Source organism: Enterobacter cloacae complex sp. SHL012, assembly GCF_049237505.1.
GTDB lineage: Bacteria > Pseudomonadota > Gammaproteobacteria > Enterobacterales > Enterobacteriaceae > Enterobacter > Enterobacter kobei.
Genome location: NZ_JBMKIZ010000002.1, coordinates 569,898 through 683,670, shown reverse-complemented (window position 1 = coordinate 683,670; position 113,773 = coordinate 569,898). Strand labels below are relative to the sequence as shown.

Sequence of the window (113,773 nt, the reverse complement as noted above, 5' to 3'; positions counted from 1 at the left end):
TCTTCGAGTGGAATGCGAATAATACTCTGCATGCCCTTACCGACAGCGCGGGCCAGCGCGTAGTCTGCCGCTACGACAGTGACAGGCTTGCCGGTGCCTGGCTGGATGACGAGATCTGCCTGGTCAGTTACGCTTATGATGAACAGCGCCAGCTGGTCTGTGTGACCGGCCGGGGCGGTAGCGTGCGCCGACGCTTCCGCTGGCAGGACGGGCTAATGAGCGCCCATGAGGACGCCAACGGCCTGCTGAGCGAATACCGCTGGCAGGAGATTGATGGCCTGCCGCGCGTGGTCGGCTTCCGCCACAGCGGCGGCGAACAGCTGACATTCGAATACGATTTTGATAACGGCACCCGCCGTGCGACCCGCGATGACGGCGCGCAGGCGCACTGGCTGGTGGACGACGACGACAACGTTGCGCGCTTCACGGATTACGACGGTCGTCAGACGACGTTTGTTTACCGCGACGGCGAACTCTGCGACGTCATTCTCCCCGGCGGAGCGATGCGCCGCAGCACGTGGGACAAATACGGCCGCATGACCAGCGAGACGGACCCGGCGGGCCGCCGTACGGAGTATCACTGGTATCGTCTGACCGACCGCATCACCCGGACAGTGTATCCGGACGGTACCTCATCGCAGGCCATGTACGACCTTCGCGGTCGCCTGCTGTCGGAAACGGATCCGGCCGGTAACGCCACCGCGTATGACTATCCCGACGATCAAGAAAACCTGCCGGAGAGCATCACCGACGCCATTGGCGGCGTGGTGCGTCTGGTCTGGAACCACCAGGGGCTGCTGACGCAGCGCACCGATTGCTCCGGCAGCGTGACCCGCTTTACCTACGACCGATTCGGGCAGCTGATTGCCAGCGAGGATGCGGAAGGGAATATTACGCGTCGGGAATGGAGCCGTGCCGGGCTGCTGAGCGCCGTGATCCACCCGGACGGCAGCCGTGAGTCGCTGGTGTGGAATGAACGCGGCCAGCTCACGGGCTGGCGCGACCCGCTGGAAAGCGAAGTGAGCTGGGCCTATAACGCGCTCGGCCTCCCGGTCAGCCTTACCGACCGAATTGGCCGCGTGCGCCAGTGGCGCTATGACCCGCGCGGTAACCTGTTGCGACTCGATAACGGCAACGGGGCGGAATACCGCTTCACCTACGACGCCGTGGGCCGCCCGCTCAGCGAAACTCGCCCGGACGATACCGTGCGCCATATGGAATGGGACGCGCGAGGGTTCCTCTGCGCGCTCGAAGAGAACGGCCGGCCTGCCGCCGACGGCGGCATCGCCCGTCGCGTCCAGCAGTTCAGCTATGACGACAGCGGGCTGCTGATCGGGCGCACTCAGCGCCACGCGGAGTACCGCTACTTCCGCGACCTGAGCGGCCAGATTACCCGCATCCGCCGCACGCCAACCGCAGAAGGCGTTGCCCTGGGTATCGAAAGCGATGAGATTGTTTACCGGCACGATGCCAACGGGCGCGTGCTGAGCGAATCCGGTATTAACGGCGCGGTGGGCTACGAATGGGATGCCCTGAGCAACCTGACCGGCCTGACGCTGCCCGGCGAGCAAAATCTGGCCTGGCTGCACTACGGCTCCGGCCACGTAAGCGCCATCCGCTTCGGGCAGCAGCTGGTGACCGAGTTCACCCGCGACCGCCTGCACCGCGAGGTGCGCCGCACCCAGGGCGCGCGCGAGCAGTTCCGCCAGTATGACAGCCTGGGCAGACGCACCCTTCAGCGCAGTGAGCTGAGTACGGACGTGACCCTGCCGGAGAAAGCGCTCCTGGAACGGCTGTATCGCTACACCGCGCGCGGTGAGCTTTCCGGCGTCAGCGACACCCTGCGCGGTGAGGTGGATTACGGCTACGACGCCGAAGGTCGTCTGCTGAAGCACTACGAGGCCCGCCAGGGGCACAGCCGCGCGCAGTTCAGCTATGACGCCGCGGATAACCTCGCCGCCAGTGACGATGCGGCACCGGTCACGGATAACCGCCTGCAGCACTGGCAGGCGCTGTTCATGAAATACGACCACTGGGGCAACCTGGTCAGCCGCCGCAACGGGCTGTATGAACAGCATTATGCGTATGACGCCGAGAACCGTCTGGTATCCGCCCGGGGAACCGGGCCGGAAGGGCGGTTTGAGGCGCGCTATCACTACGACGCGCTGGGCCGCCGCACGCGCAAAATCGTCACTACGACGCACGGCACCACCGAAACGCGCTTCCTGTGGCAGGGCTACCGCCTGCTGCAGGAGCAGCAGGAGAGCGGGCTGTGCAACACCTATATCTACGACCCGAATGAAGCCTGGAGCCCGCTGGCGCGGGTGGATCATCTTCGTGACCAGAACAGCGGTGAGATTTACTGGTTCAACACCGACCTGAACGGCGCGCCGCTGGAAGTGACCGACGAGCGCGGCGCGGTGCGCTGGAGCGGCCAGTACGGCAGCTTTGGCGAGGTACGTCATCAGAGCGAAGGGTTCTCACGGCTTGTGAATCGCACGGCGATGGCGCATCAGCCGCTTCGCTATGCCGGGCAGTATGCTGACGGTGAAACGGGGCTGCATTATAACCTGTTCCGCTACTACGACCCGCAGGTCGGGCGGTTTATTGTGCAGGATCCGATTGGGCTGAATGGTGGTTTTAATTTATATTCATATGTTCCTAATCCTCTTACTTGGATAGATCCATTAGGATTAATGCCATGGGCATGGAACCCAAATGGAATGGGACACCATTTAATCCCACGAAACAAGGCCAACAGCATTGGGCTAACCGATCTTGGTACCATGAAAAATACCCCAACGTTTTTCCCGGATCCTTATAGTGCTGGAATGCATGAAGAACTACATAGAGCTATTAAAAACGATATTGGAAAAATTCAGGGGCCATGGCAGGGTTCCGCGGAAGATTTATTCAATGCGTCTAGCCGTAATTTAGATTCCGTTTCACATATAAGAGGTGATTTAAAGATTCCTTCGACGGGTGAAATCTTAGCCAGAAATGTCACTCCTAAAGAAGCACACTCAAAACTGCTGGAGTGGTTCAATAATAAACAAACAGGTAAGGCATCAGGAGGCAGATGTGGTTAAAATAATTGACATTGATGTGGATTTTAACGGGATAATAATTTTCGATTATCCAGGAATACTGTCCCCATTTGGTGGGAAGATAGAGGATGGAGATAACATTCTCCAGGAATTCACCACTACAGACAAAGGGGATCTTGTTCTTAATGAAGGTATTGCCTTACCTATCATGGGCCTTGATGATGGTGGCTATGTTGTTAGGCTCTTTTTAAATGAATTCCCCGACAATGAAGACAGAGAAGTCATATTCACGGATAAATATTTCTATCTTAATGTAACTGGTGATTTATATGTTGCTGATATGGCAGTGTTTTGGGAGTGGGAGGATTATACTGGTTGGAATAACGCTGATGTTCCTAAAGGAATATATAAAGTGAGCCTTGAAGGTGTTCGTTTATTAAAGGGGGAAGAGACTGTCTATTGCTATGATTTAATTTTTGAAAAAACGAATCAACTTGGTATAAGAGATGTTGAACCACGCTCAGACTCTAGGCTTTATTAAATCCATTAGCCGGCAAAGAAAATAAACTTTTCCGGCTTTTATTGATTTTTTTAATCATACCTGAAGAGACATACATTGTAGTTAATCATGAATGTGACTTAAAGATGCTAAGAATTTGTTCGCTGAAATGGTTATGGGAATTAGGAAAGAGAAAATGTACTTTTTATAGGAGCGAGTTTAAGAAATGATTAAATCTAATCTAATCTCTAAAATATGTATCTTTTCTGATAGTAATGTCATTGGGCGGATTGGTGGAAATATCCCTGAATTCTTTTTAGATGAACTAGATATTGTTCGGGGTTATAAGTTTTATTTGACAGTTTAGAATCCTGATGAGGCACATGAGTTTATTACGATACTTACTCCTGAACGATATGATGATATGATTGATAAAATATCTACCCTAATTGTTCAGTAAAAGTTTTTACGCACACGCATTCTGATGAAAGCAATAATTATGTATTTACGATAAAACACATTAATAAGGCAGTTGTTGTTGGGTATGATAAGGTTGAAAGTGAAGAGTTTGACTTTATCACTAAAACCGAAGATGCAAGGTTAATACAATCGGAAGATTATTATTTTGATGCTTTGAAAAAAGATGGTTATGAATTTTTCATGCAGATAGATGAAGATTATTATCCAGATGCATTGCTTGATGGTGATTACATCTTTGGTTACGGTGCTTTGTATTTGTATAAAAATATATCTGGCGGAAATATCGTAGCTGGTTTTTGGCAGTGCTCGTAAAGATAAGTGATTAATAAAAGCCGGGTTAATATTAATTATTTCCGACTTATATAATATAGATGATGTTTTTATTCAGAATGCATTTACTTTCTTATTGTTTAATTGCTTTTATAAATTTTTTTCTAATTTAATTAGTTGTTACTGAGGGCTATATTTATGGATGCGTTTGGTACTATTGTGAATGAGATTGAAAAAGCATTAAAACAACTTATTGTCATTTGCAATAAATACTCTCTGTCAGGGAGTTTCAGCACCGTCAATGATCTGAACAATGCCTTCCCGTCCAACTTACCTCGTTCGACAGAGGTGGAATTTTTATATGAAAATTATAATCCTGAAAAATTAAAGATTGAAACAGGCTTCACGCCATTTAAAATTCACTCTGTGAGTGAGATCTCGAAGGTTCAAAATGGATATGAGTACTTGCCAAACAATTACCTGGTTATTGGTGATGATTTAGGTGGAGGTAAACCTATAATTGCAGTTGTCGATGAAGATAACACTCCTGTTTATGCAAGTTATGATGTAGTTGAACCTTTTAAAATAGCTGATAGTCTCTCTGGATTTATATTTTCATTAGCTGAGCTTATTGATTTAGTATATGGTAAATACGATATCTTTGATATAGCAGATGATAATGACGAAGTAAAGGATGATTTTATTGATGAGTTGCGGAAAAGAATTGTACCTCTCATCGGTAATGAAAGTTTTAATGCGTTTTATAATTATTTTTATGGGTAAATTCTTTTCGTTCAAAAGAGAGTTAGCGATAATGTTATTTTTTTTTGCAAAGGGGTGCTCTCTGTGATTCTTACAGATATTTTATGCAAGATTTTAAAATGGTTATGCTGTGTATTTATTTAATTGAATTAATTATGATGAATGAAAGGAGAGGGATTCTATGCAGACTACGCGAGTAATGGGAGAAGGATATGAACCTTACGTTGAGCAATTAGGCGACAAACTGATTTATTCATTACCTGTTGAATCGGGATTTGTCAGCTTTTATTTTAAGTTTGATATTCGTCAGACCGATCTTGACGTCCTGCTGTCCGATCATTACCGGCGGGCCGTCATGGAAGTGACCGCACACACTCTGCTTCAGCACTCGACGTTGAAGGGACACAAACGATTTACTCAGAACGATTTTGATAACCTTATTGCCACTACCCTTCATGCATCGCAAGAGCATCTTAGCGCATTCATTTCTCAGATTAATCGGGAGCACAATATTTCGATTGAACATTATGTGAATGACATAGTGAATAAACGCATTACTAAAGGGTGAAAAGACCGATTCCAGATAAAATCAATATTCATCTTAGAATCACGCTTTAACTACAACTCTTTTCAACCTCTTACTTCCCTAAGAGGCCAAATCGATTTCGTGATAACTGACGAATGCTGCGAGGTACATCATCAGAGCGAAGGATTCTCACGGATTGTGAAACACATCAGCCGTTTCGCTATGCCGGGCTATAAGCTGACGGTGAATCTGGACCGTACTATAACCTGTTTCGCTGCTATGACCTACAGGGCGGTCGGTTTATTGTACAGGATCAGTTTTGGTTGAATGGTGGATGAAACCTTTATCATTATGCAGCTAATCCTTGGGGATGGATTGAGCTGCTGGGTCTTGCCATCGATCCAATCGCTAAGCTTAGTGAGCGTGGATACAGTACTGTTGATCAAACCCCTACAGGTGGGCTGGATTATTCGGGAAGTAATGACTTGTATAATAAAGCTGGCATTAATCCTGTTGTTTATATTGAATATACCGGAGATTATTTGCAAGATTTCCATGCTGCAAATACAGAGGCTGGATTGAATCAAAAAACTACGCCAAGTGTTTATGTTTGGCATCATCTTGATGATTATAATCCTGAAACTAACAAAGGGACTATGCAATTGGTTAAACAAAGTGCTCATCAGGTAATTTCGCATACTGGTGGCGTAAGTCAGTACAAAGCTGCCACTGGAAATGCCTATATCCATCCAGCCAGAAACCGTGCCCGCAGATCAGTTGGAGGAAAATGCTAATGTACCTTACTGATTCAGAAAAGAAACTGACTGTAGACGAAATAAACGCGTTCAATGCGTACTTTGATTATCATCTTCCTTCATCATTTCTTGATTTTTATCTTAAAAATAATGGTGGACATCCTCACAATAATGAAGAGGGTAATCCTTTTATACTTGGCGGTTTTAACCCTATAAAATATGGTGACCTGCCAATTGAGCAACTCTATCATGACCTTATCGAGTCATTTGGCGAGTTAAGGAATATGGTTCCTTTTGCTTATGATGACGGGGGGAACACTTTTCTATTATCTCTCAAATCTGATGATTCATTAGGGAAAGTGTTTATTTTTCTGATGGATGATAAAGAGGTTGAGTTGGTCGCTGATTCGTTCTCGGAATTTTTAGAATAATTATTTGCATGAAAGTAAAGAGGCTGTTTCTAAAATTATCGGTGGTGAGGTTTTCTTTTTGGAAACTCAAAGTCAGAGTCTGGCTTAAATATTTAAGTTCAGTCATTAATTTTAGATTTTCTAGATTTATAACCCGGCTTATGCCGGGTTTATTAATAGGGTATGGTAACTATTAAATTTTCATATCCGATAACAGCTTTGCCTCAAAGAACTGATACATAACCTAATATTATTTATGGTTATGCAGAGCCGTTTCGTGCAGATGGCACAATTGTTGAGCCAACTTCAACGGCGAAAAGAATAGCTGCGTCACTTTTTTTCTTAACACCTGGTTGAATTCCATCCTAATCAATTCCCCACAAATGTCCCTACCGGCACGCCAAAACGCTTCGCCAGCGCGCGCATATGCTCCAGCGTTAATGTCGGGGTCGTGCTCGTCAGTGGGAATTACCTCGACGGAATTCTTTTTAAGAAGCGCCGATTAAATAGCGCGCTTCATCATCACGTAATCGCCAAAGATAACATCTGGCTCCCAGTCATCGTTTTTATAAAACGCCAGGGCAGGCACGTTTTTTTGATAAACACCCAGCTTCAGCGTTTTAATATTTAACGCATTGGCTGCCTGATAAAGTTGCGCCATTATACGTTTAGCCAGGTGTTGTCGGCGATATGACGGAGCAATAGCAATCGTTAACTCAGGACCCGAAATCCCAGGTTTGTCCCCTTCGGGGAAATTCCTGAGCCAGGCAGCCCCTGCTGGAGTTCCATCTGTGGATTCCGCAATAATACCCACCTCGCCCGCCTCAGGGAAATTTTCTATATATGCATATGAATGGGGAGAATTTTCAATGTTATCTATGTCAAATGTTTGTTCAGAGGCTATCGTTGCCTCATAAAGCATCTGCACCATAAAAGGGCGATCTTCTGCTGTAATTAATCTAAATCTAAAATCCATTATCAGTATCTTCCATAACGTATTGTACACAATTGGCTTAAGGCGCAAACGATACATGCCATCTGTGATGATCTCAACGTATAAGAAGGTTATTTACAATCAGCTGGCGGTTTGAGTCCAAATGGCATTAGCGTTGCTGATAAACGCTGTAACGTTTTCGTTAGCATCTCACTCCAGCCCTTCAATATTCGACTTAACTGCCTTCAGCGTTCTTTTACGGATCCAGCCGCTGCCTGCCCGAATGACCAGCCAGTAAGCTGTCATTTTTAGCTGAGTGCTTCTGTCCGGACAATAAACAAAGGTTTCCGTGGAGAGCTCATGTTGGCCTGGTGCGCGTTCCGTTACCTGATAGCGCAGCAGCAGCTTTGCTTTACCCGCAGCGACTGGCGTCTGAAAAGCACTGGCATCCGGCACGTTTTCAAGATTGAAATCTGTACGCCAGAATTGTCCTCTTAACCCGTAACAGATCTCTGACGCTGATTGGGTCAAAAGGGTAAAACTGTGCGACCCAAAGTTACTCATCGACCCGGCCTGTTTATTCCGTAATAATTTTTTCGGTATTTGCCGCAAAGACATTAACCGCCGAATCACGGCATCCTGACGAATGTCAAAGTTTGCAATCAACGGCAGAATATTTTCAGGGTGGGAAGTGTGGATGACCGTTTGGTGTTTTTCATGAAACTGGAACTGGGGGAGAAAAGCGGGAACATCCTGCCAGTTAGCAAGCGCTTTGCGGGTAACTAATCCTGGGTTCAGCATCTCTTATCCTTGTCTCTCCTTGAGTTCAGCCAGAGTAACAGATGATGTGCCGCAGACAATTACCAGGAAAAGGGAGTGGGAAAGCGTTACGATGTCATCATTAATTCCCTGTCACCTTAACCTGCTTTCGCTCAATTCCCCACAAACGCACTCACTGGCAATCCAAAACGCTTCGCCAGCGCGCGCATATGATCCAGCTTTAACGTGCGCTGTCCGTTGAGGATCTGACTCACCAGAGACTTCTTGCCAATCTCATTCTCAAAGTCGCTCTGAGTGAGTTGGTACTGATCCATCAGCGTTCTCAGCAGTGCAACTCCAGATGAAATGCTGGCAAAGCGCGCGTTAAATTCTGCAAACTCCGCAGACTCGTTTTCGTATTTATCGATTTTGACGGTGAGCAATTCTACCAGCGGGCTATCGGGGTCATGCTCAATCAGATACTCAACCAACCCCAGAGCATCCTCGTAATCTTGTCGCGACGGGCTTGATCCCAAAAAAGGGAGCTCGTTTGTCAGATCATTTGCCGCTTTGATGGCTGCTGCATAATTCATTCTTTCGTTCTCCGGTAGAGATCCGTGAGCTTGTCATACTCTGCTTGTGTGCTGATGTGTTTGATGAAGATCTATCCCCGCTCAAAATCAGCAAAAAACAATACTCTAAAATGTACCCCAGCCACATCAATGACCACCATTTTTACTGAAATTTCATCCAGCCAGGCTAGGTAAGAGCTTTCGCATGTCGTCTGGTGACGGGTAGTGCTCTTTTTTTGTATTCGGTAAAGATCGTCCAAAGCGAGTGCTTGATTAGGAAATTGCCTGGTGGCCGTGTCGAAGGCGCTCTTGAGACTGCGAGCATCCTTGCCCCATGTTTCCAGATTGGAACCACTATAGGCGGTGGTTGGCGGGTTGAGAACGTGGAAATGGTCATGAACTGCAGTTTTCATATGCTCGTGATAACGGCGCTCATTAAATGAGTGCGAACATTGTATGGGGTGATTGTGTAAGATACGTCCGCTTTGTGCCAATAGCGGACTTTTTTAGACAGCATTCAATCTTTCAGAGAGCTCAATTCTTCAGAGATCCACTGTTTTAGAATGCATATTTTAAATGAATCTTGATCATCTGAACGGTAGACTAAATCGTATCCCCGCTCCGCCTTAAGTTTGTACTGGGGAAAGGGAACAACAAGCCTTCCAGCAGCTACATCGTCCGCAATCAGAACACTGCGTCCCAGAGCAACACCTTCGCCACGTATAGCAGCCTCAGTCGCCATGCTGCCAAGAGTCCATAAGGGCCCCTGCTGGCAGCTATAATTTTTTTCTCCGGCCATCTCAAACCATGCCTTCCAGTTAGCCAGCATTCTGTACTCATGAAGAAGAACGCAGTTTAAAAGTCCCTTAATCTCTGTCAGTCCATTATGTTTCTTAAGAAAATCTGGGCTACAGACAGGGGTAACTGTTTCATCGAACATACGTTCAGACGAAACATCTCGATAATTGCCAAGGCCGTATCGAATGGCAGCATCTACCTGACCATCATTAAGATCCACATTGATGTCAGTTACATCCAGTTCAATATCAAATTCAGGATATCTCTGCCTAAAACGGCTGAGACGCGGTGCTAACCACTTGCTGGCAAATGAAACCGTTGTACTTATACGCAAAATCTTCATCTGGTTTCTTCCACGCAGGCGCTCAGCTTCCCTCATTAAATCACTCAAAAGACGGGTAACCACATGGTGAAATTCAGCCCCTTGCTCAGTCAGAATTATCTGCCGTGTCAGCCTGAAAAATAGCTTAAACCCAAGATGCTCTTCGAGCTTCCGGATTTGCCGGCTTATCGCGCCATGCGTAACGTGCAACTCCGCTGCCGCCAGCGTCATGCTTGAGAGGCGGGCAGTTGCTTCAAAAGCGCGCAGAGTCTGCAATGGGGGGAGGTGATCGAACATCATACGCGTGATAATAATTCACGCATGTTGTGAAAACAAATGATTTGTCAGGTCAGAGTCGGAAAATCAAAATTAACATAAAGAAGATTACTATTTTCATAGCGATACCGGAGGAACAATGGAAAGTTTGTTTGTTTATGGGACACTCGGTCCTGGCCGACCTAATGCTCATATTCTTGAAAATATCGGAGGAACATGGCAGGAAGGCCACGTTGGCGGCTCTTTATTAGAGAAAGGCTGGGGGGCAGAGATGGGTTATCCTGGAATTGTACTGGATGACTCAGGTAATCGTGTACAGGGTTTTCTTTTCACTTCAGAGGATTTGCATAATCACTGGCACACTCTCGATGAATTCGAAGGGGCAGAGTATGAACGTGTTCCGGTAGAGGTAACCACATCTACCGGTGAGACAGTGCAATCATGTATCTATATGCTCAAAGCATAAACTATGAGGCCCGCTGCGAGCGGGTTACACAATGGCCAGGGGACCTTAAAAAATCGATTTGATGGAGAATTAAGTGACGGTACAACGAAAACCGGTTGACACATATGCCACACTGGTCATGACCTCGCTGTGTATAGTCTGGGGAATTCAGCAGGTCGCAATTAAAGGCGTAGCTGATGAAATTTCCCCGGTTCTGCAAGTAGCAATCAGAAGTGGAGCTGCTGCGGGCCTTATATGTTTTATGATGATTCTTAAAAAAACGCCACTCAGAAATTTTGCTAATTGCTTAGTTCCCGGGGGAGCTGTGGGCGTACTTTTTGGTTTGCAATTCCTGTTTGTTGCTGAAGGCCTGCGATATACGTCGGCATCGCACATGTCAGTATTCCTATACACCGCACCAATTTTTGCTGCTCTGGGGCTACAGTTTTTTAGGCGCGATGAACGACTAAGTGCACCGCAATGGATAGGGATAGCAATTACATTTGCAGGGATTTGCGTTGCGTTTCTGACAGGTAATGTTTCAGGGGATAGTTCCAGCCAGACACTGGCAGGAGATATAATGGGTTTATTTGCTGGCCTGTCATGGGGAGCCACTACCGTACTCGTCCAATGCTCATCTCTTAGTGAGTCGCCGGCTTCTCATACGCTTTTTTTCCAGCTCGCAGGGGGTGTTTTAGTTTTATCATCCTACTCATACTTCTCCGGCCAAAATCACTTTGTACCCGGCACCTTCGGGATTATTAGTTTAATCTTTCAAAGCGTAATAGTTGGCTTTCTGAGTTATTTAGCCTGGTACAGTTTAATGCGGAAATACATGGCATCTCAGCTCGGTGTTCTCTCATTCATGACGCCTTTATTTGGGGTCATTACAGCAGTATTTATTTTGAGAGAACAGCTGCAGCCAGGGTTTATTTCAGGATCGATGCTAATTCTGAGTGGCATAAGTATCGTTAGCGGCTGGCCCTGGTTCAGGTCGAGATTTTTAACTGGGTTAGTTAAAAAATAAAGATGACTGTCGGATTATTACAGGTAATGTGACGATTTCAGCGAGCATATTCAGAGATGGCTGATTTAACGACCAAAGATGCTAGTACGCTTTACAGGCTCTAATGCAAAGAATAAATCATCCATAATGCATAAATCTTTAGCCTGATTTATGTCTGCTTCTCGCTCTTAACAGACATTCAACATACACCGTTGTATTTTGCATAAGGCCGAAATCCTGCATCTTATCCAGCAGAACCCCGGCCCCATCACCTCCCTCAGTGCGCCGTTATATACGGCTCCTTCACAAACTCCGCCAGTAGCCAGACCATATCATGCAGTAGCCCGACGAGTTCTTTCGCCACGCTCGCAGGCAGTGTCCCGCCCATCACCGCCAGCGTTAACGCCACGGCATAGTCCACTTGCAGCGTCGTTTCCTGCCAGCAGTCCGGCACGCAGGAGGTAATCTTTTCACCTACAATCAATTGCTCAACCAGATACGACGGAAGCTCCGAGTCACAGCACTCGCGCAGCCGTTTCAGCGCAGCCAGCAGTCGCTCGCATAGCGTGGTAAACGTCACTGTGTCGTCAGTTTCCACCAGCACGCTGACATACGCAGTGCAGGCATCAGCCAGTTCGAAGAGATCCGCAGAAACGGGAAGTTGCAGGTGGAGAAGATGATAAACAGCGCTTTCTTCAGTAAGCGCGTAAGACAGGGAAGGGATAGTTGTCATGTGATTTTCCTTTTTAAACATACTCCAGACCACCACATAAGTTCCTACGCTCATGGGTGGTAGCGCTGACGGAGGTAGGAATACCGCACATGACAAAGCGGCCAACCTTTCGGTTGCTCCGCCAGCGCGACCATATTTTAACGGGATGAGCACTGTCGCGACAAAAATAATTGCCGTGTCATGTATGCGGGTTCCTACGCCCGGTTACGGATGTGCCGCAACGCAGGCACTTTACGACCGTGAAGAATGGATGAAAAGCGATGCCCCTGAATTACATAAGGTTGCTTGCAGGTTTGCGAGGCGGCTTCCAGAAGGGCATTGCCGGGTGGCGGCTACGCCTTACCCGGCCTACAAAAACCTATACAGCCGCTACCCCTCACTCATCATCGTTAAAAACCGCTTCACCGTCCGCGAACGCTCAAACCGACGCCAGCAGAGCGCGATATCGGTATAAAGTTCCGGTGAGTTCAACGCATGATAGGTGACATTCGGCGGAGAAATGGCCGCCATCGATTTCGGCACCAGCGCGAATCCGCCGCCCGCGGAAACCATGCTCAGCGATGACGAAAGCTGTGACGCCTGCAGCGCATGCTGCACGTTAATGCCGGCCCGCTCGCAGTAGCTGTAAACCCGGTCATACAATCCCGGCGCGACCTCCTGCGGGAACAGCACCACCGGTGTATCCCGCAGCTGCTCTAAGGCCAGCGAATCGCTCTCCGCCAGCGGATGGTCGCGGTGCAGCGCCACCACCATCGGCTCGCGGTCGAGAATTTTGATTTCAAACATCTTGCTGCTTTCGCACGGCAGGCGCACGAAGGCGATATCCAGTTCACCGTCCGCCAGCATCGTCGTCAGCGACGACATATTGGCTTCTACCTGATGAACCTGCACCGCCATGTTCTGCACCTGAAACTGACGGATTAGCGCGAAAATCTGAGGATGAAAAGCGTCGGAGCTGGTGATGCCTATCGACAGGCTGCCGTTCAGCCCGCGCGCGATGCCGCGCGCTTTCTCCAGCGCGGCGTCGCTCAGCGCCAGGATCTTACAGGCGTCCTCATAGAAGGCTTCTCCCGCCTCGGTCAGCTCTACGCCTCGCGTCAGACGCCTGAACAGCGGGGTGCCCACTTCCTCTTCGAGCCGTTTGATCTGCTGACTCAGAGGTGGCTGTGAAATGCCCAGCGCTTTGGCTGCTTTGGTGAAGTGTCGCTCGCGTGCAACCGCGACAAAATACCGCAGATAACGAAGTTCCATATCTAAAACGTCTCAAACCAGCATGGTTTCTATATTGGAACTCTCTGCTGAATCGGGTCAACATTTATTTAACCTTTCTAAATAAAGTTGAAGAGGACGAGCATGATGATGCATTCATCTGCCTGCGACTGTGAGGCCAGCTTGTGCGAGACCCTGCGTGGGTTCTCCGCCCAGCATCCTGACAGCGTGATCTATCAAACATCGCTAATGAGCGCTCTGCTAAGTGGCGTATACGAAGGTGAGACCACCATCGCCGATCTGCTGGCACACGGTGATTTTGGCCTGGGTACGTTCAACGAACTGGATGGCGAAATGATTGCCTTCAGCAGCCAGGTATACCAGCTGCGTGCCGACGGCAGCGCCCGGGCCGCGAAGCCGGAGCAGAAAACGCCGTTCGCGGTGATGACCTGGTTTCAGCCGCAGTACCGTAAAACCTTTGATACGCCGGTCAGCCGTCAGCAGATCCACGATGTGATCGACCAGCAAATCCCGTCCGATAACCTGTTCTGTGCGTTGCGTATCGACGGTAATTTCCGCCACGCCCACACCCGCACCGTACCGCGCCAGACGCCGCCGTACCGGGCGATGACCGACGTGCTGGATGACCAGCCGGTGTTCCGCTTCAACCAGCGCGAGGGCGTGCTGGTCGGGTTCCGCACCCCGCAGCATATGCAGGGCATTAACGTGGCCGGTTATCACGAGCATTTTATTACTGACGACCGTCAGGGAGGGGGACACCTGCTCGACTATCAGCTTGAGAGCGGTGTGCTCACCTTCGGCGAAATTCACAAGCTCATGATTGACCTGCCCGCCGACAGCGCATTTTTACAGGCCAACCTTCACCCCAGCAATCTGGATGCAGCGATCCGTTCCGTCGAAAACTAACAGGAGAACTACCGTGAACAGTGAGAAACAGTCACGTCAGTGGGCGCATGGCGCCGATATGGTTGTCGGCCAGCTGGAAGCGCAGGGCGTGAAGCAGGTGTTCGGGATCCCGGGGGCGAAAATCGACAAAGTGTTTGACTCCCTGCTGGACTCCTCCATCGAGATCATTCCCGTGCGTCACGAAGCGAATGCGGCGTTTATGGCGGCAGCGGTAGGGCGGTTGACCGGTAAAGCCGGGGTGGCGCTGGTGACCTCCGGTCCCGGCTGTTCCAATCTGATCACCGGCATTGCCACCGCCAACAGCGAGGGCGACCCGGTGGTCGCCCTGGGCGGGGCGGTCAAACGCGCGGATAAAGCGAAGCTGGTGCACCAGAGCATGGACACCGTCGCCATGTTCAGCCCGGTGACCAAATATGCCGTTGAAGTCAGCTCGCCGGACGCGATTGCCGAGGTGGTATCGAACGCGTTTCGCGCTGCCGAGCACGGCAGGCCGGGGGGCGCGTTCGTCAGCCTGCCGCAGGATATCGTCGACCAGCCTGCGACGGGGGCGATTTTACCCGCCAGTGGTGCGGCGCTGATGGGTCCGGCACCGGAGTCTGCGATTAACGACGTGGCGAAGCTTATCGAAAACGCTAAAAACCCGGTCATTTTACTTGGCCTGATGGCCAGCCAGCCCGCGAACAGCGATGCCCTGCGTAAGCTGCTGGAGAAAAGCCGTATCCCTGTCACCAGCACCTATCAGGCCGCCGGGGCGGTGAACCAGGAGAACTTTACCCGCTTTGCCGGACGCGTCGGCCTGTTCAATAACCAGGCGGGCGACCGACTACTGCATCTGGCGGATCTGATTATCTGCATCGGCTACAGCCCGGTGGAGTACGAGCCGTCTATGTGGAACAGCGGCGACGCCACGCTGGTGCACATTGACGTGCTGCCTGCCTATGAAGAGCGTAACTACGTGCCGGATCTTGAGCTGGTGGGGGATATCGCCGGAACGCTGAACCTGCTTGCCAGCCGGATCGAGCATAAGCTGGAGCTGAGCCAGCGCGCCTCTGAAATCCTGGTCGATCGTCAGCATCAGCGGGATCTGCTCGATCGTCGCGGCGCCTCGCTCAACCAGTTTGCCCTGCACCCGCTGCGCATCGTGCGCGCCATGCAGGACATCGTCAATAACGACGTGACCCTGACCGTGGATATGGGCAGCTTCCACATCTGGATCGCCCGCTACCTCTACAGCTTCCGCGCGCGTCAGGTGATGATCTCCAACGGCCAGCAAACCATGGGCGTTGCCCTGCCGTGGGCGATTGGTGCCTGGCTGGTGAACCCGGGCCGCAAGGTGGTATCGGTCTCCGGTGACGGCGGTTTCCTGCAGTCGAGCATGGAGCTGGAAACCGCGGTGCGCCTGAACGCCAACGTGCTGCACATCATCTGGGTAGATAACGCCTACAACATGGTGGCGATCCAGGAAGAGAAAAAATACCAGCGCCTTTCCGGCGTCGAGTTCGGCCCGGTCGATTTCAAAGTCTATGCCGATGCCTTCGGCGCGAAAGGCTTTGCCGTGGAGAGTGCTGAAGCGCTCGAACCGACGCTGCGCGCGGCGATGGATGTCGATGGCCCGGCCGTGGTGGCCATTCCCGTCGACTACAGCGATAACCCGCTGCTGATGGGCCAGCTCCATCTCAGCCAGATTTTGTGACTCAATATAAGGACAGAGAAATGCAAAAAGTTGCTCTCGTAACCGGCTCAGGCCAGGGGATTGGTAAAGCGATTGCGCTGCGCCTGGTGAAGGATGGCTTTGCCGTTGCCATTGCCGACTATAACGATGAGACGGCAAGAGCCGTCGCCGATGAAATCATCCGCAACGGCGGCAAGGCTGTCGCCGTGAAGGTGGATGTCTCTGACCGCGAGCAGGTGTTTGCGGCGGTGGAAAAAGCGCGCACCGCGCTGGGCGGATTTAACGTCATCGTTAATAACGCCGGGATTGCGCCGTCCACGCCTATCGAATCCATCACGCCAGAGATTGTCGACAAGGTCTACAACATCAACGTGAAAGGGGTGATCTGGGGTATTCAGGCTGCCATCGACGCGTTCCGCAAAGAGGGGCACGGCGGGAAGATTATCAACGCCTGCTCCCAGGCAGGCCACACCGGCAACCCGGAACTGGCCGTGTACAGCTCCAGCAAGTTCGCGGTTCGCGGTTTAACCCAGACCGCAGCGCGAGACCTTGCTCCGCTGGGCATCACCGTTAACGCCTATTGCCCGGGCATTGTCAAAACGCCGATGTGGGCAGAAATCGACCGTCAGGTCTCCGAGGCGGCGGGCAAACCGCTTGGCTACGGGACGGAAACTTTTGCCAAACGCATCACGCTGGGTCGTTTGTCCGAGCCGGAAGATGTCGCCGCCTGCGTTTCATACCTCGCCGGGCCGGATTCTGATTACATGACCGGGCAATCCTTATTGATTGATGGTGGGATGGTGTTCAACTAAATACTAATAAGCTCTGACATGAGTTTTCCCCTGCCCCCGTGCAGGGGCTTTTTTTTGTCTCCTTAGCCATTGTGCATTACACTGCGCGCTGCAAAACTTTAGTCATTACGATCTGACAGGCGGTAACAGCGATGAACGGAACAATCACAACGTGGTTTAAAGATAAAGGCTTTGGATTTATCAAAGATGAAAACGGCGATAACCGCTATTTTCATGTGATTAAGGTCGCCAACCCTGATCTGATTAAGAAAGATGCGGCGGTGACGTTCGAACCGACGACGAATAATAAAGGCCTTTCCGCCTATGCGGTGAAGGTGATCCCCGAGAGTAAACACCTCTATATTGCGGGCGAGCGCGTGAAGCTCACCTCGATCAAATCCTTCGTGGTGTTCAGCGAAGAAGAGCCGGTTGAAACCAAAATCGACAAAGAAAACGCGGTGCTGTCGGTGGGTCTGCTGATGAACAGCATTAAACCGAAATCCGAGGTAAAATCGGGTGAAATGCGCACCGTGAAGAAGCTGGCGATCACGACCTTCCAGAACACGACGCTGATCTTTACCGAAGATGAAATTGACATTGACGCTACGGTCAAGCTGCTGAAGTGATTTGTTGCCGGGTGGCGGCGATGCCTTACCCGGCCTACGAAAAACCCTCAACGCGGCACGAAACGTAGGCCCGGTAAGCATCGCGCCACCGGGCACAGCCGCACCCGTTTACCCCATCCTGTGCTCGCCCCGTAACATCGCCTCCCGATCAAACACCTTCTGGATCTCCCCGTGTGCCATAAATGCCGCCCGGTCGGACATATGGGCAATCACGTCCGCATCGTGGCTCACAAGAAGATAGGTCATGTCGTGGGCGGCTTTCAGGCGGTTGAGCAGGTTCAGAATTTCCGCCTGCACGGACATATCCAGTGCCGAGGTCGGTTCATCCAGCAGCAGAAGCTGCGGGCGCAACAGCAGCGCACGGGCAATCGCCACGCGCTGACGCTGGCCGCCGGAAAGCTGGTGCGGATAACGTTTCCCCGCATCGGCAGACAGGCCCACCTGTTTAAGCGCATCCGCCACCTTTTCCGCAATCTGCGTTTCGCCATGGATGTTCAACGGCTCCGACAGCGTGCGTGCAATGGTGTGGTTCGGGTGCAAAGACGCCCACGGATCCTGAAACACCATCTGCACGTTGCGACGCAGCGTGCCTTGAAAACGTCGCCCGGGCGTTAACGTCTCTCCCAGTAGCGTAATGTTCCCGCGCCACTCGCGCTGCAGCCCCGCCAGCACGCGCAGAAGGGTCGATTTCCCGCAGCCGGATTCCCCGATCAGGCTGAAGGTTTCGCCTTTCGCGATGGTAAAGCTGGCGGCAGAGACCGCCGTCTTTTCCCCGAAGGTGACCTGAACCTGGTTAACCCCAACGAGCGCCATCGTTCGCCTCCTTCCACGGCTGCGAACGGTCGAGCGTCGGCAGCATCTGCCCAAAGGTATTGGCATTTGGCCTGCAGGTCCACAGGGTGCGCGTATACGGATGCATTGCCTGAGGGAGTTGGCTTGCCGCCATCTCATCTACCTTTTCGCCCTGATACATCACCAGCACGCGGTCGCAGTGTTCCGCCACCAGCGGCAGGTCATGGCTGATTAACAGCATCGCCATCTGGCGCGCTTCACACTGCTGCACCAGCAGTTCGAGGATCTGGTTGCGCAGGCGAGCGTCCAGCGCTGAGGTCGGTTCGTCGGCAATCAGCACCTGCGGGTTGTTAATGAGCGCAATCGCAATCATCACCCGCTGGCCCATGCCGCCGGAAAGTTCGCCGGGATAACGCTGAAGCACATGTTCGCTCAGTCCGACAGCGCGAATGATGTCGTGAATGCGCGCCACGCGTTCTGAACGGGGCAGGCGCTGATGCAGCGTGAGCGCCTCGTCAAGCTGGGCGGCAACGCTTTTCACCGGATTGAGCGCGTAGCGCGGGTCCTGCAAAACCATCGCAATCCCGTTGCCGCGCAGCGCTTGCCAGCGGCGGGCGTTCAGGGTCAGCAGATCGTTGCCCAGCACGTTAAGTTGCCGGGCGCTCACCATGCCGGGCTTACGTACCAGCCCCATCAGGGCGCGGGCAGACATCGATTTACCCGAGCCGGATTCACCCACCAGCGCCAGACGCTCGTTGCCAAGCGTAAAGCTCAGGTTGTTGACCACGCGTGCGGCGGGGTAGTCGATATTCAGCGCATCGACGATAACGCGGTGTTCAGTCATGTTGCGGCTCCAGTACGTCACGCAGGCCATCGCCTAGCAGGTTAAAGGCCAGGCTGGCAAACAGAATGGCTCCGCCGGGAATGGCGGCGATCCACCACTGGTCGAAAATCACCTGCATGCCGTCAGCAATCATTGCCCCCCATTCAGCCATTGGCGGACGGGCGCCAAGGCCGAGGAAACCGAGCCCGGCTGCGGCCAGAATAATGCCGGCCAGATCCAGCGCCAGCCGCACAATCGCAGACGGCAGACACAGCGGCAGAATATGGCCGACCAGCAGGCGCGGGCCGCGAATTCCCATCATCCCGGCAGCGGCCAGATAATCACTGTGGCGCAGACGCTGAATTTCACTTCGCGCCTGACGTGCATAAGCAGGCCAGGTGGTTAAGGCCAGCGCCAGCGCGCCGTTGACCAGCCCCGGACCCAGCATCGCCACAAACGCGAATGCAAGGATGAGGCGCGGCATCGACATCACCACGTCGGTAAAGCGCATCAGGAGGCGCTCCATCCAGCCGCCGTAGTAGCCGGACAGGATCCCCACCAGCAGCCCGGTGGGCAGGGTAATGACCGTCACTAAGGCCACCAGCCCGAGCGCCGGACGGGTGCCGTAAATCAGGCGCGAGAGCAGGTCGCGCCCGTAGCTGTCGGTGCCGAGCCAGTGCTGGCTATTCGGTGCCTGCAGGCGCGAGGCGGCGTCCTGCCAGTTCGGGTCAACCGGTGCAAGCCAGGAGGCGAACAGGGCGATCACCATCAGCAGCACGATGGCAATCAACCCGCAAAAGGCGGCAGGAGAACGGCGCAGGCGACGTATAAAGAGATAAAACGGCATCAGCGCACCCTGGGATCGGTTGCCTGCACAAGCAGGTCGGTAAGGTTATTGATCAGCACAAAACAGATGCCAATCAGCAGCGTGCCGCCCATGACGGCGGTAGTGTCTCCGGCGAACAGGGCGGTGGTGAGGTAGCGTCCGATGCCTGGCCAGGAGAAGACGGTTTCCGTTAATACCGCACCTTCCAGCATGCTGGTGTAGGCCAGCGCAATCACCGTCAGCAGGGTGCTGCGAATGTTCGGCAGCACGTGGCGCAGCAGAATAGTCATCTCCCCGGCCCCCTTGGCGCGAGCGAGCAGGATGTACTCTTTGTTCATTTCGCTCAGACAGGCGGAGCGCGTCAGGCGGGTAATGCTTGCGAGCGAGTAATAGGCCAGCAGCAGCACCGGCAGCACAAGGTGGCTGAGGGCGTTGCGAAACGCCTCGCGATCGCCAGAAAGCCAGGTATCCACCAGCGCAAAGCCGGTGCGTGGTTCGACGGTGAACTGCCAGATGTCATCCAGCCTGCCGGGACCCGCGCTCCACTGCAGCTTCGCGTAGAACAGGGCCAGCATCAGCAGGCCAAGCCAGAAAATCGGCACCGAGTTGCCGAGCAGGGTGAGCGTTCTGAGCGTTAAATCAAGCGGCGAACCGGCATAGCGGGCGCACAGCACCCCGGCAATCACGCCGAGCACGGCGCCGATGATTAAGGCCAGCGTAGCCAGTTCGAGCGTGGCGGGAAAAGCGTGCAGCAAGTCCTGCAACACCGGCTGGCCGGTGGCGCTGGCAGTGCCCAGATCACCGTGGGCAAGGTCTTGCAGGTAGTACCAGAACTGCACGGGCAGGGGGCGATCTAACCCGAGCTGGTGGCGAACCTGATCGTAGGTGGACTGGCTGGCGTGATCGCCGACGATCTGCAGCACGCGATCGACCGGTGAAAATGCCGAGAGCGCAAACGTGACGAGCAGCAGCCCGAAAAGCGTGAGCAGCAGAGTCAGCAGAGCCTGAAGCACGCGGGTGGAAAGATGTGGCATGGGAAATCTCTTCATGCCGGGTGGCGGCTTCGCCTTACCCGGCCTACAAAACCGAGAACACAGGCCGGGTAAGCGCAGCGCCACCCGGCAACAAAGGCTACTTCGTGACGCGATCGTACCAGACCATGTCCGCGTTCAAGCCCTGCTGATATCCCTTCACGTTATCGCGCACCACGATCTGGGTTTTGCCCTGATCGACGAACACATACGGCGAGCTATGTTGCAGCTGTTCCTGCATTTTCTTGTACAGATCCAGACGTTTCGCCGGATCCGGCTCGGCAACCGCCGCCAGCGTGGCTTTGTTAAGCTCGGGAATTTTCCAGCTGTTCAGACCGGCTACGGTACTGGATTTGCCATCGTTCCACGCAAAGGCGCTGGCGTTAGAGTGTGCATCAAAGTAGTCCGGGATCCACAGACGAATCGCCGCCTGATGCTGCTTTGCGCGCACGCGGGCATAGACCTGGCTCCCGGCAGCGGGCAGCAGATCGACCTTCACGCCCCCCTGAGCAAAGCTCGCCTGCATGGACTGGGCGATGGTGATAAACGGCGGCTTGTTCTCCACGTCCAGCGTGAAGTGCGCGTCTTTAATGCCCGCTTTGGCGAGAATTTCTTTCGCCTTAGCCGGGTCAAACGTGAATGGATTCGCTTCCAGCGCGCCCGGCAGACCGACCGGCAGGAAGCTCTGATGCACAAAATACTGGCCTTTCAGCAGGTTTTTGGTAATGCCTTCATAATCAACCAGCCAGCGTGAAGCTTCCCAGAACGCCGGGTTGTTGAGCAGCGGGTTAGCGCTGTTGCCGGTGTTAAACACCAGATAATTTTGCTCGGCGGACGGAATGCTCAGCACCTTCACGCCCGGCTTGCCCTCCAGGGCGCTAATCTGGTCTGCCCCCAGATCGCGCGCCACGTCGGCATCACCCTGCTGGATCAGCAGGCGGCGGGAAGCCGGATCGGGAACGTTTTTAATGATGATGTTTTTAAGCTTCGGCGCGCCGCCGGGAGCCGATTCGTTGGCTTCCAGCACGATAGCCTGATGCGGCTGATAAACGCGCATTTTGAACGCGCCGCTGCCTGCCGAGTGCATTTTCAGCCAGGCGTTGCCGAAGTCGTTGTCCTTCACGTTCGCCACCACCTGCTTTTCATCGACGATGGAGGCAATCGGCGTGGAGAGAATATTCAGCGCCACCGACGGGCTAACGTCCGCCGTCCAGTGAAGCTGGAGGGTATGGTCATCCACTTTTTTCAGCTGGCTGGCGATGTTGCTCGCGTCCCAGCCCAGCACGTTGAGGATAAACGCCGGGGATTTGTTCAGCGTCACGGCGCGGGTATACGAGAAGATCACGTCTTCCGGGCGCAGCGGGTTTCCGGAAGCGAATTTCGCATCGGGCTTAAGTTTGATGGTCAGGGTTTTTGCTGCCGCGTCGGCTTCCCAGCTTTCCGCCAGAATCGGCGTGATTTTTTCCGGGTTATCGCGGTCCGGTTGCACCAGACGCTGATACAGGCTCGGTACGGTCTGGATGCTGGAGAGCTCGTTGGCTTCGGCCGGGTCGAGGCTTACGATGTCATCAAGCCCCTGGGCAACCACTAGCGTATTCGGCGGAGTAGCGGCGTGGACTGCGTTTGAGAGCGCGGCCAGCACCAGTAACGGCAACAGTTTTTTTGTCATAGCGATCCCTGAAATAACTCTATTGTGATTGTTTTATGCTCCGCTACGTTAGGTCGACTAAGACATTCCGCAAAGTCGAAATTCAGCTTTGCTTATGCCTTCCGGGAATAACGCATACGCTAAGGCTATTAGAATGCGCTGCTTTTCGTCCGCTTTTTAACCTGCTATAACAAACTCCTTACCTTTCAGGGAGTCACCGCCGTGCCCGAAATCAATCAACATGGTCAAACCGTTAACGATATTGTTCCAGACTGGAAATGCGCCCGGATCTTAACCCGCACCCCACTTACCGGTCAGTATTGCCGACTGGAGCCGCTGGATACCGATCGCCATTCGGCTGATTTATACGAAGCCTACGCGCTGGGTGATGACAGTGACTGGACGTGGCTTGCCAGCACTCAGCCGGAAAGCGTTGAGGCCACTGCGCACTGGGTGCTGGGAAAGGTGATGGATGACGATCTGGTGCCCTTTGCCGTAATCGATTTACGCACTGAACAGGCGGTAGGGCTGGTGAGTTACATGGCGATTGAGCGGTTTCTCGGCTCGGTGGAAATCGGGCATGTCACCTGGTCGCGCAAAATGAAGGGCACGCGTTTGGGTACCGAGGCGGTGTGGCTGCTGCTGAAAAATGCCTTTGAGCATAAGTACCGTCGACTGGAATGGAAATGCGATTCAATGAACATTGCCTCGCGCAATGCGGCGGAGCGGCTGGGTTTTGTCTGGGAAGGTCGCCTGCGTCAGAAACTTGTGCGCAAAGGGCGTAACCGCGACAGCGATATGCTCTCCATTATTGATGGCGAATGGCCGCAAAGAAACGCGGAGCTGTGCGCCTGGCTGGCTTCGGAGAATTTTGACGCAGAAGGGCGGCAGATCAAGCGGCTTGAGGCATTTCGGTTATAAGTTTTGTATGTAGGGTACAGCTGGAACGGATAATTACTCTGAGGAAATGGCAATTTCAATCAGGTTGGTTTCTCCGGACTGGACACCCTTGGCGTGGCCTGGACCGCTGGCGGTATGCAAATTGATAAAGCCCGTTTTGCCGAGGCTTTGGCATAGCCGTCGGCAATGGCAACCACGCTGCTCTTCTGGAGTGCCAAATATATTTTCTACGTCTTCTCTTTCCAGAAGTTCAAGGAAAATATCGGCACCCGTCCGCATATTTCAATCTGATATAGACGTTAATGATTTAATCATGATGACTCCTCATTTAGCGTTATTTAAGGCATGCTAAAATTCTTCCTGCGTCGGACGAACCACAATTTCATTAATATCAACGTCGCCAGGCTGTTCAATGGCAAATAAAACGGCTCGGGCAATGGCGTCAGCCGGAATAGCCTGCTTATAGAATTCGTGCAAAAACGCCAGGCTGTCTTTATCAGAACTGCCGAACTGCAGTTCGCTTTCGACGGCGCCGGGGGAAATAAGCGTCGTGCGGATGGTTTTCCCCGCCTCCTGACGTAACCCTTCGCTCAGGGCGCGAACGGCAAATTTAGTGGCGCTGTAAACGACGCCGCCGGGGGCAAGCACTTTGATACCCGCAACGGAAGCCACGTTAATAAAGTGTCCGCTACCCTGACGCTGGAACACCGGTAACGCCGCGGCAATGCCGTACAGCACGCCCTTCAGGTTAGTATCAATCATCTTGTCCCACTCGTCGGTTTTGCGCTCGCTGATGGGGGCTATCGCCATGTAACCAGCGTTATTGATCAGTACGTCCACGCGCTGGTAGGCCGTCACAGCGGCATCGATGGCGGCCTGAACCTCTTCCTGACGGGTGACATCGGCCTTCACGGCAATGGCCTTGCCGCCCTGCTGAATAATCTGATCCACCAGGGCATTAATCCTGTCGAGGCGGCGCGCCACCAGCACCAGCGAAAAGGCCTTGTTCGCTAAATACAGGGCAATGGCCTGACCGATGCCGCTGCTGGCGCCGGTGATAACGACAACGTTGTTTGCACTGTTATTCATGATCTTATCTCGCTGTTGAGTAATGCAAAAAATAAAAGGCAGGGAGGTGTTAATGAATAATGACAAATTCATTAACGCGGATTTTTGATATATTGTGTATCGGAAATAAAATGATGGCTGTTTAAAACTTAATGGAGTGTGGAAGAGTCTGTCAATATCATATTTTTAATATTTAAACGGATTACATGCCTAACGTTTATTTCTTATATGTAAGCGAGAATAGTATAAAAAGAAATGGGGTGACGCTGGAGGCCCTGCGAACAAGGCCTAAGGATTAGATTTTGCCACTATAAAGCACCGGGCCTGTTGGCAAGCCAGTGGGTGATCCGCCCTCTGGTTCAAGGCTTATCGCTATCGTGGCGCCAGGAGGAAGCGTTGTGTTCCTGAGGGTCACCTTCGTTGGGATATCGTTATGCAGCAGCCCCAGCGAGACAGGGGCCTGTCCGGTCGGGATCAGCCAAAGCTGCAGGCTGTGCTGCGCCGGGACGGCGGCGGGGCCGAGAGGTGCAATACTCAGCTGCTGACGGCGGCTGTCCGCACTCACTACCCACTGCCCGCGCTGTTGGGCATCGTTGAGCACAATCAGCGGTGCGAGCGCTGGCGTGCGGGTGGAGTACCACGTCACGACGCTAAAGGCGGCAAGGCCGGCGGCCACCATCCAGCCGAGGTAAGGTCGCCAGTTGCGCACCGGCCGGTTGGGCGGCAGTTCGAGGGCAATTTTTTTCCACACCGACTCAGGAGGCGTGATGGGGACGAGGTGGCTATCGAGCGTGCTGAACATCTCCTGCCAGTACGCTACGCGCGCAGCCAGCGCTGGTTCCGCGGCAAGCCTTTTCTGGAACTGAAGCCGCGCGCCTCCCCGCAGGGTGCCGAGGGCATATTCTGCTGCCAGCATGTCGTCGCGTTTTTCTGCGTCATTCATAGCCCCACACACTCCCGAAGATGATCCATTGCGCGACGTATCCAGCTTTTCACTGAGCCTACGGGCTGCTGGAGCCAGTCGGCAATATCGCTGTGAGACATCCCCTGATAGTAGGCGAGCGTAATGCTCTGGCGCTGCTCGCTGCTCAAATGTTCGAGACAGTGCCTGAGCCGTTCTGCCTGTGCATCGTCGTGCCAGCTGTTCTGCTCATCGTTCTCGCCCGGGAGAAGCGCTTCGTTATACGCCGTCTCGCGGTCGGCGGCCCGGGTTTGCCCGCTGCGCAGCCAGTCTATACAGCGGTTGCGAACAATGTGCGTAAGCCAGGTCATCGGGGAACTGAGGGCGGCGTTATAGGTTTCGGCTTTACTCCAGACCGTGAGAAAACAGTCGTGAAGGATCTCTTCTGCCCATGCTCGGTCACGCAACATGCGCAGCGCGACGGCAAACAGATGCGGCGAGGTGAGTCGGTAGAGTTGTTCAAATGCACGGCGATCGCCCTTCGCGATCGCCTGCATTAATTTCTGCTGCTGTTCAGCCAGCGCGTTATCCATGTTTTCCCCGAAAGGCAACGGCACACTTCCGAAGTATAGACAACTACTTAGGCATCAGAACGGTATCAATGACATCGATCACGCCATTTTTTTGATGAACGTCGTAGGTGCTGATGTTTGCTACATTGCCCTGACCATCCTTAAGCTGAATATTGTGCAGGCCGTTGCTCATGATCCACAGCGGCTGACCGTTAACGGTCTTCAGCTCCGCGCGACCGCCACCCTGTTTAATTTTCTGCTCCAGCGCTTTCATATCGTAATTACCGGCAACCACGTGGTAGGTCAGGATGCTGGTTAGCAGGGCTTTGTTTTCGGGTTTGACCAGGTTATCGACCGTGCCAGCGGGCAATTTTGCAAACGCCGCATTGGTCGGCGCAAACACGGTGAACGGTCCTTTGCTCTGCAGCGTATCCACCAGTCCGGCAGCTTTGACAGCGGCCACCAGAGTCGTGTGATCTTTCGAGTTCACGGCGTTTTCAACAATATTTTTGCTCGGGAACATTGCCGCTCCGCCCACCATCACGGTGTCAGACGTCATGGCTGCTGATGCGCCTGCACAGAAGAGTAAAGCGCTGGTTACGAATGCAACACGGGTTAGCTTTTTCATCATCATTCCTCGGATTGGGGAGCAAAGGGGTTGCTCACATACCCATATACGAAGGCAGGGTGGAAACTGGATGCAGGGAAATGAAAATAAATTTAGGAGACGTTTATTCCCTCTCCCCTGTGGGGAGAGGGTAAGGGGGAGGGGGCACCCTCAGCGGCGAACCGGCGCCCCGTTCGCGACATAATACGCGGCCGTGCTCTTCGCCAGCGGTTCGCGCCCGCGAATGGCGTCTGCAATCTTCTCGCCAATCATGATGGTGGTGGCGTTCAGGTTACCGGTGATGATCTGCGGCATGATCGACGCATCCACCACGCGCAGCCCTTCCAGCCCGTGAACGCGGCCTTCGCCGTCGACAACCGCCATTTCGTCATAGCCCATCTTACAGGTACCGCACGGGTGGAAGGCGGTTTCGGCGTGGTTGCGCACGAACTCGTCCAGCTGTTCGTCGGTCTGGCACTCGACGCCCGGGCTGATCTCGCGACCGCGGTACTTGTCCAGCGCAGGCTGGTGCATGATCTCACGGGTTATACGGATCGCGTCGCGGAACTCCTGCCAGTCCTGCTCGTGGGACATATAGTTGAACAGGATCGCCGGATGCTGATGCGGATCGCGCGACTTGATGCGCACGTGGCCGCGGCTCGGCGAGCGCATGGAGCCGACGTGGCACTGGAAGCCGTGCTCTTTTACCGCATTCGAACCGTTGTAGTTAATCGCCACCGGCAGGAAGTGGTACTGAATGTTCGGCCACGAGAACTCCTGGCGGCTGCGGATAAACCCGCCCGCTTCGAAGTGGTTGCTCGCCCCCACGCCGGTGCCGCCAAACAGCCATTCAGCGCCAATCTTCGGCTGGTTCCACCACTGCAGGGCAGGGTAGAGGGAGACCGGCTCTTTGCATTCGTACTGGAGGTACATCTCCAGGTGATCCTGCAGGTTTTCGCCCACGCCGGGCAGGTCGTGCACCAGCGGGATATCGAACTGCTTCAGCAGCTCCGCGCTGCCCACGCCGGAACGCTGGAGGATCTGCGGGGAGGCAATGGCGCCTGCGCTCAGCAGCACCTCTTTGTTCGCCGTCGCTTTCGACGGAATCGTGCTTTCGCCTTCCAGCCACTCGACGCCCACCGCGCGCTTGCCTTCAAAGAGGATGCGGTCGGTCATGGCGTGGGTACGGATGGTCAGGTTCGGGCGTTGCTTTGCCTGGTCCAGATAGCCGCGCGCGGTGCTGGCGCGTCGGCCCTTCGGCGTGACCGTGCGGTCCATCGGGCCGAAGCCTTCCTGCTGATAGCCGTTGAGATCGTCCGTGCGCGGGTAGCCCGCCTGCACGCCCGCTTCCACCATCGCCTCAAACAGTGGGTTCACGCCCGGTTTGGAGGTGGTAACGCTCACCGGACCGTCGCCGCCGTGGTAGTCGTTCGGGCCCACGTCGCGCGTCTCTGCCTTGCGGTAGTACGGCAGGCAGTTGAGATAGCTCCAGTGCTCCAGACCCGGCTCTTTCGCCCAGTGGTCGAGATCCATCGCGTTACCGCGGATGTAGCACATGCCGTTGATCAGCGACGAACCGCCCAGCCCTTTACCGCGCCCGCACTCCATGCGGCGGTTGTTCATAAACGGCTCTGGCTCGGTTTCATACGCCCAGTTGTAGCGCTTGCCCTGCAGCGGGAACGCCAGCGCGGCAGGCATCTGGGTGCGGAAGTCAAAGCGGTAATCCGGTCCGCCCGCCTCAAGCAGCAGCACGGTGGTATTCGGATCTTCAGTCAGTCGTGTTGCCAGTACGTTGCCGGCAGAGCCGGCGCCGATAATGATGTAGTCAAATTGCAAAAAAACCTCCCGGTTAAAATATGGACTGGAATTTACCCATCTCAACCTGGATGGACTTCACCTGGGTGTAGCTCTGCAGCGTCATAACGCCGTTCTCGCGGCCAATGCCGGAGTGTTTGTAACCGCCCACCGGCATCTCTGCGGCGGATTCACCCCAGGTGTTGATCCAGCAGATGCCCGCTTCGAGCTGATGAATCGCGCCGTGGGCGCGGTTCAGATCGGCAGTGACGATACCCGCCGCCAGTCCGTAGTCGGTATCGTTGGCGCGGCGAATCGCTTCTTCATCGGTTTCATAGGTGAGGATGGACATCACCGGGCCGAAGATCTCTTCGCGCACGATGGTCATCTCGTCGGTGCAGTCGGTGAACACGGTCGGGGCCACCCACGCGCCGTTATCAAACCCTTCGCCCTTCAGCACGTCGCCGCCGCACAGCACGCGCGCGCCTTCTTCTTTACCTTTGGCGATGTAGCGCAGCACGCTGTCGCGGTGCGGGAAGCTGACCATCGGGCCAAAGTTGGTTTTCACATCGAACAGATCCCCCGCGCGGATGCGGCCCACGCGCTCAACGATTTTCTGCTCAAACGCGGCCTTAAATTTCGCGGGCACGAACACGCGGGTGCCGTTGGTGCAGACCTGACCGGAGCTGAAGAAGTTGGCCATCATGGCGATGTCTGCCGCCAGATCCAGATCCGCATCGTCGAAAACAATCAGCGGCGATTTGCCGCCCAGCTCCATCGTCACCTCTTTCAGTGACGAGGCCGCCGAGTTGGCCATCACCTTTTTGCCGCTGGCAACGCCGCCGGTAAAGGAGACCTTCGCGATGCCCGGATGCTCGGTCAGGTACTGGCCGGTCTCCGCGCCTACGCCTGGCAGGACGTTAAACACGCCGTCCGGCAGACCCGCTTCGGTATAGATTTCGGCAAGCTTGAGGGCGGTGAGCGGCGTCACTTCGCTCGGCTTGAAGATCATCGCGTTGCCCGCCGCCAGCGCCGGGGCCGATTTCCACAGGGCGATCTGGATCGGGTAGTTCCACGCGCCGATGCCCGCCACCACGCCCAGTGGCTCGCGGCGGGTGTAGACGAATGAGGTGTCGCGCAGCGGGATCTGGCTGCCTTCCAGCGCCGGGATCAGCCCTGCGTAATACTCCAGTACGTCCGCGCCGGTGACGATGTCCACGGTCGAGGTTTCGGAATACGCTTTACCGGTATCGAGGGTTTCCAGCTTCGCCAGCGCGTCGTTACGCTCGCGCAGGATATCCACGGCGCGACGCAGGATGCGTGAGCGCTCCATGGCGGTCATTGCCGCCCAAATTTTTTGCCCGCGTGTTGCGCTTTCCACGGCGCGGTCGACGTCTTCACGCCCGGCGGCCTGAACGCTCGCCAGGACTTCACCGTTGGCCGGGTTGATGGTCTCGAAGGTGCGACCGCTGGTGGCGGGTGTATAACCACCATTGATATAAAGCTGCTGTTCTGCCATTCGGGACATACTTTCTCCTCGGTTATTCGGTCGGTAAATGCTGGCTGATAAAGTGGCTGGTGAGCGACTGGGCCAGCGTTTTATCCAGCGGTTTGCCGCTCAGTGCGGCACGCAGCCAAAGCCCGTCGATCAGTGCCGCCAGCCCGTAGCCCGCTTCCTGCGCCTGCTCGCGCGGCAGTTCGCGGCGGAACTCGTACACCAGGTTCGACAGCAGGCGGCGGCTGCTGACCTGCTGCAGACGGTAGAGCATCGGCTGGTGCATGCTGCTCGCCCAGAAGGCCAGCCAGGCTTTCATTGCCGCGCTGCTGATCTGGGTTTCATCAAAATTGCCGCCGACAATCGCCTGTAATCGCTGCTCCGCGCTGCCGTCCGGCAGGGCGTGCAAGCGGCTTAATACCGCATCGCGCAACTGCCCGGTGATGTCGCGCATGGTCGCTTCCAGCAGACCGTTTTTGTCTTTGAAATAGTGACTGATGATCCCCGTGGAAACGCCCGCCCGACGGGCGATCTGTGCGATGGTTGCGTCGTGCATTCCCACTTCATTTATTGCTTCCAGCGTGGCGTTAATAAGCTGCCTGCGCCGGATCGGCTGCATCCCCACTTTGGGCATTGTTGCCACTCCATTCATCAGCGTTGGTAATACATTAAAGCGGTTTTTGATTGGACGTTCAATATAAAATGTGTCTTAATTGTTGCGGATTTGGATTTTAATAGTTACAAAAACAGTGGGGATACTGGATGACAGACCTTTCACAAGACAGAGAAAAAGACAAAATCAACCCGGTCGTTTTTTATACTTCCGCCGGGCTGATTTTGTTGTTTTCCCTGACGACGATCTTCTTTCGTGATTTTTCCGCCGAGTGGATTGGGCACACGCTGAACTGGGTGTCGAAGACCTTTGGCTGGTACTATCTTCTGGCGGCGACGCTCTATATTGTCTTCGTGGTTTGCATCGCCTGCTCGCGCTTCGGTTCGGTGAAGCTTGGGCCAGAGCAGTCCAAGCCCGAGTTCAGCCTGCTGAGCTGGGCCGCAATGCTGTTTGCTGCGGGTATCGGCATCGACCTGATGTTCTTCTCCGTGGCTGAACCGGTCACGCAGTATATGCAGCCGCCGGAAGGGGCAGGGCAGACGATGGAGGCCGCGCGCCAGGCGATGGTCTGGACGCTGTTCCACTACGGCCTGACGGGCTGGTCGATGTACGCCCTGATGGGGATGGCGCTCGGATACTTTAGCTACCGTTATAATTTGCCCCTCACTATCCGCTCTGCGCTGTACCCGATTTTTGGCAAAAAAATTAACGGGCCGATTGGTCACACCGTTGATATCGCAGCAGTGATTGGCACCATCTTCGGCATCGCGACCACGCTCGGTACCGGCGTGGTGCAGCTCAACTACGGGCTAAGCGTGCTGTTTGATATTCCGGATTCAATGGCGGCGAAAGCGGCGCTGATTGCGCTCTCCGTGATTATCGCCACCATCTCGGTGACCTCCGGCGTGGACAAGGGCATCCGCGTGCTCTCCGAGCTGAACGTCGCGCTGGCGCTGGGCCTGATCCTGTTCGTGCTGTTTATGGGCGACACCTCGTTCCTGCTCAACGCGCTGGTGCTCAACGTGGGCGACTACGTGAACCGCTTTATGGGGATGACGCTGAACAGTTTCGCCTTCGACCGTCCGGTGGAGTGGATGAATAACTGGACGCTGTTCTTCTGGGCGTGGTGGGTTGCGTGGTCGCCGTTTGTCGGCCTGTTCCTGGCGCGAATTTCGCGCGGGCGCACCATCCGCCAGTTTGTGATGGGCACGCTGATTATCCCGTTCACCTTTACCCTGCTGTGGCTGTCGATTTTCGGCAACAGCGCGCTGCACGAGATCATCCACGGCAATGCGGGTTTTGCTCAGGAAGCGATGGCGCACCCGGAGCGCGGCTTCTACAGCCTGCTGGCGCAGTACCCGGCGTTCACCTTTAGCGCCTCCGTGGCGACCATCACCGGGCTGCTGTTCTACGTCACCTCAGCGGACTCCGGCGCGCTGGTGCTGGGGAACTTCACCTCGAAGCTGAAGGACATCAACAGCGACGCGCCGAACTGGCTGCGCATCTTCTGGTCGGTCGCCATCGGTCTTCTGACGCTCGGCATGCTGATGACCAACGGTATTTCGGCGCTGCAGAACACGACGGTGATCATGGGCCTGCCGTTTAGCTTCGTCATCTTCTTCGTGATGGCCGGGCTGTATAAATCGCTCAAAGTGGAAGACTATCGCCGCGTCAGCGCCAGCCGTGATACCGCGCCGCGTCCGATGGGCGCGCAGGACAGGCTGAGCTGGAAGAAACGTCTGTCGCGCCTGATGAACTACCCGGGCACGCGCTACACCAAACAGATGATGGAGACGGTCTGCTTCCCGGCGATGGAGGAAGTCGCACAGGAGTTGCGCCTGCGGGGTGCCTACGTGGAGCTGAAAAATCTGCCGCCGGATGAAGGCGAAAACCTGGGGCACCTGGATCTGCTGGTGCACATGGGCGACGAGCAAAACTTCGTCTACCAGATCTGGCCGCAGCAGTATTCCGTGCCCGGGTTTACCTACCGGGCGCGCAGCGGGAAATCGACCTACTATCGGCTGGAAACTTTCCTGCTGGAAGGTAGCCAGGGGAACGACCTGATGGACTACAGCAAGGAGCAGGTGATTACGGACATTCTGGACCAGTACGAGCGCCACCTGAACTTTATCCATCTGCACAGGGAAGCGCCGGGGAATAGCGTGATGTTCCCGGATACCTGATTCCTTCAAACGTCTTCCGATGATCTACGGGCAAGGTTGTTAGCAAACCTTGCCCTTTTTTTTGCCTGCATGAAGCCGTGACCATTATTGTTAATTTGCGACGAGAAAATTGATCTGGGAACGGTTAATAACTCAAGCTTTTGATTTTATTTATTTAAATGTGATTTTTGGAATTGCCTGGACTGTTTTGAATGTAAAGAATGTTCAGTATTTGTCAGCTTTCACTTGGGAAAATCGCAAAAGATGTCACGAAAAATCCTAATTTAACCCTATTAAGACTAGGTTTAACAGGGGTGGGATATCCTTGTAACTTATTGATTATAAATAAATGTTTATTTTTTGTGGGTTTTATTGCTAATTGTTCGTTAATTTTAGATAAATATATTGATGTGAAATTTTTGTTTCTGTGTGCGGCAATGAAAAACATAAATGAAACATTTGTGTTTTTAAACTTAAAAAATCAAATTAAGTGGTTTTTTATATCGCATTTAATATTTTTTACAGTGTTTTGCTTTGATAAATTAGTCTCATTGTCACATTTTCTTCATTTTAATAACATTTCAGTGCATCAGATGAACACCGAAACCCTTTCGAATGGAGAAGACGCCGACATGGAAATGAGAATGATAAACTTCTAAGGAGTCTTTGTGCCTTTTGTCTCTGACGAGCTTCTGTATGGATACACGATTTTTCATCATCTTGAGTACCGGCTTTCAACCAGAACGCTTATCAATATCAAGAATGGACGTATTAAAAGATTCGGCATGACGAAAGCAAGACTGTTCGAGTATCTCCTGGCGGGGATGGATAACGAAATTGTCTACGATAATGACATCATCATACACGTGTTTGATGATTATGGACTACGGTGCTCGAAATCCTATTTGTTGTCCATGATGAAGAAAATCCAGAACGCATTTAATACCGTGGGCTTTGAACGATATCCTTTTACCAGAATCTATGGGAAAGCGTACAAAATAGACTGCGGTTCGTTAGAACGGATATATGTTGTAAAACCTCCTTCACATTGACGATGATAAATTTCATAAGGAATGAGTTTTGACGGTGCTATTAGTTTTTTCAAGAAACTTTGCCATGAGGCAGGCAATTAAAACATTGAACTCAGCCAATAGAGAAATATTTTATTTTGACAATCGGCTGGAGTTCTTAGTAAGCGCGACCATTCTGGATAAATCTTACATTCTCATCGATACAATAGGAGAAAGTAGCGAGAATATCCGATGGCTCTATTATCGCCTTGCGGCGAGGGGATTAATGCGCCTTACCTATTTTATTGCGCCAGAGAACAATGCGGAGAACGGCTTTTTAAAATTCTTCCGCCTTGTTACTACGCTTAAGGATCTCAAGCAGCTGTGCGAGCGCGCCTCTAAACATCGGGCGAATGAAAACCCCTGCGTATTAAAAGACGTGCTGTATCAGAGGCTGTCGACGCGACTGTCGGACGACCATTTGAACTTTCTCCTGAAAATTTATGATAAATCGACGAGCCAGTGCCGAATTAAAAATAAATACGAAATTAACAAAAATTACTATGTTAGAAGTCGACTGGCGTTAGGCAATGGTCTGGAGATGAAACAACTTATTTTACTTTTATCATCGCAAAGCCTGAGATGCTCATAACGATATAACGTCTATTTATTGGCTTAAACGAACATAAATTTAGCGGTCCAGTTCCGCTCTTCCTGCGCAACAGTGAACGTTGCGCAGATACCTTCAATCCTAAGGATATATAGCTATGCAAATGAAGTTAAACAGTGTCATTCGAAATATGGTTATGGCAGCATCCGTTTCTGGAATAACCTTTGCCGCCAGTGCAGCCGATGGACAGATCAACTTTACAGGCACCATTCTGGATTCTGCCTGTACGATTGATACCAATACGGCGAACCAGACCGTTAACCTTGGTAAAATTCCAAAGAGCTCGTTCAACGCGGCCGGGGCCGTTGCTGCCGCAACCCGCTTTAGCATTGTGTTGAATAACTGCCCTGCGGCCGTCACCTCTGCCTCCGTTAAGTTTGACGGCACGGCGGACAGCAGCGACACCAATATTCTTGCGCTGAACAGCGGTCAAACGGCTAAAGGCGTCGGTGTGGCGTTCTATGAAGAAGATGGCATCACCGCAATCCCGCTGGCGACCCAGTCTAAGAGCATCACGCTTGACACCAGCACAGGCGAAGATCCTGCTAACAGCAACAAAATGACCTTCGTGGCGAAATATAAGGCAACGCAGGCTGCCGTGGTTGCGGGTACGGCAAACGCAACGTCAGATTTTACCATTACCTATCAGTAATAAGCCGGGCGTACCCAGGGTACGCCCCATTTTTTCCTGCTGGAATATCGGGGAAGTATGATGAGTCAACTTATTCGAACGATTGTATTATTAGGCACTTGCCTACTCTCCCTGCCGGGCCAGGCCAGCATAACCGTTGGCGGAACGCGCTTAATTTATAATGGAGCTGAAAACGAAGCCTCACTCCCTGTGAGTAACAGTAAGGATGCTGTCCCCTATTTAATTCAGTCATGGATTGAATTAAGCGAAAACTCGAAGGAGCAGGTTCCTTTTATCGTCACGCCACCGCTGTTCCGCCTCGACGGTGGTCATGAAAATACGCTGCGGGTCATTTATACCGGCGAGACGTCGCTGCCTGAAAACCGAGAGTCTGTATTTTGGCTTAACGTAAAATCAATTCCCTCAATGACCCGGTCAGATGAGAACAGGCTGCTTATTGCCGTTAAGACGCGCATGAAGCTTTTCTACCGGCCTGCGGCTCTGGCGTCGGAAAATGCGGGTGAGGCATGGACGCGATTGACGTTTGAACCGCGCGGCGAACGCCTGGTGATTAATAATCCGACGCCGTTCTACGTTTCTCTTTATTCATTAACGGTTGGCAATAAAACGATCGCGCCGCCGCCAATGATTTCCCCCTTGAGTTCCGTAACGGTCGCCGGCAGTGGAAAGCAGGTGGCGTGGAAAGCCATAAATGATTTTGGTGGCGTAACGACAGAAAAGCGCCAGATGCTGAAATAAAAAATATTAACAACACGCTATGTCACTCGCGCAGGTAAGCAAAGTGAATATTGTTTCTTATTCCCGATATGGTTTTTTCTCTGGCTCGTGGCCTCACCGCGTAAGTCGACTCTCGACGATAGCGCTTTTTATTTCGGGCGTTTTTCCCGCGGGCGCGGGCGAACTCTATTTTATGGCTGATGCGCTTGAAAAAATACACTCGACTTCCCAGGGCATCGATCTGGGCCGCTTCGAGCGCGGAGGGCAGTTACCCGGCACCTACAGGGTAGAAATTTGGCTTAATGAAAATTATATCCGAACGGAAAATATCTCTTTTGTTCCTGTAAACGGCATCGGGCTGGCGCCGGAACTTAACCGCAGAGAGCTTGAGTCGCTCGGCGTCAGGGTTAAAGCATTTCCTGAATTAGCCATGCTGCCGGTCGAGACGATTATTACCGACCCCGGCGCATTCATACCGGACGCTAGCGCCCGGCTGGATTTTGACAGGCAGAGGCTGGACATCTCTATCCCGCAATCGGCGCTCAACGCGCGCGCGCGCGGCACCGTTGATCCGTCGCTCTGGAACCAGGGCATTTCTGCGCTGCTGGTCAATTACAGCATCAACGGGTCGCGCAGCTGGAGCCGGGACGGTGAGACGCAGGATCAGCTTTATACCAACCTGCAAAGCGGTATTAACGCGGGGCCGTGGCGCCTGCGCAACTACAGCACCGTGACCAAGAACAACGGGAAACAGTCGTTTTCGTCGCTGAATACGACCCTGAGCCGCGACGTCCAGTTTTTGAGGGGGCAGTTCCAGGTGGGGGAAACCAGTACCCCGGGCGACGTGTTTGACAGCGTGATGTTTCGCGGTGCGCAGATTTTTTCTGATGACACCATGCTGCCGGAGAGCATGCGCGGCTTCGCTCCTGTCATTCGAGGGATCGCCCGCACCAACGCCACGGTCACCGTGAAGCAAAACGGCTACACGGTTTATCAAACCTACGTGGCGCCCGGCAGCTTTGAAATTCGCGATCTCTATCCTACCTCGGCGAGCGGCGATCTGGACATTGTCGTCACCGAAGCCGACGGCAGCGTCCAGCATTTCGTGCAGCCATTCTCTGCGGTTCCCGTCATGCTGCGGGAAGGCCGCGTGAAGTATGCGCTGAGCGCAGGGGAGTATCGAACAACGAAGCATGGCGCGGAAACCCCCTCATTTGGGCTGGGCACGCTGGCCTATGGCCTCTCCAATCATCTCACGCTGTACGGTGGCGTTTTGGGGGCGAGCAACTATGCGTCTGGCGTGCTCGGTACGGGTCTCAGCTTTGGCGACATTGGCTCGCTGTCGGCTGACGTTACTGTTGCCGACAGCCAGCTTGATGATGAGAAAAAACGCCGCAGCCGCGGGCAGTCCTATCGCGTGCAGTATTCGAAAACGGTGGCCACGACTGCTACCACCGTGACGCTCGCCAGCTATCGCTACTCTACGGAAGGGTTTTATACCTTCCAGGAAGTGAATGAATTTAGCAGCCAGCGCTACAACAAGCGAAGCCGACTGCAGCTCAACCTCAGCCAGTCGCTGCAGAGCTGGGGAAACTTTTATATTTCGGCCTATCAGCAGGACTACTGGAGCAAGCGAGGCTATGAGCGCAACGTCAGCACCGGCTTTAACACCAGTATCTGCGACATCAACTACTCGCTCGGCTACACCTACAGTGAAACGCCGGGCAAAAACCGTAAGGACCAGATTCTGGCCTTTAGCCTGCAGGTGCCGCTGAGCAAATGGCTACCGCAAAGCTGGGCCAGCTACAGCGTGAATATGCAAAAGAACGGTCCTGAAACGCATCAGGTGGGGCTGAGCGGCACCGCGCTTGCCGATAACAACCTGAGCTATCTGGTCCAGCAGGGCTATACCTCGTCGGGCGGGGAGTCGAGAAGCGCCGTGAGTGGAACCTATAAGGGCGGCTACGGCACCGTGAGCGCGGGTTACAACCATAGCCGACAGAATAGCCAGCTGAATTTCGGCCTGCAGGGGGGGATCGTGGGTCATGAACACGGCGTGACCTTCTCGCAGCCGCTGGGAGATACCGTTGTGCTGCTGGAGGCGCAGGGCGCGCCCGGCGTAAGGGTACGCAACAACCCCGGCGTTAGAACGGACTGGCGCGGCTACGCGGTGGTGCCCTATGCCAGCGCCTACCAGGAAAACCGGATTGCGATAGACACCGGCTCGCTGGGACCGGACGTGGATGTGGCCGAATCCGTGGTCAACGTTGTGCCGACGCGCGGTGCCGTGGTGCGCGCCACATTCAACGCGCGAACGGGGTACAGGGCCTTGATAACGCTCCTGTATCAAAACTCACCGGTGCCCTTTGGCGCAATGGTAAAGCTTAACGAAAGCGACACGATGAGCATTGTGGGAAGCGATGGCGAGGTTTATATGAGCGGCCTGAATGATGGGGACACTATCACTGTAAGGTGGGGGGCGAAAACCTGCCGCGCCAAAATAACCTTGAACGCCTTACCGGGGAAAATTCAGCGTACCACCGCGGCATGCCGTTAAATTTCTCATGGCCTCGATGCGCATGATGACTTTGGCGAGAGAAGGCCTAAGCCTCACCTAAATGAAGGAACATATGATGTCTACCGTAATGAAAATCGCGACGGCTGCAGTGGGAAGCGCTATATCTCTGAATGCTTTTGCGCTGTGTTCTGCAAACGACGTCGCGGTGAACGTAGATCGGAATATTGTCGTTCAGCGGGATGCGCCCGTTGGAACGGTTTTAGCGACGATAACCACCGTTAACCCCATGACGTGCGATCCTGAGGGCCAGCAAATTGGATATGATGGCTCGTGGTTTATTCAGCTCTCGGGGACGAATGCGGATTATGGCGCCTCGCCGCTGGCCAACGTGCGGGCGACGGAGGTTCCGGGCATCGGCATCCGCTGGAAGAACTTTTCCAGCACCACGCAAAGCAGCGAGTTTGTCACCCGGATGAATCTCAATAATGCGAGCTGGAGGCGAGGGATCCTCCAGAATGGCGTATCAACGTTCACGGATACCTTCGAGCTGATTAAAACCAGCACTACCCCCGCGACGGGCTCAATACCGGCGCTGACGCTAAATATGGAATACAGCACGCCGGTCAGTAATAATATTAAACGCCTGCCGCTTTATAAATATATCTTTTCGCCGATGAACATCAGCACTGCATCCTGTCAGATTCAGGATAAAAATTTGAATATCAATATGGGGATTGCGCTGTTGCCGAAGTTTAACGGCGTGGGCAGCACCCAGAATCCGGTAACGTTTTCCATCCCGCTTATTTGTGGTGAACAGACCGCGGTGAATGTAACGCTGGATAACGTCAGCCCGCTTGCCGATGCTGCCAACGGCGTCCTGGGGTTAAACAGTAGCTCGACGGCAAAAGGCCTGGGCATTCAGTTGAAATATAATGATGCGCCGGTACAGTTCGGCAAGTTAATTAAATACGGCACGACCACCTCGCCGGGGGAGGTGGTGAATATTCCCTTCAAGGCCGCGTATTACATGACTTCAGCGAATGCGCGGTCAGGCTCGGTGAGCGCCACGGCGTCCTTCACCCTGACCTACCGCTAGCACATTATTCGCGGCGATAAGCGAAAGGGGGCCATCTGGCCCCCTTTACCCCTGTCTGAACGTTGTGCTTATTTCCCCGGCAGCTCCCTGCGCACAATTTCTCCCCCCGCGCTCAGCGTGGCCAGCTTGCCGCGCGTTCCAGTCTCTCACCTCGTCAAAGAAGACGTTAAACGCGGTTCGTCGAACTGGATAATGTCCACGCCCGCCGCCTCAAGCTCTTTCGCCTCCTGGTTAAGGATGCGGGCAAACTCCCAGGCCAGCCTTTCGCATCTTCAACGAAGACCGGCTTCAGGCGCGATAGCGCACCTACCACCGCCGGCACGCTCGCGTCATAGCGATTGCGGATTTTCACCACTTCGCGCTTCTCAAAATCCACGCCGTTCAGGTGTTCAATAAAGGGGGGGGCGAAGTGCTGGCGCGTCCTGCTGGTATTCAGCGCCTAACGCAGGTTTTGCTGACGGCTTTCTCCGCGCGCTAAATTCGCAAAGTTGGTGGTAATACGCGTTTTTTGAAGGGGTTATAGTCTCATCGAAACGAATGCTTTTTAAGGTGAAGACAAAAGGTTTTGTCATCGTAAAGGGCGGGGCGGCGGCACCAGTTTCGCGCAGCGTCACCCGTCGCGCCAAAATCAATAATGATAACTATTTTCATTTGATTATAGCCTGTGCTATACAATATAGCTAAGGCTAATTTCGGTATGTTTTTAACCACTTCAGGAGAATTCTGCGATGCACCTACTGCAAGGATTGAAGCGTCTGTTGTTCAGCTCGCTGCTACTGACCGCGGCCACCGCGGGCGCGCAGGCGGCTGAAAAATTCCAGGTCATCACGACCTTTACCGTTATCGCTGATATGGCGAAAAACGTGGCGGGGGACGCCGCAGAAGTCACTTCCATCACCAAACCGGGTGCTGAAATCCATGAGTACCAGCCGACGCCCGGCGACATCAAGCGCGCCCAGAAGGCGCAGCTGATTCTGGCCAACGGCATGAACCTTGAGCTGTGGTTCCAGCGGTTTTATCAGCATCTGAACGGCGTGCCGGAAGTGATTGTCACCAAAGGCATTACGCCGATGGGGATCGGGGAAGGGCCGTATAACGGCAAACCCAACCCGCACGCGTGGATGTCTCCGGATAACGCCCTGATTTACGTCGATAACATTCGTGACGCGCTGGTAAAGTACGACCCGGCGAATGCGCAGACCTATCAGCGCAACGCTGAAGCCTATAAGCAGAAGATCACCGCCACCCTCGAACCGCTGCGTAAGCAGGTTGCGGAGATCCCGGAAGATAAACGCTGGATGGTCACCAGTGAAGGGGCGTTCTCCTATCTGGCGCGGGATCTGGGCCTGAAAGAGCTTTATCTGTGGCCGATCAACGCCGATCAGCAGGGCACGCCTCAGCAGGTGCGCAAGGTTATCGATCTGGTGAAAAAACATCGCATCCCGGCGGTGTTCAGCGAAAGTACGGTCTCCGATAAACCCGCGCGCCAGGTGGCACGGGAAACCGATACCCATTACGGTGGCGTGCTGTACGTTGACTCCCTGAGCGCAGAAAACGGCCCGGTGCCGACCTATATCGATCTGTTGAACGTCACGACCCGCACGCTGGTGCAGGGCATCCGTGACGGCATGAAGGAGTAACCATGCAGAAGGGGATTGTCGTAACCGATTTGACCGTGACCTACCGTAACGGTCATACCGCATTGCGTGATGCCTCGTTCAGCGTGCCGGGCGGTTCGATTGCCGCACTGGTCGGCGTGAACGGTTCCGGCAAATCTACGCTGTTTAAGGCGGTGATGGGCTTTGTACGGGCGGCAAGCGGCACGATCACTATTCTGGGATTACCGCCTCACCGGGCGCTCCGTCAGAACCTGGTCGCCTACGTGCCGCAGTCGGAAGAGGTTGACTGGTCGTTCCCGGTGCTGGTGGAAGACGTGGTGATGATGGGCCGCTACGGACATATGGGTTTTTTGCGTCGGCCAAAAGCGCTGGATCGGCAGATCGTCACCGACGCTCTGAAACGGGTGGATATGCTTGAGCTGCGCCATCGGCAGATTGGCGAGCTCTCCGGCGGGCAAAAGAAACGCGTGTTTCTGGCGCGGGCGATTGCCCAGCAGGGCGAGGTGATCCTGCTCGACGAGCCGTTTACCGGCGTGGACGTTAAAACTGAAGCCAGAATTATCACCCTGCTGCGGGAACTGCGCGATGAGGGCAAAACCATGCTGGTATCGACCCACAATTTAGGCTCCGTCTCCGGGTTTTGCGATTACACGGTCATGGTCAAAGGTACCGTGCTGGCAAGCGGCCCGACGGAAACTACCTTTACCGCCGAAAATCTGGAGCGCGCCTTCAGCGGCGTGCTGCGCCACGTGGTGCTCAGCGGCTCTGAAGATCGCATTATTACCGACGATGAACGCCCCTTCGTGACGCACCGTCAGGAGGTAAAATGAGCGTACTTCTGGAACCCTTCGGCTACGAGTACATGCTGAACGCGATGTGGGTTTCGGCGATGGTGGGCGGGCTGTGCGCGTTTCTCTCGTGCTATCTGATGCTAAAAGGCTGGTCGCTGATTGGCGATGCGCTCTCGCACTCCATCGTACCGGGCGTGGCGGGAGCCTACATGCTCGGGCTGCCGTTTTCGCTGGGGGCGTTCCTGTCGGGCGGGCTGGCGGCGGGCAGCATGCTGTTTCTCAACCAGCGCAGCCGCCTGAAAGAGGACGCCATCATCGGGCTGATCTTCTCCTCCTTTTTCGGCCTCGGACTGTTTATGGTCTCACTCAACCCGACCTCGGTGAATATTCAGACTATCGTCCTCGGGAATATCCTCGCCATTGCCCCGGAAGACATCGTCCAGCTGGCGATTATCGGCGTGGTGTCGATGCTTGTTCTGCTGTTCAAATGGAAAGATTTGATGGTGACCTTTTTTGATGAGAACCACGCCCGCGCCATCGGTCTGCGTCCTGAACGTCTGAAGATCCTTTTCTTTACCCTGCTGGCGGTTTCCACCGTGGCTGCGCTGCAAACCGTCGGCGCATTTCTGGTGATCTGTCTGGTGGTCACGCCCGGCGCGACCGCGTGGCTGCTGACCGATCGCTTCCCGCGACTGCTGATGATTGCCGTTGCCATGGGTAGCATTACCAGCTTCCTCGGCGCGTGGGCGAGCTATTATCTCGACGGCGCGACCGGCGGCATTATCGTGGTCGCCCAGACGCTGCTGTTCCTGCTGGCGTTCGTCTTTGCGCCGAAGCACGGGCTGCTCGCCAGCCGCCGCCAGGCGCGTCAGGCGCAGGAGGTCCACCCATGATCGCGCTGCTCCTTGAACCCTTCCAGTTTGCGTTTATGAACAACGCGCTGCTGATTTCACTGCTGGTCGCCGTGCCCTGCGCGCTGCTGTCGGTTTTTCTGGTGCTCAAGGGCTGGGCGCTGATGGGCGACGCCATGAGCCATGCGGTGTTTCCCGGCGTCGTGCTGGCCTGGATGATGGGGCTGCCGCTGGCGCTGGGCGCATTCATTGCCGGTCTGTTCTGCGCGGTCGCCACCGGATACCTGAAAGACAATAGCCGCATCAAGCAGGATACGGTTATGGGGATCGTCTTTTCCGGCATGTTCGGTGCCGGGTTGATCCTCTACATCGCCGTCAAACCCGAGGTGCATCTCGACCATATTCTGTTCGGCGATATGCTGGGTATTAACGGGATGGACATTCTGCAAAGCGGGATTGTGGCGGGACTGATTGCGCTGGTGATTGGCCTGAAGTGGCGGGACTTTTTGCTGTTCTGCTTTGATTATCAGCAGGCGCAGGCGAGCGGGTTGCGCACTCGCTGGCTGCACTATGGATTACTGTGCATGGTTTCGCTGACCATCGTGGCGACGCTGAAAGCGGTGGGGATTATTCTGTCGATTTCGTTGCTTATTGCGCCCGGCGCGGTGGCGGTGCTGATCACCCGGCGCTTCCACATGGCGCTGCTGGTGGCGGTAGCCGTTTCCGCGCTCGTGTCCGTAAGCGGCGTCTATGCGTCATTTTATCTCGACAGCGCGCCTGCCCCGACCATCGTCGTGCTGTTCGCGGTCGTGTTTATCGTGACGTTTGTGGTCACCAGCGTGAAGGCCCGTCGACAGGAGAGTGTGACAGCAGGGTGATCGCCTGTTCGCCGTGCTGTTGCCAGTGAACGGTAAAGGCGGTGCCTTCGGGATAGCCCGCGCGCTGGCAGGTCAATGCCAGCGTAAGCGTCTTATCGACGAGCTGCGTGACGCGGGCGCTGTCAAAACCCATCCAGGCCTGCACCTGCGGAAAGAGGGCTTTGAACAGGCTCTCTTTGGCGCTAAACACCAGCGTCAGGGCGAGGGCGAACGGGTAACCCGAGCGGGAAAGGACGCTCTCTTCCTGCGCATCAATAATGCCGTCTTTGATTTCCCGTGCTTCGTTTTCGGGGAGGATCGTTTCGCAATCAATGCCGATAAGCGCAGGGTGGTCGTGCGTAACGACAGCCATCGCCTGCGTGCCGCTGTGGGTGATGCTGCCGGAAACACCCTGTGGCCAGCGCGGTTCCCCGCTGGGGCCGATGCCGGGTACGGTGTTTCCCGGTAAGGCGTGCGCGGCGGCGATGCGCCCGGCAAGATGCTCGGCTTTGCGTTTGCGTCCGGCGTTTGAAAGCTCTGCGTGATGGGGAAGCCAGAGGAGATCGGCGTCGGTAAAAGTGGTGGGGTCGAAGGTGACCCGGTGAACGGTGCGGTCGGCGAGAATGAACGTGCTGTGGGTTGCGTGCATGGTTTCCCCTCACCCTGACCCTCTCCCCGGAGGGGAGAGGGAAGGTTTACTTCAGTGCCTTAAAAATGCGTATTCACACTCATATACCACGTGCGACCCGGCTCATTATACGTATACGCTCCCGCACCGTACATATACGCGCCGGTGGTGGCATTCCCCGTGGTTTGGGCATTACCCGCACGCCACTGGCGCTTGTCGAAGACGTTATCCACGCCGCCGGTCAGGCTGACGTTTTTGGTCACGTCCCAGGTCGCGCTCAGGCCAACGATGCTGTACGGGCTAACTTCGTCTTTCTCAGACCCGCTCACCGGTTCACCCTTGTAGTTGTACTTCTTCGGCTGCTGCTTGCCGTACCAGGTGAAGGTCGACTGCAGCGACACATCCTGATGCACCTGCCAGCTCAGGGTCGAGTTTAGCGTGTACTCCGGAATGATCGACAGACGGTCGCCGGTCTCCTTGTTCTTACTCTGCAGCATGTAAGTGATGTTATTGGTCCAGTTGATCGTGTCGCTGACCGGCACGTTCAGGGAGCCTTCCAGCCCTTCAACCACCGCTTTCGGGACGTTTTCCCACTGGTAAATATCCGTCTGCACCTTACCGGAAGAGGTGTGGCCAATTGGCGCATAGCCCGCTTCAATCTTGTCGCGGTAGTCGTTGCGGAACCAGGTCACGCCCGCCAGCCAGCCGTCGCGTTTCCACTCCAGACCGATCTCTTTGTTGATACTGGTTTCGGCTTTCAGATCGTCGTTGCCCATCATGTAGCAGCCGACGCCGTCGCCGCTTGCGTAGCAACCCTGGCCTTTACTGTAGAGCAGATAGTTCGGGTTGGTCTGATACAGGCTTGGCGCTTTGTAAGCCCGCGCGATACCCATCTTCAGCGTGAAGTCATCCCCCAGACCTTGCGACAGGTTAAGCGACGGGCTCCAGTTATTGCCGACGATGGTGTGGTGATCGAAGCGCAGGGCAGGGGTCAGCATGGTGCTGTCGGTCAGCTCCATGTTGTTCTCCGCAAACAGGGAGAAAATCTCCGCCGAGGTGTACGGACTACGGTCGTTGCTCATGCCCGGAATGGTGCCGCCCTGCTGGGTTTGCGTGAAGGAGGTCGAATCCTTCATGCGCTGCTGGTTCCACTCGGTGCCCAGGGTCAGATTCTGGTTAACGAGGAAATCAATCGGCAGATTGATTTCGCTGTGCAGCATCACGTCGGCCAGATCGGTGTCGCTGAATTTATCGCTATTAAACAGACCTTCCGTCCCGCCAGCCAGCCCTTCGCCCAGACGGGAGTTGCGGGTGTGTTCGTACTGCGCCCAGTTGCTGGTGGTAATGCCGTTATCCCAGCCACCGTTCCAGGTCACCGCGAAGTTCTGGCGATAAATACGGTTGGTCTCTTTGCCGTAGTTTTTCTTCACCAGCGCGTTGTCGTTATTGGTGTTCTGCGTGTCGCCCGCATAAAGGTTGTTCTGGCGGCTATAGCCTGCTTCAAACTCCAGGGACTGCATGGGGGCGAAGTCCCAGCGCACGACGCCGTTGATGTCTTTGTTCTCTACACCTTCACGACCTGCGGGCAGGGTGTTGGCGTAGGCGCCGGTACGGTCAGACTGATGGCCCTGGTTGATGTCCCACGCGTCGGCCTGGGTTTTGTCCAGGTTACCGAACATGCGGAAGCTGAAATCGCCGCCCAGCGGGCCGCTCAGGCTGAAGTTGGTGCGCTTAGTGGAACCTTCGTCTTTATGTTCCGGCGCATTCAGGTAGGTATTCCAGGAGCCGTGCCACTGGTCGTCGAATTTTTTGGTGATGATGTTGACCACGCCACCTGCCGCGCCGTTGCCGTAGCGGGCGGCCGCCGGACCACGGATCACTTCGATGCGCTCGATCATCTCCGGCGGTACCCAGCCGGTATCGCCCCGCGTATCACGCTCGCCGCGCCAGCCCAGACGGATGGAGTTACGGCTGGTAACCGGTTTACCGTCGATCAGGATCAGGGTGTTTTCCGGGCCCATGCCGCGGATATCAATCTGACGGTTATTCCCGCGCTGGCCGCTGGTGGAGTTACCGGTGAGGTTCACGCCCGGCATGGTGCGGATGATTTCCGACACGTCGCGCGCGGGCGGGTTTTTACGGATCTCATCGGCGGTGATGGTCGATACGCCCGGCGCCTGCAAATTTTGCTCGGCGGCGGTGATCACCATCGTGTCTTCGTGCTGCGCGGAGGCGGCGTTGTCGTCTGCCATGGCGGGCAGCGCGACGCCATAAATCCCTAAATTGACCAGCAAGGCCAGAGAGTGAATCTTCTTATTCATTGTACGTCCCGCTTTTATGGTTATTCATGAACGCGCTTCCCACAGCGCGGGCATTACGCTATTGCAAATGCAAATAGTTATCAATAATATTATCAATAAAATTTGTCCTGAAACAAAAAAGACTGTTAAACATGAGGTTATAAGGGTGACGGCGTTAACAACGGGCAGTGAAGCGTGGTGGCAGTCGAAAAGTGGGCCTGACTTGAAACCTGAAAACGGTAAATTTCGCGTCACGTTCTGGTGGCGCGATCCGAACGGAACGCAGACGTCGTCACCGATTAAACACGTCTGGCTCAATATCACCGGCGTGACAGATCACCATCAAAATGCCCGTCCGCAGTCCCTCAAACGCATCCCGGATACCGACGTCTGGCAGTGGGAGGGAGAGTTCAGCCCCGCGTGGCGGGGGAGCTACTGTTTTATCCCTTCCGTGAATGAAAACGATTTTGCCGACGCGGTGTTTGAAGGCGAGAGTCCGGACCGTATGGCGCTGCGCGAAGGCTGGGGTAAATTGCTGCCGCACGCGGTTTCCGACCCGCTTAACCCGCAGAGCTGGCGCGGTGGCCGCGGTCATGCCGTTTCGGCGCTGGAAATGCCGGGCGCACCCGTTCAGCCAGGCTGGGATCGTCCTGATACGCCCCACCACGCGCCGGTCTGCATTGATTGGGAAAGCGCACGCCTGAAAAACCGCCGCCGAGTCTGGATTTTTACCACCGGGGAGGAAAACCCCGAGCGCCCGCTGGCGGTGCTGCTTGATGGCCAGTTCTGGGCCGAAAGCATACCCGTCTGGCCCGCGCTGGCCGCGCTTACCCGTGAAGGCAAACTGCCCCCGGCGGTCTATGTCTTAATTGATGTGATTGATACCGCACACCGCAGCCGCGAGCTGCCCTGCAACCCCGATTTCTGGCTGGCGGTGCAGGAAGAACTCCTCCCACACATACAATGCATTGCCCCCTTCAGCGACCGCGCCGACCGTACCGTGGCGGCGGGTCAGAGCTTCGGCGGCCTTTCCTCCCTTTATGCAGGCCTCAACTGGCCGCAGCGCTTTGGCTGCGTGCTCAGTCAGTCCGGTTCCTACTGGTGGCCGCACCGCGGCGCACAGCAGGAGGGGCTACTCATCGGGCAGCTTAAAGCGGGTGAAAAAACCGCACGCGGACTGCGCATCGTCCTTGAGGCCGGGCGCAACGAACCGCTTATCTTCCGCGTGAATCAGGCGATTTACGCCGAATTGCACGCGCAGCAGGTTTACTGGCGTCAGGTTGACGGCGGACACGACGCGCTTTGCTGGCGCGGTGGGCTGACGCAGGGGCTGATGACCCTCTGGCAGCCACTTATTCAATAACGGAGTCTGTATGGAATTCAGCAATCCTTTCGATAATCCGCAGGGACAGTTTGTCATTTTGCAAAACGACCAGGGGCAGTACAGCCTGTGGCCGCAGCAGTGCGAATTGCCCGCGGGCTGGCGCGTGGTATGCGAAGCGCAGTCTCAGGACGTGTGCCAGCAGTGGCTGGCGGAACACTGGCAGACGCTTGAGCCGTCGTATTTTGCGGGGGAAAACACATGAGCCGTCTTCCGCTTGTCGCCGCTCAGCCGGGTATCTGGATGGCGGAGCAGTTGTCCGCGCTGCCAAATGCCTGGAGCGTGGCGCACTACACTGAGCTAAAGGGCGATATCGACGCGCCGTTGCTGGCAAAAGCCATTGCTGAAGGCATGATGCAGGCCGATACCCTGCGGATGCGTTTTGCCGAAGATAACGGTGAGGTGTGGCAGTGGGTGGATGAAACCGTCATGCTGCCGGAACCGTCCATCGTTCGCGTGGACTCTCATGATGCCGCCGTGGCGCTGATGGAAGCCGATCTCAACCAGAACCTGCGCGTCGACAGCGGTCAACCGCTGGCGTTTCATCTGCTGATTCAGGTGGGGGAAGAACGCTGGTACTGGTATCAGCGTTATCATCACTTAGTGGTGGATGGCTTCAGTTTCCCGGCGATTACCCGCCAGATTGCCGCCATTTATGCCGCATGGAAAAAGGGCGACCCCACGCCGCCATCTCCTTTTTCACCCTTCGCCGAAGTGGTGGAAGAGTATCAGCGCTATCGTGAAAGCGAGGCGTATGCACGCGACGGTGACTTCTGGGCAGCGCAGCGCAGACAGCTTCCTCCTCCGGTCTCTCTTTCTTCCGCGCCGCTGCCGGGGCGCGCCACGACAACTGACATCCTGCGCCTGAAAATCGTCGCCGAAAGCAGCGCGTTTAGCCAGCTTGCGCAGGCTGCAGGGCAGGTTCAGCGTACCGATCTGGCGCTTGCGCTGGTCGCGCTGTGGCTGGGCCGCCTGACCGGGCGTCTGGACTACGCCGCCGGGTTTATCTTTATGCGCCGCATGGGCTCCGTCGCGCTGACCGCAACCGGACCGGTGCTCAACGTTCTGCCGCTGGCGGTGAATATCGATCCGCAGGAGAGCCTGCCTGGGCTGGCGCTGCGTCTGGCGAGCCAGCTGAAAAAAATGCGCCGCCATCAGCGCTACGACGCGGAGCAAATTCTCCGCGACAGCGGTAAGGCGGCGGGTGATGAAGCCCTGTTTGGCCCGGTGCTGAACGTTAAGGTGTTCGATTATCAACTGGAACTCGACGGCGTAGAGGCCATCACCCACACGCTGGCGACCGGACCGGTGAACGATCTCGAGCTGGCCTTGTTCCCGGACGAGCAGGGCGGATTAAGCATTGAAATTCTCGCCAGCAAACAGCGTTACGATGAAACAACGCTGAAGGGTCACGTCGCGCGCCTGAACGCGATGCTGGTGCAGTTTGCCGCTAACCCGGACCTGCGATGTGGGGAAGTGGAAACCGTGTCAGAGCAAGAGTACGCGCAGCTTGCGCGCATCAATGACACCGGGCTGGCGCTACCCTCCACCACGCTCGCGGAGCTGGTGGCGGAACAGGCGAGCAGGACGCCGGACGCCCCCGCGCTGGCGGATGCGCACATCGAGCTGAACTACCGCCAGATGCGCGTGCAGGTGGTCGCGCTGGCAAACCTGCTGCGTGCGCGCGGCGTGAAGCCGGGCGACAGCGTGGCGGTGGCCCTCCCGCGTTCGGTATTCCTGACGCTGGCCCTGCACGGCATTGTGGAAGCCGGCGCCGCGTGGTTACCGCTGGACACCGGTTACCCGGACGACCGCCTGCGGATGATGCTGGAGGACGCAAAGCCGTCCCTGCTGATTACCACCGATGAGCAGCTTCCGCGCTTTAGCGAACTGCCCATAGCTTCGTTTAGTTACAACATGCTTTTGCCTGCTGCGGGTACTGAGCCTCTGCGCGTGGCGAAACCGGAGCAGACGGCGTACATCATTTTTACCTCGGGTTCAACCGGGCGTCCGAAAGGGGTGATGGTTGGGCATACCGCCATCGTTAACCGCCTGAAGTGGATGCAGAACCACTACCCGCTGACAGCGAATGACGTGGTGGCGCAGAAAACGCCGTGCAGTTTTGACGTCTCGGTCTGGGAGTTCTGGTGGCCGTTTATCGCCGGGGCGAAGCTGGTGATGGCCGAGCCGGACGCGCACCGGGACCCGCAGGCGATGCAGAGCTTCTTCGCCCGGTATGGCGTCACGACGACCCACTTTGTGCCGTCGATGCTGGCGGCGTTTGTCGCCTCGCTGACGCCGGAAAACGTCTACTGCTGCAGGACGCTTAAGCAGGTGTTCTGCAGCGGCGAAGCGCTGCCGACCGGGCTGTGCCGCGAGTGGCAACAGCTCACCCGTGCGCCGCTGCACAACCTCTACGGCCCGACCGAAGCGGCGGTGGACGTGAGCTGGTATCCGGCGTTTGGCCCTGAGCTGGCGGCCGTTGAAGGCAATAGCGTGCCGATTGGTTTCCCGGTGTGGAACACGGGGCTGCGCATTCTGGATGCAATGATGCGCCCGGTGCCGTTCGGCGTGGCGGGGGATCTGTATCTCACCGGCATTCAGCTGGCGCAGGGATATCTGGGGCGTCCGGATCTCACCGCCAGCCGCTTTATCGCCGACCCGTTCGCGCCGGGCGAGCGGATGTATCGCACCGGTGACGTCGCCCGCTGGCTGGATAACGGGGCGGTAGAATATCTGGGCCGCAGCGATGATCAGCTAAAAATTCGCGGCCAGCGTATTGAGTTGGGCGAAATCGACCGGGCGATGCTGTCGCTGCCGGACGTGGCGCAGGCCGTGGCGCATGCCTGCGTGTTCAACCAGGCGGCGGCAACGGGGGGCGATGCCCGCCAGCTGGTGGGATACGTTGTCTCCGAATCCGGTTTACCGCTGGATCGTGATGCGCTGCTGGAATCGCTGAAGGCGCAGCTTCCGCCGCATATGGTGCCGGTGGTGCTGCTGCAACTCAGCGCGCTGCCGCTCAGCGCGAACGGCAAACTCGACCGCAAGGCGCTGCCGCTGCCGGAGTTGACCAGCAAAACCACCGGACGCGCGCCGAAAACGGACACCGAAATCGCCGTGGCGCAGGCGTTTGCCGCGCTGCTGGGTTGCGAGGTGAACGATATCGAAGCCGATTTCTTTGCCCTCGGTGGCCACTCGCTGCTGGCGATGCGGCTGGCGGCGCAGCTCAGCCGCACGTTCGCCCGCAAGGTCACGCCGGGGCAGATTATGGTCGCCTCGACGGTGAGCAAGCTCAGTGCGCTGCTGGACTTAAAAATGAACGACGAGCAGGTGCAGCGTCTGGGGTATGAAGCCGTTCTGCCGCTGCGTGAAAGCCATGGCCCGACGCTGTTCTGCTTCCATCCGGCGTCCGGTTTTGCCTGGCAGTTCAGCGTGCTGGCGCGCCACCTCAGCCCGCACTGGTCTATCACCGGCATTCAGTCTCCCCGACCGGAAGGGCCGATGCAGCAGTGTGCGGATCTGGATGGGGTGATTGATCATCACCTGAATACGCTCCGTAAGCAGCAGCCGCAGGGGCCGTATTATTTGTTCGGCTATTCCCTCGGCGGCACGCTGGCGCAGGCTATTGCCGCTCGTTTGCGCGCGCAGGGTGAAGAGGTGGCGTTCCTTGGCCTGCTGGATACCTGGCCACCGGAAACCCAGAACTGGGCGGAGAAAGAGGCCAACGGCCTCGACCCGGCAGTGCTGGCGGAAATTGAGCGCGAGCGGCAGGCGTTTATCGCCGCGCAGCAGGGGCAGGGCAGCAGCGAGCTGTTTGGCGCCATCGAGGGCAACTACGCCGATGCGGTGCGCCTGCTCACCACGGCGCACAGCGCGCGGTTTGACGGCAAAGCGACGCTGTTTGTCGCCGAGCGCACGCGCACGATGGATCCGCAGATCGCCTGGGCACCGTGGGTTGCGGAGCTTGAGGTACATAGCCAGGATTGCGCCCACGTGGATATCATTTCGCCGCAGGCGTTTGAGAAGATTGGGCCGGTATTGAAAGGGATATTGGGGTAACGTCAAAAGCGCCGGGTGGCGGCTACGCCTTACCCGGCCTACGGATCCGTGGTTGATGTTTGTTGGGTTTGCTCCCTCTCCCTGTGGGAGAGGGTTGGGGTGAGGGCATCAAACCGCACGTTTTCCAAGCGGCACCACCAGCGGCGTCCCCGCCACCGGATCGTCAATAATCATGCAGCGCATACCGTAGATCTGCGCGATCAGATCCGGCGTCACAATCTCCTTCGGCGCGCCCTGCGCCACAATTTCACCGTCGCGCAAGGCAATCAGATGCGTCGCGTAGCGGCACGCCTGGTTCAAATCATGGAGCACCGCCGCCAGCGTATATCCTTGGGTGCGGTTCAGCTCGCTCAGCAGCTCCAGCAGGTCAATTTGATGGCTGATATCCAGCCACGTTGTTGGCTCGTCCAGCAGCATGATGGAGGTTTCCTGCGCTAACACCATCGCAATCCAGGCGCGCTGGCGCTGGCCCCCGGAAAGGGTGTCGACGCTTTGTTGGGCGAGAGCGGTAATCCCCGTCGCCTGCATCGCGCGGTTTACCGCTTCATCGTCCTCTTTACGCCAGCGGGTAAACAGCGGCTGGTGCGGATAGCGCCCGCGCGAGACCAGTTCCTGCACCGTGATGTCCCCCGGCGTGGTGGCGTTTTGCGCCAGCAGCCCGATGCGCCTGGCCACCTCTTTGCTGGCGAAGCGCTGGATCTGCTCTCCGTCCAGAAACACGCTGCCCTCAACCGGGGTCATCAGGCGGCTCAGCGTGCGCAGCAAGGTTGATTTGCCGCAGCCGTTCGGGCCGATAATCGCCGTGAAGTGGCCGTCCGGAATAGCGACGGTTAAATCACGGGCAATGATTTTTTTGCCGTAGCCAAGGGTAAGGTTTTCGCCGCGCAAGCGGGTTGTTGTGTCTGTCATTTCTTGCGTGACTCCTGAACGAGCAAGACGATGAGGTAAATCCCGCCGAGGCTGACGGTTATCACGCCCACCGGCAGTTGATAGGGCATAAACAGCCGCTGGGCGCAGAGATCGGCGGCCAGCAGTAACAGCGATCCGCACAGCGCCGCCTGGGTTAATCCCCAGCGCGCGGTGCCGCTAAGACGCCGGGCGATGTGCGAGGCGACAAGCGCAATAAAGGATATCGGCCCGGCGATGGCGGTGGAGGCGGCGGTCAGTAATACGGCCACCAGCATCAGCATCAGGCGCGAGCGCTCAACGCTCACGCCCAGCGCGCAGGCGCTGTCGTCGCCCATCTCCAGCAGCCGCATGCGGCGCACCAGCAGCAGCGCGCCGATAAACATCAGCAAAATCAACGGTGCGGCGGGCCAGGTTTTGCCCCACGTCAGGCCGTTGAGTGAACCGGCATACCACAGCCCGGCGGAGATCGCGGTGTCCAGCGAGGCCTGCAGTAACAGCCAGGTGTTAAAGGCCATCAACATAGCGCGCACGCCAATACCGATGATGATCAGGCGGAAGGTATCGATGCCGTTGCGCCAGGCAAGGAGCCAGATAACCAGCGACGTCAGAATACCGCCCGCCATCGCCGTAAAGGTGATGGCTGTCAGGTGCTGGCCGAACAGCACCATCGCCACCAGTACGCCACTCCAGGCTCCGGTATTCAGGCCCATTACGTCCGGGCTGCCGAGCGGGTTGCGCATCAGCGACTGGAAAATCGCGCCGCTGACCCCGAGCGCTGCGCCCACCAGAATCGCCATCGCCACCCGCGGCAGTCGCCATTCGGTGACCACCAGGGTGATATTGCGCGGGGCGCTGCCCGTGAGGGCGTGGAAGACCTGCACGAAATCGAGCGTGACCGCACCGCTTTGCAGGCTCCAGACCGCCAGCATAACCGTGGCGATAACCAGCAGAGATACGCTGGTTATTAAACGACGGGTCAGAACCCTCATGCGCCACCTCCGCGTCTGCGTCGGACCAGGACGATCAGCACCGGCGCGCCGATAAAGGCGCTGACCACCGAAACGCGCAGTTCGCCTGGCACCAGTAGACGGCCGAGCACATCGGCAAACAATAGCAGGGCCGGGGTGGCAAGCAAGGTGACCGGCAATGACCAGCGGTGATCGGCCCCCACCAGCCAGCGCGCCATGTGCGGCATCATCAGGCCGATAAAGGCAATCGGGCCGACCACGGCGGTCGCGCAGCCGCACAGGACGGTGATGGCGAGCAGGCCAACCAGCTGCGTGCGCGCCACGCGGTTGCCGAGTGCGGTCGCGGTGTCGCTGCCAAGACTGAGGCTGTTGAGCGCCCGGCTTAACAACAGCGCCACGGCGGCGGCGATAATGACCGGGAGCGCCACCACTTTCAGCGTGTCGAGAGTACGGATATCCAGCGAGCCGGCCTGCCAGAAGCGCAACTGGTCGTAGACGTCCGGGTTGAGCAGGGCTATGCCGTTGGATACGCCTTCCAGCACCGCTGCGAGCGCTACGCCAGCCAGCGTCAGGCGTACCGGGCTTAGCTGTCCGCCGCCCTGACTGCCGGTAAACGCGACCACCAGCGAGGCGGCCAGCGCGCCGCAAAAGGCCATCACCAGTTGCTCAGAAGGTGACGTCAATCCGAACAGCGCCGCGCCGAGCACGATGGCAAAGCTGGCGCCAGAGTTCACGCCGAGAATGCCGGGGTCCGCCAGCGGGTTACGGGTGAGGGTTTGCATCAGGGCCCCGGCAAGACCGAGGGCACCACCGGCCAGCAGTCCGGCGAGAGTTCGGGGCAGACGAGCGTCTAGCACGATAACGCAGTCGGCGCTCTGGCAGCTTCCGGAGAACGCATCGACAATAACGGATGCGGGCAGGGACTTCGCGCCGACCAGCAGACTGAGTGCAATCGCAAGGATCAACAGCAGCAATAATACGGGCACGGCAATGGCGCGCACCGCAGAAGAGGAAAACGACATAGCAACATCCATGATTTGATAATGATAGTGATTATCGTTATCTATCTTATTTGGCTATGTTAGCATGTGCGCCCATGGAATGGGTAGAAATAGACTCAAGGCTTTGTCATGAATCAAAAATCCTGGCTGCTCAACCTCAGCCTGCTCAAAACGCACCCGGCGTATCGCGCCGTTTTTATTGCGCGCTTTATCTCCATTTTGTCCCTCGGGCTGCTCGGCGTGGCGGTGCCGGTCCAGATCCAGGCCATGACGCACTCCAGCTGGCTGGTGGGGTTATCGGTTACGTTAACCGGCAGCGCAATGTTTATCGGCCTGATGGTCGGCGGCGTGCTGGCGGACCGCTACGAGCGTAAAAAACTGATCCTGCTGGCGCGCGGCACCTGTGGCGTGGGCTTTATCGGGCTGTGTATTAACGCTTTGCTGCCGGAGCCGTCGCTGATGGCAATTTACGCCCTGGGGCTGTGGGACGGTTTTTTTGCCTCGCTAGGCGTGACGGCGCTGCTGGCGGCGACGCCTGCGCTGGTGGGGCGTGAGAATCTGATGCAGGCGGGGGCGATCACCATGCTCACCGTGCGCCTCGGCTCGGTGATTTCGCCGATGGTGGGTGGCCTGCTACTGGCCACCGGCAACGTGGCGTGGAACTACGGGCTGGCAGCGGCGGGAACCTTCATTACCACGTTGACGCTGCTGCGCCTGCCGTTGCTGCCACCTCCGCCGCAGCCGCGTGAGCATCCGCTGAAGTCCCTGATGGCGGCCATTCGTTTTCTGTTCAGCAACCCGCTGATTGGCGGCATTGCGCTGCTCGGTGGCCTGCTGACCATGGCAAGCGCGGTGCGCGTGTTGTACCCGGCGCTGGCGGGCGAGTGGCAGATGAGCGCCTCGGAAATCGGTATTCTCTACGCGGCCATTCCGCTCGGCGCGGCGTGCGGCGCGTTGACCAGCGGTCATCTGGCGCAGAGCGCGCGTCCGGGGCTGATTATGCTGCTTGCCACGCTGGCCTCGTTTGTTGCCATTGGCTTCTTCAGCCTGATGCCGGTGTGGGCGCTCGGGGTGATGTGTCTGACGATTTTTGGCTGGCTGAGCGCCATCAGCTCGCTTTTACAGTACACCCTGATCCAGACCCAGACGCCGGAGGGGATGCTCGGGCGCATTAACGGTTTGTGGACCGCGCAGAACGTGACGGGGGATGCGATCGGTGCGGCGATCCTTGGCGGACTGGGAGCCGTCATGAGCCCGGTGGCCTCGGCGAGCAGCAGCGGGTTAGTGTTAGCCGTTGTTGGCGTGATTTTATTGGCGGTTTTGGTGGAGTTGCGTCGGTTCAGGCAGGAGAGTGCTCCGGTGTGATTTGCCGGGTGGCGGCTGCGCCTTACCCGGCCTACATTTTGCACCCGTAGGCCCGGTAAGCGAAGCGCCACCGGGCGCAGTTATTACCTGAAAATTGCCTCTAAACGCTGTAACACCAACATCGCGCTGTAATAATCCAGGCGGAACGTCTCCGTTCCCAGCGCCCAGACGCGCTTGTTCTGCACAGCTGGCAGATGCGCCAGCAGCGGGTTGGCGTAGATCGCATCCACGTCTTTCTGGTCGCCGGCAAAGACAAACAGCCCTTCGCCGTTTAGCCCCGTCCCCAGGTTTTCCCCGCCCAACTGAATAATGTCGTGGCGTTTCCCCTGGCTTTTCGAGGTATGCAACCCGGCAGGCAGGTCCGCCAGCGTAAAGCCCAGCTGGTGCAGAAGCTTGCCCTGGGCCGATTCCGTGGTCCACAGGTTCGCCGTGTGTGCGGCAGCGGTATAGACGATGGCGTTCACTGGCTGCGGCGGCAGCGTCATCTGCTGCTTCACCTGGGCGAGCTGTTCATCAAATGCGGCAATGCGCTCGGCGGCCTGCTTTTCGTGTCCGGTCATCGTGCCCAGCTGCGTCAGCAGTTCCTGCCAGCTTTTGTCGTCGTAGTTGATGATAAGCGTGGGTGCGATGGCCGAGAGCTGATCGTACAGCGCCAGCGCCGAATCCCCGCCGGTGGCGCTGATCAAAATCAGATCCGGCATTTGGGCGGCCACCGCCTCTGCGCTGGGTTCACCAATATACAGCCGCGCAACCTTACGCTGTTTCGCAATGTCTCCCCACTGGCGCAGGAAACCCTGCGCATCCGCGACGCGGTTATTCGGCGTGGTCGCACCGCTGGCGATAACCGGCGCATCAATTGCCAGCAGGGAGCCGGTCAGGGTCACGCTGGTGGAGACAATGCGCGTCGGTTTGTGCTCAAGGGTATGAACGCCACGGCTGTCGGTGACCTGACGCGGCCAGTCGGCGGCAATCGATGAGGTAACGCCTAAAACAAATACGCCTGTTAAAAAAAGGGCATTACGGAAAAGGGCGGGAAGATTCACAGCTCGGCATCCTGTTTTTGTTGAAGATAATGCTTCTCATTTTCATGGTTGCCGGGAAGGGATGCAAGCGTTTGTCGCATAAGTTATTTGTCCGACGGTTGACAGCGGGGCGCTGTGGGATTAGGTTAGCCGACGAAAATATAAATGATAATCATTATTGCTTCTTTTATCGTTTGTGGAGGATGATATGGACACGTCCCTGGCTGAGGAAGTTCAGCACACCGCGACCACGCTGCTATCAGACAGCTTTTTCTTTATGTCGCCTTACCGCAGTTTTACCACCTCCGGCTGTTTTGCCCGCTTCAGTGAACCCGCCGTCGGCGGCGACGATCCGGCAGGTCACTTCCAGCAAAAATTAGCCCAGGCTTTCCGGAATGCGAAAGCCAGCGGCATTGCCCATCCGGTGATGGTGGGTGCCATTCCCTTTGATACCCGCAAGCCGTCGTCGCTGTTTATTCCGCAACGCTGGCAGACCTTTTCCCGTCCTGCGCGTCAGCAATCCGCACGTTATTTCTCCGGTTCACAGGCGCTGAAGGTGCAACAACGCACCGAGATCCCTGCGCAGTCCGTGTTTGAAGAGATGGTCGCGCGTGCAGCGTCGCTCACCGCCACCCCGCAGGTGAACAAGGTGGTGTTGTCGCGCCTGATTGATATCGCGGCTGACAAAAAGCTGGACAGCGGCGCCCTGATAGAGCGCCTTATCGCCCAGAATCCGGCCAGTTTTAACTTCCACGTACCGCTGGAGGACGGGGGCGTGCTGCTCGGCGCCAGCCCGGAACTGCTGCTGCGTAAAGAGGGCGCGCACTTTAGCTCGCTGCCGCTGGCAGGCTCCGCGCGTCGTCAGCCGGACGACGTATTGGATCGCGAGGCGGGTAATAAGCTGCTGGCGTCCGAAAAAGATCGCCACGAGCACGACCTGGTCACCCAGGCGATGAAAGCGATTCTGGAACCGCGCAGCCATCACCTGAGCATGCCGTCTTCTCCGCAGCTCATTACCACGCCAACGCTGTGGCACCTGGCAACGCCGGTGGAGGGCGAGGCGCGTGAAAACGAGAACGCCCTGACGCTGGCCTGCCTGCTGCACCCGACGCCTGCCCTGAGCGGCTTCCCGCATCAGGCGGCGAAAGCGCTGATTGCCGAGCTGGAACCGTTTGATCGCGAGCTGTTCGGCGGCATCGTCGGCTGGTGCGACAGCGAAGGGAACGGCGAGTGGGTGGTGACCATCCGCTGCGCGCGGCTGCATAACAATACCGTTCGCCTGTTTGCCGGCGCGGGCATTGTGCCTGCCTCCTCTCCGGTGGGCGAATGGCGTGAAACCGGTGTGAAGCTTTCCACCATGCTCAACGTGTTTGGTTTGCACTAAGGAAGACTGATGACCATTCCCTTTACCCGCTGGCCGGAGGATTTTGCCCGTCGCTACCGAGAAAAAGGCTACTGGCAGGATCTGCCGCTGACCCACATCCTGACGGACCATGCGGACAGCGATGCCGCGGCGATTATCGACGGCGATCGGCGTATCACCTATCGTAACTTTAATCAGGCGGTGAACAACCTCGCGTCCGCACTTCAGGCGCAGGGGCTGCACCGTGGCGAGACCGCACTGGTACAGCTCGGCAACGTGGCCGAGTTCTACATGACCTTCTTTGCGCTGCTGCAAATCGGCGTCGCGCCGGTCAACGCGCTCTTTAGCCATCAGCGCAGCGAACTGAACGCCTACGCTATGCAGATCAAACCCGCCGTGCTGATTGCCGATCGCGATCACGCGCTGTTTGCGGACGATGATTTCCTCAACACCTTCGTGGATACGCATCGGTCGGTACGCGTCGTGCTCCTGCGCGGCGATAAGGGCGAACACGCCCTGGACGCGGCGATTGCCCGCCCGGCGGACAACGTCATCCCGAACCCGACGCCCGCCGATGAAGTGGCCTTCTTTCAGCTTTCCGGGGGGAGCACCGGCACGCCGAAGCTGATCCCGCGCACGCACAACGATTACGACTACAGCATCCGCCGCAGCAACGAGATTTGCGGCATTACCGCGAAGACCCGTTATCTGAACGCGCTACCCGCAGCACATAACTACGCCATGAGTTCGCCGGGATCGTTAGGCGTTTTCACGGCGGGTGGCTGTGTGGTGTTAGCGAGCGACCCGAGCGCCACGCTCTGCTTCCCGTTAATTGAGCAACATCAGATCAACGTCACCTCGCTGGTGCCACCGGCGGTCAGCCTGTGGCTGCAGGCGATTGCCGACGGCGCGGGGAACGCACAGCTTAAATCTCTCAAGCTCCTGCAGGTGGGCGGTGCGCGCCTTTCCGCCACGCTTGCCGCGCGCATTCCGGCGGAAATCGGCTGTCAGCTTCAGCAGGTGTTTGGCATGGCGGAAGGGCTGGTGAACTACACCGCGCTCGACGACGCGCCGGAACGCATCATCAATACCCAGGGCCGCCCGATGTGTCCGGACGACGAAGTGTGGGTGGCAGATGAACACGGCAATCCGCTGCCGCGCGGGGAAGTCGGGCGTCTGATGACGCGCGGGCCGTACACCTTCCGCGGCTATTTTAACAGCCCGGAACACAACGCCAGCGCTTTCGACGCTGAGGGTTTTTACTGCTCCGGCGATCTGATCGCCATCGACGAGCAGGGTTACATCACCGTGCAGGGGCGCGAGAAAGATCAGATCAACCGCGGCGGAGAGAAGATCGCCGCGGAAGAGATCGAAAACCTGCTGCTGCGCCATGGGTCGGTGATCCACGCAGCGCTGGTGAGCATGGAGGACAGCCTGCTGGGCGAAAAGAGCTGCGCGTATCTGGTGGTGAAAAAGCCCCTGCGCGCGGTCGAGGTGCGCCGCTTCCTTCGCGAGGAGGGCGTTGCCGAGTTTAAACTGCCGGACCGCGTGGAGAGCGTGGATGCGCTCCCGCTGACGCCGGTCGGCAAAGTCGATAAGAAACAGTTGCGCCTGTGGCTGGCTGAACGGGCACAGGGCTGAGGAACAGAGTATGGCCATTCCAAAATTAACCGCTTACGCGCTGCCGACCGCTGCAGAACTGCCAGCCAATAAAGTGAACTGGGCGTTCGAGCCAGAACGTGCCGCGCTGCTGATCCACGACATGCAGGAGTATTTCCTGAATTTCTGGGGCGAAAACAGCGCCATGATGCAACAGGTGGTCGCGAATATCGCCAGACTTCGCGCGTACTGCAAAGCGCACAATATTCCGGTGTACTACACCGCGCAGCCAAAAGAGCAGAGCGATGAGGACCGCGCCCTGCTGAACGACATGTGGGGGCCGGGCCTGACCCGCTCGCCGGACCAGCAGCGTATTGTGGCCGAACTGACGCCGGACGAAGCGGACACCGTGCTGGTGAAGTGGCGCTATAGCGCGTTCCATCGTTCGCCGCTGGAGCAGATGCTGAAAGAGACCGGCCGCAACCAGCTGCTGATTACCGGCGTGTACGCCCACATCGGCTGTATGACCACTGCGACCGATGCCTTTATGCGCGACATCAAGCCGTTCTTTATCGCCGACGCGCTGGCGGATTTCACCCGCGACGAGCACCTGATGTCCCTCAACTACGTTGCCGGGCGTTCAGGCCGCGTGGTGATGACCGACGAGCTGCTGCCGTCCATTCCGGCAACGAAAACGGCGCTGCGCGCGCTGATTCTGCCTTTGCTCGACGAGTCCGACGAGCCGATGGATGATGAAAACCTGATCGACTACGGTCTGGATTCGGTGCGCATGATGGCGCTCGCCGCCCGCTGGCGCAAAGTGCATGGCGATATCGACTTCGTGATGCTGGCCAAAAATCCTACCCTCGACGCCTGGTGGGCGCTGCTCTCCCGCGAGGTGAAGTGATGTCGGGATTCTATTTCAGCGGCAAAACCGTCTGGGTGACGGGCGCGGGGAAGGGGATAGGCTACGCAACCGCGCTGGCGTTTGTTGACGCGGGCGCACAGGTGACCGGGTTCGATCTGGCCTTCCCGCAGGACGACTACCCCTTCGCGACTGAAACGCTGGACGTAGCAAATGCCGCGCAGGTGAGTGACGTGTGTGGCCGCGTGCTGGCTTCGCTTGAACGCCTGGACGTGCTGGTCAACGCGGCGGGTATTCTGCGTATGGGGGCGACGGACCAGCTCTCGCAGGAGGACTGGCAGCAGACCTTCGCGGTTAACGTTGGCGGCGCGTTCAACCTGTTCCAGCAGACGATGGGCCAGTTTCGCCGTCAGCAGGGCGGGGCGATCGTCACCGTCGCCTCTGACGCGGCACATACGCCGCGTATCGGGATGAGCGCCTACGGCGCCTCGAAAGCGGCACTGAAAAGCCTCGCCCTGACCGTCGGCCTGGAGCTGGCGGGCAGCGGCGTACGCTGTAACCTGGTGTCGCCGGGGTCAACGGACACCGATATGCAGCGGACCCTGTGGACAAACGACGATGCACAGCAGCAGCGCATTCGCGGTTTTGGTGAGCAGTTCAAGCTTGGTATTCCGCTTGGCAAAATCGCCCGTCCGCAGGAGATTGCCAGTACCGTGCTGTTCCTTGCCTCCGATGCCGCCAGCCATATCACTCTGCAGGATATCGTGGTGGACGGCGGCTCCACGCTGGGGGCGTAAATGATCTGGAAACGTCATTTATCCCTCGACGAGCTGAACGCGACCAGCATGAACACCCTGGTGGCGCATTTGGGCATCGTCTATACCCGCCTCGGCGACGACACGCTCGAGGCCGAGATGCCGGTGGATGCGCGTACCCATCAGCCGTTTGGCCTGCTGCACGGCGGCGCCTCTGCCGCGCTGGCGGAAACGCTGGGGTCGATGGCCGGATTTCTGATGACCCGTGACGGGCAAAGCGTCGTGGGCACCGAACTGAACGCCACCCACCACCGTGCCGTGGCGCAGGGAAAGGTGCGTGGGGTGTGCCAGCCGCTGCATCTGGGGAGAACAAACCAGAGCTGGGAAATTGTGGTTTTCGACGAGCAGGGACGACGATGCTGTACCTGCAGGTTGAGTACGATGGTGTTGGGATAAGTCATTTAGCTGAAAGTGATCGGCTTAACACTGTGGTGTAAATCTCTGGTTTGACCACACATTATTGCGTTTCAAAGTTGTTAAATATTTGCCGTTGTTCTAGAAACAAAATGTAACATCTCACTGTTTCACAACAACGGATAACCACAATGAACAACTCAGGGAAATACCTTACATGGGCAGGGCTCTCCGTTGTGGGAGCTTTTGCCCTGGGCTATATCGCCCTCAACCGGGGGGAACAGATCAATGCGCTCTGGATCGTTGTCGCCTCCGTCTGCATTTATCTGATCGCGTATCGTTTTTATGGCCGCTATATCGCGAAAACCGTCCTGGGCGTTGATGCGACGCGTATGACGCCTGCCGTACGTCATAATGACGGTCTGGACTACGTCCCGACCGACAAAAAAGTGCTGTTCGGTCACCATTTTGCGGCGATTGCCGGGGCGGGTCCACTGGTGGGGCCGGTGCTGGCGGCGCAGATGGGCTACCTGCCCGGGATGATCTGGATCCTCGCGGGCGTGGTGCTGGCGGGCGCGGTGCAGGACTTCATGGTGCTGTTCGTTTCCACTCGCCGCGACGGCCGTTCACTGGGTGAGCTGGTGAAAGAGGAGATGGGCGCAACCGCCGGGGTGATTGCCCTGGTGGCGACCTTTATGATCATGGTGATCATTCTCGCGGTGCTGGCGATGATTGTGGTGAAAGCGCTGACCCACAGTCCGTGGGGGACGTACACCGTCGCGTTCACCATACCGCTGGCGCTGTTTATGGGGATCTACATTCGCTACCTGCGCCCGGGCCGCATTGGTGAAGTGTCGGTGATTGGCCTGGTGTTCCTGGTCTTCGCCATTATTTCCGGCGGCTGGGTGGCGGAAAGCCCGACCTGGGCACCGTTCTTCGACTTTACCGGTATACAGCTGACCTGGATGCTGGTGGGGTATGGCTTTGTGGCAGCGGTACTGCCGGTGTGGCTGCTGCTGGCCCCGCGTGACTACCTCTCTACGTTCCTGAAAATCGGTACCATCGTCGGGCTGGCGATCGGCATTCTGATTATGCGTCCGACCCTGACCATGCCTGCGCTGACTAAGTTCATCGACGGTACCGGCCCGGTCTGGACGGGCAACCTGTTCCCGTTCCTGTTTATCACCATCGCCTGCGGTGCGGTGTCTGGTTTCCACGCGCTGATTGCCTCCGGGACCACGCCGAAGATGCTGGCGAATGAAAATCAGGCCTGCCTGATTGGCTACGGCGGCATGCTGATGGAATCCTTCGTCGCCATTATGGCGCTGGTTTCCGCCTGTATTATCGACCCGGGCGTCTACTTCGCGATGAACAGCCCGATGGCGGTACTGGCCCCGGCCGGGACCGTTGACGTCGTGGCGTCTGCTGCGCAGGTGGTCAGCGGCTGGGGCTTTGCGATTACCCCTGAAACGTTGACACATATCGCTAATGAGGTGGGCGAGCAGTCAATTATCTCCCGTGCGGGTGGTGCGCCAACGCTGGCGGTGGGTATGGCCTACATTCTCCACGGTGCGCTGGGTGGGCTGATGGACGTGTCGTTCTGGTATCACTTCGCCATTCTGTTCGAGGCGCTGTTTATCCTGACGGCGGTGGATGCCGGTACGCGTGCGGCGCGCTTTATGCTGCAGGATCTGCTGGGGGTGATCTCCCCGAACCTGAAGCGTACCGATTCGCTCCCGGCTAACCTGCTGGCGACGGCACTGTGCGTGCTGGCATGGGGCTACTTCCTGCATCAGGGCGTGGTGGATCCGCTCGGCGGCATTAACACGCTCTGGCCGCTGTTCGGTATCGCCAACCAGATGCTGGCAGGCATGGCGCTGATGCTCTGCGCGGTGGTGCTGTTCAAAATGAAGCGCCAGCGCTATGCGTGGGTGGCGCTGGTGCCGACCGCGTGGTTGCTGATCTGTACCCTGACGGCAGGCTGGCAGAAAGCCTTCAGCCCGGATAACAAAGTGGGCTTCCTGGCGATTGCCAATAAGTTCCAGGCGATGATCGACAGCGGCAAGATCCCGGCGCAGTACACCGAGTCTCAGCTGTCGCAGCTGGTGTTTAATAACCGTCTGGATGCCGGGCTGACCATCTTCTTTATGGTGGTGGTCGTGGTGCTGGCGTTGTATTCTCTTAAAACCGCGCTGGCAGCATTGAAAGTGGATAAGCCAACGGCGAAAGAGACACCGTATGAGCCAATGCCTGAAAACCTGGAAGAGATTGTCACCCAGGCGAAAGGGGCGCATTAACCAGTGTGCCGGGTGGCGCTAGCGCTTACCCGGCCTACATTTTCTGTGAGACCAGAACGATGTTCGACACCCTCTCCAAAGCAGGTAAGTACCTGGGCCAGGCCGCCAAAATGATGATTGGTGTGCCGGACTACGACAACTACGTTGAACATATGCGCGTCAACCACCCGGACCAGACGCCCATGACCTACGAAGCCTTTTTCCGCGACCGCCAGGACGCCCGCTACGGCGGCAAGGGCGGGGCGAAGTGCTGTTAACCCTCTTTTGGTAAATAGAGGCTGATCTGCTCCTGCTTGCAGCCGTAAATTGCCGCCAGCTTTTCGCGGGTACGTTTTTGCGGGCGGGAGTCCAGCGCTTCCAGCTGTGAGACGGCGGACTGGGTGATGCCGAGTTTCTGCGCCACCTCCTGCTGGGATAACCCGCAATGGATGCGCCACGCGGCCTGCAGGCTGACGTTCTCGTTATGCATGATGTCGCACACTTCCCCCGGTAAACCTACGTCATCATAACAATCGTGTTCGACTTCAATATCCTCCAGATCATCGTCGGTTTCGTCGTCGATTTCTGCCATCTGTAAGCACATACGAAAGTATTCATCATAGGGAATAACCACGTACTGCGTTTTTCCGTCATCGTCCTTAATTAGCTGAACAGCCATAGGGGGCTTTCTCCTCGTGAAGGTAGGTCGTTGATGTTCTGCGCTTGACGGCCAAAACATAACAATGTTTATCGGGATCGTCCCGAAGTGTAATCAGAATGCGGTAATCGCCAACGCGTAGCCGGAAATGATTTTCTGTCGCCGATATTTTTTTGATATCGGGCCGGGGAGCTGAGCGATCGTCTAGCTCAGAAAGTTTAACTTTGATTCTTCGCTGATATCGGCCATCGATTTTGGAAAACTCTTTCTTTGCATTCTTTGACCAGACAATCTTCATCCGTACCTCCACTGTACGCCCACACAAAATATAAGGAAATAATAAGACTATTAGATAAAATCCGAATTTCTAATGGGGTACTGTAGAGCGGCGAAAAACCGCGAGAAAGCGGCAAAACGCAAACCGTCGAGGCGGCCCGGAAGCGCCTCTGCCGGGTGACAGAGGCTTGCAGAAATATGCGATCAGGCGTTCAAACCGCCGTCCACGTCCAGACCGGTACCGGAGATCTGCCCGGCGGCTGGGCTGGCAAGGAAAGTGACTGCCGCCGCGATGTCTTCCGGCTGACCGTAATGGCCGACCGCAATCATCTGGCGCTGGGCTTCCGCCTGTTCCCCGTCCTCCGGGTTCATATCGCTGTTGGTCGGACCGGGATGCACCAGGTTGACGGTGATGCCGCGCGGGCCGAGATCGCGCGCCAGGCCGCGGGTAAGAGAGTTGAGGGCCGACTTGGTCATGGAGTAAACGGCAATACCGGGCATGGCCACGCGGTTTGCCAGGCAGCTGCCGATGTTAATGATGCGCCCGCCGTCAGACATGTGCACCAGCGCTTCCTGAATGGCGATCACCACGCCGCGGATGTTGACGTTGATCAGGGCGTCAATGTCAGCCAGCGTCATGGACTCCAGCGGGCCACCGCGCGCGATCCCGGCGTTGTTGACCAGAATGTCCAGCCCGCCGAGCGCGCGCGCCGCATGGGTGACGGCATCCTGAATCGCCTGCGCGCTGGCGCTGTCAGCCTGTACGGCTTCACCGTATCGGCCAAGCGCTTTTATCTCATCGGCGACCGCCTGGGCTTTATCGGCTGATTTTTCATACGTTATAACCACATCGGCACCGGCGCGGGCCAGCGACAGGGCTATCGCACGGCCCAACCCACGGCTGGCGCCGGTAACCAGCGCTTTCTTACCTGTTAAATCGATCTGCATGATGACCTCGTTGCGAGAGAGTGGTGAGAATCATCATTAGGTATAGACGGTCGGCGCATTTAACGGGGGAATGTTTCCACCTTCTCAAACGCGGCGCGCAGAACGTCAGGGGTTAACTCAACGGGCAGATAATGAATCGACTCCACCGGACGCAGGGTGTGGGTAATAACCTTATCCAGCGCGTCGCGGTTATTAATATCAACGTCCAGTTCGCGTAGCCGGGTCGGCAGGTTAAAGCGTTGATAGGCCGCCACCAGCTGCGCCAGCACGTCGTCCTGGCCGAGCAGGGCGCTTTGCACCAGAATGCCGTAGGCCACCTTGGTGCCGTGCAGGTATTTTTCCGTCTGCGGCAGCACGGTTAACCCGTTATGTACGGCATGCGCCGCCGCCACGCGGGTGTAGCGCTCGCCCAGACCGCCGACCATTCCACCGCCGGCAACGATCGCATCCACTACGTCCCGGAACGCCTGCGATAACTCGCCACGCTGTTGGTCTGCCAGCGCTTCCTCGCTGCGTTCCAGCAGCACGTCGCGGATCGCCAGCGCGCTGTTGATGCCCAGCCGCACGGTCAGGGGCAGGTTTTCCGGCTCAGGTGCCAACACAACCGCTTCGTACCACTTCGCCAGCGTGTCGCCGATGCCCGCCAGCAGGTATTCCGCCGGGGCATTGAGAACGATCTGCGGCTCCACCAGCACCAGGAAGTTCGCGTCGTCGAAAATCTCAAACTGCAGCGCCTGGCCTTCATCGTTGTACCAGACGGAGAGCGGGGTCCACGCCGCGCAGGTCGCGGCGATGGTGGGGATGCCCACGAACGGTACACCTGAACGGCGCGCCACGGCTTTGACGGTATCCATCACCGCGCCGCCGCCGATGCCTATCACCACGCTGACGTCGCTGCCGGCTTCATTCACCAGGTGGCTGACGTCGCGCTCGCTGCAGTGGCCCTTAAACAGCAGGTGTTTTGCCCCCGGCGCGTCAAAGCTCGCTGGCAGGAAAGGGCGCGCGGCTTCGATGGCGCGCTCGCCGTAAATCCACACCGCGCGGGAAAGCTGCTCCGGCGTGAAGAAATCATTGAGATGCGCAAGGCTGCCTGGGTGGGAGAAGTAGTTCGCCGGGCCGGGCACGACGCGGATATCGGTATTGCTCATGGTGTTGTCCTTTTTTAGCACGCGCTAACCCGATGTTATGTCTGGACATCCGGATGGCTAATAATATTTCGCTTTATCTTATGCCTTTTCCGTCGTTGTCAGTCAACCGGCGCTGTGAAAAATTCGATAAATCAGAAGAGTAATGAAGGATTTACGCGGATGGTTTCCAGTCGCCTTGAGATGCGTGGTATCAGCCTGGCCTTTTCCGGCTTTCAGGCGCTGTCACGGGTGGACTTTACCCTGAGCGGCGGGTCGGTGCATGCGCTGACCGGCGCCAACGGCGCGGGGAAATCGACGCTGATGGCGGTGCTGTGCGGAACGCACGATCGCTATGAAGGCGAGATTTGCATTAACAACCAGTCGGTGACGATCCGCGAGCCGCTGGACGCCAAGCGGCTGGGCATTCACCTTGTGCAGCAGGAAGTGGACGTGGCGCTGATCCCGGGGCTGAGCATTGCCGAGAACATCATGCTCGACCAGCTTGCGCAGCCCGGGCACCGCTTCAGCTGGCGTGCGGTTCGTCACCAGGCGAGACAGGCGCTGGCGCAACTGGACGTGTCCATGGATGTTCGGCGATCGGTCGACAGCTGCACGCTTGCTGAAAAACAGCAGATTTTGCTGGCGCGGGCGCTGTCCCATCATTGCCGTTTTTTAATTCTGGATGAACCCACCGCACCGCTGGATGCACACGAAAGCGAGCGCCTGTTTGCGGTGGTGAGACGCCTGCAGCAGCAGGGCATCGGCGTAGTGTTTATCTCGCACCGTATTCACGAGCTGAAAGCCATCTGCGACACCCTGACGGTGCTGCGTGACGGCAAGCTGATTGAGTCCGGCCCGATGGCCGATCTCAGCGGCGAAGCGATCGTTGAGAAGATGCTTGGCCACGTGCTGAGCGATATTTACCCGCCTGCTCGCCCCCCGCACAGCGACGAAACGTTGCTGCGCGTAGAGGGCCTGCACGATGACGCGCTGCTGAAAGATATCTCCCTTCACCTGCGCAAAGGCGAAATTCTGGGCATTGCCGGTCTGGCGGGCGCGGGCAAAACCGAACTTTGCAAGGCGCTGTTTGGCGCCATGAAAAGCCGGGTGACACAAGGCGAGTTGAATCATCAGTCCTGGAAACCGCGCGACCCGGCCGACTCGGTGCTGCGCGGGCTGGCGCTGGTGCCGGAGGAGCGGCGCAAGGAGGGCATTTTTATCGACGAGCCTGTGAGCATGAACCTTGCCGTGTGCGCCGATAACAGCTTCTCGCGCTGGAGCCTGTTTGGTCATCGTCAGGCGTGGCGCTGGGCAGAAGAGGTGATTGCCCGCGTCGGCGTGCGTGCGCGGGGGCCGGGGCAGGTGCTGCGCCGTTTGTCCGGCGGCAACCAGCAGAAGGTCGCCATCGGTAAATGGCTGCGTAATGATGCCAGCGTGCTGATTTTCGATGAGCCGACGAAGGGCGTGGACGTGAAAGCCAAAACCGATCTGTTCCAGCTGATTGACGGCCTGGCGCGCGAGGGCAAAGGGGTGATTTATGCCTCGGGTGAATTTGCCGAGCTGGTCGGGCTGTGCGACCGCATCTGCGTGCTGTGGGACGGACGTATCGTGGCGGAAATCGCCGGGGCCGAGGCCCGTGAAGAGACACTACTTTATTATTCAACCGGAGGATCGGCGTCGTGAGTAAGGCCCTTTCAGTGACTGCGGCGGCGTCAGGCCGTCAGCATATTTTCGATTTTCTCTACAAGTGGGGGATGTTGCTGACCGTCGTCGCGCTGGTGGCGGTGTTTGGCCTGGCCTCGGACAACTTCCTCGATCCGAACAATATCATCAACATATTGCGCGCGATCGCCATCGTGACGGTGATTGCCATTGGCGTATCGATTTCGCTGACCGTCGGCGGGTTCGATCTCTCCGTGGGATCCACCGCGTCGCTGGCAAACGCGCTGGTGATATCGCTTTTCGTCTGGCACGGCTTCGGCACTACCGAGTCGATTCTGATTACCCTTGCGCTCTGCACGCTGGTGGGGCTGTTCAACGCGTTTCTGATCGTCATCCTGCGTATTCCGGACATGCTCGCGACCCTCGCCAGCCTGTTTGTGATCCAGGGCGTGGCGATGACTTACAGCTATGGCGGGTCGATTACCGAAAACATGGTGCTGCCGAGCGGTGATATGGCGGAAGGGACCATTCCGGCGGCGTTCAGCCTGCTGGGGCAGGTGCCGACGATCGTCATCATCATGCTGGTGGTGACGGTTCTCGCGCAGCTGGGATTGTCCCTCACCACGCATGGCCGACGCATGTACGCCATCGGCGGCAACCCGGAAGCCGCGCGCCTCTCCGGTATTCGCACCACGCGCTACAAGGTGGCAGCTTACGTGATCGCCTCGCTGCTGGCGGGGCTGGGCGGGATTTTGCTGGCCTCGCGCATTGGCTCGTCGCAGGTGAATGCCGGGGGCGGTTATCTGATGGATGCGGTGGCCGCGGCGTGGATCGGCTTCTCGCTGGCGGGTTCCGGCAAGCCGAACGCGCTGGGGACGCTGGTTGGGGCAGTTATTCTCGGCGTGCTGTCGAACGGGCTGGTGATGCTCTCCGTGCCGTATTACGCCATGGACATTATAAAAGGGCTGGTGCTCGCGGTGGCGCTGGCGATGACCTACATACAAAAACGCTGATAACACAACAGGATAAAAAATGAAAAAAATTGCACGCTCATTGGTAGCACTTGGATTACTGACTGCGCTGCCAGGCTTCGCGGCCACGCCCGCACCGGTGCCGGCTGCCATTGCGAACCACGAGGGTCCGATCCGCATCGCGGTGATCCGCAACCTCGGCTCCGACGACAACACCACGCAGTTTGTGGCGGGGGCGATTCAGGAAGGGAAGAAACTCGGCTTTAAGGTCAGCACTTTTTTAAGCAACGGGGACGATGCCAAATTCCAGGACTTCGTGAACCAGGCAATCAGCCAGAAGTACGACGGGATTATCCTGTCTCAGGGGCGCGATCCGTACTCCACCGCGCTGGTGAAGAAGGCGGTGGATGCCGGGATTAAAGTCGCCGTGTTTGATACGGCGGTGAACGGCGAGATCCCGGGCGTGACCGTTACTCAGCAGGATGATGCTTCGCTGACGAACCTCTCCTTCGGCCAGTTGGCGAAAGATTTCAACGGCAAGGCCAATATCGTCAAGCTGTGGGTGGCGGGCTTCCCGCCGATGGAGCGTCGTCAGGCGGCGTACAAGGAACTGCAAAAACAGTATCCGGAGATCAAAGAGCTGGAATCCATTGGCGCGGTCTCCTCTGACGTGCAGGGGGATACCGCCAACAAGGTGGGCGCTATCCTGGCGAAATACCCGAAAGGAAAAATCGACGCTATCTGGGGCACCTGGGATGCCTTCAGCCAGGGCGCGTATAAGGCGCTGAAAGAGAACGGACGCACCGAGATCAAACTCTACAGCATCGATATATCTAACCAGGATCTGCAGCTGATGCGCGAGCCGGGTAGCCCGTGGAAGGTAAGCGTGGCGGTGGATCCGAAGCTGATTGGCGCAACCAACGTGCGTTTGATCGCCAATAAGATTGCCGGAGAAGCGACCCCGGCAACCTATGACTTTAAAGCCGCTGCCATTCCGCAGGGGCTGCTGACCGCCCAGCCGGGTGGGGTGAACGTGGCGTCGCTTGGGAAAATCATTCCGGGCTGGGGCCAGACGGACGATTTTATCGCGCCGTGGTTTGCGACGCTGGAAGCCCGATCAAAATAATGCCCGGTGGCGCTTCGCTTACCGGGCCTACGGTTTTGTAGGCCGGATAAGGCGAAGCCGCCATCCGGCGAAAGGACGCAACGATGTCTGCATTACCTCAACCCGAATACAGCCGCAATATGCGGCTGATTGGCCATAGCGACCAGGGCGGTCGCCCGGACGGCGTGCAGCTGATGGTGCATCACGGTTTCGCGTATATCGGTCATATGGTGTCGCAGGGTTTTTCCATCGTCGATGTGCGCGACCCGAAAAACCCGAAAGCGGCAGGTTATGTTCCCGCGCCGCCCGGCACCTGGAACGTGCATTTGCAGGCGCATGACGATCTGTTGCTGGTGATCAACGCCCGGGATCTGTTTGCCGATGCCCGCTTTGCCGATGAGAAGGTTTACTACACCCGTCAGGTGGGGGAGACCGTCAGCGACGTGCAGGACAAAGGCTGGAGCGCCGGGCTGCGGGTGTTTGATATCTCTACCCCGGACAAGCCGCGTGAAATCGGCTTTCTTTCGCTGAACGGCATCGGGATCCACCGCATCTGGTACGTCGGCGGGCGCTGGGCGTACGTGTCGGCGCTGATTGACGGCTTTACCGATTATATCTTTCTGACCATCGACCTGGACGACCCGTGCAAGCCTGAAGTGGCGGGGCGCTGGTGGCTGCCCGGGATGAACCAGGCCGAAGGCGAACAGCCCAGCTGGCCGGAAGGGAAGCGCTACGCGCTGCACCACGCGATTATCGCCGGCGATACCGCCTATGGGAGCTGGCGCGACGGTGGCCTGACGCTGCTGGACGTGAAAGACCGCACTCAACCAAAGCTGATTAGCCATCGCAACTGGAGCCCGCCGTTTGGTGGCGGGACGCATACCGCGCTGCCGCTGCCGGACCGTTCCCTGCTGGTGGTGCTCGACGAAGCGGTGCTGGATAACCAGGAGGATGGGGAGAAGCTGATCTGGCTGTTTGATATCCGCGAGCCGTCGAACCCGGTGAGTATCTCGACTTTCCCGCAGCCGGATGAAACCGACTACGTGGCGAAAGGGGCGCACTTTGGGCCGCACAACCTGCACGAGAACCGGCCGGGGAGTTTTGTCAGCTCGACGCTGATTTTTGCCACTTACCAGAACGCGGGCGTACGCGCGTATGACATTTCCAACCCGTATCGCCCGGTGGAGACCGGTGCGCTGGTGCCAGCTGCGCCGGAAAGAATGATGGATACGCGGCCGAATCGCCCGCAGGTGATCCAGTCCTGCGACGTGTTTGTGGATGCTCAGGGGATTATCTACAGCACGGATTATAACGGTGGGTTGTCGGTGATTGAGTATTTGGGGTGAGTGCGGATTGGTGCCCTCACCCCGCCCTCTCCCACAGGGAGAGGGAGAAAACCAGAAGCACTCAGCTGTACTGCCGCACGCGTGCCACCAGCTCTTCCGCGCTGTCGATGCGCTCGGCAATGACAATCAACGCCTTGCCGAGGGTAATCGCATGGCGCAGGCATTCGTGGCGCATGGCGTCATCCTGAATGGTGTCGATATCCGCGACGTGGGAAAGCCCGACGCTGCGGCGAATCAGTTCGGTGCCGCAGAAACCAATGGCGTCATGCCAGACCTTTTTCAGAAACGCGGAAGCATAGCCCGGCGCGCTGAGCGCGGCGTCTCGTGTTTTTTCGTTTGCTAATGCCTGGAAGCGCTCCGCGAAGGTGTTCCACAGCGCCTGAATGTCGATCAGGCGCTGCTCGCGGGCGGCGGCGGCATCGCGAATACCCAGATGCCCCGGCAGGCCGCAGAAGTTGAGCAGCAGGTTGCCAATGGCCGTGCCGACGTCAAAGCCAATCGGGCCAACGTAGCCGAACTCGGCGTCAATGGCCTTCAGGCTGCCGTCCGCCACAAAAATGGAGCCGCTGTGAATATCCCCGTGCAGCAGCGCTTCAGCGTGTGAGAAAAAGCGATGCTTCAGGGAGGCCACGGCAATTTTCAACTGGGCATCGTCGCGCAGGGCGGCGACGTCATTTTCCAGCTCGACCGGGTAGTTGTTGCGTTCGTGGATCTGGTACGGATCGTTGAAGAACAGATCTTCGGTGATCTCACACATCTCCGGATTAATGAATTTCGCTACCTGCGCTTTTTTCGCGTGCGGATGCAGGTAGAAATCGCTGGTGTGGAACAGCGTGTATGCGAGGTATTCACCCAGCTGACGCGCGGCCTGAGGATAGTGATTGTTTTTAATCAGCTCGCCGCGCCAGATGCGATGGCTGGAGAGATCCTCCATCACCATCACCGCCAGTTCCGGGTCAAAGTGGTGGATTTTCACGGTGTGCTGCGGGCTGTGCTGGTAATGCTCGACCAGGGTTTGCGCCTCCAGACGGGCGCGGTCCAGCGTCAGCGGCCAGGACTCGCCGACACAGCGCACGTAGGGCAGCGCCTGTTTGACGATGACGCGGCTTGTGCCCTGGGCATCGAAAATTTTGAAAACCAGATTGAGGTTGCCGTCGCCCACTTCCTGCGCCTCCACCAGCGAGGAAGGATCGTCGAGTCCACCAAACTGCCTGGCATACTCCACGGCGTCCTGAGCGGTAAAGGTACGGTATTGCGACATGGCCTGCTCCTCACGAGTTTGCTAATAAAGACATGTAGACGTCTATACATCTGGATTTCATCCTGACACAATGTGCTACAACAACGCAACAGGGAATTAACGACATGCAGACATTACAGACGACCAGCCTGCGGGTGGCGGATAATCAGCTCTTTATTCTCGACCAGCAGGCGCTTCCGCAGGAGAAACGCTGGCTTGAGGCCTCCACGGTAGAGACGCTGGTCGGGCATATCCATGCTCTGCGCGTGCGCGGTGCGCCGCTGATTGGTCTCTCTGCAAGCCTGCTGCTGGCATTGCTGGCGGAAAGCGGCAAAAGCCGTGATGAACTCGCCGTGGCGCTGGAAACCCTGCGCGCGTCCCGCCCGACGGCGGTGAACCTGATGAACAACCTTGACCGTATGAAGCTGGCGCTCTGGCAGGAAGATTTCGTTTCGGCGCTGGTGTCTGAAGCGCTGCGCCTGATTTCTGAAGACAGGCAGTTGTGCGACGCTATCGCCCGCGCGGGCAGCGCGCTGGTGACGCCCGGTAGCCGCCTGCTGACCCACTGCAACACCGGCGGGCTGGCAACGGCGGGCGTGGGCACGGCGCTGGGCGTGATTGCCCGCGCCTATCAGGAAGGAAATGTCAGCAACGTCTGGGTGGATGAGACCCGTCCGCTGCTGCAGGGGGGCAGGTTGACCGCGTGGGAGCTGGGCGAGCTGGGCGTGCCGTATCGGCTGATTACCGACTCCATGGCGGCAAGCCTGATGGCCAAAGGACAGGTCGACGCCGTGTGGGTAGGGGCCGATCGCATTGCCGCTAACGGCGACGTGGCGAACAAGATCGGCACCTATTCCCTGGCGGTGCTGGCGAAATTCCACGGCATTCCGTTCTACGTGGCCGCGCCGCAAACGACCCTCGATCCGGACTGCCCGAACGGGGACGCGATCCCGATTGAGCAGCGCGCCGCCAGTGAGGTGACGGGCGTTGCGGGAAGTTTTGGGGCGGTGCAGTGGGCGCCGGAAAACGCCCTGGTCTATAACCCAGCGTTTGACGTTACGCCAGCCTCGTTGATTAGCGGCTGGGTGCTGGATACGGGCGTAGTGACGCCGGAAGAGGTGGCAAACGGGAAATTCGCCTGAGTCCGGCTATCCTTTAAGGGGTTCCCTTTAGAGGACGATATCGTGACGCTTGATCCTGATACTGACTTAAAACTGGAGCGCGTGGTGGATGCACCGCGCGACCTGCTGTGGCTCTGCTGGACCACGCCCGAGCACATCAAAAACTTCTTCATTCCTGCTCCCCATAAAGTGACCGAATGCGACCTCGACCTGCGCGTGGGCGGTCGGTTCAATACCGTATTTGAGGTGGACGGACAGCGGATGGATAACCGGGGTGTGTTTCTTGAAATCGACCCGGGAAAAAAACTGGTCTTTACCGACGGTTATACGGAAGGCTGGAAACCGGCCGAGAAGCCGTTTATGACGGCGATTTTGCTGCTGGAGGAGGTGGGCGAGGGCAAAACCCGCTATACGGCAATTGCGCGCCACCCGACGAAGGAAATTCGTGAGCAGCATGAACAGATGGGCTTCCACGAAGGGTGGGGGATTGTGCTGGATCAGCTGGTGGGGTATGTGAAAGGGCTTAACGCGTAGTGCGCGTTAAGCCCTCACCCCAACCCTCTCCCACAGGGAGAGGGAGAAAAGATTATGCCAGATGTGGATACGCATCCGCGATCGCATCACCGGTAAACTGCGCAACCCAGCCTTCCGGGTTATCGAAAATACGGATCGCGGTAAAGTTCGGCTCTGAGCCCATATCAAACCAGTGCGGCGTGCCGGCGGGTACGGAGATCAAATCGTTTTTCTCGCACAAAACCTGATAGACCTCATCGCCAATGTGCAGGCAGAACAATCCCGCGCCTTCCACGAAGAAGCGCACTTCGTCTTCGCCGTGAGTATGTTCGCTCAGGAACTTTGCGCGCAGCGCGTCTTTTTGTGGGTTATCGGCCCGCAGGCTGATGACGTCCCAGCTCTGATAACCTTTCTCTGCCACCAGTTTGTCGATCGCATGCTGGTAAGCCTCGATCACCGCCTCCGGGGCGGGATCCTGACCTAAATCGCGGTCCGCGTCCCAGCGTTCAAAACGTACGCCTTTGGCGTTGAGCTGCCGGGCGATCTCGGCGGCGTCGGTGCTGTGCCACTTTGGTTGACTGGCGTCTTTATCAGAATAGACAGTTAATGCGCTCATGAAGGGATCTGCTCCGGGTTTATCTCGTCAAACTGGTGAACCTGATGGTGATGGCTTGCCCCGTCATCATCGCCGCGAATCAGCTGCAGGGTACGAAAGCCTGCCTGTTCAGCCGCGTCCAGCTCCTGATGAATATCTGACAGGAACAGGATCTGCGACGGCGCGATGCCCGTTTGGGCCGCAATGTTCTGGTAAGACGCCACCTCGCGCTTGGCGCCGATGTGGGTATCAAAATAGCCGCTGAACAGATGAGTAATATCACCTTCGTCGCTGTAGCCAAATAACAGTTTCTGTGCGGCGACCGATCCCGAGGAATAAACATAGAGATCAATCCCTTGCGCTTTCCATTTTTCCAGCGCAGGCAGGACGTCCGGGTAGAGGTGGCCGGTAAAGTCGCCATTCACGTAGCCATCGTGCCAGATGATCCCCTGAAGCGCTTTGAGCGCCGTGGATTTACGGTCTTCATCCATAAAGGCAAAGAGGGCGTCAATAAGCTCGCTGACGCTGGCGTGCGGGTTACCGATTTCATCGCGCAGATTGTCCAGAATGGATTTGACCGGCTCGGCGTACTGCTGCGCGGTGACGAACGCCGCCAGCCGCTCACGCGCGTAGGGGAACAAAACATCGTGGACAAAACGGATATCGCTGGTGGTCCCTTCAATATCCGTCACAATTGCGCGAATCATACTCTCTCCAGTTGTCGTAAACGCATTTCGCATTCAAAAAGAAATTCAAGTCCTTCCAGATGGCGGCGGGCCTCGGCCACATCGCGTCCCCAGCAGGTTAAGCCATGACCGCGCAGAAGAAAACCATAATTAAGCGGGCGTTCCTGCGCGTAATGGGCGATTCGCGAGGCGAGGGCGTCGATATCCTGGTCATTATCAAACACCGGGATGGAGACGGTATCCAGATGGGTGGCCTGTCCGGTAAGCGATTTTTGCATCTCAAAGCCGCTGATGTTCAGCTCGGTTTCCCTGACCAGACGTGACAGCACCGTCGCGTTGACGGTGTGAACGTGCAGGACAGCGTTGGCCTCGGGGAACAGGCGATAAATGAGGGTGTGTAGCCCGGTCTCTGCCGACGGCTTGCGGCCTGATGGCGCACGGTTTGTGGCGATCTCGACCTGCAGAAAATCCGCCGTGGTCAGGCTGCCTTTGTCTTTACCGGATTCGCTCAACCAGCAGAGGTGTTCATCCTGTCGCACAGACATGTTGCCACCGGTGGCGGGTGCCCAGCCTTTGGCGCCAATCCAGCGGCAGGCGTCGACAAGTTGTGTGAGTTGCAGGTTGTCTGCCATTGCCTTTTACCTCTCGACCAGGAATATTGATATGGTATAGACGTCTAAGCGTCTTGATTGCCAAATGGTAACATCGTGTTATAGTGGCAGCAACATAAGTATTACATGCAGGCACCGCATAATGAGTAATAACGCATTGATTCCTCAGAGTAAACTTCCTAATCTCGGCACCACCATCTTTACGCAGATGAGCGCACTGGCGCAGCAGCACAACGCCATTAATCTCTCTCAGGGATTCCCGGATTTTGACGGACCGGCCTGGTTGCAGGAACGACTGGCGTACCACGTTGCGCAGGGAGCAAATCAGTATGCGCCGATGACGGGCGTGCAGGCGCTGCGGGAAGCCATTGCGGATAAAACGGCGGAATTGTATGGCCATAAACCGGATGCGAATAGCGACATTACGGTGACGGCAGGGGCGACCGAAGCGCTGTATGCGGCCATCACCGCGCTGGTGCGCGCGGGCGATGAGGTCATCTGTTTTGACCCCAGTTACGACAGCTACGCGCCTACGGTTGAACTCTCTGGCGGCGTGGTGAAACGCGTGGCGCTGCAGCCGCCGCATTTCCGCCCGGACTGGCGGGCGTTCGCTGCGCTGCTGAGCGATAAAACGCGGCTGGTGATCCTGAATACGCCCCATAACCCGTCTGCGAGCGTGTGGCAGAAAGACGATTTTGCCGCGCTGTGGCAGGCCATTGCCGAGCGTGAAATTTATGTCCTGAGCGACGAGGTGTATGAGCACATCTGTTTTACTAAAGAAGGGCACGCCAGCGTGCTGGCCCATCCGCAGCTTCGTGAACGTGCCGTGGCCGTGTCGTCATTTGGCAAAACGTACCATATGACCGGCTGGAAGGTGGGGTATTGCGTGGCACCTGCCGCCATCAGCGCTGAGTTACGTAAGGTACACCAGTACCTGACGTTTGCGGTGAATACCCCGGCTCAGCTGGCGCTGGCGGACATGCTACGCGATGAACCACAGCATTATCGCGACCTGCCGGATTTTTACCGTGCACGCCGGGATCTGTTTGTGACCGCACTGGCTCAAAGCCGCCTGGAAATTTTGCCTTCCGAAGGGACGTACTTCCTGCTGGCTGACTACAGCGCCATTTCCGATCTGTATGATGTCAGTTTCTGCCAGTGGCTGACAAAAGAAGTCGGCGTGGCCGCTATTCCATTGTCGGTGTTCTGCGCCGATCCTTTTCCGCATAAACTGATTCGTCTCTGCTTTGCGAAGCAGGAATCGACGCTACTGGCCGCGGCAGAGCGTTTGAACACGCTCTGATTATTTCACCGTCCAGGCTTCTGAGTAACGACGGTCTGCAAACAGTTCCAGCAGGCCGTTGATTTGTTTGAGACGCAGCACCTCGTCACCATCCATACCGAGCTCTTCGCTAATTCTTTCATTGCTCCAGCCAAGCTGCGCAAGTTCTCGAACGATTTCAGACATCGCGTTAATTTGATGCCGCCCGCGTGCGCGGTTGTGTCGGATGGTCGAGGCCATGCGGTCATATTTACCGAGTCGTTCCTGACGCAGGCACGTGACAGGCAGGTAACCCTTCAGCTTGCGCTTTAACGCAGCCCGACTTTTGCCAATCTCATGACGATGAAAACCATCCACAATTTCATAATGTTGTGGTTCGTTTTCTGTTACAACAATAGGCTGGGTGAATCCATCAAGTTCCAGCGACTTAATGAGCAACCGTTTTTCCGGTGGGGCCACATTATTGGGGTTGTAATCGTTAGCCGTGATAGCGTCCTGTTTGATCCACAATACGCAGTCGATGGGTTGATCGTTAAACGGGCTATATTTATGCAGTGCCTGGCGAAAGGCATTAATGGCGTTAATTTGGTCCTCTTCAGGAAGTGACTGAAGGTACGTTTCGATTTCGTTGATTATTCTTTGTCGCATAAAATGCCCCACTCCTTGCGTTTTGCCTTCACTCTGTCGCTGTAGCGCTGATAATGTTTGGGTTTGTTTGGGCTGAAAGACAGCGCTCTGCACCAGTAGTCGTTATTAAGTAAAACCTTACAAACGCGGCGCCATGAAGGGATGTCTTTGGCACCGATATCGCCCTCCTGGGTATCGGGAATATCCTCCATGCCCCTCTTCTGGTACCAGTGCAGATATATGGCGATTTTATTGCGGTAATGCTCGGCCGTATTCTGCGGCATGCTGTCGAGAAGCAGCAGGGCATATTCCCGCCAGCAAAGATGGTCCGGCTTGAGTATTTTGCGGTGGCCGTAAAAATGGTTGTCGTGCCCGGCGTAAATTCCGCCGCTGCGCGCGCCGCTGACGCGTGCGCACATGGTCGCCCAGCGTTCGGGCTCTACAACATGATAGAGCCATAAGCCCTGACGCTGTTCCGGGCCAAAAGGTTCGCAGATGCGCATATAGCGCGGTGGTACGCCGGCCTGATACATAAGGTCATAAAGTGTGTTATAGCTATTGCCGGTTTTTGCAAACCAGGTCCAGATATCCGCGGTTTTCCAGTCGTAGAGAGGATAGATATACCAGGCATGCCCACCCGGGGCGACGGTCGTCCAGGGTTTATCATCGGCAAAGCGTTGTTTACGCGCTGATGCGATAGCCAGAAAACGGTTGTATGACTCATCGGCGCGTATCCCGACCATGACGGCGGCCGGTCGGTTGAGAGAGAACCAGTCCGAGAAACTGCGCACAAAGGTCTCAAAAGACATTCCCCCCTGGTAAAAGGGGAAAAAGGCGGGATCTGTTATGGCATCGTCAGGCGGTTGCCGTACCCACTCGGTATTGGGTTCCCAGCATTGCCACTCTGGCTGGAATTGCGACAGGGAATTTTGCGTGGTGAGGGGAAGCGCGACCCACCAGAAACGATCGATGACATCGCTGTATAAGGCGCGCATATGTTCGACATGATTAATGGTGTAAGTAAATTGCGCTTCCCAGTCTATAAAGAGAACGTCTATTTTGCGTTTCATTTTACGAGCGCATAATGCCGTCAGATGTAACATGACGGTGGAATCTTTTCCCCCTGAAAAAGAGACGCACACCCTGGATAAATTCTCCAGGGTCCATTTTATTCGCTCTTGCGTGGCATCGACTACGTTTTGATTCAATGGAAATTTGTAAAGTGACATATCAATCCATTACTGAGTGATACTGATCAGATGGCGCATGAATAATGGGGATGATACTCTTAGAAAGAAGATAATTATAGGTAAAAATTAATCATATAATTACGCTAAATACATTTCCCTTGTGAATATATAAAAAGGACTGACTGCTGAAAACAGTCAGTTATAATTATTGGGGTAAGTTTAAGTCATCAATAAAATTGGAGAAGGAAGCATTATTCAGTGCTGAGCGATTGTACATCATATAAACCGGGACTGTCGGGAAGGTAATGTCAGTCTCAATCTTACGGAGATTTAATGCCGGACCATACTGCTCATAGGCTGGCGTAGGGGCTAATCCAATCAGATCGGAATTGCCTATCATCGACAGCAGTGAGATAAACGAGTCGCTGCGGAACAGGATATTTCGTTCGGGAAGCAGTTGCTCAGTATGCTCCTGAAAATTCTTTACGCTCAACTCATCACTCAGGTAGGCCGTAAATTTTTCCTGAAGAATTTCGTCACGCGTCGCCTGTAAACCCAGGCGGGGGTGATCCTGACGGCAAACCAGCGTAAAAGACATCTGCTGGAACAAGCAGCAGGCCGTTGAACGGCTATTCAGCGGGGCGAAAGAGAAGACAAGGTCCGCTTTTCGGTATGCCAGCAGGTCTTCTGCTGAGTCCGGGGCAAGGAAGACATCATGCAGCTCAACCTGATAGTTATATTTCTCGATCAGGATTTTCATCGGATCCAGCATGATTTTAGGCGTCATAAACTGCGGACCGTAAATGACAAAGCTCTTCTTCAACCCGTTGCTGTGCATCATATTGATGGTTTGCTCAAGCTGATTGAGGTTTTGTTCAAGATGATGATGAAGGTTGACGCCAACCGTAGTGGGGGTGATGCCCTTACCTGAACGGATAAACAAGGGATCGTTGAGTTGTCCGCGCAGACGTTGCAGTGACTGACTCACTGCTGAGGGGGTAATATAGAGCGTCTCAGCCGCTTTACTGATACTCAAATGTTGATAGATACATTCAAAAATGACTAGCAGGTTGAGATCAAATTTTTTAAGATCGTAGAGATTTGCCATGTGTCGTCCTGAGGATGCCGTGTTTGCATGGGTTATCATATCACTGATAACTATAGTTTGAAGTTAACCATTTACAATCCTTTCGGTTAACTCTCTTAATTTTAAATTAAACGCGCCTTAATATATCACGACGTCAGATTATTAAAATAGTACTTCAAAGATGATTAAGATAATTTTATCTCACTAAGAGGCACTTTAATTGACAATTGTCATTTATATATTGAGTTATTTTTATAATAAAAATTAATTTATAACGCCCCGTCATTATGTTCGAAACTGCCTATCACAGCCATAGGCAGGAATGCCTCTCCCGTGGATTGCTCAAGCCTGGCACGGATGGTGTAATTAAACGGCTGTTACCACCTTGATGTTAAGGGCGTAGAGCGCAACGCAACGCCAGCTTAAGCTGGCACTGAATGTACCTGCGGGGAATTCAGGTAAAAGGGCCGCCCGTAGAGGCGGCCTTTTTACTTTTGGCGTTTCCTTTAAAAGGTTCACCTTACTGTCTTGTTGATGTTGTTAGGTATGGCTGATTGATTTGATAAAGCAAACGCATTAGCCCCGATGAGCAAAGTTAGTTACCTTACATCTCAACGAAAACACGGAGGAAGTACAGATGTCTTTGATTAATACCAAAATTAAACCTTTCAAAAACCAGGCGTTCAAAAACGGTGAGTTCATTGAAGTCACTGAGAAAGATACTGAAGGTCGCTGGAGCGTGTTCTTCTTCTATCCGGCTGACTTTACCTTCGTTTGCCCGACCGAACTGGGTGACGTGGCTGACCACTATGAAGAACTGCAGAAGCTGGGCGTAGACGTTTACTCTGTCTCTACCGATACCCACTTCACCCACAAAGCGTGGCACAGCAGCTCTGAAACCATCGCGAAAATTAAATACGCGATGATCGGCGACCCGACTGGCGCCCTGACCCGTAACTTCGACAATATGCGTGAAGATGAAGGTCTGGCCGACCGCGCGACCTTCGTTGTTGACCCGCAGGGCATTATCCAGGCTATCGAAGTTACCGCTGAAGGTATCGGCCGTGATGCGTCTGACCTGCTGCGTAAAGTGAAAGCCGCTCAGTACGTGGCTTCCCACCCAGGCGAAGTGTGCCCGGCGAAATGGAAAGAAGGCGAAGCGACGCTGGCTCCATCTTTAGACCTGGTCGGCAAGATCTAAGTCTGCAAAGCCTGGCGGCGCCGCGTTTGCACAGGCCTACAGTATCGTAGGCCGGGTAAACGAAGTGCCACCCGGCAATCCATGGGCGCGCCCGCGCCCATTTCATTAGCACCATGATGCAAGTTGCATTCAGGCCGCCCCTATAAGGCAGCTTGCATGATGACGTCTTAAGAGAGGGAAGAACAATGCTCGACGCGAATATGAAAACCCAGCTCAAGGCCTACCTTGAGAAACTGACCAAACCTGTTGAGCTGATTGCCACGCTGGATGACAGCGCGAAATCGGCAGAGATCAAGGAACTGCTGGCAGAGATCGCTGAACTGTCACCGAAAGTGACCTTCAAAGAAGACAATACGCTTGCTGTCCGTAAGCCTTCTTTCCTGATCGCCAACCCGGGTTCTGATCAGGGGCCGCGCTTTGCCGGCTCTCCGCTGGGGCATGAATTTACCTCACTGGTGCTGGCGCTGCTGTGGACCGGTGGGCATCCGTCTAAAGAAGCGCAGGCTCTGCTGGAGCAGATCCGCGACATCGACGGTGATTTCCAGTTTGAAACCTATTACTCACTCTCCTGTCACAACTGCCCGGACGTGGTGCAGGCGCTGAACCTGATGTCGGTGCTGAACCCGCGCATTAAACACACGGCGATTGACGGCGGTACGTTCCAGAATGAGATCACCGAGCGTAACGTAATGGGCGTGCCGGCGGTCTATCTGAATGGTCAGGAGTTTGGTCAGGGCCGCATGACGCTGACGGAAATTGTTGCCAAAGTGGATACCGGCGCAGAAAAACGCGCAGCAGAAGCGCTGAACAAACGTGATGCCTACGATGTGCTGATCGTCGGTTCCGGCCCGGCGGGCGCGGCAGCGGCGGTTTACTCCGCGCGTAAAGGGATCCGTACCGGTCTGATGGGTGAACGCTTTGGCGGCCAGGTACTGGATACCGTGGACATCGAAAACTACATTTCCGTGCCGAAAACCGAAGGCCAGAAACTGGCTGGCGCACTTAAAGCGCACGTCAGCGACTATGACGTGGATGTCATCGACAGCCAGAGCGCCAGCAAGCTGGTTCCTGCTGCGGTCGAAGGCGGTTTACACCAGATTGAAACGGCATCCGGCGCGGTGCTGAAAGCGCGTAGCATTATCATTGCCACCGGCGCGAAATGGCGCAACATGAACGTTCCGGGTGAAGATCAGTACCGCACCAAAGGTGTGACCTACTGCCCGCACTGTGACGGTCCGCTGTTTAAAGGTAAACGCGTAGCGGTGATCGGCGGCGGTAACTCCGGCGTGGAAGCGGCTATCGACCTGGCGGGGATTGTGGAACATGTGACCCTGCTGGAGTTCGCGCCAGAGATGAAGGCCGACCAGGTTCTGCAGGATAAAGTTCGCAGCCTGAAAAACGTCGACATCATCCTGAACGCGCAGACCACGGAAGTGAAGGGCGACGGCAGCAAAGTGACCGGCCTGGAATACCGTGACCGCATCAGCGGCGACGTGCACAGCGTTCAGCTTTCGGGGATTTTCGTGCAGATTGGTCTGCTGCCAAACACCACCTGGCTGGAAGGCGCGATTGAGCGCAACCGTATGGGCGAGATCATCATTGATGCGAAATGTGAAACCAGCGTAAAAGGCGTCTTCGCCGCAGGTGACTGTACGACCGTGCCGTACAAACAGATCATCATTGCCACGGGCGAAGGTGCGAAAGCGTCCCTGAGTTCGTTTGACTATCTGATTCGCACCAAAACCGCATAAAAAAAAGTAAGACGATACCTGCAGTAGCCACCTCATCATGGGGTGGCTTTTTTATTGGTTTTTTTTATTCTCAATTATTGTCGTGATTGAACGCTTCATGCGTTAACTACCTGCTTCGATCAAAGAAATTAATAAGCCTGCTGATAATATCTCGTCGTTTTCTGTTGATAAATATTTATATTTAACATGAATGATAAAGATATATTCACACCTTCAATATATGAGGCGTTAACACCCTTTGAAATAAAGGGGTTGATGTTTCGTGATTTCTTCAACGCGGCGGATATGACCTCGCGATGCGCCTCGTTACGCTATTTTTTCCCTGAGAGTGAGTCCTGGCCGCAGGATGAGGCGTTAAACGTCGAGTATGACTTTAATGCGCTGTTTGTCGGCCCGGCGACGCTGCTGGCGCCACCTTATGCCTCGGTTTATCTGGACGACGAGCCTCTGCTGATGGGGGCGACGACGCTGAGCGTGCGCGAATTCCTGCAGAGCATTGGGCTGTCCGTCACCGCGGAAAATAGCGTCCCCGACGACCATATCAGCTATGAAATTGAACTGGCCGTGATGCTATTAGTGCATGCCAGACATTCACCGCAATATCATGAAGCACTTACCCGTTTTGTCCGCGCGCATCTCGAATTATGGCTCCCGGCATTTATCGCAAAAATAAAGGATTGTGCGAAAACAGCCGTAATTAAATGCCTCGCCGTGCTACTGACTAATTGGTTTGATGAATTAAAAATGAGAGTAATATTATGACTATTGATAATGGGCAGCTTAACCGGCGCTCCTTTTTAAAAGGACTGATTGCGCTAGGTACCGTCGCCGCATTACCCGGCGGATTATTATCCTCCCGATGTGCCATGGCACAACCGCCCATTCCGTTTAACCCGAAAACCTACAAAATCTTCCGTAACGCCTGTCCGCGTAACTGCTATGACACCTGCAGCTTAAAAACGTGGGTGAAAGATGACGTGATTACCTTCGTCGAGGGGGCAAGCGAATCCACCTTTACCCACGGTGCGCCGTGCGTGAAAGGGCTGACCTACCCACGCCGGGTCTACTCGCCGGACCGTATAAAATACCCGATGATTCAGGACGGACGCGGCAGCGGCAAATGGCGACGCATCTCCTGGGATGAGGCCATGCAGCGGATCGCCAGCAAGATGCTGGAGATCAAAAAGAAAGATGGCTCCCTGCTTGGCCTGGCGCTGACCAAATATTCCGGCAACCTGGGGGTGATGAGCTATGCCGTGGAGGGGATGATGTCCTCGCTCGGCTACACCACGCGTTTTGCCGGTACGCCGTGCTGGCCTGCGGGCATTGACGCACAGCACTACGACATGGGCGACATGTGGTGTAACGACCCGGAAGATCTGGTTAAAGCCAAATACATTATCCTCTGGGGGGCGAACCCGGCCTGGTGCTCCATGCACACCATGAAGTACATCTATCAGGCCCGCGAGAAAGGGGCGAAAGTGGTGGTTATCGATCCGCTGTTCTCGCAAACTGCCGCGAAAGCCGACCTCTATCTGCGCGTGCGTTCAGGTTCAGACGGTGCGCTGGCGCTGGGTATGGCGCGCCATCTGGTGGACACCGGCCGCGTGGACCAGGAGTTCGTCAATCATTTCGCGCACGGGTATCCGGAGTTTGAGCAGTACTTGCTCAACAACATCACGGTAGAGTGGGCATCGGAAATTTGTGGTCTGGCGCCGGATGTGATTCGCCAGCTTGCCGAGGAGTTCACGGCGGTTAAGCCTTCCACCGTCTGGATTGGTTACGGTATGCAGCGCCACGTGAACGGCGGCGCGAACGTGCGTGCGATTGATGCCTTTGTCGCCATGACCGGCAATATCGGCGTAGAAGGCGGTGGCGCTCGCTACGGCCATCTGCAGACCTGGGGCTATAACTACCATGCAATGACGCAGACACCCCCGGTGGGTTCTGTAGGGATGGAAGGGGCATCAGGCCCGGTGGGCGAGTTTGTCAGCGATAGCGGCGAAAAGCGCAAGTACTCTGACCGCGCGCTCAACCTGAACCAGACTGCGCAAAGCATTCTGGACGCCAACGATCCCCCTATCCGCATGCTGTGGGTGGCCTGTAAGAACCCGTTTGCCCAGGACTTCGACCGCAACAAGATGAAAAAAGCGTTCGACAAGCTGGAAATGGTGGTGTGCGTGGATCAGTTCTTTAACGAGACGGTTCAGCACGCGGATATCGTTCTGCCTGTCACCACCACCTTCGAGCACTGGAGCGCCTCTTCGTCTTACTGGCACTACTGGCTGACGGTAAACGAACCTGCCATCAAGCCGATGTACGAATGCAAGAGCGACCTGGATATTGCCGTGTTGCTCTCCCGTACCATCAACAAAATGGAACCGGGCTCTTGCACCTTCCCACAGGATGTTGACCAGAAAAAATGGCTGGATCTGGAATTCAACGACGGGCTGGCGAAGCAGTTTGGCATCAGCTCCTGGGACGATCTGCTGAAGGGGCCGGTGAAGGCCAAAATGCCGAGCAGCGCAGCCTGGCACGATCGGAAGTTCAAAACGCCGTCAGGCAAGTATGAGTTTTTATCCGCGCGCTGCGAAGAGAACGGCCATAAAGCACTGCCGGAATATCTGCCAGCCGCAGAAGGTAAACTGCCGTTCCAGCTCTTTACGCCGCACCTGCAGTACGGCCTGCATTCGCAGTTCGTTAACCTTGACTGGATGCAGGTCTTCTGGCCGGAGCCCTTTGTCTATATCCACCCGGTTGCTGCGAAGAAAAAGGGGATCCGAGACCTGGCGACAGTGCGGGTATTCAACGAGATCGGCGAGGTTCAACTGCGTGCCAAAGTCACCACCAATGTACCGGAAGATTTCCTGGTCATGTACGAATCCTGGTTCAACAAGCTCAGCTATAACGTGCAGAACGTGGTGAAAGATACCCCGGCCGATATGGGTAAAATGGCCACCGGTGCACCGGGCGCGGCTATTCACGATCAGTTTGTCGATATTGTCCTCATTGCCAATGAAGGAGCGGACGCATGAGACGCGCATTTTTAGTGAACAGTGATAAATGTATTGGCTGCCGCGGATGCGCCATGGCCTGTAAGAGCTTCAACCAGCTCGAACCCGAACGTTTCTGGCGCTATGTCTACCCGCTGGATAAAGAAATTTACCCGCATGAGGAGCGTGCGTTCTTTTCGCTGGCCTGTAACCACTGTGAAAACCCCGCTTGTCTGGCGGCGTGCCCGGTGGAAGCCTACACCAAACGTGATGATGGCGTGGTGGTGCATAACCCTGAGCGCTGCATCGGCTGTAAAAACTGTATCCGCAATTGTCCGTATGGCGCTCCGCGCTTCAATGAGGAAACGCAGAAGGCCGAGAAGTGCAGCATGTGCTACGAACGCCTGGATATCGGCTTGAATCCTGCCTGCGTTAACGCCTGTCCGGTTGGGGCGCTGACCCTGATCGATCTGGATGCCGATCCGCTGCCAAATAATGCCGTGCAGTATCCGCCGGGCTTCCCAAAAATGCCGCAGCTTAATCCGGGTACGCGCTTCATTCTGGCCCGTCAGCCGAAACAGCCGGGGGATAAATAATGGAAAAGTACGAACTGCCGTTAGTGATTTTTACCGTGCTGAGCCAGATGTCCGTTGGGATGACGCTCCTGTTGAGCTGGCGCACGCTGCGTGGCGAAGTGCAGGGCAACCGTCTTCACTGGCTGATCACGGGGCTGATCCTGGGGGTTGCCTCCATCGCCGCGGTATTGCATCTGGCGCACCCGGAACACGCTTATAATGCGTTAATCAACCTGAAACATGCCTGGCTGAGTCGTGAGATTCTCGGCGCGACGCTGTATGGCGGCACAATTGGCCTGGCTTTCCTTACGAAAGGCAACAAAGGCGCAGCGCTGCTGGCGTCCCTGTTCGGGATACTGCTGGTGGTGGTGCAGGGGATGACCTACGCCGCGCCGGCGATGCAGGCCATTGCCAACGGCATCACCATGATGCTGTTTTTTGCCACCGTCTGGGTGCTGGGCTGTGCAGCCACGCCGCTGCTCGGGATGAAAGCGTCAGCTGTCGCACTGCGTCAGGGCATTATCGCCCTGATGGCGCTGCTGATTGCCGCTCCGGTACTCTGGCTCAGCGGCGGCATCATCATGAAAATGACCGCTCACGCCTGGTTAAGCTCGCCGCTCTATCTGGGCAGCCTGCTGTGCTGCGTCGTGGGGTTCACGTTGTCGCTAAGGCGCCATCCGATGCAGAAAGCCGTATTTGTTATCCTGCTGGTGGGCGTGGTGCTCAGCCGCCTGACCTTCTTCGGTGATACCGTCAGTACCATCGTCAATATTGGTCATCTGTACTGATAAACAAAACCCCGCGCAAGCGGGGTTTTTTATGGGCAGTTAACGGACCACCATCACCGGAATGTGGGTATGGCGGATCACGCTGGAGGCGTTTGACCCCAGCAGGTGAGTGGTGATGGAAGGATTGCGTGAACCGATCACCACCACGTCTGCATTCAGCTCCGCGGCCAGTTCATTGACGGCATCGCGTACGCTACCGAACCGGACGTGGGTTTTGATGCGCGACGGGTCGATGCTGAAATGCCCGACCATGGTTTGCAGGCGCGTCTCGGCTTCGTGCTGTAAGTGCTCTTCGAAGCGACGCACATCGGCGGCAAAGCGGTGCAGACTCAGGCTGGCAGAGCCTGGCAAGACATGTAAAAGGTGAATGATTCCGTCCTGCTGTGCGAGAAATTCCGCGTGACGCACTGCTTTGTCACTCAGTTCCATTTCAAAAACATCAACCGGCATAATGATTCTCTGATACATACCCGTTTCTCCTTGTTTATAAACGCTGAAATCATTCAACCACAAAATAGTTATGGATTCTGTAATCACTCCGTCAATTTTGATGACGATCGTGATGCCGCGAAAAAAATCATTGCGCAGAGTGCGGGGCAGAGCGGTGACGTGAGCGTTCACCAGTGGCGTTCAAGGTAAAGCACAGCCGAGACGATGATGGCCACAAAAAGTAAAAAAATGAATGTGATAACCACTATCTCACCCATGACCGTCCCCACGGCACCAAAACAGATTAAGCGTGTATTAAGGGGAATAAGGGTGATATAGGAAAATCAGGTGAATTTGCGGAAAGAGGATGCGGGTGCATCCTCTGTGCAAAGCGAGTGGGCGCTTGTTCAGAAGGGATTAACGCAGGTAATCGCCCGCAGCTTCTGGCTGGTAGAGCAGCTCCAGCACTTCCAGATGAGTGGAGGCCCCGCCCGGTAAATCCCAGTGGATGGTATCTCCTGTGCGCAGTCCCAGCAGTGCGGCGCCGACAGGGGCAAGAACCGAAAGCTGCGCGCTGCTGTCAGTCATCTGAGCCGGATAAACCAGCGTACGGGTCAGCTCTTCACCGGTGGTCAGGTTGCGGAATTTTACCCGGCTGTTCATGGTGACCACGTCATGCGGCATTGACTCAGGTGTGCACATCTGCGCGCGGTCGAGTTCCTCATTCAGGGCATCGGCCACCGGAAGTGAGGCGAATTCGGCTTTTTCCAGCAATCGGTCGATACGTTCTGCGTCGAGTTCATTGATGATAATGGTGGGTCTGGACATTTTTTACTCCATGTCGTTAATGCTGCGTCTAACGCAGAAACCAATCCAAAAGAAAACCCTCGCCGTCTGGCAGCGAGGGTTTAACTTACCCGATGATACTGGCTGAACGCTCAAGTTTGAAGTGATGAAGGTCACATTGATGTCCCATATGAATTTTCGCTGAAATTTTTCCAGTCTTAATTCCAGGCGGATTGCGTTACGCTGAGTATCCTGAACCCGGGTGTTGCGCGAAGCATTATTCGTGTCTGCCCCATCAACGAGAGAGCACTATGTACTTCTATCAACCGTCTCAGGGGCACGGCCTGCCGCATGACCCGCTGAACGCCATTATTGGTCCCCGTCCGATTGGCTGGATCTCCTCTTGCGATCGGGCCGGTCAGTTGAATCTCGCGCCGTATAGCTTCTTTAACTGTTTTAACTATCGCCCGCCGATCATCGGCTTTTCCAGCAACGGCTGGAAAGACAGCGTGCGTAATATTCACGAGACAAAGGAGTTTGTCTGGAATCTGGCGACGCGCGATCTCGCACATGCCATGAATCAAACCTCGGCTACGCTTCCTCACGATCGGGATGAATTTACCTTTGCAGGATTAACCCCCGCCGCAAGCCAACTGGTGAGTGCTCCTCGTGTGGCGGAAAGCCCGGTCAATTTTGAGTGCCGCCTTTCTCAGTGCATTCAGCTTACCGGAGCCGATGGCACCCCGGTTGATACCTGGCTGGTGCTGGGTGAAGTGGTGGGGATCCATATAGCGGAAACGCTACTGGAAGAGGGGATATACCAGACGGCGAAAGCGCAGCCCATCCTGCGAGCGGGTGGGCCGACGGCGTACTATGGGATCAGTGATGAACACCGGTTCGATATGGTGCGCCCGGTGGTGGGTTAGTAACCGGCTTTATCAATGACAAATTGTTTTCCGCAGTTACCGGGATGTGGCTGCGGGGCAAAGGACGTTGCGGAAAGCGGTTGGTTAATGGTGTCTGCTTTCAGCGAAATCTGCATCTCGGTGAGATAGGCCGGGTTGCCATTACAGGTCAGCTTAAAGGCTTTGATGTTCTCTTTGCCCCAGCTTTTGGCAATGGCGTTGTCAAAATCACGACGACTGACGGCTTTACCGTAGTTAGCCGCGAGGAATTGACCGACGGCACTGTTTTTCATTTCCTGATTCATTCTCACCATGGTGCCGAAATAGGCATCTGGATCAAAACCAAAACAGACGCCATGCTTGGCGTATTCGTACCGTTCCAGGCAGGAGTTTCCGCCCGCGCCCGGCATCACCTCGTTAAGTTTTGCCGCACCGGAAAGCGACAGCCCGGTTTCGGCAGCAGCACATTTGCGGCTGGCCTTTGCTTCCGGCATATTCGGGATGGGACGCGTTGCACAACCAAATCGCATCCATCGACGTTCATCCACGCCTCGTGCCGCTATCGATTTCGGCAGACCAGGCCATAACCCGTGGACGGTCAGAAAATCGGCTTTATTTTCGCTCTCTTTTTGCAGACGACATTCATCCGGTTCATTGCGGTTACGCTCAACCATGCTTTGACAAAACCCGGTTTGCCAGGACAGCGCCAGTACATAGCGATCGAAATCGCCATATTGCGTAGCGTTGAGCGGTTCTGCCTGTGCGGAGAAGACACTGAGTGCAAGCGCAACTGCGCCAGACGAGATAACGATATCCTTCCTGAACATGTGATTTCCTGATTGGTTGTGCTCGATTAATTTTTGGGAGTTATTAAAGCACAAAAAGCGCCAGCAGGCGCTTTTTGGAAATCAGGAATTTTACTTAGGCAGCGCCGGGAACCAGCACTTCGGTAGCAATAATGACGATGATCAGGCCAACCAGCACCGGGACTGACGTGCGTTTGACGACCTCAAACGGAGAGATTTTTGCCATACCGGCAACCGCAACGACCACGCCTGAAACAGGAGAGATGGTGCGACCCAGGTTTGAGGCCTGAAGCATCGGAATAGACAGGTAAGCCGGGTTGATGCCAGAGGAGTGAGCCAGCTTAGGGATCATCTCAACGAAAGCGTAAAACGGCGCGTTACCAGAACCGGTGGTCATCGCCGCCAGCATGGTCAGAACGACCAGCACCAGCATCAGGATAATACTGGCTGAGCCAAACGACGTGGCGATGGAGATCAGGCTCTGGATAAAGCCAATAGTGCTCAGACCCTGGGCAAACACGCCTGCCGCAACCAACAGCATCACCACGCCCGCGAAGGCATCCGCCATTCCACGATACGCTACTTCCAGGCCGGAGAAGACTTTTTGCGTGTTGAAACCGCGCACGAATTCCAGCACGGCAGCCAGCAGCATACAGATGACCAGAATAGTAATAATGTGCAGCTGTGGACCCCATTTGCCGTCAAAAATCAGCACGCCGATAATCGGTGTGAACGGCAAAATGGCGTAGAACGCTGGAGCGGTGGTGGTGATTTCGCTTACATCCATCATCTCATGGCTGATGTTCTCTTTTTTATCGAGATAGCGCTGCCAGAAGAAATGCGCGACCCCCATTCCCACAATGGCGACAATCGAGATCGGCAGCGTGGTCTTAAAGGCGAAGTCGATCAGCGACATCTCGGCTGCTTTGGCGGCCAGCACAACGTCGCCAGAGGTTGGGGAAAGAATAATGGCGGCCGGTGATGCGCAAATGGCTGCCGCTGCACCGCGGCTGATGCCCACGTTCACCATCACCGGGAACAGCGTGGCCATTAACAGTACGCCAAGACCGGTGGCCGATGAAACGGCCAGCGACATCAGACAAGCGAGGAAATAGGCGGCAACCATTAACAGATACGGGGAGTTAATATACTGCAGGGGTTTCGAGGCAAGCTTAACCACCATGTCATTAGCGCCGATATGGGTCATGTAGGCGGCAAAACCGCACAGCATCATGATCATCATACCGAGATCGCCGCCACGGCTCATGAGCAGTATTTTAATATATTCAACAATATCCGTGGCAGTATAACCCGTGCTGGCTGCGCTGGCAGGTAATACCTGATGCCCCATTAATGCGCTGACAATCAGGAGAGTTAAGCCGCCAACAAATAAAACGCCCGTGGCTGAGTACCCTTTAATGATGTAGCGGGCTACACCGACAATGACGACGACCCCAATAAGGAGTTCGATAAACGTAAGCATGGTTTCCCCTGTATCCTGTGCCCTGAGGTAGAAAAAAATTAATAAAATAAGAAGGATGAAAATGTGCCGAATTAATGGCCTGCCCTTGCTGATTAAAATCAATAAACAGACGACTAAAGAACAGTATCACAGCGTTTTTGCCATGGCCCAGGCATTTATGTCATCAGGAAGTTGACCGCCAGAAACAGCGTAGCATGTCTCTTTAATGATAACAAAATGTTAAAATTATGTGTTTTTCGGCCTGTTAATCGGGATGGATGAAAATGTTATAGTCATACATATTGTAGGTTTATTTGGGCCAGCCTGAACGCTGCCTTAAGAATATTCCCGAAAAGAGGCCTGATATTTAGGAGTAGTGCTGATGCCGTTAAGACATGGTTCAACTATTGTGTGGTAAACTTTGCTTCGAATATTAAGAATGGTAATTGCATTGTGAGCTTACGTAATACTTTTTTCTCTCTTTTATTGTTTATTTTTGGTCAGTTAACGTTTTCATCTGTTGCACAGGCAGAAGACAACGCGACGAATAAAGGCTGGTTCTCTACTTTTACGGATAATGTTTCGCAGACCTGGTCAGCACCTGAACATTATGATCTCTATGTACCGGCAATAACGTGGCATGCGCGCTTTGCTTATGACAAAGAGAAAACAGATAAATACAACGAGCGCCCGTGGGGGGCTGGTTTTGGTCAGTCACGCTGGGATGAGAAAGGAAACTGGCACGGCATCTATCTGATGGCCTTTAAAGACTCGTTTAATAAATGGGAACCGATTGGGGGTTACGGCTGGGAGAAAACGTGGCGCCCGCTGGCGGACGAGAATTTCCACGTCGGGTTAGGCTATACCGCAGGAGTGACGGCGCGTGATAACTGGAACTACATTCCGATCCCCGTGCTGCTGCCTTTGGCCTCGATTGGCTATGGCCCGGCAACGTTCCAGATGACCTACATCCCCGGGACGTACAACAACGGTAACGTTTACTTCGCCTGGATGCGTTTTCAGTTTTGACTGAAAAAAGGTTACCAGCTGGTGAAAAAACGCGCAGGCATTGATTCCTAGGCGATAAAAATCTGCCAGTGAAAATTAACGCGACTTTAGTCACTTTTTGTCAAAGATCCGCTGGACAAAAGGTCCCACAATTGTTGTACTGGTAACCGACACAGCATTTGTGTCGTTTTTTAATGTAAAGGTAATTTTGATGTCTAAGATTAAAGGTAACGTTAAGTGGTTTAATGAGTCCAAAGGATTCGGTTTCATTACTCCTGAAGATGGCAGCAAAGATGTGTTCGTACACTTCTCTGCAATCCAGTCTAATGGTTTCAAAACTCTGGCTGAAGGTCAGCGCGTAGAGTTCGAAATCACTAACGGTGCCAAAGGCCCTTCTGCTGCTAACGTAATCGCTCTGTAATTCAGACGCGTCAGCAAGAATTTCAAAACCCGCTCATTGAGCGGGTTTTTTTCGTTATGAATCAGCCAAGCAGGTACATTTTCAGGAAGCTGGCAACGATCAGTACGCTCAACAACACCATTCCTGCGCTCATCAGATTCTGTTTCATTCTGTCACCCTCGTTCAGTATGGCCTCCAGAGTGACAGAGAAAAATTAAGCCAACATTAACGCCCCGACGGTTAATGCGTGCTTACTGAGGAAAATAGCCAAAATGCGATCCCCGTCATCGCGAAGGATCCAAGCATGTTGATCGCGATATTCACCAGCGCCCAGCCGATACGGCCTTCCTGAAAGAGAAAAACCGTTTCCGCAGAAAAGGTTGAGAAAGTCGTTAAACCGCCACAGAACCCTGTGGTAATCAGGACCTTCCACATGGGATCGATGTGCGTCATCCGGTTAAACCAGGCCAGCCCCATACCAATGATAAAAGCACCAATCAGGTTGGCAGCCAGTGTCCCCATGGGAATCGCCTGGTGCAGGGGGTTAAACCGCATACTCAGGAACCATCTCGCAACGCTCCCTGTGCCTCCACCAATAAAAACAGCCAAAAGGAGTTGTAACACGCTAAATACCTGCTATTTGATGTGTAAGAGTAGCGAGTTTAACGCTGTTTATGATGAGGGGACAAATATGTATGTGGCGGTAGGGCAGTTTGCAGTCACGCCTGACTGGCAGGTTAATGCACTACAATGCGTGAACCTGATGACACAGGCCCGGCAGAAGGGCGCGTCGCTGTTGGTTCTCCCGGAAGCGCTGCTGGCAAGGGATGATAATGACCCGGATCTGTCCGTGAAGTCCGCGCAGCCGCTTGATGGCGACTTTTTACAGCCGTTGCTCACCGAGAGCGTGGGTAACGCGATGACGACCATCTTAACAGTGCACGTTCCTTCAGCGCCGGGGCGCGCCGTAAATACGCTGGTGGCTATCCGTGATGGCGTGATTATCGCGCGCTATGCCAAGCTTCATCTTTATGATGCGTTCAGCATTCAGGAGTCACGGCGTGTTGACCCTGGAGACCGCGTTGCGCCGTTAATTGATATGGACGGGTTTAAGGTTGGGTTAATGACCTGCTACGACCTGCGTTTTCCTGAGCTGGCATTGCATCTGGCCCTGCAAGGGGCAGACGTGCTGGTATTGCCTGCTGCATGGGTTAAGGGACCGCTGAAAGAGCAGCATTGGGCAACGCTGCTTGCGGCGCGCGCGCTGGACACGACCTGCTATGTCGTTGCTTCCGGGGAGTGTGGCAATAAAAATATCGGGCAGAGCAGGGTAGTTGATCCACTGGGAGTCACGGTTGCCGCAGCAGCGGAAGCGCCGGTGCTGCTGATGACGGAGATATTTTTAGAAAGAATTGCGCTTGCGCGTCAGCAATTACCTGTTCTTCGTAACCGACGCTTTGCGCCACCGCAATTAATGTGATGTTTTTTTCAACAATGCTTGATTCACCTTGTTACAGATTGCTATTGTGTGCACGCGCCAAATGACCGTTAATACAGTCAGGTTTTGGCGCTGAATGCAGCCTGTTTTATGTAAAGAAGGTATCTATGGGTGAGATTAGTATTACCAAACTGCTGGTGGTTGCCGCACTGGTCGTCCTGCTGTTTGGTACCAAGAAGTTACGCACGCTGGGTGGTGACCTGGGGGCTGCCATCAAAGGCTTTAAGAAAGCGATGAACGATGATGATGCAGCCGCGAAGAAAAGCGCTGAGGACATCCCGGCAGAGAAGCTTTCTCACAAAGAGTAATAGCAATGCCTGAGGGCTTGCGAAAAAAAACCGGCTCATCAGGCCGGTTTTTTTGCATTACTGTAAATGGATATTACAGCACTATTTGACTTCTTCGCCTTTTGCCTGCATGTCAGCATGGTAAGAAGAGCGAACAAACGGACCGCATGCTGCGTGGGTAAAGCCCATCGCCAGCGCTTCGGCTTTCATCTCATCAAACTCATCCGGGCTGACGTAGCGCTGTACCGGCAGATGGTGACGGCTTGGCTGCAGATACTGGCCCAGCGTCAGCATGGTCACACCGTGGCGGCGCAGATCGCGCATCACTTCGATGATTTCGTCATTAGTTTCACCCAGACCGACCATCAGACCTGACTTGGTAGGGATATGCGGATGGGCTTCTTTAAAGCGCTCCAGCAGCTTCAGAGACCAGTTGTAATCCGCCCCCGGTCGTACCTGACGATAAAGACGCGGCACGTTCTCCAGGTTGTGGTTAAACACATCTGGCGGCGTCGCGGTCAGGATGTCCAGCGCACGGTCCATACGGCCGCGGAAGTCAGGAACCAGCGTCTCGATTTTAATGTTCGGGCTTTTCTCGCGAATAGCAGTAATGCAGTCAGCGAAGTGCTGAGCTCCACCATCGCGCAGATCGTCACGGTCAACGGATGTGATGACCACATAACGCAGCGCCATGTCAGCGATGGTTTGCGCCAGTTTTTGCGGCTCGTTAGCATCGGGCGCGACCGGGCGGCCATGAGCAACGTCACAGAATGGGCAGCGGCGGGTACAGATGGCACCCAGAATCATAAACGTCGCGGTGCCGTGATTGAAACATTCAGCAAGGTTAGGGCAAGACGCTTCTTCACAGACGGAGTGAAGGCCATTCTTGCGCATCGCCGCTTTGATCCCCTGGATACGCGAAGAGTCAGCCGGAAGTTTGATTTTCATCCATTCCGGTTTTCTTAACAGCGCCTCGCGCTCGGTAGCCACGTTTTTAACCGGGATAAGGGCCATTTTATCGGCATCGCGGTATTTAACACCGCGTTCCATCACAATGGGTTTACTCATAGCGTGCGTGTTCCAGTTGCGAATATCGAAGGAAAGCGTTTCAATTCAAGGGAATGTTGTATTTATCAACTATTTTTGAACGAACGACAGGCAGTATATCATTGAAACGGCCATGAAAGCAGCCTGCCACGTCGCCAATTTGTAAAATAGTTGTTGTTTTGTGCCTTTCGCCCTGCTTGTGGCAGGGGCTTGTGCTGACACTCGCTGTCAGAAGGCCTGACGTATAATGCGGATGACGTTTTCCAGTACCGGATCGCGCAAACTGAGTTTGTTGTAATGCAGTGAAATCTCGATAGATTCCGCATTGAGCTGGCTGAGCGGAATACTCTCCAGCGACCAGCATTTCCGCAGCAGGTGATACAGGCGTGAAGGCATGATGCACAGCATATCGCTGCTGCCAATCAGGGAGGCGGTGGTAAACATATTGTAACTGCTGAAACTGATCTGACGTTCCGGGAAAATTTCATCAATGCGCTGGCGCAGACCATGGTTGGACTGCCCTTCGGTCATGAAAGACGAGTGGTCGTAATTGCGCAGGTTCTCAATGGTTAACGGCTCGCTGAGCGCGGGATGCTGCTGGCGGCAAACCAAAACCAGATTATCGGCATAAAGCACGTTTTGCCCCAGCGCTCTGGCGCTGAAGCTGCCGCTCTCAATAACCAGATCCGTCTGGAACTGGGCAAGCTGAACGTCAGGTTCGTTGAGTGGCACATTGCGCAGCAGAAGCTGGGGAGCATGCTCTTTCACGGCCTGGTAGATGGCGGGCATGACCAGCACGCCCACTGAAGGAGAGCAGCCGATGGTGATCGTTCTTTGTTTGTCATAGCTCCCGGTTAAATCCAGCGCACCCAGAATCGACTCCAGCCCCTGGCTGATGTATTCGTGGAGGTGGGTCGCATAGGCCGTCGGCGTGACGCCCTGGCCTTTACGGATAAATAACGGGTCAGGAAATATAGCGCGTAGCTTTTGAATCGACTGACTTATTGCCGATGGCGTGAGATTAAGAATTTTCGCAGCGTTAACGATACCCTTATGGACATATACTGCCTCAAAAATAGTCAGTAAATTGAGATCAATATTACGTAAAGTCCGAAAAATTTGTGGCTTGTCTTCGCCACCGGGTTCATTCAGTCGTTTGGCTGGTAAATTAGTAGACTCCACGCTTTCACTCCGTATACATTCACAACATGAATGATAGTTGAATTTATTTATTATGCTTGTAGAGATTCGTAAAGTGTTGGTTTTGTTTCACTTGTTTATCAAAAACAAACAGTTGTGTGATTATCACTCACGTTACTTAGCCTGTGTATGCCGTGCTGTCCGGAGGCTAAATAATATGTAACGGCAATATTCGGGCGCTTCGAAAATATAGAATCTGCGGATTATTGTAAAGCGTAAAAGCGGTAAATAAATAGTTGCCCGTCAAATTAACGGGCTCCCCTGTATGATATATTAAGCAGGGATATATTCATGCGGTGGATTGTTAAGTAGCGCTAACACATTCTTCAGAAGAACAGGGCGTATATTATCTGGCGTGGCGGTATCTACCCACTGGCGCATCTGCGTCATTTCCATACCGGCGTAGCCGCAGGGATTTATGCGCTGGAAAGGCGTCAGATCCATATTAATATTCAACGCCAGACCATGGAAGGAACAGCCTTTTCGAATACGTAGCCCCAGCGAGCAGATCTTCATTTCGCCAACATAGACGCCTGGTGCATCAGCCCGCGGATGCGCGTCAATACCATATTCCGCCAGCGTGTTGACGACGGTTTGTTCCAGCAACGTCACCAGCTCACGCACGCCAAGCTTTCTGCGCTTCAGATTAAGCAGGACGTACATCACCTGCTGGCCCGGGCCGTGATAAGTCACTTGTCCACCCCGATCGCTCTGGATCACCGGGATATCGCCCGTCATTAATAAATGTTCCGCTTTACCGGCCTGACCCTGGGTAAATACCGGCAGGTGTTCAACCAGCCAAATTTCATCAGGGGTCGTGTCATCGCGTGAATCGGTGAAGTCATGCATAGCCTGGGAGACAGGCTCATAAGGTTGCAGCCCGAGATGACGGACCAGAATTTTATCCTGATACAAAACAGCGTCTCCGAAGACGAGGAACCAATGATGAGGGGGAGTATATCACAGCGGGGGAGAGGGGTTACCCGGTAAGCCGGGTAACCGCAAAGGGACTACAGCACCATACGCACAATTTCGATATTGCCGAGTTCTTCGTAGAGCGTCTCAACCTGTTCGATATGGGTCGCGGTGATAGTAATAGAAACCGAGTGGTAGTTGCCCTTGCTGCTTGGTTTTACTGACGGAGAGTAATCACCGGGCGCATGGCGCTGTACCACTTCAACCACCTGATCAACCAGCTCAGGTTTCGCCAGACCCATTACTTTGTAGGTAAATGGGGTAGGGAATTCAAGCAGTTCGTTAAGTTTGGTTTTCATGTCAGCTCCGGCGTAACGTCAAAAAGAATAACTCCCACGTCAGGTGGGAGTTATCAGGATACTTAGTATATGGGGATCAAAATCACACTTTCAAGTGTTCGATTTTTAGCCAAACCAGTGATGGAACATCAATTTAATGTAATCAATGATTTTGCCGAAGAAATTGCCTTCAGGAATTTCCTGCAGAACAACCAGCGGACGCTGATCGATAGTCTTGCCATCCAGCTGGAAGTTGATGGTACCCACGACCTGATTTTTCTGCAGCGGGGCATGCAGTTCGGTGCTGTTCAGGACGTAGCTGGCCTTCAGATCCTTCATACGACCGCGAGGAATGGTCAGGTACAGATCTTTATCCACGCCGAGGGAAGCACGGTCGTTGTCGCCGAACCACACTGGCTCAGACGCAAACTCTTTGCCTGCTTTCAGCGGATTCACGGTTTCGAAGAAACGGAAGCCCCAGGTCAGCAGTTTCTTGCTTTCGGTTTCACGACCTTTAAAGGTACGACCGCCCATCACGGCAGAGATCAGACGCATCTGACCTTCAGTGGCAGAGGCCACCAGGTTGTAACCGGCTTTATCGGTATGACCTGTTTTGATACCGTCAACGTTCAGGCTGTTATCCCACAGCAGGCCGTTACGGTTGGTCTGACGAATACCGTTGAAGGTAAACTCTTTCTCTTTATAGATGGAGTATTCGTTCGGTACGTCGCGGATCAGGGCTTGACCAATCAGTGCCATATCACGTGCGGAGCTGTACTGACCGTCTGCATCCAGGCCGTGTACGGTCTGGAAATGGCTGTTTTTCAGACCCAGCGCGGTGACGTAGCTGTTCATCAGACCGACGAAGGCATCCTGGCTACCGGCGGCGAAATCAGCCATTGCTACGCAGGCATCGTTACCTGACTGCAGGTTAATACCCCGGATTAACTGGGAAACCGGAACCTGCATACCGGGCTTCAGGAACATCAGAGAAGAACCTTTGAACACAGGGTTCCCGGTTGCCCACGCATCGTTACCAATGGTGACCAGATCCGTTTCTTTGAATTTACCGGCTTTCATGGCCTGGCCGATAACATAGCTGGTCATCATTTTGGTCAGGCTGGCCGGGTCACGGCGGGCATCGGCGTTCTGTTCTGCCAGAACTTTGCCAGAGTTGTAATCGATCAGGATGTAGGATTCCGCGTCGATTTGCGGAACGCCAGGGATCATGGTCTTGATATTCAGGTCATCGGCATGAGCAGCAGAGAGTGCTGCTGCGCAAAGGGCCGTGGTCAGCGCCATGCGCTGCACAAAACGAGCAGAAAAAGTGGTCTTCATGGTCAGAACTACGACATCCGTGATGGAATTAAAAAAAGTGCCTTACTATAGCAAATGCTATTCAGGCAGGCATCCGACTTTAAGCATGAGTTTGTGAATGCGTTTTACACAAACTGACATTTCGGATACCGCCGATTAATTATTTTGCAACAGTGACGAAGGACTGCAGTTGTGCTTCGCTCTGCAAACGCTGTTGCAGAGACGCTGCCTGCGATTTACTGGCAAAAGGCCCCATCTGAATACGCCAGACCGCGCCGTTCTGCTCAACGCGTCCAGGTACGCCAAACTGCTGGCTTAGACGCTGTTGATACTGCTGGGCTCGGGCCTGATCGCTCACTGCCCCCACCTGAACGACAAAGCCGCCGCTGGCTGCTGGCGCAGCGGCTGCCGCGCTTTGCGTGGTCGCTGGCGCTGTTACCGGCGCTGGCTGCGTCACCGGAGCCGCAACCGGGGCTGGCGTCGGCTCACTGCCTTCCAGCACGCCCGTCGCTAAGGTCGTCGGTGCGCCTAAAAAGCCGCTACTTTTTACCGGTGCGCCAGTGGAATCATCGCTTTGCAGCGTATCATTGCTGATTGGACGTATTTCTCCCGCCGGCTGAGAAGGCTCAGCCGGAGAAGAGACGCTACCCATTCCGCCGTCAAGATTTGGGCGGTCTGGCAGGGCATAGGTCTGCTTCGCCACCGTCGTACAGGCGGTACCCGGCCCGGACATCGAGCCATCCTGCGCCACGATAATCGGGTCAATGCGAACTTTGGTGTTGTTCGACGTGTTCAGGCGATCGGCAGACGCGCGGGACAGAGAAATCACCCGGTCATTACCATACGGACCACGGTCATTAATACGCACGACGATCATGCGACCATTAGCCAGGTTAGTGATACGCGCGTAGCTTGGAATCGGCAGCGTTGGGTGCGCGGCAGTGAGCTGCATGGGGTCAAATGTTTCACCGGATGCCGTGAGGTTACTGCCCGGTTCTGCATCATAAATGGCAGCAAAGCCCGCCTGGCTGAAGCGGGAAGGGTCCTGCACGATTTTGTAGCTTTTGCCGTCGCGCTCGTAATCCTGATTCGCGCTGGCATTCAGCGGTTCATAAACGGGATCGGCCCCACTGATTTCAACGATCGGACCATTACACACCGCAGGCTGCGGCGGCGCGACGGTTGCCTGTTGCTGACCATCATCACTTGTGCAAGCCGCAAGTAAACTTGCCGCGATGCAGATCCCCAGCCACTGCTTACGCATTCCGATCCCCTTATTTTTAAACGCTTTTTGACAACATTTTTCTGTGGGTATGGATCGACATCACGATCCCAAACCCGGCCATCAACACGATCAGTGCCGAGCCTCCGTAACTGACCAGCGGCAGCGGTACGCCTACTACCGGCAGAATACCACTCACCATACCAATATTTACGAAGACATAAACGAATAAAATCAGCATCAATCCGCCTGCCATGACGCGGCCGAAGGTGGTTTGCGCCCGGGCGGCAATCCACAATCCTCGCATGATCAGCAGCACGTAGAGCGCGAGCAAAATCAGGATACCAACCAGCCCCAGCTCTTCAGCCAGTACCGCAAAGATAAAGTCGGTGTGACGTTCCGGTAAAAATTCCAGCTGCGACTGGGTACCGTGCAGCCAGCCTTTACCGCGCAGGCCGCCGGAGCCAATCGCAATCTTGGACTGAATAATATGATAGCCCGCACCGAGCGGGTCAGTTTCCGGGTCGAGAAGCATCATAACGCGCTGGCGCTGGTAATCATGCATCAGGAAGAACCAGAGGATAGGGATAAACGCCGCAATCAGCACCACAGCGATACCAATCAGACGCCAGCTTAGGCCCGACAGGAAAAGGACAAACAGACCGGAGAGCGCGATAAGGATCGAGGTGCCGAGGTCAGGCTGCGCAGCAACCAGCAGCGTCGGCAGGAAGATCAGCACCAGCGCGATCGCGGTGTTTTTCAGCGACGGCGGACAGACATCACGGTTGATAAAGCGCGCCACCATCAGGGGGACGGCAATTTTGGCAATCTCCGAGGGCTGGAAACGAACAACGCCCAGATCCAGCCAGCGCTGCGCCCCTTTTGAGATGGCGCCGAACGCGTCTACTGCCACCAGCAAAATAATACAGAAGATATAGAGATAGGGCGCCCAGCCTTCGTAGACGCGCGGGGGGATCTGCGCCATCACCACCATGATAACCAGACCCATCGCGATCTGGCCGATTTTGCGTTCCATCATACCGATGTCCTGACCACTGGCGCTCCAGATAACCAGGGCGCTGTAAACCAGCAGAGCCAGCAGGATCAGCAGCATGGCTGGGTCGATGTGGATTTTATCCCACAACGATTTTTTGTTTGGATTATCCGTCATGATTATTGGTCCTCCGCCGCAGCGGCGGCCGGGTTTTCAGCCGGCAGTTCGGTGTTGTTATCACCCAGCATAATGTGGTCGAGGATTTGGCGCATGATGGTCCCTACCGCCGGGCCAGCGCCGCCGTTTTCCAGAATCATCGCCACCGCCACCTGCGGGTTATCGTAAGGGGCAAATGCCGTCATGAGCTTATGGTCACGCAGACGTTCAGCAATGCGGTGTGCGTTATAGGTTTCGTTGGCTTTCAGGCCAAAGACCTGCGCCGTACCGGATTTTGCAGCCACTTTATACGGTGTTCCGGCGAAATATTTGTGCGCGGTACCGTTCGGACGGTTTGCTACGCCGTACATACCGTCTTTCGCGATTTCCCAGAAGCCGGAATGAATGTCACCCACGGGCGCTTCATGGGGCTGTACCCACGGCACCTTTTTGCCGTCTTCAACGGTGCTTTGCAGCAGATGCGGGACTTTGACCACGCCATCGTTAATGAGGATCATCATCGCTTTGTTCATCTGAATCGGCGTTGCGGTCCAGTAGCCCTGGCCGATACCCACCGGAATGGTATCACCCTGATACCACGGCTTCTTAAAGCGCTTCAGCTTCCACTCGCGCGTCGGCATGTTGCCGGATCGCTCCTCTGAAAGGTCGACGCCGGTGTAGTGCCCGTAGCCGAACTTGCTCATCCACTCTGACAGGCGGTCAATCCCCATGTCATAGGCGACCTGATAGAAGAAGGTATCCGCTGACTCTTCCAGAGATTTGGTCACGTTCAGATGGCCGTGGCCCCATTTTTTCCAGTCGCGATAGCGTTTTTCAGACCCGGGTAGCTGCCACCAGCCCGGGTCAAACAGGCTGGTATTACGGTTGATGACACCCGCACTCAGCGCCGAGACCGCCACATACGGTTTCACCGTAGATGCCGGCGGGTAAACGCCTTGCGTGGCGCGGTTTACCAGCGGCGTATTGGGATCATTCAGCAGGCCGGAATAGTCTTTACTGGAGATGCCGTCAACAAAAAGGTTCGGGTCATAGCTAGGCATGGACACCATAGCCAGAATTCCCCCGGTACGCGGATCGGTGACCACGACGGCGGCGCGACTGCCCGCCAGCAGGGTTTCAATATACTGCTGCAGTTTGAGGTCGAGCGTCAGATAGACGTCATGCCCCGCCTGAGGCGGAACTTCTTTCAGCTGTCGAATGACGCGGCCACGGTTGTTAACCTCAACCTCTTCATAGCCGGTCTGTCCATGCAGGACATCTTCGTAGTAGCGTTCGATCCCGAGCTTGCCGATATCGTGCGTCGCGGCATAGTTCGCCAGCTTGCCGTCTTTATCAAGGCGGTCAACGTCTTTGTCGTTAATCTTGGAAACGTAGCCAATGACGTGCGTCAGCGCGGAGCCGTAAGGATAGTAGCGACGTTTGTAACCCTTCACTTCCACGCCGGGGAAGCGGTACTGGTTCACCGCAAAACGGGCCACCTGAACTTCCGTCAGATTGGTTTTCACCGGAATGGAGGTAAAGCGGTGGGAACGGGCGCGCTCTTTTTTGAAGGCTGCGATATCGTCATCGTTGAGATCGACAACGCTTCTTAGCGCCTCCAGCGTGTCCTGAACATTATCGACCTTTTCCGGCATCATCTCGATTTGATAGATGGTGCGGTTTAGCGCCAGAGGGGTGCCGTTACGGTCGTAGATAATGCCGCGGCTGGGCGCGATAGGCACCAGCTTAATGCGGTTTTCGTTTGAACGCGTCTGGTAATCGGTAAAGCGGACGATTTGCAGATTATAAAGGTTGGCGATCAGCACGCCGGTAAGCAGCAAAATCCCCGTAAAGGCGACCAGTGCCCTGCGCACAAACAGCGCGGACTCAGCCGTATAGTCGCGAAAAGAATTCTGTAGTTTCATCCGCTGCTTAATCTACCCTGGTCAGTCATTACTCGCGGTGATAGGGGTGGTTGGTAGTAATGCTCCACGCGCGATACAGACTTTCTGCCACCAGGACCCGAACGAGCGGGTGGGGCAGCGTCAGCGCGGAGAGAGACCAACTTTGTTCTGCTGCCGCTTTGCAGGCAGGGGACAACCCTTCAGGTCCGCCAATCAGCAGACTAACGTCACGGCCATCCTGCTTCCAGCGCTCCAGTTCGTGCGCCAGCTGCGGCGTATCCCAGGGTTTACCCGGAATATCGAGGGTGACGATGCGGTTCTTGCCAGCGGCAGCCAGCATCAGTTCGCCCTCTTTATCGAGAATACGTTTGATATCCGCGTTCTTACCGCGCTTCCCGGCAGGGATCTCCACCAGTTCGAACGGCATGTCTTTTGGAAAACGACGCAGATATTCAGTAAAACCGGTTTGTACCCAGTCCGGCATTTTGGTGCCGACAGCGACCAGCTGCAACTTCACGCATTAACCCCAGAGTTTTTCCAGCTCATACAGGCGACGGCTCTCTTCCTGCATGACATGGACAATCACATCGCCGAGGTCAACCACCACCCAGTCAGCGGTCGCTTCACCTTCAACGCCAAGCGGTAACAGTCCTGCTGCACGCGATTCCTGAACCACATGGTCGGCAATCGAAACAACATGACGCGTAGACGTCCCGGTGCAGATAATCATGCAGTCGGTGATACTGGATTTACCCTTAACGTCGATAGCGATGATGTCCTGACCTTTCAGGTCATCAATTTTGTCGATAACAAAATCCTGGAGTGCTTTACCCTGCAAGTTTTCCCCCTGGGTGAATAAGATGGTGCAACTATGAATTTGTAGCCAGACAGTATACCTGAACTGGCGCCCTTGTCGGGACAAATGTCACCGGCCGGGATTTTGAAGGCGGGTATCATCCCACCCTCCGCCAGAGATTGCATCGCCATTTTTGTAAAACAATTTCTGTAAAGCAATGACTGGCGGGAAAGTCTGGCAGCGGAGGATAACAGTATGGCTTAACCTGTCAAGGCAGGAGAATCAATAAGCCGCTTTTTATGACGCCTGACTAAACATCTGCGCTTTTCTGATACAACCCGTGCGTATGAATATACGCCAGCACCGGGGCAGGCAGCAGATCGTCACACGTTAAACCGTGTTGTAAACGCTCACGAATAAGGGTGGCGGAGATATCGAACCACGGGGTTTCCGCCAGATAAATCTTCCCGGCGGGCTGGTTGTGAAGATCCTCTACGTTATCGGTAAGATGGTCTTCAAGCCATTGCTGATACTGCTCTTCACGCATGGTCAGCGGATAGCCTGGGCGGCGGCAAACGAGCAGGTGGCTGTTCTCCAGAATGGTTTCATACTTGTGCCACCCAGGAAAGTTGAGCAGAGAATCCTGACCAATGATAAACGCCAGCGGCTGGTCAGGCCCTTGCTCGGCTCGCCACTCCTGCAGCGTTTGCGACGTCCACGAGGGGGTGTCGCGACGCAATTCCCGTTCATCAAGCCTGAAAAGCGGTTTATCCGCAATGGCAAGCGTTAGCATCTCTTTTCGCTGCTTGCTGGTTGCCTCAGGCTGAGGGCGGTGCGGCGGAACGTTATTGGGCATAATGGTGACGCGCTGCAGGCCGATCAAATTCGCCAGAATTTCCACCGGCTTAAGATGCCCGTAGTGTACCGGGTCAAAGGTGCCGCCATACAGGGCCTGTAAAGAGTGCATACTATCCATCAATAAATACGTCAGCCAGCGCCTTGTGGCAGAGCAGCAGGGAAAGGCTTTCCAGCTCCGCCCAGACCGACTGGCCGTAATCTTGTTTTAAGGTGAGCTCAGCGCGCATCAGAAGCTGGACAGCCTGACGAAGCTGTTCATGGCTCAGGCGGTTGACGGCCTCGGTGGTCATTGCGCGGCGATTTTGCCATACCCGGTGTTTATCAAACAGCGCGCGCAGCGGCGTATGGGCAGACTGTCGCTTGAGCGTAATCAGCAGCAACAGTTCACGCTGCAGCGTACGCAGCAGAATAACGGGCTCGCTGCCTTCCAGGCGCAGCTGCTGAAGGATATGCAGGGCGCGTTTACTTTTCGCGGCCAGCAATGCATCCACCCAGTGGAACGGCGTGAAGTGCGCGGCGTCATTAACGGCCTGCTCGACGCGGGGGAGTGTCAGTTTGCCATCCGGCCAGAGCAGGGAGAGTCTGTCCAGCGCCTGTGCCAGCGCCAGGAGGTTACCCTCATAGCAGTAGCAGAGCAGTTGATTTGCCGCATCATCCAGCTGAAGGTTGTTCTGCTTTGCTCTTGCGGCCACCCATTTTGGCAGATGCGCCTGCTCAGGTGTCTGACAGGTAACCAGCACCGCGTGGGTCGCCAGTTGAGTGAACCACGCGGCATTTTCCTGCGCTTTGGTGAGCTTATTGCCGCGGACAATTAACAGCAGATCGCTGTGTAGCAGGCTCACCAGAGTGGCAAGCTGCTCATTGATGGCCGCGTTAGGGCCGTTTTCCGGCAGCAGGATCTGAATTGTCTGACGCGACGCGAAAAGGCTCATCGCCTGACAGAGTGAGAAGAGGGCGTCCCAGTCGGTATTGTTATCCACCTGGACGGTATGGTGTTCATCAAAGCCCTGAGCACCTGCAGTATGTCGCACGGCATCCAGGCTTTCCTGCAGCAGTAAGGGATCGTTTCCAAGCAGCAGATACGCCGCGCGCAGCCCTTCATTGAGCTGCGCGCGGAGTTGTTCAGGATACAGCCTGATCATCAGTTACCCATAGAGGTAGAAACCGGGGGCGTACTGGCATCCGGTTTTTCAATAATGTCAGAGCCTTCTTTTGTCGACGCGGCAATACCTGGCAGTTTACGGATCAGCTGTTCCGCTGCCTTATCGTACATTTCGTTGATGATAATCTGCTGTTCGGCATCTTTCGCCAGCGCCGTTTGCGGGTTATCAAAGAACGAACGGTACACTTTTGTGCTGATCGGATAGATGTCTTTACCCGGGATCAGCACGGCTGCGTTAACAGTCATTACCATCTGATACTCTGCGGTACGGCCATCCTGGAAGATAGACGCTGTATCTTTGCTCAGGGTCGTCCCCAGAACGCGGAGAGACGGTACATCCTGGCGCAGTGTGTCTTTCTCAATGAGTTCAACACCGTTCAGGCGCAGTTGGTTACGAACTGCCCGGCTGAATGGGCCATTCGGATCTGATGAGTCGAAAATCATCGTTTTCATCTCAGCAGGCACTGCCGTGGTATTGCGCAGGTGCCAGCCACAGCCAGCGGTGACAAGCACCGCCAGTGATAAGAGTATTGTTGCCAGTTGTCGCACGTTTCCTCCCGCGCTTAGCCAACGACCAGATTGAGCAGTTTACCGGGTACGTAGATCACTTTACGTACGGTAACGCCCTCAAGATATTTCGCGACCAGAGGTTCCTGGCCTGCACGCTCGCGAACCTGTTCTTCGGTTGCGTCGACCGCCACGGTAATTTTACCGCGCACTTTGCCGTTGACCTGGACTACCACCAGCGTGGTGTTTTCCACCATTGCTGCTTCGTCCGCAACCGGCCACGGCGCGTTGTCGATATCGCCTTCGCCTTTCAGTTCCTGCCACAGAGTAAAGCTGACGTGTGGCGTGAACGGGTTCAGCATGCGAACGACGGCCAGCAGCGCTTCACGCATTAAGGCACGATCCTGCTCGCCATCCTGCGGGGCTTTCGCCAGCTTGTTCATCAGTTCCATAATAGCCGCAATTGCGGTATTGAAGGTCTGACGACGACCAATATCATCGGTGACTTTTGCAATTGTTTTATGAACATCACGACGCAGCGCCTGCTGATCTTCCGTCAGGGCAGCAGCGTTCAGCGCCGGAGCATCACCCTGTGCGGTATGTTCGTAAACCAGTTTCCAGACGCGTTTCAGGAAGCGGTTCGCGCCTTCAACACCGGATTCCTGCCACTCCAGCGTCATGTCAGCCGGAGAGGCAAACATCATGAACAGACGCACGGTATCTGCACCGTAACGCTCAACCATCACCTGCGGGTCGATACCGTTGTTTTTCGACTTGGACATCTTGCTCATGCCGGTATAAACCAGCTCATGACCTTCAGCGTCTGTCGCCTTCACGATACGGCCTTTCTCGTCGCGCTCTACGATCGCGTCCACCGGAGACACCCAGTTACGCTCGCCGTTCGCGCCAACGTAGTAGAAGGCATCAGCCAGCACCATGCCCTGACACAGCAGCTGTTTGGCTGGTTCGTCAGAATTCACCATGCCAGCATCGCGCATCAGCTTATGGAAGAAGCGGAAGTAGAGCAGGTGCATGATGGCGTGTTCGATGCCACCGATGTAGATGTCTACCGGCAGCCAGTAGTTGGCCGCGTCAGAATCCAGCATGCCTTCCTGATACTGAGGACAGGTGTAGCGTGCGTAATACCAGGAAGACTCCATAAAGGTGTCAAAGGTGTCGGTTTCACGCAGCGCAGGCTGGCCGTTAACGGTGGTTTTCGCCCACTCAGGATCGGCTTTGATCGGGCTGGTGATGCCGTCCATGACCACATCTTCCGGCAGGATCACCGGCAGTTGATCTTCTGGCGTCGGCATCACGGTGCCGTTTTCAAGGGTCACCATTGGAATTGGCGCGCCCCAGTAACGCTGACGGGAAACGCCCCAGTCGCGCAGACGGAAGTTGACTTTACGCTCACCTACGCCCAGCGAGGCCAGCTTGTCAGCGATGGCATTGAAGCCCTCTTCGAAGCTCAGTCCGCTAAATTCGCCGGAGTTGAACAGGGTGCCTTTTTCGGTCAATGCCTGCTCAGACAGGTCGGGTTCAGAACCGTCTGCGGCCAGGATAACCGGCTTAATGGTCAGGCCATATTTGGTGGCAAACTCATAGTCGCGCTGATCGTGTCCCGGAACGGCCATCACCGCACCGGTGCCGTATTCCATCAGTACAAAGTTCGCCGCCCAGACAGGAATAGCTTCACCCGTCAGCGGGTGAATCGCTTTAAAGCCGGTATCAACGCCTTTTTTCTCCATCGTCGCCATGTCGGCTTCAGCCACTTTGGTGTTGCGGCATTCGTCGATGAAAGTTGCCAGTTCCGGATTGTTCTCTGCCGCTTTCTGCGCCAGCGGGTGACCTGCGGCCACGGCCAGATAGGTCGCCCCCATAAAGGTGTCCGGACGGGTGGTGTAGACGGTCAGCGTTTGGTCGTAGTTCTCAACGTTGAAGGTAATTTCCACACCTTCAGAACGGCCGATCCAGTTGCGCTGCATGGTCTTAACGGTGTCAGGCCAGTGATCCAGTTTATCCAGATCGTTCAGCAGTTCGTCAGCGTAAGCGGTGATTTTGATAAACCACTGCGGGATCTCTTTACGCTCAACCTTGGTGTCACAGCGCCAGCAGCAGCCGTCGATAACCTGCTCGTTCGCCAGAACGGTCTGGTCATTTGGGCACCAGTTAACTGCAGACGTCTTCTTGTACACCAGGCCTTTTTTGTACAGCTCAGTGAAGAATTTCTGCTCCCAGCGGTAATATTCCGGGGTGCAGGTCGCCAGCTCGCGGCTCCAGTCATAGCCGAAGCCCAGCATTTTGAGCTGGTTTTTCATGTACGCGATGTTGTCGTACGTCCATGGTGCCGGTGCCGTATTGTTTTTTACTGCTGCGCCTTCTGCCGGCAGGCCGAACGCATCCCAGCCGATAGGCTGCAGCACGTTTTTGCCCAGCATACGCTGGTAACGGGCGATCACATCACCAATGGTGTAGTTACGCACGTGGCCCATGTGTAGTCGACCAGAAGGATAGGGAAGCATCGACAGGCAGTAATACTTCTCTTTGCTCTCGTCTTCGGTTACTTCAAAGGTGCGCTTCTCGTCCCAGTGTTGCTGGACTTTTGATTCTATCTCTTCCGGGCGGTATTGCTCTTGCATGGCAGCCAGTGGTCCTGTTTTTAATACAGCTACAAATGTAGCCAATGGATGTGGTAATTCAGATCCGCATAGCATAGCCCAAACGTCCGCGTCAAAACAGCCTTTCGCACAAAAGCACTTTGCAGGAATTTACCGGGTCTGTGCTTCACCTGACAAAGCGGCGGTGAAATAAGGTCTATTATTAGAGTTAGTTACTTACCCGGGAGGCAAAATGATGAACAAGGTTGCTCAATTTTACCGCGAGCTGGTGGCGACACTGACGGAGCGGCTGCGTAACGGCGAGCGTGATATTGATGCGCTGGTCGAACAGGCGCGTGCCCGCGTGACGCAAACGGGTGAGTTAACGCGAACCGAAGTGGAAGAGGTGACGCGTGCGGTACGTCGTGACCTGGAAGAGTTTGCGCGCAGCTATCAGGAGAGCCAGGAAGAGGTCTCGGACAGCGTGTTTATGCGGGTGATCAAAGAGAGCCTGTGGCAGGAGCTGGCGGATATCACCGATAAAACGCAGCTTGAGTGGCGCGAGGTGTTTCAGGATTTGAACCATCACGGTGTGTACCACAGCGGCGAAGTGGTAGGGTTGGGAAATCTGGTGTGTGAGAAATGTCATCACCACATCGCGGTGTATACGCCGGAGGTGCTGCCCTTGTGCCCGAAATGCGGTCACGACCAGTTCCAGCGCCGGCCGTTTGAGCCCTAGGTAAAAGCAAAACGGCAACTCTGTTGCCGTTTTTAGTGTTTGCTCCCTCTCCCCGTGGGAGAGGGTTGGGGTGAGGGCATCAGGCCGCACTATAGTAAGCCAGTCTCTCCGCCAGCAAATCTACAAACGCTTCCCGGTCGATATCCACCATCACCGCAGTATTCGGCTCGTTCCCCGTCAGCGAGTAGTAATCCACCACCGTCATTCCCTGGGTATATTTCCCCTGCGTTTCCACACCAACCCAGCGGTCAACCGTGGTAAACATCTCAGGTTTCAACAGCCAGGCAATCGTGCACGGGTCATGCAGCGGTGCGCCATGGAAGCCCCATTTCTCGGCTTTGTGGTACTCCATAAAGAAGTCGAGCAGTTCTGCCACAGTCGTTGCCACCGGATTACCCACAGAGCGGAAGCGTTCAATATCGTCTGCCATAATTTGGGCCCGATGCGTCACATCCAGCCCCGCCATCACAATCGGCAGACCGGACTGGAAAACGATCTCTGCGGCTTCAGGGTCAACATAGATATTGAACTCCGCGGCTGGCGTCCAGTTTCCGAGCCCCATTGCGCCGCCCATGATGACGATCCGGGCGATTTTACCGTGCAGTTCGGGATGGCTGTTAAGCAGCAAGGCCACGTTCGTCTGCGGACCTGTAGCCACCAGCGTCACGGGCTCTGCACTTTCGCGCAGCACCTTCGCCATCAACTCAACGGCGGTGCAGCCTTGTGGCGCGAAGCCCGGTTCCGGCAGTTCAGGGCCGTCCAGTCCACTTTCGCCATGAACGTTATCTGCAATGATCAGCTCGCGCATCAGCGGTTTCACGGCCCCGCCAGCGACAGGAATATCGGTGCGTTTGAGCAGGGTCAGCATGCGCAGCACGTTGCGCAAGGTTTTATCCGGCGTCTGATTTCCTGCGGATGAGGTAACCGCTTTTACGTCCAGTTCAGGGGAGGCAAGAGCGAGGACGAGAGCAATGGCGTCATCATGACCCGGATCGCAATCGAGAATAATAGGCTGTGCCATAGCGTTCTCCATACGTAGCGTTATTTTGTGACAAGGTTAACGCTGCAATGTGACGCCGACGAGAACAAGAGCGCGAAAGCGTGAGGCAGTGCGCAATCCGCAGATTGCGCACTGAGAAGATTAATGCAGGATTTTGGCGAGGAAATCTTTTGCACGTTCGGATTTCGGGTTCGCGAAGAACTCTTCTTTCGGCGAGTCTTCCACGATCTTCCCTTCGTCCATAAAGATGACGCGGTTGGCCACTTTACGGGCGAAGCCCATTTCGTGCGTCACCACCATCATGGTCATCCCTTCGTGCGCCAGCTCGACCATAACGTCGAGCACTTCGT

Annotated in this window: 111 protein-coding genes and 3 pseudogenes (2 of these 114 only partly in view); 54 read left to right on the top strand and 60 right to left on the bottom strand. The window is 55.6% G+C overall.

Annotation, left to right across the window (positions count from 1 at the left end):
- The 7 genes from ACOTY9_RS10935 to ACOTY9_RS10905 all read left to right on the top strand — a co-directional run.
- On the top strand, positions 1-3,089 hold the 3' portion of the coding sequence (locus ACOTY9_RS10935) for an RHS repeat-associated core domain-containing protein (RefSeq protein WP_348565719.1). 1,126 nt of this gene lie to the left of the window's left edge; the window shows 3,089 of its 4,215 coding nt (coding positions 1,127-4,215); its start codon lies beyond the left edge, outside the window; it ends in the stop codon at positions 3,087-3,089.
- Entirely contained in the window at positions 3,082-3,588 is a 507-nt protein-coding gene (locus ACOTY9_RS10930; protein ID WP_348565718.1) for a hypothetical protein, read from the top strand. The genes ACOTY9_RS10935 and ACOTY9_RS10930 overlap by 8 nt, the downstream gene beginning before the upstream one ends.
- 618 nt (positions 3,589-4,206) lie before the next feature.
- Positions 4,207-4,338 carry a hypothetical protein gene (locus ACOTY9_RS10925; protein WP_265343127.1) on the top strand — a complete coding sequence of 44 codons (132 nt, stop codon included), beginning with the start codon at positions 4,207-4,209 and terminating at the stop codon, positions 4,336-4,338.
- A gap of 156 nt (positions 4,339-4,494) precedes the next feature.
- Entirely contained in the window at positions 4,495-5,079 is a 585-nt protein-coding gene (locus ACOTY9_RS10920) for a hypothetical protein (protein ID WP_348565717.1), read from the top strand.
- 160 nt (positions 5,080-5,239) lie between these two features.
- Positions 5,240-5,626: a hypothetical protein gene (locus ACOTY9_RS10915; protein WP_045134287.1), complete on the top strand. Its 387-nt coding sequence runs from the start codon at positions 5,240-5,242 to the stop codon at positions 5,624-5,626.
- 443 nt (positions 5,627-6,069) lie between these two features.
- Positions 6,070-6,378 (top strand): HNH endonuclease, encoded by a 309-nt coding sequence (locus tag ACOTY9_RS10910; protein ID WP_228037268.1) that lies wholly within the window; start codon positions 6,070-6,072, stop codon positions 6,376-6,378.
- Positions 6,378-6,770, top strand: a complete 393-nt coding sequence (locus tag ACOTY9_RS10905; protein ID WP_348565716.1) for an SMI1/KNR4 family protein — start codon at positions 6,378-6,380, stop codon at positions 6,768-6,770. The genes ACOTY9_RS10910 and ACOTY9_RS10905 overlap by 1 nt, the downstream gene beginning before the upstream one ends.
- A 481-nt stretch (positions 6,771-7,251) precedes the next feature.
- On the opposite strand, the gene ACOTY9_RS10900 is transcribed toward ACOTY9_RS10905, so the two are convergent.
- From ACOTY9_RS10900 to gcvA, 5 genes and pseudogenes are all read right to left on the bottom strand, one after another.
- Complete coding sequence (locus ACOTY9_RS10900) at positions 7,252-7,725, bottom strand: GNAT family N-acetyltransferase (protein ID WP_348565715.1); 474 nt, start codon at positions 7,723-7,725, stop codon at positions 7,252-7,254.
- Between the two features lie 168 nt (positions 7,726-7,893).
- A complete protein-coding gene (locus tag ACOTY9_RS10895; protein WP_348565714.1) occupies positions 7,894-8,484 on the bottom strand; it encodes a hypothetical protein in 591 nt (196 codons plus the stop codon).
- Positions 8,485-8,615: 131 nt separating this feature from the next.
- Entirely contained in the window at positions 8,616-9,035 is a 420-nt protein-coding gene (locus tag ACOTY9_RS10890; RefSeq protein ID WP_348565713.1) for a helix-turn-helix domain-containing protein, read from the bottom strand.
- Positions 9,032-9,358, bottom strand: a pseudogene (locus tag ACOTY9_RS10885) (type II toxin-antitoxin system HigB family toxin). Before ACOTY9_RS10885 ends, ACOTY9_RS10890 begins: the two are co-directional and overlap by 4 nt.
- 173 nt (positions 9,359-9,531) lie before the next feature.
- Positions 9,532-10,434, bottom strand: a complete 903-nt coding sequence (gene gcvA, locus ACOTY9_RS10880; protein WP_233096928.1) for a transcriptional regulator GcvA — start codon at positions 10,432-10,434, stop codon at positions 9,532-9,534.
- A 115-nt stretch (positions 10,435-10,549) separates the two neighbouring features.
- Here gcvA and ACOTY9_RS10875 point away from each other — a divergent pair, with 115 nt between their 5' ends.
- Together ACOTY9_RS10875 and ACOTY9_RS10870 are read left to right on the top strand one after the other, a co-directional pair.
- Positions 10,550-10,876 (top strand): gamma-glutamylcyclotransferase family protein, encoded by a 327-nt coding sequence (locus ACOTY9_RS10875; protein WP_023317940.1) that lies wholly within the window; start codon positions 10,550-10,552, stop codon positions 10,874-10,876.
- 73 nt (positions 10,877-10,949) lie between these two features.
- On the top strand, positions 10,950-11,882 hold the full coding sequence (locus ACOTY9_RS10870; protein WP_348565711.1) for a DMT family transporter: 933 nt from the start codon (positions 10,950-10,952) through the stop codon (positions 11,880-11,882).
- 256 nt (positions 11,883-12,138) lie between these two features.
- On the opposite strand, the gene ACOTY9_RS10865 is transcribed toward ACOTY9_RS10870, so the two are convergent.
- Entirely contained in the window at positions 12,139-12,594 is a 456-nt protein-coding gene (locus ACOTY9_RS10865) for a hypothetical protein (protein WP_348565710.1), read from the bottom strand.
- A gap of 369 nt (positions 12,595-12,963) precedes the next feature.
- A complete protein-coding gene (locus ACOTY9_RS10860) occupies positions 12,964-13,845 on the bottom strand; it encodes a LysR family transcriptional regulator (protein WP_047344433.1) in 882 nt (293 codons plus the stop codon).
- A 105-nt stretch (positions 13,846-13,950) separates the two neighbouring features.
- Between ACOTY9_RS10860 and budA the strand changes: the two genes are divergently transcribed.
- The 4 genes from budA (at position 13,951) to ACOTY9_RS10840 (ending at position 17,819) form a co-directional block, all read left to right on the top strand.
- The gene (gene budA, locus ACOTY9_RS10855) at positions 13,951-14,730 is read left to right on the top strand and encodes an acetolactate decarboxylase (RefSeq protein ID WP_014882917.1); all 780 of its coding nucleotides are present in this window, start codon (positions 13,951-13,953) and stop codon (positions 14,728-14,730) included.
- 13 nt (positions 14,731-14,743) lie between these two features.
- A complete protein-coding gene (gene alsS / locus ACOTY9_RS10850; RefSeq protein ID WP_045134276.1) occupies positions 14,744-16,423 on the top strand; it encodes an acetolactate synthase AlsS in 1,680 nt (559 codons plus the stop codon).
- A gap of 20 nt (positions 16,424-16,443) precedes the next feature.
- On the top strand, positions 16,444-17,214 hold the full coding sequence (locus ACOTY9_RS10845; RefSeq protein ID WP_014882919.1) for a (S)-acetoin forming diacetyl reductase: 771 nt from the start codon (positions 16,444-16,446) through the stop codon (positions 17,212-17,214).
- A gap of 131 nt (positions 17,215-17,345) precedes the next feature.
- Entirely contained in the window at positions 17,346-17,819 is a 474-nt protein-coding gene (locus ACOTY9_RS10840; RefSeq protein ID WP_014882920.1) for a cold-shock protein, read from the top strand.
- 108 nt (positions 17,820-17,927) lie between these two features.
- Here the strand turns inward: ACOTY9_RS10840 and ACOTY9_RS10835 are convergent, their stop codons facing one another.
- The 5 genes from ACOTY9_RS10835 to ACOTY9_RS10815 all read right to left on the bottom strand — a co-directional run bounded on the left by ACOTY9_RS10835 (position 17,928) and on the right by ACOTY9_RS10815 (position 22,960).
- Entirely contained in the window at positions 17,928-18,632 is a 705-nt protein-coding gene (locus ACOTY9_RS10835; RefSeq protein WP_180253804.1) for an ABC transporter ATP-binding protein, read from the bottom strand.
- Positions 18,613-19,455: an ABC transporter ATP-binding protein gene (locus ACOTY9_RS10830; protein WP_180253803.1), complete on the bottom strand. Its 843-nt coding sequence runs from the start codon at positions 19,453-19,455 to the stop codon at positions 18,613-18,615. Before ACOTY9_RS10830 ends, ACOTY9_RS10835 begins: the two co-directional genes overlap by 20 nt.
- A complete protein-coding gene (locus tag ACOTY9_RS10825; RefSeq protein WP_348565709.1) occupies positions 19,448-20,281 on the bottom strand; it encodes an ABC transporter permease in 834 nt (277 codons plus the stop codon). Before ACOTY9_RS10825 ends, ACOTY9_RS10830 begins: the two co-directional genes overlap by 8 nt.
- A complete protein-coding gene (locus ACOTY9_RS10820) occupies positions 20,281-21,294 on the bottom strand; it encodes an ABC transporter permease (protein WP_200924961.1) in 1,014 nt (337 codons plus the stop codon). The genes ACOTY9_RS10825 and ACOTY9_RS10820 overlap by 1 nt, the downstream gene beginning before the upstream one ends.
- A 97-nt stretch (positions 21,295-21,391) precedes the next feature.
- The gene (locus ACOTY9_RS10815) at positions 21,392-22,960 is read right to left on the bottom strand and encodes an ABC transporter substrate-binding protein (RefSeq protein WP_348565708.1); all 1,569 of its coding nucleotides are present in this window, start codon (positions 22,958-22,960) and stop codon (positions 21,392-21,394) included.
- 201 nt (positions 22,961-23,161) lie between these two features.
- On the opposite strand from ACOTY9_RS10815, the gene ACOTY9_RS10810 reads away from it, so the two are divergent.
- On the top strand, positions 23,162-23,860 hold the full coding sequence (locus ACOTY9_RS10810) for a GNAT family protein (RefSeq protein ID WP_348565707.1): 699 nt from the start codon (positions 23,162-23,164) through the stop codon (positions 23,858-23,860).
- Positions 23,861-24,187: 327 nt separating this feature from the next.
- Here ACOTY9_RS10810 and ACOTY9_RS10805 read toward each other — a convergent pair whose 3' ends face one another.
- From ACOTY9_RS10805 to betI, 7 genes are all read right to left on the bottom strand, one after another.
- Entirely contained in the window at positions 24,188-24,928 is a 741-nt protein-coding gene (locus ACOTY9_RS10805) for an SDR family oxidoreductase (RefSeq protein ID WP_023332331.1), read from the bottom strand.
- Positions 24,929-25,202: 274 nt separating this feature from the next.
- On the bottom strand, positions 25,203-25,850 hold the full coding sequence (locus tag ACOTY9_RS10800) for an anti-sigma factor (RefSeq protein WP_032637239.1): 648 nt from the start codon (positions 25,848-25,850) through the stop codon (positions 25,203-25,205).
- Positions 25,847-26,401 (bottom strand): RNA polymerase sigma factor, encoded by a 555-nt coding sequence (locus ACOTY9_RS10795; RefSeq protein ID WP_063614036.1) that lies wholly within the window; start codon positions 26,399-26,401, stop codon positions 25,847-25,849. Before ACOTY9_RS10795 ends, ACOTY9_RS10800 begins: the two co-directional genes overlap by 4 nt.
- Before the next feature lie 43 nt (positions 26,402-26,444).
- Positions 26,445-27,008 (bottom strand): fasciclin domain-containing protein, encoded by a 564-nt coding sequence (locus ACOTY9_RS10790; RefSeq protein WP_014882930.1) that lies wholly within the window; start codon positions 27,006-27,008, stop codon positions 26,445-26,447.
- 150 nt (positions 27,009-27,158) lie between these two features.
- Entirely contained in the window at positions 27,159-28,823 is a 1,665-nt protein-coding gene (gene betA, locus ACOTY9_RS10785; RefSeq protein ID WP_421637343.1) for a choline dehydrogenase, read from the bottom strand.
- Between the two features lie 13 nt (positions 28,824-28,836).
- Positions 28,837-30,309: a betaine-aldehyde dehydrogenase gene (gene betB, locus ACOTY9_RS10780; RefSeq protein ID WP_047344427.1), complete on the bottom strand. Its 1,473-nt coding sequence runs from the start codon at positions 30,307-30,309 to the stop codon at positions 28,837-28,839.
- Positions 30,310-30,322: 13 nt separating this feature from the next.
- Positions 30,323-30,910, bottom strand: a complete 588-nt coding sequence (betI, locus tag ACOTY9_RS10775; protein WP_014882933.1) for a transcriptional regulator BetI — start codon at positions 30,908-30,910, stop codon at positions 30,323-30,325.
- 128 nt (positions 30,911-31,038) lie between these two features.
- On the opposite strand from betI, the gene betT reads away from it, so the two are divergent.
- The 6 genes from betT to ACOTY9_RS10745 all read left to right on the top strand — a co-directional run bounded on the left by betT (position 31,039) and on the right by ACOTY9_RS10745 (position 39,714).
- Complete coding sequence (gene betT / locus ACOTY9_RS10770) at positions 31,039-33,072, top strand: choline BCCT transporter BetT (RefSeq protein ID WP_421637342.1); 2,034 nt, start codon at positions 31,039-31,041, stop codon at positions 33,070-33,072.
- A gap of 1,065 nt (positions 33,073-34,137) precedes the next feature.
- Positions 34,138-34,713 (top strand): hypothetical protein, encoded by a 576-nt coding sequence (locus ACOTY9_RS10765; RefSeq protein WP_230278590.1) that lies wholly within the window; start codon positions 34,138-34,140, stop codon positions 34,711-34,713.
- Positions 34,714-34,828: 115 nt separating this feature from the next.
- Positions 34,829-35,383: a fimbrial protein gene (locus tag ACOTY9_RS10760; RefSeq protein ID WP_347484394.1), complete on the top strand. Its 555-nt coding sequence runs from the start codon at positions 34,829-34,831 to the stop codon at positions 35,381-35,383.
- A gap of 60 nt (positions 35,384-35,443) precedes the next feature.
- Complete coding sequence (locus ACOTY9_RS10755) at positions 35,444-36,121, top strand: fimbrial biogenesis chaperone (protein ID WP_023332342.1); 678 nt, start codon at positions 35,444-35,446, stop codon at positions 36,119-36,121.
- A 172-nt stretch (positions 36,122-36,293) separates the two neighbouring features.
- A complete protein-coding gene (locus ACOTY9_RS10750) occupies positions 36,294-38,657 on the top strand; it encodes a fimbria/pilus outer membrane usher protein (protein ID WP_348565706.1) in 2,364 nt (787 codons plus the stop codon).
- 76 nt (positions 38,658-38,733) lie between these two features.
- Positions 38,734-39,714, top strand: coding sequence for a fimbrial protein (locus ACOTY9_RS10745; RefSeq protein ID WP_023332344.1), 981 nt, complete (start codon positions 38,734-38,736; stop codon positions 39,712-39,714).
- A gap of 105 nt (positions 39,715-39,819) precedes the next feature.
- On the opposite strand, the pseudogene ACOTY9_RS10740 reads toward ACOTY9_RS10745, so the two are convergent.
- Together ACOTY9_RS10740 and ACOTY9_RS10735 are read right to left on the bottom strand one after the other, a co-directional pair.
- Positions 39,820-40,138, bottom strand: a pseudogene (locus tag ACOTY9_RS10740) (methionine synthase); the annotation flags it as partial.
- An 18-nt stretch (positions 40,139-40,156) separates the two neighbouring features.
- Positions 40,157-40,286 (bottom strand): annotated as a pseudogene (locus tag ACOTY9_RS10735) (putative oxygenase MesX); the annotation flags it as partial.
- A 156-nt stretch (positions 40,287-40,442) separates the two neighbouring features.
- Between ACOTY9_RS10735 and ACOTY9_RS10730 the strand changes: the two are divergent.
- Genes ACOTY9_RS10730 through ACOTY9_RS10715 form a run of 4 tightly spaced genes read left to right on the top strand, consistent with a single transcriptional unit; the run spans position 40,443 to position 43,853 of the window.
- Positions 40,443-41,354 (top strand): metal ABC transporter substrate-binding protein, encoded by a 912-nt coding sequence (locus ACOTY9_RS10730; protein ID WP_023332345.1) that lies wholly within the window; start codon positions 40,443-40,445, stop codon positions 41,352-41,354.
- Positions 41,355-41,356: 2 nt separating this feature from the next.
- A complete protein-coding gene (gene sitB / locus ACOTY9_RS10725) occupies positions 41,357-42,163 on the top strand; it encodes an iron/manganese ABC transporter ATP-binding protein SitB (RefSeq protein WP_063861205.1) in 807 nt (268 codons plus the stop codon).
- Positions 42,160-43,017, top strand: a complete 858-nt coding sequence (gene sitC, locus ACOTY9_RS10720) for an iron/manganese ABC transporter permease subunit SitC (RefSeq protein ID WP_421637341.1) — start codon at positions 42,160-42,162, stop codon at positions 43,015-43,017. The genes sitB and sitC overlap by 4 nt, the downstream gene beginning before the upstream one ends.
- Entirely contained in the window at positions 43,014-43,853 is an 840-nt protein-coding gene (locus ACOTY9_RS10715; protein ID WP_023338157.1) for a metal ABC transporter permease, read from the top strand. Before sitC ends, ACOTY9_RS10715 begins: the two co-directional genes overlap by 4 nt.
- Here ACOTY9_RS10715 and entD read toward each other — a convergent pair.
- Both entD and ACOTY9_RS10705 read right to left on the bottom strand, forming a co-directional pair.
- Complete coding sequence (gene entD / locus ACOTY9_RS10710; protein WP_071922501.1) at positions 43,807-44,481, bottom strand: enterobactin synthase subunit EntD; 675 nt, start codon at positions 44,479-44,481, stop codon at positions 43,807-43,809. The genes ACOTY9_RS10715 and entD overlap by 47 nt on opposite strands.
- Positions 44,482-44,540: 59 nt before the next feature.
- Positions 44,541-46,781 (bottom strand): TonB-dependent siderophore receptor, encoded by a 2,241-nt coding sequence (locus tag ACOTY9_RS10705; protein ID WP_193971085.1) that lies wholly within the window; start codon positions 46,779-46,781, stop codon positions 44,541-44,543.
- Positions 46,782-46,926: 145 nt separating this feature from the next.
- On the opposite strand from ACOTY9_RS10705, the gene fes reads away from it, so the two are divergent.
- The 3 genes from fes to entF are packed head-to-tail and all read left to right on the top strand — an operon-like array spanning position 46,927 to position 52,200.
- Positions 46,927-48,123, top strand: coding sequence for an enterochelin esterase (fes, locus tag ACOTY9_RS10700; RefSeq protein ID WP_348565705.1), 1,197 nt, complete (start codon positions 46,927-46,929; stop codon positions 48,121-48,123).
- Positions 48,124-48,133: 10 nt separating this feature from the next.
- On the top strand, positions 48,134-48,346 hold the full coding sequence (locus ACOTY9_RS10695) for an MbtH family protein (RefSeq protein WP_348565704.1): 213 nt from the start codon (positions 48,134-48,136) through the stop codon (positions 48,344-48,346).
- The gene (entF, locus tag ACOTY9_RS10690) at positions 48,343-52,200 is read left to right on the top strand and encodes an enterobactin non-ribosomal peptide synthetase EntF (RefSeq protein WP_348565703.1); all 3,858 of its coding nucleotides are present in this window, start codon (positions 48,343-48,345) and stop codon (positions 52,198-52,200) included. Before ACOTY9_RS10695 ends, entF begins: the two co-directional genes overlap by 4 nt.
- 108 nt (positions 52,201-52,308) lie before the next feature.
- Here entF and fepC read toward each other — a convergent pair whose 3' ends face one another.
- From fepC to fepD, 3 genes are read right to left on the bottom strand one after another with little or no spacing between them, the layout of a single operon-like run.
- The gene (gene fepC / locus ACOTY9_RS10685; protein WP_045268273.1) at positions 52,309-53,109 is read right to left on the bottom strand and encodes an iron-enterobactin ABC transporter ATP-binding protein; all 801 of its coding nucleotides are present in this window, start codon (positions 53,107-53,109) and stop codon (positions 52,309-52,311) included.
- Complete coding sequence (gene fepG, locus ACOTY9_RS10680) at positions 53,106-54,098, bottom strand: iron-enterobactin ABC transporter permease (protein ID WP_348565702.1); 993 nt, start codon at positions 54,096-54,098, stop codon at positions 53,106-53,108. The genes fepC and fepG overlap by 4 nt, the downstream gene beginning before the upstream one ends.
- Complete coding sequence (gene fepD, locus ACOTY9_RS10675) at positions 54,095-55,099, bottom strand: Fe(3+)-siderophore ABC transporter permease (RefSeq protein ID WP_348565700.1); 1,005 nt, start codon at positions 55,097-55,099, stop codon at positions 54,095-54,097. Before fepD ends, fepG begins: the two co-directional genes overlap by 4 nt.
- A gap of 108 nt (positions 55,100-55,207) precedes the next feature.
- Between fepD and entS the strand changes: the two genes are divergently transcribed.
- Entirely contained in the window at positions 55,208-56,443 is a 1,236-nt protein-coding gene (entS, locus tag ACOTY9_RS10670) for an enterobactin transporter EntS (protein WP_014882948.1), read from the top strand.
- 83 nt (positions 56,444-56,526) lie between these two features.
- Here the strand turns inward: entS and fepB are convergent, their stop codons facing one another.
- Positions 56,527-57,486, bottom strand: coding sequence for a Fe2+-enterobactin ABC transporter substrate-binding protein (fepB, locus tag ACOTY9_RS10665; protein WP_421637340.1), 960 nt, complete (start codon positions 57,484-57,486; stop codon positions 56,527-56,529).
- Between the two features lie 187 nt (positions 57,487-57,673).
- Here fepB and entC point away from each other — a divergent pair, with 187 nt between their 5' ends.
- From entC to ACOTY9_RS10630, 7 genes are all read left to right on the top strand, one after another.
- Positions 57,674-58,849, top strand: coding sequence for an isochorismate synthase EntC (gene entC / locus ACOTY9_RS10660; RefSeq protein ID WP_348565698.1), 1,176 nt, complete (start codon positions 57,674-57,676; stop codon positions 58,847-58,849).
- A gap of 9 nt (positions 58,850-58,858) precedes the next feature.
- Positions 58,859-60,469 (top strand): (2,3-dihydroxybenzoyl)adenylate synthase EntE, encoded by a 1,611-nt coding sequence (entE, locus tag ACOTY9_RS10655; protein WP_348565697.1) that lies wholly within the window; start codon positions 58,859-58,861, stop codon positions 60,467-60,469.
- A 10-nt stretch (positions 60,470-60,479) separates the two neighbouring features.
- Complete coding sequence (locus ACOTY9_RS10650; protein ID WP_045268268.1) at positions 60,480-61,334, top strand: isochorismatase; 855 nt, start codon at positions 60,480-60,482, stop codon at positions 61,332-61,334.
- Positions 61,334-62,089, top strand: coding sequence for a 2,3-dihydro-2,3-dihydroxybenzoate dehydrogenase EntA (gene entA / locus ACOTY9_RS10645; protein ID WP_348565696.1), 756 nt, complete (start codon positions 61,334-61,336; stop codon positions 62,087-62,089). Before ACOTY9_RS10650 ends, entA begins: the two co-directional genes overlap by 1 nt.
- Complete coding sequence (entH, locus tag ACOTY9_RS10640) at positions 62,090-62,503, top strand: proofreading thioesterase EntH (protein WP_045268266.1); 414 nt, start codon at positions 62,090-62,092, stop codon at positions 62,501-62,503. It abuts the gene before it with no gap.
- A gap of 149 nt (positions 62,504-62,652) precedes the next feature.
- On the top strand, positions 62,653-64,758 hold the full coding sequence (gene cstA, locus ACOTY9_RS10635) for a pyruvate/proton symporter CstA (protein ID WP_023332362.1): 2,106 nt from the start codon (positions 62,653-62,655) through the stop codon (positions 64,756-64,758).
- A 59-nt stretch (positions 64,759-64,817) separates the two neighbouring features.
- On the top strand, positions 64,818-65,015 hold the full coding sequence (locus tag ACOTY9_RS10630; protein WP_014169079.1) for a YbdD/YjiX family protein: 198 nt from the start codon (positions 64,818-64,820) through the stop codon (positions 65,013-65,015).
- Here ACOTY9_RS10630 and ACOTY9_RS10625 read toward each other — a convergent pair.
- From ACOTY9_RS10625 to ACOTY9_RS10610, 4 genes are all read right to left on the bottom strand, one after another.
- Complete coding sequence (locus tag ACOTY9_RS10625) at positions 65,012-65,416, bottom strand: helix-turn-helix domain-containing protein (protein ID WP_014882956.1); 405 nt, start codon at positions 65,414-65,416, stop codon at positions 65,012-65,014. The genes ACOTY9_RS10630 and ACOTY9_RS10625 overlap by 4 nt on opposite strands.
- Positions 65,397-65,693, bottom strand: a complete 297-nt coding sequence (locus ACOTY9_RS10620) for a type II toxin-antitoxin system RelE family toxin (protein WP_048339223.1) — start codon at positions 65,691-65,693, stop codon at positions 65,397-65,399. The genes ACOTY9_RS10625 and ACOTY9_RS10620 overlap by 20 nt, the downstream gene beginning before the upstream one ends.
- Before the next feature lie 182 nt (positions 65,694-65,875).
- Positions 65,876-66,619, bottom strand: coding sequence for an SDR family NAD(P)-dependent oxidoreductase (locus ACOTY9_RS10615; protein ID WP_014882958.1), 744 nt, complete (start codon positions 66,617-66,619; stop codon positions 65,876-65,878).
- 59 nt (positions 66,620-66,678) lie between these two features.
- Entirely contained in the window at positions 66,679-67,767 is a 1,089-nt protein-coding gene (locus tag ACOTY9_RS10610) for an oxidoreductase (protein ID WP_023336901.1), read from the bottom strand.
- Between the two features lie 159 nt (positions 67,768-67,926).
- Between ACOTY9_RS10610 and ACOTY9_RS10605 the strand changes: the two genes are divergently transcribed.
- From ACOTY9_RS10605 to ACOTY9_RS10590, 4 genes are all read left to right on the top strand, one after another.
- Positions 67,927-69,429 carry a sugar ABC transporter ATP-binding protein gene (locus tag ACOTY9_RS10605; RefSeq protein ID WP_348565695.1) on the top strand — a complete coding sequence of 501 codons (1,503 nt, stop codon included), beginning with the start codon at positions 67,927-67,929 and terminating at the stop codon, positions 69,427-69,429.
- Entirely contained in the window at positions 69,426-70,421 is a 996-nt protein-coding gene (locus ACOTY9_RS10600; RefSeq protein WP_023332366.1) for an ABC transporter permease, read from the top strand. Before ACOTY9_RS10605 ends, ACOTY9_RS10600 begins: the two co-directional genes overlap by 4 nt.
- A 19-nt stretch (positions 70,422-70,440) precedes the next feature.
- Complete coding sequence (locus ACOTY9_RS10595) at positions 70,441-71,505, top strand: sugar ABC transporter substrate-binding protein (RefSeq protein WP_193971105.1); 1,065 nt, start codon at positions 70,441-70,443, stop codon at positions 71,503-71,505.
- An 83-nt stretch (positions 71,506-71,588) separates the two neighbouring features.
- Complete coding sequence (locus ACOTY9_RS10590; RefSeq protein WP_348565694.1) at positions 71,589-72,830, top strand: LVIVD repeat-containing protein; 1,242 nt, start codon at positions 71,589-71,591, stop codon at positions 72,828-72,830.
- A gap of 61 nt (positions 72,831-72,891) precedes the next feature.
- Here ACOTY9_RS10590 and mtnK read toward each other — a convergent pair whose 3' ends face one another.
- Positions 72,892-74,091 (bottom strand): S-methyl-5-thioribose kinase, encoded by a 1,200-nt coding sequence (mtnK, locus tag ACOTY9_RS10585; RefSeq protein WP_032637211.1) that lies wholly within the window; start codon positions 74,089-74,091, stop codon positions 72,892-72,894.
- A gap of 104 nt (positions 74,092-74,195) precedes the next feature.
- On the opposite strand from mtnK, the gene mtnA reads away from it, so the two are divergent.
- Both mtnA and ACOTY9_RS10575 read left to right on the top strand, forming a co-directional pair.
- On the top strand, positions 74,196-75,212 hold the full coding sequence (gene mtnA / locus ACOTY9_RS10580; RefSeq protein ID WP_023336906.1) for an S-methyl-5-thioribose-1-phosphate isomerase: 1,017 nt from the start codon (positions 74,196-74,198) through the stop codon (positions 75,210-75,212).
- Positions 75,213-75,254: 42 nt separating this feature from the next.
- A complete protein-coding gene (locus ACOTY9_RS10575; protein ID WP_014882966.1) occupies positions 75,255-75,725 on the top strand; it encodes an SRPBCC family protein in 471 nt (156 codons plus the stop codon).
- A 52-nt stretch (positions 75,726-75,777) separates the two neighbouring features.
- On the opposite strand, the gene ACOTY9_RS10570 is transcribed toward ACOTY9_RS10575, so the two are convergent.
- The 3 genes from ACOTY9_RS10570 to ACOTY9_RS10560 are packed head-to-tail and all read right to left on the bottom strand — an operon-like array spanning position 75,778 to position 77,617.
- Positions 75,778-76,320 (bottom strand): 1,2-dihydroxy-3-keto-5-methylthiopentene dioxygenase, encoded by a 543-nt coding sequence (locus ACOTY9_RS10570; protein ID WP_050863296.1) that lies wholly within the window; start codon positions 76,318-76,320, stop codon positions 75,778-75,780.
- Positions 76,317-77,006 carry an acireductone synthase gene (gene mtnC / locus ACOTY9_RS10565; RefSeq protein WP_014882968.1) on the bottom strand — a complete coding sequence of 230 codons (690 nt, stop codon included), beginning with the start codon at positions 77,004-77,006 and terminating at the stop codon, positions 76,317-76,319. The genes ACOTY9_RS10570 and mtnC overlap by 4 nt, the downstream gene beginning before the upstream one ends.
- Entirely contained in the window at positions 77,003-77,617 is a 615-nt protein-coding gene (locus ACOTY9_RS10560; RefSeq protein ID WP_014882969.1) for a methylthioribulose 1-phosphate dehydratase, read from the bottom strand. Before ACOTY9_RS10560 ends, mtnC begins: the two co-directional genes overlap by 4 nt.
- A 121-nt stretch (positions 77,618-77,738) precedes the next feature.
- On the opposite strand from ACOTY9_RS10560, the gene ACOTY9_RS10555 reads away from it, so the two are divergent.
- Positions 77,739-78,899 carry a pyridoxal phosphate-dependent aminotransferase gene (locus ACOTY9_RS10555; RefSeq protein WP_348565693.1) on the top strand — a complete coding sequence of 387 codons (1,161 nt, stop codon included), beginning with the start codon at positions 77,739-77,741 and terminating at the stop codon, positions 78,897-78,899.
- Here ACOTY9_RS10555 and ACOTY9_RS10550 read toward each other — a convergent pair whose 3' ends face one another.
- The 3 genes from ACOTY9_RS10550 to citR form a co-directional block, all read right to left on the bottom strand.
- Positions 78,900-79,526 (bottom strand): IbrB-like domain-containing protein, encoded by a 627-nt coding sequence (locus ACOTY9_RS10550; protein ID WP_014882971.1) that lies wholly within the window; start codon positions 79,524-79,526, stop codon positions 78,900-78,902.
- Positions 79,511-80,734 carry a phosphoadenosine phosphosulfate reductase gene (locus tag ACOTY9_RS10545; protein ID WP_023332379.1) on the bottom strand — a complete coding sequence of 408 codons (1,224 nt, stop codon included), beginning with the start codon at positions 80,732-80,734 and terminating at the stop codon, positions 79,511-79,513. The genes ACOTY9_RS10550 and ACOTY9_RS10545 overlap by 16 nt, the downstream gene beginning before the upstream one ends.
- Positions 80,735-80,900: 166 nt before the next feature.
- Complete coding sequence (citR, locus tag ACOTY9_RS10540; protein ID WP_023332380.1) at positions 80,901-81,803, bottom strand: DNA-binding transcriptional repressor CitR; 903 nt, start codon at positions 81,801-81,803, stop codon at positions 80,901-80,903.
- Between the two features lie 616 nt (positions 81,804-82,419).
- Here citR and ahpC point away from each other — a divergent pair.
- The 6 genes from ahpC (at position 82,420) to ACOTY9_RS10510 (ending at position 89,090) form a co-directional block, all read left to right on the top strand.
- On the top strand, positions 82,420-82,983 hold the full coding sequence (gene ahpC / locus ACOTY9_RS10535) for an alkyl hydroperoxide reductase subunit C (protein WP_014882974.1): 564 nt from the start codon (positions 82,420-82,422) through the stop codon (positions 82,981-82,983).
- A 185-nt stretch (positions 82,984-83,168) separates the two neighbouring features.
- Positions 83,169-84,734, top strand: coding sequence for an alkyl hydroperoxide reductase subunit F (gene ahpF / locus ACOTY9_RS10530; protein ID WP_180253451.1), 1,566 nt, complete (start codon positions 83,169-83,171; stop codon positions 84,732-84,734).
- A 186-nt stretch (positions 84,735-84,920) separates the two neighbouring features.
- Complete coding sequence (locus ACOTY9_RS10525) at positions 84,921-85,496, top strand: TorD/DmsD family molecular chaperone (protein ID WP_421637339.1); 576 nt, start codon at positions 84,921-84,923, stop codon at positions 85,494-85,496.
- Positions 85,493-87,769 (top strand): molybdopterin-dependent oxidoreductase, encoded by a 2,277-nt coding sequence (locus tag ACOTY9_RS10520; protein ID WP_348565692.1) that lies wholly within the window; start codon positions 85,493-85,495, stop codon positions 87,767-87,769. Before ACOTY9_RS10525 ends, ACOTY9_RS10520 begins: the two co-directional genes overlap by 4 nt.
- Positions 87,766-88,323, top strand: coding sequence for a 4Fe-4S dicluster domain-containing protein (locus ACOTY9_RS10515; protein ID WP_014882978.1), 558 nt, complete (start codon positions 87,766-87,768; stop codon positions 88,321-88,323). The genes ACOTY9_RS10520 and ACOTY9_RS10515 overlap by 4 nt, the downstream gene beginning before the upstream one ends.
- Complete coding sequence (locus ACOTY9_RS10510) at positions 88,323-89,090, top strand: dimethyl sulfoxide reductase anchor subunit family protein (protein ID WP_032637203.1); 768 nt, start codon at positions 88,323-88,325, stop codon at positions 89,088-89,090. Before ACOTY9_RS10515 ends, ACOTY9_RS10510 begins: the two co-directional genes overlap by 1 nt.
- Positions 89,091-89,129: 39 nt before the next feature.
- Here the strand turns inward: ACOTY9_RS10510 and uspG are convergent, their stop codons facing one another.
- The 3 genes from uspG to rnk all read right to left on the bottom strand — a co-directional run bounded on the left by uspG (position 89,130) and on the right by rnk (position 90,347).
- Positions 89,130-89,558 carry a universal stress protein UspG gene (gene uspG / locus ACOTY9_RS10505; RefSeq protein WP_014882980.1) on the bottom strand — a complete coding sequence of 143 codons (429 nt, stop codon included), beginning with the start codon at positions 89,556-89,558 and terminating at the stop codon, positions 89,130-89,132.
- Positions 89,559-89,707: 149 nt separating this feature from the next.
- Positions 89,708-89,797 (bottom strand): small membrane protein YldA, encoded by a 90-nt coding sequence (gene yldA, locus ACOTY9_RS10500; RefSeq protein WP_350028918.1) that lies wholly within the window; start codon positions 89,795-89,797, stop codon positions 89,708-89,710.
- A 139-nt stretch (positions 89,798-89,936) separates the two neighbouring features.
- Complete coding sequence (gene rnk, locus ACOTY9_RS10495) at positions 89,937-90,347, bottom strand: nucleoside diphosphate kinase regulator (protein ID WP_014882981.1); 411 nt, start codon at positions 90,345-90,347, stop codon at positions 89,937-89,939.
- A 269-nt stretch (positions 90,348-90,616) separates the two neighbouring features.
- On the opposite strand from rnk, the gene ACOTY9_RS10490 reads away from it, so the two are divergent.
- Positions 90,617-91,231: a flavin reductase family protein gene (locus ACOTY9_RS10490; protein ID WP_032637202.1), complete on the top strand. Its 615-nt coding sequence runs from the start codon at positions 90,617-90,619 to the stop codon at positions 91,229-91,231.
- Here ACOTY9_RS10490 and rna read toward each other — a convergent pair.
- Complete coding sequence (rna, locus tag ACOTY9_RS10485) at positions 91,228-92,037, bottom strand: ribonuclease I (RefSeq protein WP_032637201.1); 810 nt, start codon at positions 92,035-92,037, stop codon at positions 91,228-91,230. The genes ACOTY9_RS10490 and rna overlap by 4 nt on opposite strands.
- A gap of 94 nt (positions 92,038-92,131) precedes the next feature.
- The gene (gene dcuC, locus ACOTY9_RS10480) at positions 92,132-93,499 is read right to left on the bottom strand and encodes an anaerobic C4-dicarboxylate transporter DcuC (protein WP_014882984.1); all 1,368 of its coding nucleotides are present in this window, start codon (positions 93,497-93,499) and stop codon (positions 92,132-92,134) included.
- A 432-nt stretch (positions 93,500-93,931) separates the two neighbouring features.
- Between dcuC and pagP the strand changes: the two genes are divergently transcribed.
- Both pagP and cspE read left to right on the top strand, forming a co-directional pair.
- Positions 93,932-94,507, top strand: coding sequence for a lipid IV(A) palmitoyltransferase PagP (gene pagP, locus ACOTY9_RS10475; protein WP_014882985.1), 576 nt, complete (start codon positions 93,932-93,934; stop codon positions 94,505-94,507).
- Between the two features lie 190 nt (positions 94,508-94,697).
- On the top strand, positions 94,698-94,907 hold the full coding sequence (gene cspE, locus ACOTY9_RS10470) for a transcription antiterminator/RNA stability regulator CspE (RefSeq protein ID WP_002439184.1): 210 nt from the start codon (positions 94,698-94,700) through the stop codon (positions 94,905-94,907).
- 219 nt (positions 94,908-95,126) lie between these two features.
- Here the strand turns inward: cspE and crcB are convergent, their stop codons facing one another.
- The gene (crcB, locus tag ACOTY9_RS10465) at positions 95,127-95,510 is read right to left on the bottom strand and encodes a fluoride efflux transporter CrcB (protein WP_014882986.1); all 384 of its coding nucleotides are present in this window, start codon (positions 95,508-95,510) and stop codon (positions 95,127-95,129) included.
- A gap of 67 nt (positions 95,511-95,577) precedes the next feature.
- Between crcB and ACOTY9_RS10460 the strand changes: the two genes are divergently transcribed.
- Both ACOTY9_RS10460 and tatE read left to right on the top strand, forming a co-directional pair.
- A complete protein-coding gene (locus ACOTY9_RS10460; protein ID WP_032637198.1) occupies positions 95,578-96,366 on the top strand; it encodes a deaminated glutathione amidase in 789 nt (262 codons plus the stop codon).
- Between the two features lie 125 nt (positions 96,367-96,491).
- Positions 96,492-96,692 carry a twin-arginine translocase subunit TatE gene (gene tatE, locus ACOTY9_RS10455; RefSeq protein WP_014882988.1) on the top strand — a complete coding sequence of 67 codons (201 nt, stop codon included), beginning with the start codon at positions 96,492-96,494 and terminating at the stop codon, positions 96,690-96,692.
- Between the two features lie 81 nt (positions 96,693-96,773).
- Here the strand turns inward: tatE and lipA are convergent, their stop codons facing one another.
- The 14 genes from lipA to leuS all read right to left on the bottom strand — a co-directional run bounded on the left by lipA (position 96,774) and on the right by leuS (position 111,726).
- Positions 96,774-97,739, bottom strand: a complete 966-nt coding sequence (gene lipA, locus ACOTY9_RS10450) for a lipoyl synthase (protein WP_008501032.1) — start codon at positions 97,737-97,739, stop codon at positions 96,774-96,776.
- Between the two features lie 207 nt (positions 97,740-97,946).
- Positions 97,947-98,900 carry a YbeF family transcriptional regulator gene (locus ACOTY9_RS10445; protein WP_014882989.1) on the bottom strand — a complete coding sequence of 318 codons (954 nt, stop codon included), beginning with the start codon at positions 98,898-98,900 and terminating at the stop codon, positions 97,947-97,949.
- Between the two features lie 291 nt (positions 98,901-99,191).
- On the bottom strand, positions 99,192-99,833 hold the full coding sequence (gene lipB, locus ACOTY9_RS10440; protein ID WP_014882990.1) for a lipoyl(octanoyl) transferase LipB: 642 nt from the start codon (positions 99,831-99,833) through the stop codon (positions 99,192-99,194).
- Positions 99,834-99,928: 95 nt separating this feature from the next.
- Entirely contained in the window at positions 99,929-100,192 is a 264-nt protein-coding gene (gene ybeD / locus ACOTY9_RS10435) for a DUF493 family protein YbeD (protein ID WP_003858718.1), read from the bottom strand.
- A 105-nt stretch (positions 100,193-100,297) separates the two neighbouring features.
- Positions 100,298-101,509 carry a D-alanyl-D-alanine carboxypeptidase DacA gene (dacA, locus tag ACOTY9_RS10430; protein ID WP_014882991.1) on the bottom strand — a complete coding sequence of 404 codons (1,212 nt, stop codon included), beginning with the start codon at positions 101,507-101,509 and terminating at the stop codon, positions 100,298-100,300.
- 139 nt (positions 101,510-101,648) lie between these two features.
- On the bottom strand, positions 101,649-102,752 hold the full coding sequence (gene rlpA / locus ACOTY9_RS10425; RefSeq protein WP_032637196.1) for an endolytic peptidoglycan transglycosylase RlpA: 1,104 nt from the start codon (positions 102,750-102,752) through the stop codon (positions 101,649-101,651).
- A 16-nt stretch (positions 102,753-102,768) separates the two neighbouring features.
- Positions 102,769-103,881 carry a peptidoglycan glycosyltransferase MrdB gene (gene mrdB / locus ACOTY9_RS10420; protein ID WP_014882993.1) on the bottom strand — a complete coding sequence of 371 codons (1,113 nt, stop codon included), beginning with the start codon at positions 103,879-103,881 and terminating at the stop codon, positions 102,769-102,771.
- A 2-nt stretch (positions 103,882-103,883) separates the two neighbouring features.
- Positions 103,884-105,785, bottom strand: coding sequence for a peptidoglycan DD-transpeptidase MrdA (gene mrdA, locus ACOTY9_RS10415; RefSeq protein ID WP_014882994.1), 1,902 nt, complete (start codon positions 105,783-105,785; stop codon positions 103,884-103,886).
- A gap of 28 nt (positions 105,786-105,813) precedes the next feature.
- On the bottom strand, positions 105,814-106,281 hold the full coding sequence (rlmH, locus tag ACOTY9_RS10410; RefSeq protein ID WP_003858701.1) for a 23S rRNA (pseudouridine(1915)-N(3))-methyltransferase RlmH: 468 nt from the start codon (positions 106,279-106,281) through the stop codon (positions 105,814-105,816).
- A gap of 3 nt (positions 106,282-106,284) precedes the next feature.
- On the bottom strand, positions 106,285-106,602 hold the full coding sequence (gene rsfS, locus ACOTY9_RS10405; protein ID WP_003858696.1) for a ribosome silencing factor: 318 nt from the start codon (positions 106,600-106,602) through the stop codon (positions 106,285-106,287).
- 268 nt (positions 106,603-106,870) lie between these two features.
- Complete coding sequence (nadD, locus tag ACOTY9_RS10400; protein ID WP_032637195.1) at positions 106,871-107,536, bottom strand: nicotinate-nucleotide adenylyltransferase; 666 nt, start codon at positions 107,534-107,536, stop codon at positions 106,871-106,873.
- Positions 107,529-108,560, bottom strand: a complete 1,032-nt coding sequence (gene holA / locus ACOTY9_RS10395; protein ID WP_023332393.1) for a DNA polymerase III subunit delta — start codon at positions 108,558-108,560, stop codon at positions 107,529-107,531. Before holA ends, nadD begins: the two co-directional genes overlap by 8 nt.
- Positions 108,560-109,129: an LPS assembly lipoprotein LptE gene (gene lptE / locus ACOTY9_RS10390; RefSeq protein ID WP_014882997.1), complete on the bottom strand. Its 570-nt coding sequence runs from the start codon at positions 109,127-109,129 to the stop codon at positions 108,560-108,562. The genes holA and lptE overlap by 1 nt, the downstream gene beginning before the upstream one ends.
- Positions 109,130-109,143: 14 nt before the next feature.
- Positions 109,144-111,726 carry a leucine--tRNA ligase gene (leuS, locus tag ACOTY9_RS10385; protein ID WP_348565691.1) on the bottom strand — a complete coding sequence of 861 codons (2,583 nt, stop codon included), beginning with the start codon at positions 111,724-111,726 and terminating at the stop codon, positions 109,144-109,146.
- Positions 111,727-111,940: 214 nt separating this feature from the next.
- Here leuS and ACOTY9_RS10380 point away from each other — a divergent pair, with 214 nt between their 5' ends.
- A complete protein-coding gene (locus ACOTY9_RS10380) occupies positions 111,941-112,423 on the top strand; it encodes a zinc ribbon-containing protein (RefSeq protein WP_014882999.1) in 483 nt (160 codons plus the stop codon).
- Positions 112,424-112,502: 79 nt separating this feature from the next.
- Here the strand turns inward: ACOTY9_RS10380 and rihA are convergent, their stop codons facing one another.
- Positions 112,503-113,444 (bottom strand): pyrimidine-specific ribonucleoside hydrolase RihA, encoded by a 942-nt coding sequence (gene rihA, locus ACOTY9_RS10375; RefSeq protein ID WP_014883000.1) that lies wholly within the window; start codon positions 113,442-113,444, stop codon positions 112,503-112,505.
- A gap of 120 nt (positions 113,445-113,564) precedes the next feature.
- Positions 113,565-113,773, bottom strand: the 3' portion of a protein-coding gene (locus tag ACOTY9_RS10370) for an amino acid ABC transporter ATP-binding protein (RefSeq protein WP_014883001.1). Its footprint extends 517 nt past the window's final position; only the last 209 of its 726 coding nucleotides appear in the window; the start codon falls outside the window, past its right edge; it ends in the stop codon at positions 113,565-113,567.

What these genes read in the sequence shown, in the direction of transcription:
- sitB (WP_063861205.1), top strand. Translation starts at nt 41,357, where the DNA reads ATGCAGAAGGGGATTGTCGTAACCGATTTGACCGTGACCTACCGTAAC.
- ACOTY9_RS10610 (WP_023336901.1), bottom strand. Translation starts at nt 67,767, where the DNA reads ATGAGCAATACCGATATCCGCGTCGTGCCCGGCCCGGCGAACTACTTC.
- mtnK (WP_032637211.1), bottom strand. Translation starts at nt 74,091, where the DNA reads ATGTCGCAATACCGTACCTTTACCGCTCAGGACGCCGTGGAGTATGCC.
- leuS (WP_348565691.1), bottom strand. Translation starts at nt 111,726, where the DNA reads ATGCAAGAGCAATACCGCCCGGAAGAGATAGAATCAAAAGTCCAGCAA.
- ACOTY9_RS10905 (WP_348565716.1), top strand. Translation starts at nt 6,378, where the DNA reads ATGTACCTTACTGATTCAGAAAAGAAACTGACTGTAGACGAAATAAAC.
- ACOTY9_RS10515 (WP_014882978.1), top strand. Translation starts at nt 87,766, where the DNA reads ATGAGACGCGCATTTTTAGTGAACAGTGATAAATGTATTGGCTGCCGC.
- rna (WP_032637201.1), bottom strand. Translation starts at nt 92,037, where the DNA reads ATGTTCAGGAAGGATATCGTTATCTCGTCTGGCGCAGTTGCGCTTGCA.
- entD (WP_071922501.1), bottom strand. Translation starts at nt 44,481, where the DNA reads ATGCACGCAACCCACAGCACGTTCATTCTCGCCGACCGCACCGTTCAC.
- fepD (WP_348565700.1), bottom strand. Translation starts at nt 55,099, where the DNA reads ATGTCGTTTTCCTCTTCTGCGGTGCGCGCCATTGCCGTGCCCGTATTA.
- rnk (WP_014882981.1), bottom strand. Translation starts at nt 90,347, where the DNA reads ATGTCCAGACCCACCATTATCATCAATGAACTCGACGCAGAACGTATC.
- ACOTY9_RS10895 (WP_348565714.1), bottom strand. Translation starts at nt 8,484, where the DNA reads ATGCTGAACCCAGGATTAGTTACCCGCAAAGCGCTTGCTAACTGGCAG.
- ACOTY9_RS10730 (WP_023332345.1), top strand. Translation starts at nt 40,443, where the DNA reads ATGCACCTACTGCAAGGATTGAAGCGTCTGTTGTTCAGCTCGCTGCTA.
- ACOTY9_RS10605 (WP_348565695.1), top strand. Translation starts at nt 67,927, where the DNA reads ATGGTTTCCAGTCGCCTTGAGATGCGTGGTATCAGCCTGGCCTTTTCC.
- fepC (WP_045268273.1), bottom strand. Translation starts at nt 53,109, where the DNA reads ATGACAGACACAACAACCCGCTTGCGCGGCGAAAACCTTACCCTTGGC.
- ACOTY9_RS10925 (WP_265343127.1), top strand. Translation starts at nt 4,207, where the DNA reads ATGCAGATAGATGAAGATTATTATCCAGATGCATTGCTTGATGGTGAT.
- ACOTY9_RS10560 (WP_014882969.1), bottom strand. Translation starts at nt 77,617, where the DNA reads ATGGCAGACAACCTGCAACTCACACAACTTGTCGACGCCTGCCGCTGG.
- ACOTY9_RS10795 (WP_063614036.1), bottom strand. Translation starts at nt 26,401, where the DNA reads ATGGATAACGCGCTGGCTGAACAGCAGCAGAAATTAATGCAGGCGATC.
- ACOTY9_RS10460 (WP_032637198.1), top strand. Translation starts at nt 95,578, where the DNA reads ATGTATGTGGCGGTAGGGCAGTTTGCAGTCACGCCTGACTGGCAGGTT.
- entF (WP_348565703.1), top strand. Translation starts at nt 48,343, where the DNA reads ATGAGCCGTCTTCCGCTTGTCGCCGCTCAGCCGGGTATCTGGATGGCG.
- entE (WP_348565697.1), top strand. Translation starts at nt 58,859, where the DNA reads ATGACCATTCCCTTTACCCGCTGGCCGGAGGATTTTGCCCGTCGCTAC.
- ACOTY9_RS10695 (WP_348565704.1), top strand. Translation starts at nt 48,134, where the DNA reads ATGGAATTCAGCAATCCTTTCGATAATCCGCAGGGACAGTTTGTCATT.
- citR (WP_023332380.1), bottom strand. Translation starts at nt 81,803, where the DNA reads ATGGCAAATCTCTACGATCTTAAAAAATTTGATCTCAACCTGCTAGTC.
- ACOTY9_RS10890 (WP_348565713.1), bottom strand. Translation starts at nt 9,035, where the DNA reads ATGAATTATGCAGCAGCCATCAAAGCGGCAAATGATCTGACAAACGAG.
- uspG (WP_014882980.1), bottom strand. Translation starts at nt 89,558, where the DNA reads ATGTATCAGAGAATCATTATGCCGGTTGATGTTTTTGAAATGGAACTG.
- ACOTY9_RS10920 (WP_348565717.1), top strand. Translation starts at nt 4,495, where the DNA reads ATGGATGCGTTTGGTACTATTGTGAATGAGATTGAAAAAGCATTAAAA.
- ACOTY9_RS10550 (WP_014882971.1), bottom strand. Translation starts at nt 79,526, where the DNA reads ATGCGACAAAGAATAATCAACGAAATCGAAACGTACCTTCAGTCACTT.
- ACOTY9_RS10835 (WP_180253804.1), bottom strand. Translation starts at nt 18,632, where the DNA reads ATGGCGCTCGTTGGGGTTAACCAGGTTCAGGTCACCTTCGGGGAAAAG.
- ACOTY9_RS10805 (WP_023332331.1), bottom strand. Translation starts at nt 24,928, where the DNA reads ATGAATAACAGTGCAAACAACGTTGTCGTTATCACCGGCGCCAGCAGC.
- ACOTY9_RS10900 (WP_348565715.1), bottom strand. Translation starts at nt 7,725, where the DNA reads ATGGATTTTAGATTTAGATTAATTACAGCAGAAGATCGCCCTTTTATG.
- cspE (WP_002439184.1), top strand. Translation starts at nt 94,698, where the DNA reads ATGTCTAAGATTAAAGGTAACGTTAAGTGGTTTAATGAGTCCAAAGGA.
- yldA (WP_350028918.1), bottom strand. Translation starts at nt 89,797, where the DNA reads ATGGGTGAGATAGTGGTTATCACATTCATTTTTTTACTTTTTGTGGCC.
- ACOTY9_RS10490 (WP_032637202.1), top strand. Translation starts at nt 90,617, where the DNA reads ATGTACTTCTATCAACCGTCTCAGGGGCACGGCCTGCCGCATGACCCG.
- betT (WP_421637342.1), top strand. Translation starts at nt 31,039, where the DNA reads ATGACAGACCTTTCACAAGACAGAGAAAAAGACAAAATCAACCCGGTC.
- dacA (WP_014882991.1), bottom strand. Translation starts at nt 101,509, where the DNA reads ATGAAGACCACTTTTTCTGCTCGTTTTGTGCAGCGCATGGCGCTGACC.
- ACOTY9_RS10705 (WP_193971085.1), bottom strand. Translation starts at nt 46,781, where the DNA reads ATGAATAAGAAGATTCACTCTCTGGCCTTGCTGGTCAATTTAGGGATT.
- ACOTY9_RS10820 (WP_200924961.1), bottom strand. Translation starts at nt 21,294, where the DNA reads ATGCCACATCTTTCCACCCGCGTGCTTCAGGCTCTGCTGACTCTGCTG.
- ACOTY9_RS10790 (WP_014882930.1), bottom strand. Translation starts at nt 27,008, where the DNA reads ATGAAAAAGCTAACCCGTGTTGCATTCGTAACCAGCGCTTTACTCTTC.
- dcuC (WP_014882984.1), bottom strand. Translation starts at nt 93,499, where the DNA reads ATGCTTACGTTTATCGAACTCCTTATTGGGGTCGTCGTCATTGTCGGT.
- ACOTY9_RS10615 (WP_014882958.1), bottom strand. Translation starts at nt 66,619, where the DNA reads ATGCAGATCGATTTAACAGGTAAGAAAGCGCTGGTTACCGGCGCCAGC.
- ACOTY9_RS10520 (WP_348565692.1), top strand. Translation starts at nt 85,493, where the DNA reads ATGACTATTGATAATGGGCAGCTTAACCGGCGCTCCTTTTTAAAAGGA.
- mrdA (WP_014882994.1), bottom strand. Translation starts at nt 105,785, where the DNA reads ATGAAACTACAGAATTCTTTTCGCGACTATACGGCTGAGTCCGCGCTG.
- mrdB (WP_014882993.1), bottom strand. Translation starts at nt 103,881, where the DNA reads ATGACGGATAATCCAAACAAAAAATCGTTGTGGGATAAAATCCACATC.
- lipA (WP_008501032.1), bottom strand. Translation starts at nt 97,739, where the DNA reads ATGAGTAAACCCATTGTGATGGAACGCGGTGTTAAATACCGCGATGCC.
- ACOTY9_RS10800 (WP_032637239.1), bottom strand. Translation starts at nt 25,850, where the DNA reads ATGAATGACGCAGAAAAACGCGACGACATGCTGGCAGCAGAATATGCC.
- ACOTY9_RS10815 (WP_348565708.1), bottom strand. Translation starts at nt 22,960, where the DNA reads ATGACAAAAAAACTGTTGCCGTTACTGGTGCTGGCCGCGCTCTCAAAC.
- ACOTY9_RS10750 (WP_348565706.1), top strand. Translation starts at nt 36,294, where the DNA reads ATGGCTGATGCGCTTGAAAAAATACACTCGACTTCCCAGGGCATCGAT.
- cstA (WP_023332362.1), top strand. Translation starts at nt 62,653, where the DNA reads ATGAACAACTCAGGGAAATACCTTACATGGGCAGGGCTCTCCGTTGTG.
- rihA (WP_014883000.1), bottom strand. Translation starts at nt 113,444, where the DNA reads ATGGCACAGCCTATTATTCTCGATTGCGATCCGGGTCATGATGACGCC.
- ACOTY9_RS10570 (WP_050863296.1), bottom strand. Translation starts at nt 76,320, where the DNA reads ATGAGCGCATTAACTGTCTATTCTGATAAAGACGCCAGTCAACCAAAG.
- entC (WP_348565698.1), top strand. Translation starts at nt 57,674, where the DNA reads ATGGACACGTCCCTGGCTGAGGAAGTTCAGCACACCGCGACCACGCTG.
- mtnC (WP_014882968.1), bottom strand. Translation starts at nt 77,006, where the DNA reads ATGATTCGCGCAATTGTGACGGATATTGAAGGGACCACCAGCGATATC.
- ACOTY9_RS10545 (WP_023332379.1), bottom strand. Translation starts at nt 80,734, where the DNA reads ATGTCACTTTACAAATTTCCATTGAATCAAAACGTAGTCGATGCCACG.
- ACOTY9_RS10845 (WP_014882919.1), top strand. Translation starts at nt 16,444, where the DNA reads ATGCAAAAAGTTGCTCTCGTAACCGGCTCAGGCCAGGGGATTGGTAAA.
- ACOTY9_RS10595 (WP_193971105.1), top strand. Translation starts at nt 70,441, where the DNA reads ATGAAAAAAATTGCACGCTCATTGGTAGCACTTGGATTACTGACTGCG.
- ACOTY9_RS10630 (WP_014169079.1), top strand. Translation starts at nt 64,818, where the DNA reads ATGTTCGACACCCTCTCCAAAGCAGGTAAGTACCTGGGCCAGGCCGCC.
- betI (WP_014882933.1), bottom strand. Translation starts at nt 30,910, where the DNA reads ATGCCCAAAGTGGGGATGCAGCCGATCCGGCGCAGGCAGCTTATTAAC.
- ACOTY9_RS10525 (WP_421637339.1), top strand. Translation starts at nt 84,921, where the DNA reads ATGAATGATAAAGATATATTCACACCTTCAATATATGAGGCGTTAACA.
- ACOTY9_RS10625 (WP_014882956.1), bottom strand. Translation starts at nt 65,416, where the DNA reads ATGGCTGTTCAGCTAATTAAGGACGATGACGGAAAAACGCAGTACGTG.
- ACOTY9_RS10715 (WP_023338157.1), top strand. Translation starts at nt 43,014, where the DNA reads ATGATCGCGCTGCTCCTTGAACCCTTCCAGTTTGCGTTTATGAACAAC.
- ACOTY9_RS10840 (WP_014882920.1), top strand. Translation starts at nt 17,346, where the DNA reads ATGAACGGAACAATCACAACGTGGTTTAAAGATAAAGGCTTTGGATTT.
- rlpA (WP_032637196.1), bottom strand. Translation starts at nt 102,752, where the DNA reads ATGCGTAAGCAGTGGCTGGGGATCTGCATCGCGGCAAGTTTACTTGCG.
- ACOTY9_RS10825 (WP_348565709.1), bottom strand. Translation starts at nt 20,281, where the DNA reads ATGCCGTTTTATCTCTTTATACGTCGCCTGCGCCGTTCTCCTGCCGCC.
- holA (WP_023332393.1), bottom strand. Translation starts at nt 108,560, where the DNA reads ATGATCAGGCTGTATCCTGAACAACTCCGCGCGCAGCTCAATGAAGGG.
- ahpC (WP_014882974.1), top strand. Translation starts at nt 82,420, where the DNA reads ATGTCTTTGATTAATACCAAAATTAAACCTTTCAAAAACCAGGCGTTC.
- fepG (WP_348565702.1), bottom strand. Translation starts at nt 54,098, where the DNA reads ATGAGGGTTCTGACCCGTCGTTTAATAACCAGCGTATCTCTGCTGGTT.
- gcvA (WP_233096928.1), bottom strand. Translation starts at nt 10,434, where the DNA reads ATGATGTTCGATCACCTCCCCCCATTGCAGACTCTGCGCGCTTTTGAA.
- tatE (WP_014882988.1), top strand. Translation starts at nt 96,492, where the DNA reads ATGGGTGAGATTAGTATTACCAAACTGCTGGTGGTTGCCGCACTGGTC.
- ACOTY9_RS10865 (WP_348565710.1), bottom strand. Translation starts at nt 12,594, where the DNA reads ATGACAACTATCCCTTCCCTGTCTTACGCGCTTACTGAAGAAAGCGCT.
- ACOTY9_RS10830 (WP_180253803.1), bottom strand. Translation starts at nt 19,455, where the DNA reads ATGACTGAACACCGCGTTATCGTCGATGCGCTGAATATCGACTACCCC.
- ACOTY9_RS10555 (WP_348565693.1), top strand. Translation starts at nt 77,739, where the DNA reads ATGAGTAATAACGCATTGATTCCTCAGAGTAAACTTCCTAATCTCGGC.
- budA (WP_014882917.1), top strand. Translation starts at nt 13,951, where the DNA reads ATGATGCATTCATCTGCCTGCGACTGTGAGGCCAGCTTGTGCGAGACC.
- entS (WP_014882948.1), top strand. Translation starts at nt 55,208, where the DNA reads ATGAATCAAAAATCCTGGCTGCTCAACCTCAGCCTGCTCAAAACGCAC.
- ybeD (WP_003858718.1), bottom strand. Translation starts at nt 100,192, where the DNA reads ATGAAAACCAAACTTAACGAACTGCTTGAATTCCCTACCCCATTTACC.
- ACOTY9_RS10745 (WP_023332344.1), top strand. Translation starts at nt 38,734, where the DNA reads ATGTCTACCGTAATGAAAATCGCGACGGCTGCAGTGGGAAGCGCTATA.
- betB (WP_047344427.1), bottom strand. Translation starts at nt 30,309, where the DNA reads ATGTCCCGAATGGCAGAACAGCAGCTTTATATCAATGGTGGTTATACA.
- mtnA (WP_023336906.1), top strand. Translation starts at nt 74,196, where the DNA reads ATGCAGACATTACAGACGACCAGCCTGCGGGTGGCGGATAATCAGCTC.
- entH (WP_045268266.1), top strand. Translation starts at nt 62,090, where the DNA reads ATGATCTGGAAACGTCATTTATCCCTCGACGAGCTGAACGCGACCAGC.
- ACOTY9_RS10380 (WP_014882999.1), top strand. Translation starts at nt 111,941, where the DNA reads ATGAACAAGGTTGCTCAATTTTACCGCGAGCTGGTGGCGACACTGACG.
- ACOTY9_RS10620 (WP_048339223.1), bottom strand. Translation starts at nt 65,693, where the DNA reads ATGAAGATTGTCTGGTCAAAGAATGCAAAGAAAGAGTTTTCCAAAATC.
- ACOTY9_RS10650 (WP_045268268.1), top strand. Translation starts at nt 60,480, where the DNA reads ATGGCCATTCCAAAATTAACCGCTTACGCGCTGCCGACCGCTGCAGAA.
- ahpF (WP_180253451.1), top strand. Translation starts at nt 83,169, where the DNA reads ATGCTCGACGCGAATATGAAAACCCAGCTCAAGGCCTACCTTGAGAAA.
- ACOTY9_RS10860 (WP_047344433.1), bottom strand. Translation starts at nt 13,845, where the DNA reads ATGGAACTTCGTTATCTGCGGTATTTTGTCGCGGTTGCACGCGAGCGA.
- ACOTY9_RS10590 (WP_348565694.1), top strand. Translation starts at nt 71,589, where the DNA reads ATGTCTGCATTACCTCAACCCGAATACAGCCGCAATATGCGGCTGATT.
- ACOTY9_RS10510 (WP_032637203.1), top strand. Translation starts at nt 88,323, where the DNA reads ATGGAAAAGTACGAACTGCCGTTAGTGATTTTTACCGTGCTGAGCCAG.
- nadD (WP_032637195.1), bottom strand. Translation starts at nt 107,536, where the DNA reads ATGGATAGTATGCACTCTTTACAGGCCCTGTATGGCGGCACCTTTGAC.
- ACOTY9_RS10875 (WP_023317940.1), top strand. Translation starts at nt 10,550, where the DNA reads ATGGAAAGTTTGTTTGTTTATGGGACACTCGGTCCTGGCCGACCTAAT.
- sitC (WP_421637341.1), top strand. Translation starts at nt 42,160, where the DNA reads ATGAGCGTACTTCTGGAACCCTTCGGCTACGAGTACATGCTGAACGCG.
- entA (WP_348565696.1), top strand. Translation starts at nt 61,334, where the DNA reads ATGTCGGGATTCTATTTCAGCGGCAAAACCGTCTGGGTGACGGGCGCG.
- ACOTY9_RS10915 (WP_045134287.1), top strand. Translation starts at nt 5,240, where the DNA reads ATGCAGACTACGCGAGTAATGGGAGAAGGATATGAACCTTACGTTGAG.
- ACOTY9_RS10760 (WP_347484394.1), top strand. Translation starts at nt 34,829, where the DNA reads ATGCAAATGAAGTTAAACAGTGTCATTCGAAATATGGTTATGGCAGCA.
- ACOTY9_RS10755 (WP_023332342.1), top strand. Translation starts at nt 35,444, where the DNA reads ATGAGTCAACTTATTCGAACGATTGTATTATTAGGCACTTGCCTACTC.